Consider the following 112,625-nt stretch of genomic DNA (forward strand, 5'->3'; position numbering starts at 1 on the left):
GCGCCTCCGGATCGAAGGCGCGGCCACCGGTGCCGACGCGATTCTGCACGGCGCCGCTCGGCTGGCGCTCGAGGGCATGGATGTCCCCGTGGCGACGGCCTGAGCCGCCGCCACGGCCTGTTCATTCGCCGGTGAGGGTCAGCTCGATGACCGGCACGAGCACGTCGGGGCGACGCACCGGCAGATGTACGGTCAGCGTTCCCTCTGCCTCGCCCGCCGGGGTCATCAGGTCGGCCTCGCGCTCCGGGTCGGACACACTCGTCCCGAGCCAGGAACCGTCGTTGAGCAGACGGGCGTACGACACCCTTCCGGCGAGTTCCGGAAGGTGCACGAACCCCATCGGCCAGCTGAACAGACTCAGGTAGAGACGGTCCCCTCGCCGCGTGTACACGCCCTCGCGGGGCGGGGTGAGCGGCGTGTGCCCCGCGCCGACGACGGCGCCGCGGTGCAGGCGCATCCACTCGCCGATCTCCGCCAGTGTGCGCTCATCGCGAGGCGCGATCGCCCCGCGTCCGTCCGGCCCGATGTTCAGGAGCATGTTGCCCCCCATCGACACCGAGTCGACGAGCATCTGCACGAGCAGCGTCGCCGACTTCTGATCGGTGTTGTCGCGGTGGTAACCCCACGAGCCGTTGAGCGTCTGGCACGCCTCCCATGTCAGTGGCACGCCATCGCGCACGATGGGTGCCGTCGGCTGGTACTGCTCCGGCGTGACGAAGTCGGCCGGAATACCGAGCCGGTCGTTCACGAGCATGTCCGGCTGCAGTTCGCGGCACAGCGCGAGCAGCCCGGTCGCATCCCAGTCGTCGGGCCCCTTGCCCGCCCACCCCTGCTTCTCCTCGGGATAGGTGAAGTCGAAGAACAGGTAGTCGATCGCGCCGTACTCGGTGAGGAGTTCGCGCACCTGGCCGTGAAGGTAGGCGCGATAGGCGGCCATGTCGCGCCCCACGTTCAGCTCCGGCGCACCCTCGTCGTCGCGGCGCGGGTGGTTCCAGTCGATCGTGAAGTCGGGGTGATGCCAGTCGATGACCGAGTGATAGAGGCCGACTTTGATCCCCTCGGCTCGCAGCGCACCCACGTATTCACGGACGAGGTCGCGTCCGGTGTTCGTCACGGAGGTGAAGTCGGTGAGCTTCGAGTCCCACAGGCAGAAGCCGTCGTGATGCTTCGTGGTGAGCACCACGTAGCCCATGCCCGTCTCCTTCGCCGTGCGGGCGAGCGTTGCGGCATCGAAGAGGTCGGGGTCGAAGTGCTCGAAATACTGCCGGTAGTCCTCGTCGGTGAGGCGCTCGTAGCTCTGGACCCATTCGTGCCGCGCGGCCCCGCTGTAGAGGCCGAAGTGGACGAACATGCCGAACCGGGCCTGATCAAACCATTCCTGTCGCATGCCTCCCATCCTGGCACAGACATCGGATGTCTACCCGGCGAATTGGGGCACAGACGAGAACGGGCGCCCCCGAAGGGACGCCCGTTCTTTCGAAGATCGAATCAGCGCGCAGCGCTGCCGTCGATCCTCACCGCGAAGCGGTCAGACAAGCACAGTCCTTACCGGACTGCATCGACGTCAGCGCGCAGCACTGCCGTCGATGTAGTCCTCGTCCTGCTGCTTCCACGCGAAGAGCGAGCGCAGCTCCTTGCCGGTGACCTCGATCGGGTGCTGCTCCTCCTTGGCACGGAGGGCGAGGAATTCCTCGGCACCGTTGTCCTGGTCGTCGATGAAGCGCTTGGCGAAGGCGCCGGACTGGATGTCGGCGAGCACGCCCTGCATGCTCTCCTTGACGCGCTCGTCGATGACGCGCGGGCCCGAGACGTAGTCGCCGAACTCGGCGGTGTCGGAGATCGACCAGCGCTGCTTGGCGATGCCGCCCTCCCACATCAGGTCGACGATGAGCTTGAGCTCGTGGAGCACCTCGAAGTACGCGATCTGCGGCTGGTAGCCCGCCTCTGTGAGCGTCTCGAAGCCGGCCTGCACCAGGTGGCTCACGCCACCGCAGAGCACTGCCTGCTCGCCGAACAGGTCGGTCTCGGTCTCTTCCGTGAAGGTCGTCTTGATGACGCCGGCACGGGTGCCGCCGATGGCCTTCGCGTACGAGAGCGCCAGGTCCCAGGCCTTGCCCGAGGCGTCGCGCTCGACGGCGATGATGTCGGGGATGCCGCGGCCGGCGACGAACTCGCGGCGGACCGTGTGCCCCGGCGCCTTCGGAGCGACGAGGATCACGTCGACGCCCTCGGGAGCGTCGATGTAGCCGAAGCGGATGTTGAAGCCGTGCGCGAAGGCGAGCGTCTTGCCGGCGGTGAGGTTCGGCGCGATGGACTCGCTGTAGATGGTGCGCTGGTGCTGGTCCGGGGCGAGGATCATGATGACGTCGGCCCACTCGGTGGCCTCGGCGACGGTCTTGACCGGGAAGCCGGCTTCCTCGGCCTTGGCAGCCGACTTGGAGCCCTCCTTGAGGGCGATCGCGACCTCGACGCCCGAGTCGCGCAGGTTCTGCGCGTGGGCGTGGCCCTGCGAGCCGTAACCGACGATCGCGACCTTCTTGCCCTGGATCAGGGACAGGTCGGCGTCGGCGTCGTAGAAGATCTCGGTGCTCACTATGTGTTTCTCCTTGTTCTTTGCGTTTCGTCTCGATTCGCGCGCTCGGGGAGCGGCGAAAACTCGGTGGTCAGGTCGGTCAGCCGCGCAGGACGCGCTCGGTGATGCTCTTGCCGCCGCGTCCGATCGCGAGAAGGCCGGACTGCGCGATCTCCTTGATGCCGAAGGGCTCGAGCGCCCGCAGCATCGCATCGACCTTGCCCTTGTCGCCGGTCACCTCGATCACGAGTGCGTCGGAGGCGTAGTCGACCACGGATGCGCGGAAGAGGTTCACGACCTCGATCACGTTCGAACGCGTGGCGTTGTCGGTGCGCACCTTGACGAGCATGTGCTCGCGCTGCACCGACGTGGCGAAGTCGAGCTCGACGATCTTGATCACGTTGATCAGCTTGTTGAGCTGCTTGGTGACCTGCTCGAGCGGGAGCTCGTCGACATCGACGACGACGGTGATGCGGGAGATCCCCGGCACCTCCGTCACGCCGACGGCGAGGGAGTCGATGTTGAAGCCGCGGCGCGCGAAGAGTCCGGCGACGCGGGTCAGGAGGCCGGGGGTGTTCTCCACCAGCAGGCTCAGCACGTGGGTCGACATGGATCAGTCCTCCTCGTCGAAGGCGGGCGCGTGCTCGCGGGCGTACTGGACATAGCTGTTGCTGACTCCCTGTGGGACCATCGGCCACACCATGGAGTCGGCGCTCACGACGAAGTCGATCACCACGGGGCGGTCGTTGGTCTCGAGCGCGAGCTGGATGGCGGCATCCACCTCGTCTTCCTTCTCCACGCGGATCGCAAGGCAGCCGTAGGCCTCTGCGAGCTTCACGAAGTCGGGGATGCGGATCGTGCCGTGTCCGGTGTTGAGGTCGGTGTTCGAGTGACGGCCGTCGTAGAACAGCGTCTGCCACTGCCGCACCATGCCCAGGGACGAGTTGTTGATGATCGCGACCTTGATCGGGATGTTGTTGATCGTGCAGGTCGCGAGTTCCTGGTTCGTCATCTGGAAGCAGCCGTCGCCGTCGATCGCCCAGACCGGGCGCTCGGGCTGAGCGACCTTCGCACCCATCGCCGCGGGCACCGAGTATCCCATCGTGCCGGCGCCGCCGGAGTTCAGCCAGGCGTTGGGACGCTCGTACTTGATGAACTGCGCCGCCCACATCTGGTGCTGGCCGACGCCCGAGGCGTAGATGCCCTCGGGGCCGGTGAGCTCGCCGATCCGCTGGATCACGTACTGCGGGGCCAGGAGACCGTCGGTCGTCGGCGCGAACCCGAGGGGGAACTCCGTGCGCAGTCCGTCGAGATACGACCACCACTCGTCGGTGTCGGGCTTCGCGCTGCCCATCGTGCCGCGGAAAGCCGCATCCAGGTCGATCAGCACGTCCCTGACGTCGCCCACGATCGGGACGTCGGCCGTGCGGATCTTCGAGATCTCCGCGGGGTCGATGTCGACGTGGACGACTTTGGCGTTGGGCGCGAAGAGGGCGGCCTTGCCGGTCACTCGGTCATCGAACCGGGCGCCGAGCGACACCAGGAGGTCCGCCTCCTGCAGCGCCAGCACGGCCGGAACCGTGCCGTGCATCCCCGGCATGCCGAGGTGCTGCGGGTGGGAGTCGGGGAACGCGCCGCGAGCCATCAGCGTGGTCACGACCGGCGCCCCCGTGGACTCCGCGAGTTCGAGGAGCTCGGCCGCCGCCTTGCCGCGGATCACGCCGCCGCCGACGTACAGCACCGGCTTCTTGGCCTCGGCGAGCATCGTCGCCGCAGCCTGGATCTGCTTGCCGTGCGCCTTCGTCACCGGACGGTAGCCGGGGAGATCGATCTTGGGCGGCCACACGAACGGTGCGGTCGCCTGCTGGGCGTCCTTCGTGATGTCGACCAGCACGGGGCCGGGACGGCCGGTGCCGGCGATCTCGTAGGCCGCGGCGATCGCCCCGGGGATATCCGCCGCGTCCTTGACCAGGAACGAGTGCTTCGTGATCGGCATCGTGATCCCCACGATGTCGGCTTCCTGGAACGCGTCGGTTCCCATCAGCGTCGAGAAGACCTGACCGGTGATGGCCAGCATCGGCACCGAGTCCATGTAGGCGTCGGCGATCGCCGTGACCAGGTTCGTCGCACCGGGGCCGGAGGTCGCGATGCACACGCCCACCTTGCCCGACGCGGATGCGTAGCCCTCGGCCGCATGGCCCGCGCCCTGCTCGTGCCGCACCAGGATGTGGCGCAGCTCGGAGGCGTCCATGAGCGGGTCGTACACGGGGAGGATCGCTCCGCCGGGAAGTCCGAAGACGTCGGTGACGCCGAGCAGTTCGAGTGAGCGGACGACGGCCTCGGCGCCGGTGATCTCCGGGGCTGAGGATTGACGGGCGGGCGGCCTCGGCACGGCCGGGGCGGAGTCAGCAGTCATGAAATTCCTTCTGATGATCTGTGGAGGACGCCGGATGCCGGAGCGTCCGGGTCAGCCGGTGGTCGCTCCCTCGGCGGCGGACCGCACGAGGCGCGAGTACTTGGCAAGAACGCCTCGGGTGTAGCGCGGGGGAAGCGGCTCCCAGCCAGAGCGGCGGGAGGCGAGCTCTGCCTCATCGACGAGTAGATCGAGAGAGCGAGCTGCGATATCGACCCGTATCAGATCACCATCGCGCACGAAGGCGATAGGACCTGCGTCCACCGCTTCGGGTGCTATGTGGCCGATGCACAGGCCGGTTGTGCCGCCTGAGAATCGTCCGTCAGTCAAGAGTAGTACATCTTTTCCGAGCCCCGCGCCCTTGATGGCCGCGGTGATGGCGAGCATCTCGCGCATGCCCGGTCCGCCCTTGGGACCTTCGTAGCGGATGACGATGACGGTGCCGGGCTCGATCTCGCCCTCGGCGACGGCATCCATGGCGGCGCGCTCGCGCTCGAACACGCGGGCAGGGCCTTCGAAGACGGCGGCATCGAAGCCCGCGGTCTTCACCACGGCGCCTTCCGGAGCCAGCGAGCCGTGCAGGATCGTGAGGCCGCCGGTCGCGTGGATCGGGTTGTCGAACGTGTGGATGACCTCGCCGTCGATCGGCTGCGGGTCGAGGTCTGCGAGGTTCTCGGCGAGCGTCTTGCCCGTGACGGTGAGTGCGTCGCCGTGCAGCAGGCCCTCGTCGAGCATCGCCTTCATGATGACCGGGATTCCGCCGTGACGGTCGACGTCGTTCATGACGTACTTGCCGAAGGGCTTCATGTCGGCCACGTGCGGGACCTTGTCGCCGATGCGGTTGAAGTCGTGCAGGCTCAGGTCGACGTCGGCCTCACGAGCGATCGCGAGCAGGTGCAGCACCACGTTGGTCGAGCCGCCGAGGGCCATCGCCAGGGCGATCGCGTTCTCGAAGGCCTCCTTGGTGAGGATGTCGCGGGTCGTGATGCCCTGGCGGAGCAGGTTCACCACGGCTTCGCCCGAGCGGTGGGCGAAGTAGTCACGGCGACGGTCTGCGGCGGGCGGTGCCGCCGACCCGGGGAGGCTGAGCCCCAGGGCCTCGGCCACCGAGGCCATCGTGTTGGCGGTGTACATGCCACCGCAGGCGCCTTCACCGGGGGCGATGGCGCACTCGATGCGCTTGAGGTCCTCTTCGCTCATGAGCCCGGCGCGGCAGGCGCCGACCGCCTCGAACGAGTCGATGATCGTGACGTCCTTCTCGGTGCCGTCCGAGAGCTTGACCCAGCCCGGTGCGATCGAGCCGGCGTACAGGAACACGCTGGAGAGGTCGAGTCGGGCGCTGGCCATGAGCATGCCGGGGATCGACTTGTCGCAGCCGGCGAGCAGGACGGAGCCGTCGAGGCGCTCGGCCATCATCACGGTCTCGACCGAGTCGGCGATGACCTCGCGCGAGACGAGCGAGAAGTGCATTCCCTCGTGGCCCATCGAGATGCCGTCGGAGACGGAGATGGTGCCGAACTGCAGCGGGTAGCCGCCGCCGGAGTGCACGCCCTCCTTCGCGCCCTGCGCGAGCCGATCGAGGCTCAGGTTGCAGGGCGTGATCTCGTTCCAGCTGGAGGCGATGCCGATCTGCGGCTTGTCCCAGTCGGCGTCGCCCATGCCGACGGCACGGAGCATGCCTCGGGAGGTCGTGGCCTCGATGCCGTCGGTGACGACGCGGCTGCGGGGCTTGATGTCGATGGGCGCGCTGCTGGCGGGATCATGCGAGGACATGACGGAAGTCTATTGCTGTGCGGAGGTGCGTTCGTCCGCCAACGCCTCCAGAAGCGCGGCGATCTGTTGTGGAGTGTCCACACGCAGGGCCGCGGCGCTCTCCCCCGGGCCCACCCGCACGCCGAGGTCGCCGGGCTGCAGCACGCGCATCGCGTCCTCATCCGTCACGTCGTCGCCGGCGAACAGGATCCCGGTGGCATCGAAGCGCTCGCGGAGGGCTGCCATCGCCGCGTCCTTGCCCTCGGTGCGCGACGAGAACTCCAGCACACGGTGTCCCGCGCGCCGCCGCCAGTGCGGGAAGCGCTCGGCGACCAGGGCGTCGATCTCGGCGAAGACACGCTCCTCGGTCTCGCGGTCGGCGCGGCGCGTGTGCACGCCCATGCCGAAGGTCTTGGGCTCGAACTCGGCGCCCTCGTAGCGCTCGATGATCGGCTTGGCGGCCGCCCAGAGCTCTTCCCTGGTGCCGTCCTCCGCGGCATCGTGGGCCGCATCAGCGTCGTCGCCGGGGAACCAGTACTGGGCGCCGTGGGAGCCGGCCAGCGCGATCGCGGAGTCGTCGGTGTGTTCGGTGATCACCCTCAGATCGTGCATGCTGCGCCCGGAGACGTAGGCGACGACGGTGTCGGGCAGTGCCGCGAGCCGCTCGACCTGGGCGGCCACCTCGGGCAATGCGCGCGCAGCCATCGGGTCGGGGACGAGCGGTGATGCGGTGCCGTCGAAGTCGAGCGCGACGACCAGCCGCGGCGTGGCCGCCAGCGCGCTCAGGTCGTCGTCAGCGGTTCCGGGTGTCCAGGGGCGCGTCACGGTTTCTCCATTCAGAGGGGGCGTTCTCAGTATCCGGGCCGCACGGACACTCAGCGTCCGCGCACTTCGGAGAGGGCGGCGAGGAACGACGAGGACCAGGCGTCGACGTCGTTGTCCAGCACGCGTCGACGGAGCGAACGCATGCGGCGCCCCTGCTCGGCCGGGGGCATCTCGACGGCCGTCATGATCGCGTCCTTGAGCCCCTCGATGTCGTGCGGATTGACCCGCACCGCCTGCCGCAGCTCGTCGGCGGCACCGGTGAACTCACTGAGCACGAGCACTCCGCGATCATCGACTCGAGTGGCGACGTACTCCTTGGCGACGAGGTTCATGCCATCTCGGAGCGCGGTCACGAGCATCACGTCCGCGGCCAGGTACAGCGCGACCATCTCCTCGCGCGGGTATCCCTGGTGGAGGTAGCGGATCGCGGAGTGGCCCATCGTGTCGGTGTCGCCGTTGATACGGCTGACCGCGAGTTCGATCTCGTCGCGCAGATGCACGTAGGCGTCGACCCGCTCGCGGCTCGGGCTCGCGACCTGCACGAGGGTCACGTCCTCGACTTTGAGTCGGCCCTCCGCCAGCAGCTCGCCATAGGCCTTGATCCGATGACGGATGCCCTTGGTGTAATCGAGCCGGTCGACCCCGAGCAGGATGCGCTTCGGGTTGCCGAGGCTCGCGCGGATCTCGGCCGCACGGGCACGGACATCCTCCCGAGCGGCGAGCTCGAGGTACGGCGTGGTGTCGATCGAGATCGGGAACGCACGGGCCAGCGCCGTGCGGGTGCCCTCTCCCTCGGGGACCGCGACGTGCGGGCCCTTGACCTCATAGCGCAGACGTCGCCGCACCGCGGTGAGGAAGTACGTGGCATCCTGCGCACGCTGGAAGCCGATGACGTCGGCGCCGAGCAGTCCGCGCAGCACCTGGTCGCGCCAGGGCAGCTGTGCATAGAGACCATGAGCGGGGAACGGGATGTGGTGGAAGTATCCGATCGTGACGTCAGGGCGCAGCTCTCGCACCATCTGCGGCACGAGCTGCAGCTGGTAGTCGTGCACCCAGACCGTGCCCTCCGGCGCCGCGGCGGCAGCGGCCGCTTCCGCGAACCGACGGTTCACGGTGACGTAGGCATCCCACCACTCGCGGTGGTACTGCGGCGGAGCGATGACGTCGTGGTAGAGCGGCCAGATCGTGTCGTTCGCGAAGCCCTCGTAGTACTCGGCGACCTCCTCGGCGCTCAGCGCCACGGGGATCAGCCGGATCCCGCCTGCCTCGAACGGTGCGAGTTCGACGTCGGCTTGCCCGGCCCAGCCGACCCATGCGCCGTTGACGTTGCGCATCATCGGCTCGAGGGCCGCGACCAGTCCACCCGGCGAGGTCCGCCAGATCTCCTCGCCGTCAGGCCCTTCCACCCGATCGACGGGCAGCCGGTTGGCGACGACGACGAAATCTGCAGCTGTCAAGTGGGACTCCTCACACCAGCGGTTGACTCCAACCTACCCAGGATGGCGGGATTCCGCCCCGCGACGTCAGACGGTGACCGACGATCGACGCCGTCCGGTGCCGCTGAGCGCCCAGTTCGCCACCCCGGCCGCGAAGGCGATGAACGCGGCGACCATCGGCAGCAGGAGGGCGGCGGAGGTCCCGACGTTCTCGGCGATCTCGCCCGCCACGGCGGCGCCGATGGATTGCCCGACCACGACGCCCGAGCCCAGCATCGTCATCACGGTCGCGGATCGTCCGCGCGGGCTGCGGGCGGCGCCGAAACTGTACTGCGTGACCAGCGTCGGACCGATCCCGATGCCCATGATCGCCAGCGCCACCATCATCGTCCCCGGGGAGTCGACGAAGCCGAGCAGGAGCGTCCCGGCCAGCAGGATGCCGGAGAAGACGAGCCACCGCGCGCGCATCGAGAAAGCCGGAGGAAGCCACGCGACACCCAACGCGAGGATCGCCGAGCCGACGCCCATCACGCCGTAGAGGAGCCCGGCCTGCTCGGGGGCACCGCGGTCCGCCATGAACGAGGTGAGCGAGGTGAGCATCGTGCCGAAGAAGACGCCCACGCCGAGGATGCCGAGGACGACGATCAGCAGCTGCGGGCGGAACAGCTCGGAGATCGCGGACGGTGCCCTGCCGTCGGCATCGCGATCCTGAGACACGTGTCGGCCGCTGGGGTGCAGCGCGAATGCACCGACGAAGACGACCGTGAGCACGGCCGCACCGACCAGGGGCGCCCACGGGGCGAACGCTGACGCCAGGATGCCGACCAGGAAAGGGCCGAAGACGAAGACCGTCTCGTCTGCAGCGGACTCGTACGCCATCGTGCCCGAGACCGTCTTGGGACGGCGCTCCTCGGGCATCCGCTCGCCGATGATCGTGACCAGACGCGACCGCGAGAGCGGGGCGACCTGCGGAGCGGTGGCTCCGATGCCGACGGCGGCGAGCAGCACGAATCCGTCGGCTGCCGTCCCGTAGACGACGAAGGTGAAGAGCAGGAGCATCGTGCCGTTCGCGAGGGCGAGCACGACCAGCACGATCCGCTGGCCGAACCGGTCCGCCGCAGCGCCGAGCAGCGGTCCGAAGCATGCCGTTCCCAGACCCACCGCGGCCGAAGTCAGCCCGCCGAGGGAAAGGGAGCCGCGTGCCGAGACGACGACGGTCAGGACGCCGACGACCATCATCGCGAACGGGAGTCGCGCGATGAAGGCGATCAGGAAGTAGGGAAGGCCGGCGAGCCGGAGAAGGCTCGGCTCGGCGACGGGTTGCGGTGCTGTTGCGCGTGTCATGGCTCTCGCGCGTCGAAGACGCGATGTCGGGTGCCGCCGCTGTCCGTCGGAATTCCGACGGCCGGTAGATACACGGTTGTGCGGCCGCGGGCGAGCCGCGACCCCGCCATGATAGCGGGTGGACCCGGGCAACGGCCGGGAATCGGGCGGGGCCGGACGGGTCTATTCTGGGCGACACCCCGCCGCACGACACGCTCCCGAGGAGACCCCGTTGTCCACAGCCCCGCAGGCCGCCGCCCCCGCTCTCGCGCTCCCTCCGCGCTCGCACCGCGCGGGAAGCGCCAAGACATCTCCGGTGCGCGACCTCCTCGCTCTCACCGAGCGGCCGGAGATCATCTCCTTCGCGGGCGGACTCCCCGCGCCCGAGCTGTTCGACGTCGAGGGGATCCGGACGGCGTTCGACGCCGTGCTCGACTCCCCCGGTGTGCTCCAGTACTCCACGTCCGAAGGCGATCCGCGACTGCGTGAAGAGGTGGCGAGACGATACGTGATCGACGGTCTGCCCACCGCGGCATCCGACCTGATCATCACGACGGGTTCGCAGCAGGGCCTCGGTCTGATCTCCACGACGCTGCTCGACCCCGGGGACACGATCCTGGTCGAGGAGCCGTGCTACCTCGCGGCGTTGCAGACGTTCGCGCTGGCCGGTGCGCGTGTGGTCGGCGTCCCGTACGCCGGCGACGACCTCGATCTCGAGGCGCTGGAACGGCTCGCCCGCGAGCACGCCCCGAAGTTCTTCTACACCGTGCCGACGTTCCAGAATCCGACGGGACGAACACACGGTCTCGACGCGCGCCGCGAGATCGCCGCTATCGCACAGCGGCAGGGCTTCCGCATCATCGAGGACGAGCCGTATCGTCAGCTGCGGTACTCCGGCGACGCTCTCCCGTCCCTGGCCGAGTTCGCACCCGATCACGTCATCAGCCTCGGCAGCTTCTCCAAGGTGATCGCTCCCGGCCTGCGCATCGGCTGGATCCGCACGACCGCCGACGTCCGCCCGTCGATCACGATCGCCAAGCAGGCGGCCGACCTGCACACCTCCACGATCGATCAGGCGGCGGCCGCCCACTACCTCGTGTCGGGCCGCGGCGAACCCGCGCTCGCACGCATCCGCGAGGCGTATGCCGCCCGACGGGACGCCATGCTCGATGCTCTGCCCTCCGCCCTGCCCGAGGGGAGCAGCTGGAATCGACCCGACGGCGGCATGTTCGTGTGGGCTCGACTCCCCGAAGGGATGGATGCCGCGTCCGCACTCGCGACGGCGCTCACGCACGATGTCGCCTTCGTCCCCGGCACCTCGTTCTTCTCCGGTCGACCCGATGCGCGCACGCTCCGGCTGTCGTTCACGACCTACGCCCCTGACAGGATCAAGGAGGGCTTGTCAAGGCTCGGTGCGACCTGGGGTGCGGGAAGGTAGCGTGGGAGAATGCGCTACCTCTTCAGCACCGGACTTGTCGCGGCGATCTCCGCAGGGGTCTCCCTGCTCCGCGGCACCCGCGAGCAGCCCGTCACCTGGCGCGCCGTCCTGTCCTGGCTCAGCTGGGGCATCACGATGGCACTCGCCGTCGGCGCCGTGATCGACATGAATCGGGAGCGACGCGGTGTGCTCGTCGACGCCGACTCCCCGCAGTCGGTCAAGAAGGCGAAGAAGGCTCAGCGCCTGCAGTTCCGGTCGCAGAAGGCTCTCGCCGACACGCAGGATCACGCCAAGGACAAGCGCCCCTGACAGCGGCCTCCCGAGCGGACGCGCTCAGCACGTGAGGATCAGCGCGTGAGGATCAGCGCCTCTCCCTGACCACCGCCGCCGCACAGCCCGACGGCAGCCGTGCCCCCGCCGCGACGGACCAGTTCGTGCGCGACGTGCACGACGAGTCTGTTGCCGGATGCGCCGATCGGGTGGCCGATCGCGATCCCCCCGCCGTGGATGTTCACGATCGCCTCGTCGAGGCCCAGTTCGACCTGCGAGCGGGCGACGACGGCGCCGAACGCCTCGTTGATCTCGACGAGGTCGAGGTCCGACGCTGCGATGCCCTGCTTCTCGCACGCGCGCTCGATCGCACGGGCGGGCTGCGCCTGCAGGGAGTTGTCCGGCCCCGCGGTCTGCCCGCTCGCACCGACCGTGACGAGCACGGGCCACCCCTTGGCTGCCGCCGTGTGCCGCGTCGTGACCACCACAGCGGATGCTCCGTCCGAGATCGGCGAGGAGTTCCCCGCGGTGATCGACCCTCCTTCGGCGAATGCCGCGCGCAGACCGGCGAGAGTCTCGACGGTCGTCTCCGGGCGCACGCCCTCGTCCTTCGCCACCTGCACCGGCTCACCGCGACGCTGCGGGACCTCGACCGCGACGATCTCCGCATCGAAGACTCCGGCCTCCTGCGCCGCGGCCGCGCGCTGATGCGACAGGGCGGCGACCCGGTCCTGCGCCTGACGAGTGAGTTCGTACCGCGCGTTGTGGCGCTCTGTCGACGCTCCCATGCTCTCCCGGTCGTACGCGTCCGTCAGCCCGTCGAAGGCCATGTGGTCGAGCACCTCGACGCTCCCGTAGGTCCAGCCGTCACGGGAGCCCATGAGCATGTGCGGTGCCCGCGTCATCGACTCCATCCCCGCGGCGACGACGACCTCGGCATCGCCTGTTCGGATCATCCGGGCAGCGTCGATGATCGCCGTGAGGCCGGAGAGGCAGACCTTGTTGACGGAGTGCGCGGGCACGTCCCATCCGATGCCGGCGCCGATCGCCGCCTGGCGCGCCGCGTTCTGCCCGGACCCCGCGGCCAGAACCTGACCGACGATGACGGCGTCGACGTCCGCAGGATCGATCGAAGCCTGTTCCAGAGCCCCGCGGATCGCGAACGATCCGAGCTGGGGCGCGGTGAAGGCGGCGAGCTGGCCTTTGAGCCGCCCCTGTGGGGTGCGGGCGGCGGCGACGATGACGACGTCGTTCTCAGTCATGGTCCATGGTCCTTCCGGTGAGCAGAGCGTGGGAGACGGTGAGGGGCGGTTCGGTCGCGGCGATGACCTCATCGATCGTGACATCCGGTGCGGTCTCGACGAGCACGAGCCCGTCGGGCGTGACATCGATCACGGCGAGATCGGTGATGATCCTGTCGACCACCCCGCGACCGGTCAACGGGAGAGAGCACTTCTCCACGATCTTCGCTGATCCGTCTTTCGCGACATGCTCCATCAGCACGATGACCCGGGCCGCTCCGTGCACGAGATCCATGGCACCGCCCGGCCCCTTGACCATCTTGCCGGGGATCATCCAGTTCGCGAGGTCGCCCGCTGCGGAGACCTGCATCGCCCCGAGGATCGCGGCGTCGATCTTGCCGCCGCGGATCATGCCGAAACTCGTCGCCGAGTCGAAGAACGCCGCCCCCGGCAGCGTCGTGACCGTCTCCTTGCCCGCGTTGATGAGGTCGGGATCGACGGCGGCCTCGGTCGGATAGGGTCCGACGCCCAGGATGCCGTTCTCCGATTGCAGGACGACCGTGACACCGCGTGGCACATGGTTCGGCACGAGCGTGGGCAGGCCGATGCCGAGGTTGACGTAGGCGCCGTCCTGCAGTTCGGCTGCGGCGCGGGCGGCCATCTGCTCCCGGGTGAGTGCCATCTCAGGCTCCTTCCGCGGCGACGGTGCGCCGCTCGATGCGCTTGGGGATGTCCGCGCCGACCTCGACGATGCGATGCACGAACACACCGGGGAGGTGGATGCTGTCGGGATCGAGTTCGCCCGGTTCGACGAGCTGCTCGACCTGGGCGATGCAGATGCGTCCGGCCATGGCGGCGAGCGGGTTGAAGTTGCGTGCCGCCTTGTTGAAGACGAGGTTGCCGTGACGGTCGCCCCGCGCAGCGTGCACGAGTGAGAAGTCGGTGGTGATCGCCTCCTCCAGGACGAACTCCTTCGGCTCGCCGTTCAGGTCGAAGACACGTACATCCTTCGCCGGGGAGGCGATGTCGATGCTGCCGTCGCGGTGGTACCTGCGAGGCAGGCCCCCTTCGGCGACCTGCGTGCCGACTCCGGTCTGGGTGAAGAAGGCGGCGATGCCCGAGCCTCCTGCCCTGAGCTTCTCGGCGAGCGTCCCCTGCGGGGTGAGTTCGAGTTCGAGTTCGCCGCTCAGGAACTGGCGCTCGAACTCCTTGTTCTCCCCCACGTACGACGAGGTCATCTTGCGGATGCGCTGCGCGGCGAGCAGTACTCCGAGACCCCAGTCGTCCACACCGCAGTTGTTGCTCACGACGCTGAGGTTCTTCGTTCCCTGCGCGAGCAGGGCCTCGATCAGGGCGATCGGATTCCCGGACAGGCCGAAACCGCCCACCGCGAGCGACGCCCCGTCCTCGATATCGGAGATCGCGGCCTCCGCGGACTCCCAGTGTTTGTCGATCACGTCGGCTCCTTCGATTCCGTGCTCTCCCCAGCATCCGCCCGCGACTCCTGGAGAAGAAAGGTGCGTCTTGCGATGTGGGCGAACACGGAGGTAGCGTCCACGATATGGAACAACAGGCTCAGGTGCCCGGGGCTCAGGCGATCGCACGCGCCGCGCACCTCCTCCGCCTGGTGACGGCCGCCGGCGCCGACGGCGCCACCCTGCAGGAGCTCGCTGCCGCCGCCGATCTCTCACGCTCGACCGTCCACCGACTGCTCAGCGCCCTCAAGGCCGAGGGGCTCGTCGATCGCGACGGCGAGAGCACCCGATGGATGCCGGGGCCGGAGCTCTTCCTCATGGGATCCGTGGCTGCCGCGCGCTACGACGTGACCTCGCTGGCCCGCGACATCGTGCGCTCCCTCGCCGTGAAGACCGAGGAGAGCGCGTTCCTCTCGGTCCGACGAGCAGATGAGACGGTGTGTCTGCTCCGCGAGGAGGGCTCGTTTCCGATCCGCTCGTTCGTCCTGAGCGAGGGCGTCCGCTTCCCCCTCGGCGTGGCCAGCGCCGGTCTCGCCATCCTGGCCTTCCTCCCTGACCACGATGTGGATGCCTACCTGGAGAGGCATCCCGGCCTGGAGCGCACGTGGGGGCGCCCGCACGGCGATCGCCGACTGCGCGCGCGCCTGGCCGAGACGAAGGAACGCGGATATGCGATCAACCCCGGGCTGATCGTCGAAGGCAGCTGGGGGTTGGGCGCCGCCGTCTTCGATCGCTCCGGCCGGCCGGAGTGGGCGCTGAGCCTGACCGGGGTCGAGTTCCGCTTCGGCCCCGACCGAATGGCAGAGCTCGGTCGCACTCTCCTCGCACACGCACACCAGCTCTCCGCGCGGATCGCCAGCGCCCGGAGGTAGCGACCATTACATACCAACCGGTATATACTTATTGGTATGAATCGCTCGGAAGTGATCCCTTCGCTCGTGCTCTCCGGTTACGCGCTGGGCCGCATCGCCGCACAGGACGCGGGGAACGAGGCGCCGGCCGCGCAGTGGCGGGTGCTGAGCCTCCTCGATCAGGCAGGCCCACGTCGAGTCGGCGAACTCGCCGCCTCCGCACGCACCACACAGCCGGGTATGACCCGTCTGATCGGAGGACTCGAGCGGGAGGACCTCGTCCGCCGCTCCCCCGACCCTGACGACTCCCGAGCGATCGTCGTCGAGATCACGCCGCAGGGATCTGCGGCGCTCTCCGCCTGGCGAACCGAGTTCCGCGACACCATCGCGCCGCGATTCACCGACCTGAGCGACGACGACTGGATCGCCCTCACCCGCGCGGCGGAGATCCTCGCCGCGCGCACCGCCGCCGACCGAACAGGAGAACCCCGGTGACCACCGCCGCCGCACCGTCCGTATGGAAGCAGCCCGCCCAGGTCTGGGCCGTCGCCTTCGCCTGCGTCGTCGCCTTCATGGGGATCGGACTCGTCGATCCGATCCTCCCGGCGATCGCCGAGTCGCTCCAGGCGACACCGGTCGAGACCGAGCTCCTGTTCACCAGTTATCTGCTCGTGACCGGACTCGCGATGCTCGTGACGAGCTGGATCTCGAGCCGCATCGGCGCGAAGGCGACTCTGCTGATCGGGCTCGCGCTGATCGTCGTCTTCGCGTTGCTCTGCGCGCTGAGTGGCAGCGTCGATGCGGTCATCGGCTTCCGCGCCGGCTGGGGGCTCGGCAATGCGCTGTTCATCTCGACGGCGCTGGCCACGATCGTCGGCGCTGCCTCGGGTGGCAGCAGCGCGGCGATCATCCTGTATGAGGCCGCCCTCGGGCTCGGGATCGCCATCGGTCCGCTGCTCGGCGGCATCCTCGGCGAGCAGAGCTGGCGCGGTCCGTTCTTCGGCGTGGTCGCGCTGATGGCGATCGCCTTCGTCGCCGTGCTCGTGCTGTTGCGCGGCCCGGCCGAGAAGCGCATGCCGGTGCCGTTCTCCGCGCCGTTCACCGCCCTGCGCCGCCCCGCCCTCGCCGTCCTGGCGGTTGCGGCCCTGTTCTACAACATCGGGTTCTTCGTCCTCCTGGCCTTCTCGCCGTTCCCCCTCGGCTTCGGCGCGCTCGGCATCGGCTTCACGTTCTTCGGCTGGGGCGTCGCGCTTGCGGTGACGAGCGTCTGGGTCGCACCGGTGCTCATGCGTCGGATGCCGCGCACCCGCATCATCCTCATCGTGCTGCCCCTGCTGGCGGTCGACCTCGTCGCCGCGGGTCTCCTCGTCGAAAGCGCGGCGGCGCTGGTCGCCTGCATCGTCATCGGCGGCCTGATGCTCGGCGTGATGAACACCGTGCTCACGGAAGCCGTGATGGAGGCCACCGATCTCCCCCGGTCCGTGGCGTCTTCGGCCTACTCGGCCGTGAGATTCCTCGGGGGTGCCATGGCTCCCCCGATCGCCGCGCTGCTGTGGCACGCGTTCAACGCGACGGTCCCCTACCTGTTTGCCGCGGCCTCCGTGCTGCTCGCGGCGCTCACGGTGTTCCTCGGACGGCGCGTGCTCGCCCACATCGACGACGAGCCGTCCGACGCGGCCGCAGAGGACGCCGCAGCGATCCTCGTGGGAGACGCCGCCTGAGCCCGCGGGCTGTGCCGGACCGGTCATCGACGCCCGATCCGGCACAGCCCGCGGGCTTTGGATATCGTGAGGCGATGAGCGAAGGAACCCCACTCCCCGAACGCAGCCGACTCGTGCGACAGCATCTCAGGGATGCCGGCGTCGACACCGAGATCCGCGTCCTGCCCGACTCCGCGCGCACAGCGGCGGAGGCGGCGGCCGCCATCGGATGTCCACCGGCCGCGATCGCGAACAGTCTCGTCTTCCTCGCCGATGGAGTGCCGGTGCTGGTCATGACCAGTGGCGGACATCGCGCAGATATCGATGCCCTGGCCGCGAGCATCGGAGCGACGGTGGTCACCATGGCTCCCGCCGCCGTGGTCCGCTCCGCCACCGGGCAGGCGATCGGCGGTGTGGCACCGGTCGGTCACCCTGCCCCGCTCCGCACGTTCCTCGACGAAGCGCTTCGCGACCATGACGAGCTGTGGGCTGCTGCGGGTCACCCCCACACCGTCATGCCGTTGACGTTCGACGAGCTGCTTCAGCTCACGGGTGGGACGGTCATCGCCGTCGCCTGAGACCGGGCCGTGAGCGACGACCGTCCCTCGCGCACACGACGACGGGGCCGATGCCACGGCGCAGAGCGCCCCGCAGCATCGACCCCGCCCAGGCGATCAGTCCTGCGTCAGGCGTGCTCGCGCACGCACCGCACCGAGCGCGGTGAGGGCGATACCGAGGAGGACGGCGGCGCCGCCCGCCCACAGCATCCCGGCAGGCACGTCGCCTCCGGTCGTCGCGAGCGACGACTGCCCGGTGAGCGGCAGCTCGGAGGGCGGCGTGACCTCGGTGGGAGGTGTGGCCGGCGGGGTGGTGGGAGGCGTGGTCGGCGGAATCACGGGCGGCTTCGCTGTCGCGATGTTGGTGAGCGTGACGGCGAGCGTTGCTCCGCCGCCGACCGTGATCTGGGCACCGCCGTCGGGCAGCGCGCTGACGCCGGTTCCCGAGAACACGGGTGTTCCCCACTCGATTCCGTCGATGCTCGGCGGAGTCACCTCGACCAGGGTGACCACCGTTCCCGCAGGGAGCTGGATCGGAGCCGATGCGGCTCCCGCGGTGACGGCGATCGTCCGCTCGACCACGGGGTCGCCGTAGCTGTAGCGAACCGTGTACTCGGCATCCGCCGGAACATCCGAGGCACCCGAGCCGTCGACGGCTTTGGTCACCGTGAACGCGCCGGCGGCGTCACCGTCGCCGGTCCCGCCGCCCGTGACGCGCCAGACCTCGTCGTCGCGAAGCTTGATGCCGTTGACGTCCGCGACGTTGCTGAAGGTGGTCCCGTCGGCCAGTGAGCTCGGCACCGTGAAGTACTTGACGAAATAGATGCGCGTCGCATCGATGGGCCCCGGGATCACGAGGTCGAACCCGGTGCCGTCGGCATTCCACGAGCCGGTCCAGTTCGTGATCGCCCTGGGGTCCTGATTCTGCATCGTCTCACTCCAGACCACGAGCTCACCGTCCTCGTTGTGGTGCTCGGCGAACCCGTCGCCCGCTCCGGTGAGGGTGTCTTCGATGACGATCGAGTTCGCCCCCTGGAAGCTCGCTCCGGGCAGCGCCAGCTGCCAGGCGATGTTGCCGTCGTCCGTCTGCCACGACCACTTCTGCGGCTCGGTGGGCAGCGGCGCCGACGGGCCGATCCCACCGCCGGGAAGCGCGACGTGCGTGATCTTGCCGTCGACGATGAACTCCACGGTGCTCTCCGTGGTCTGCTGGTCCGCATTGGCCGCGAACCACAGCGAGCCGGTGACGCCTGTGCGTCCGTTCACATAGTCGGTGAGCGTGCAGGTCACGACGGGTGCGTCTTCGCTGGTCACCGCGCACTCGGCGATCGTCTTGGTCGGATCCTCGGCGGAGGGCACAGAGAACGTCATCCCGGCGCGTCCGAACTCCTTCGGGAGCGTGAACCCGAAGGTCTGCCCTCCGACCGCGCCATCCGGCACAGACCAGGCGGCGTCGACGCGAACCTGCGAGTACTGCGTCGCCGCGCCGCCGCTTGCCGTCGTCACGACGATGGACGCGGGGTCGATCGCCGCGGGATAGTCGTACTCGGCCGCGGTCGCGGCTCCCCCACCGGCGAGCGTGATCACCGCGGTGAGTGCCGCCGCAGCAGCGGCGATGATCGAAGTTGTCTTCCGGCGCGCTCGCGCGCGCCCATTGCGTTCGTACAAGGCGTGTCCCCCAGTCTCTCTGTGAAGCGCCACCCCTCGGTCGTGCTGTCGCGCAGCGACGCATCCGAGGGAGGTGACGCGGATGTCCCCATGTGAGAGACGGCGTCGCGGCGACTTCATTACGCCAATCTGCGAAATCGACCGCGCGGCGGGTCCGACGCTCCCGATGCCATCCCCAGGAAGGCGCGTCGTCGGCCTCTATGACGCCCTCCGTTTCCAGCGTCGTCAAGATGTCGGTCGCGGTCGGCCGGTCGCTCACCGCACGCAGAGCTCTCCCTATGAGAAGACGGGGCGCAGCAACCCGCCGGGCATCGCGCTCGTCATGAACAACCGGCCTTGCAACTTCCCCAGAGCGCAGAAAAGCCCTGCTGACACTGGCGAGAGTGTCTACAGGGCTGATCCGTGCACCCCCTCGGACTTGAACCGAGAACCCACTGATTAAGAGTCAGTTGCTCTGCCGATTGAGCTAGAGGTGCGTGGCCCGGGATAACCCCGACCGAGGAATTACATTACCAGCCGACCGGCTCCATGAGAAATCGAGCAGGGACCCGGGCGTGGCCGATCACTTCCGTGCGCGGAAACCTGGTCCTTCGACACTCTGGCCCCTCCCCTCCGACGACTATTCTTGGACCGTGACCGCCTCCCCCCACGCCGACATCCTGCGCCGCGACCTCGAGCTCGCCCTGCGCCTCGCCGACGCCGCCGACGCCCAGTCGCTTCCCCGGTTCGACGCGGCTGACCTCGAGATCTCGACCAAGGCCGACAACTCGCACGTGACAGATGCCGATCTCGCCACTGAACGGGCGATCCGCGACATCCTGGCGGCGGAGCGACCCGAGGACGGAATCTTCGGCGAGGAGTTCGGCGCTCAGGGAAGCACGCATCGTCAGTGGATCATCGATCCGATCGACGGGACGGCCAACTTCCTCCGTGGCGTCCCCCTGTGGGGAACGATGATCGCACTCGCGATCGACGGCGTTCCCCAGGTCGGCGTCGTCAGCATGCCGGCGCTCGGGCGTCGCTGGTGGGCGGCGACCGGCGCAGGCTCGTGGACCACCACCGACGGAGAGCCCCGCCGCCTCCAGACCTCCGCGGTCTCATCCCTCGACGATGCCAGCGTGAGCTTCCAGAGCATCGCCCAGTGGTCGGATGCGGGCCGCCTCGACACTCTGTTGAAGGTCGCGGCCGGCGTCTGGCGCGACCGCGCCTACGGCGACGTGTACTCGTACATGCTCCTTGCCGAGGGGCGCGTCGACATGGTCGCGGAGTTCGGTGTCAAGGAGTACGACATCGCGGCAGCGGTGCCGATCATCCGCGAAGCCGGCGGCCGGATGACGGCGATCGACGGCACCGAGACGATCTCCGCCCGTTCGACACTCGCAACCAACGGCATCCTCCATGATGCCTTCCTGGCGCTGATCCAGGGCTGAGCGAAGCACGAGGCCAACGATGATCCCCCGCATCATGTCCGCCACAGCGGGCGTCCTGCTGTTGGTCGTCGCCCTCGCGGGGTGCACGCCTCCCTCGGAGCTGTCGTCGTCCCCTACCCCCGAGGCAACCAATCCCACTCCCCGGGCGAGCGCCGAGCCGGTGACCTCCGCGGCCCCGGAGACGCCTGCCACGGAGCTCACCTGTGAGTCCATGATCTCGGCGGGGACGGTGAAGGCTCTCACGGACGCCGGATGGACCGCTCAGCCGAAGGAGTTCATCGTCGGCGGCGAAGAGCTGACGGAGGGGCTGCTGTGCTTCTGGGCCGACTACTCCGTCGCCTCCGATCACGGACAGCTCTACGGCTGGGCTGCGCTGGACGAGGATGCTTCCGCCTCCGCACAGGCAGGACTCCTCGCCGAGGGCTGGAAGCGCGAAGACGGTGCGGACGGCATCTACTTCACCGAGGACCCGCGGTACGCGATGGGTCGCGATGAGGACGGGTACGGGATGACCTACCTGTTCGGCGGCGACTGGGTGCGATTCGCCGACACCAGGCAGGGGCTGATCCTCATCGAATGGACCGGCTGACGACAGCGATCCGGTGCGGAGGCTAGGGCGCCGCCGCTCCCATCGAGCTCTCCCGAATGCGTCCGAACCCGCGGCTGACCGGTGGCGTCCACAGCAGCACGACGATGACGGCAGCGACCGCCACGGTGACGGCCGCTCCCCAGTCCCAGCGGTCGCCGAGGACGAGCACGACGGCGCTGAGCGCGATGGCGAACCCGAGGAACATCGTGAGCATCAGGCGCGACAAGCCGCTGCCGCGGCGTATGCCGGCGGCAACGGCGAGGACGAGGAGGCCGAACAGCGCGATGGCGGCGCCGGCGAGGGAGAACGCGGATGCGCTCACCTCCGGATCGTAGCGGCCCAGGAAGACGAGTATCCCGAAGGCCGTCGCGAGCACACCGAACGCGTACGCGAGGACGGCCACCACGGTCGTGATGATCGACGCCCATGCTCGTGCGGCGGACGCGGAACGTTCGGATGCCCGCTCGGGGACGGCCGTCTTCCTCGTCGCCGGCGCGTCGAGAACGAGGCGACGATGCAGGATCCGCACGATCTCGATCGCGGCGACCATCACGATCGTGATTCCGGTCAGCGCGATAGCCAGGTCCTCGCCGGGATCCACCAGGACGAAGAACTGCCTGGCGAGCGGGATCGTGAACACCGCGATGAGCAGCACGAACATCGCGCCCACGACGAGCACCTTGAAGCGGTTGAGCGGGCGGGAGAGGACGGCGAGCACCCAGATGCCGACGACCGCGAGGATGACGGTGGCTCCCGTGCGCAGCTGGTCCTCGTGCGCGCCGAGCCCGCGTGCGACGAACGAGTACCAGGTCAGACCGAGCGCGACGACGATTCCCGACGGGATCGCGAAGCTCAGAGACCGACGGAGGAAGCCGGGCACGTAGCGCGCCGCGTTGGGCATGAGCGCGAGGAAGAACGCCGGGATGCCGATCGTGAGCCCGTCGGTGATGGAGAGTTGCCGGGGCAGGAACGGGAACTCGAGCACGAACACGCCGAAGATGATCGCGAGCAGCGTGGCGTAGACCGTCTTGTTGAGGAACAGCATCGACACGCGTTCGATGTTCGCGATGACTTGACGCCCCTCCGCCACGACGTCGGGCAAGTGCGAGAACTGTCCGTCGAGCAGAACGAGCCGTGCCACGGCCTTGGTCGCGGGCGACCCCGAGTTCATCGCGATGCCGATGTCGGCCGCTTTGATCGCAAGGGCGTCGTTGACGCCGTCCCCGGTCATCGCGACGGTGTGCCCATGACTCTGCAGCGCCGTGACCATGCGCTTCTTCTGCTCGGGCGTCACCCGACCGAAGACCAGGTTCTGATCGAGGATGTCCGCCAGCGCGGTGTCATCTTCCGGGAGGTGCCGCGCGTCGAAGCCCTCCTCGACATCGAGACCGACCTCCCGGGCGATGGCTGCCACCGTGCGGGGGTTGTCACCCGAGATGATGCGGATGCCGACCTGCTGCCGAGCGAAGTACTCGAGGGTCTGCGCCGCGTCGGGGCGCACCTGCTCGCGGAAGGTGAGAACGGTGATCGCCGTGAGTTCCGCCGGGAGCCGTTCGGCGTCGACATCCGTCTCAGACAGGGGAGATTCCGAGTGACCGAGGACCAGTGTGCGGCGTCCGGTCTCGGCGAGGGCGGTGACGGTGCGTCCGAGCTCGGTCTCGGCCGATGTCGCGGAGTCTCCGAACACCATCTCCGGCGCCCCCATCACCCAGGTGCCTTCGTGATCGGCGAAGGACACCGCACTCCATTTGCGAGCGGAGGAGAAGGGGATGTAACCGCGGACCACCGATGAAGACGCGACCGGATACGCGGCCCGCATCGAGCGCGCCGTAGCGTTCGCGTCAGGTGATGCCGCATACCAGGCCAACGCCGACGCGACGCCGGCCGCCTGCACCGACGAGGCACCCTCAAGCGGGTGCGCTTCATCGAACCCGATCTCGCCGACCGTCAGAGTGCCGGTCTTGTCGAGGCAGACGACATCGACTCGGGCGAGTCCCTCCACCGCCGGGAGTTCGTTGACCAGGACCTGTCGGCGGGCCAGCCTCGACGCACCGACCGCGAAGGCGATGCTCGTCATGAGCACGAGGCCGAGCGGGATCATCGCGGTCAATGCGGCGATCGTGTTCACGACCGCCTGCACCCACGCCCCGCTGGAGAACACCGTCGCGTACCCGCCGGTGACGAGGATCTGAGCATTCAGGACGAGCAGGCCGACCGGCCCGATGATCCAGCTCACCCACTTCAGAACACGGTTGACGGAGGACCGAAGCTCGCTGGAGACGAGCGAGAATCGCTTCGCTTCCCCGGCGAAGTGATTCGCATAGGACTCGGCGCCCACCCGGATCGCCCGCGCGGTCCCCTCCCCCGCGACGACCACCGCACCTGAGAGCGCCTCATCCCCGGGCTGCTTCTCCACCGGGTCGGATTCCCCGGTGAGCATCGACTCGTCGATCTGGAGGCCACGGGCCGCGAGGATGTTCGCGTCCGCCGGCACCTGCTCGCCCGCCCGCAGCACCAGAACGTCGTCGAGCACCACATCGACGGGAGCGATCTCCGCCTCTTCGCCGTCTCTGAGCACCAGTGCTCGAGGCGCGTTCATCAACGCCAGGCGGTCGAGGGCGGATTTCGCCCGGAACTCCTGCACGCACCCGATGATCGCGTTCGCGAAAGCTGCGAGCCCGAAGAGCGCATCCTGCCAGCGCCCCACCAGGAACAGCACGAGGAAGCACGCGAAGACGATGCCGTTGAAGAGCGTGAAGACGTTCGCACGCACGATGCTCCATGCGCTTCGGCTCGTGTCGGCCACGAAGGCGTTCGTTCTCCCCGAGGCGACACGCTCGGCGACTTCCACGCGGGTGAGACCGGGAGAGACAGCTTCGGAGGTCGAGTCCACAGACCTCAATATAGGACCACTGCGGACGTGAGCCGAGCGAGTCCGCACTGCGCACCGACGATCCGCTCACCGTCGCACGGTCAGCGTGATCAGAGGCCTCTGGTTGACTGGCGGGATGACCGAACCGAAACCTGCCGTCCGACGACTGACGCGAGACGAGATCACTCTCCGGGCGGATGACCTCGTCGCACTGCAGAAGAGCGCGTACGCGATTGAGGCTGAGCTGATCGGCGATGATCGCATCCCCCCGCTCCATGAATCCGCCGAGGAGCTCGCGCTGGCAGGACTGTTCTGGCACGTGGTCGAGGTCGACGGACAGATCGTGGCCGCGATCGCCCACAGTGACGTCTCGGGTGGTATCGACATCGAACGACTGGTCGTGCACCCTTCGTGGCTGCGGCATGGTCTGGGCAGGCGACTTGTCACCACACTCGTAGCGGGCACCGCGACGGTGTCGACCGGAAGGGACAACCGGCCCGCTCGGCGTCTGTACGAGTCCCTGGGCTTCCAGCACGTCGCGGATGCGGAGGTGCTTCCTGGATTGTGGGTCAGCACCTACACCCACGAATGACCCCACCGGCCGCCGTCTGACGAGGCGCCGACGGATACAAGAAGGCCCGCCTCCCCAGTGATCACTAGGGAGGCGGGCCTCTTTGCTTGTGACAGCGACCTGGTGGAGCTGGGGGGGGAATTGAACTATGCCGCGCCCTGCAGTAGGGCGGCACTCCCCTGGAATCATGCGGTGGAAGCGGTGGAAAGCGATGGCGATTTCTGGGGTGCGATGGGCAGAAACGTGGGCAAAATGTGGGCAGCTTGTGGTCACACCACTGCGCGCACCCGGAACTTGGCGGCCACCGGCATCGTCGCGGGAACGACCGTGCTCGCCCTTGCAGCCTTCGCTCTCGCCATCGATGTCGCAGCGTTCGCCGTCAGCCAGGGAATAGCTCTGCAACGCATCAAAGGTGCGGCGGCCGCCTAGCCGAAGGACCGCGGCCTCATCCGCCCGTCGAAAAGCACTCCATCACCCTCGAAGGCGAGGACATCGCGGACGTCCGTGCGCAGCTACACTCACAGGCGCCTGAGGGGGTGGGACCTCGTGTCCGCCAAGCCCGCGATGAAGACGGGCGAGTCTGTGCGTTCCGTCGAGGGGAAGTTCGAATGCCGCGACGGCTTCCGGGAGATCGAGGCCGCCGACATGACCGCGCTCGAGGCGCAGGTCCCGGAGCGCTGGCAGAATTGGTGATCCGTCCACGTCGGAGGACGCGGACCAGGACAGAGAGGTCGACCATGCCCATAGCCACATCTGCAAACACACGCGCTGTGGTTGAGGAGTTGTTGCGCAGAATCGGTGAGGGGAACCCGGAGCGCATCGCCGAGATGTATGCCGAGCAAGGTGATTGGAAGCTCGCCTGGCCGGAGGCTGAGCACGGCCGTACTGCGACGCCGTGGATCCGCCACCGGTCCACCAGAGCCGACGCGGCTGCCCACTATCGCGAGCTCGCCGAGTACCACGTGCCGGAGGATGTGGCCACCGAGGTCGAGCGCATCCTTGTCGACGGAAGTGACGCGGTGGTGGTGGGCGAGATCCGTCAGACCGCGCGGACCACCGGACGAGCCTACAAGGCGCGGTTCGCTCTGCACCTCACCGTCGCAGACGGCCTCGTCACCCGGCACCATGTCTACGAGGACAGCCTGGCCGTCGCCCAGGCATTCGAAGCGAAGGATCGGTGAAAGACCACCCACCACGTCCCCTACCCACGCAGGGCGAGTAGTTCACCCACCCAGATACGACGAAAGACCCCCATCCAGCCGGAGCCAGGTGGGGGTACGGAGCGAACAGCCCCAGGAGCACGAGCACGCCGGCGGGGATGGCGGGGAGGACGATGTCCATGACTACTCCTGCTGCTGGTTCTTTCCGGCGGTCGGCGACATCAAGCCGTCAGACGTCGAGTCCTGGATCTCCGAAATGAGCGCCGGCACGGCCGTCGCCGATCGGCAGCGCGTCCGCCGCAACACGACCGGTCCACGGTCAGCGACCGTGGTGCTGCGCGCGCTCGGAGTACTCACCGGCATTCTCGACCTCGCCGTCCGCGATCGCCGGATCTCGAAGAACCCGGCACAGGGCGCACGGAATCTCCGGCGCCCACGTCAAGGCGGTGCAGAGGATGCTCGGGCACAAGTCCGCAGCGATGACCCTGGACACGTACGCCGACCTGTTCGACGACGATCTCGACGACGTCGCGAACCGGCTTGATGAGCGTGCGACAGCGGCAGATGTGGGCAAAGTGTGGGCAAGGCTCGCCGCCTGACGAGTCATCCACAACGCAAAGAAGGCCCGCCTCCCCAGTGATCACTAGGGAGGCGGGCCTCTTTGCTTGTGACAGCGACCTGGTGGAGCTGGGGGGAATCGAACCCCCGTCCAACGCTGAGTCTCCACGCCTTCTCCGGGCGCAGTCTGTGAAGACGTTCTACTCGGCTCCGACCTTTGTCACAGACACCTAAGTCGACAAGCCCAGCCTGGGAAGAGTCCCACGTGACGTCCAGACGCCATCACGCAGCAAGATTCCTAGATGACGCCAGGATCCGTATCGGAATCACATACGGCCTGACGGACTATCGGGCTCGCTTATGCAGCGAGGGCGAAGTCGTTGCGCTTGGTTTCGGCAACTATTGTTTTGCAGAGAGCGTTTACGAGATAACTCTGCATCCTCGGCCCGCTTCTCGTGGATTCACAGGCGCTGTCGAAACCGATCAGCCCCGTGGTCCTTCTCTCGAAGGAGCCGCTGTCACACTGTGGAATTACCAACTCGGGAGACAAGCACCCGAGCATCACAGACTACAACGTCAGCGACCTCTCCGCCATTCCGCCGACGTGCGGGCGGCTGGCGTAGAGTCGCCCCATGAGTGAAGTCACCGTCACCGTCCGCGGCGAGCACGAGGAGCGAATCGCGCCGGAGCGCGCCACCATCCATGTGAGTGTGCGCGCCGAAGGCGCCGAGCGCACACAGGTCGTCGACAACGTGATGCGTCTCGCAGAGCCCCTGCGCGACGGGTTGTCGGAGCGGGCGGAGGGTGACGGCGCGGTCATCGAATGGACGAGCAAGCGGCTCTCGGTGCGCGCGGAACGACCGTGGAACAGCGAAGGCAAACGCCTCGCGCCGGTCTACTACGCGAGCATCGACTTCACCGCGACGTTCGTGGAGGCTTCAGAACTCTCGATCTGGGTCTCGGATGTCTCCCCCTGGGAGGGTGTCGAGGTGGGCTGGGTCGACTGGCACCTCACCCCGGCGACCCGTGCCCGTACGGAGCGGGAAGTCGCCGCGCAAGCCGTCGGCGTCGCTGTCACGCGCGCCGAAGCCTACGCCGGTGCGCTCGGGCTCACCTCGGTGACGCCTCTGGAGATCGCGGATGTCGGACTGATGTCGAGCGGACAACCCACCCCCGGACCGCCGATGATGAAAGCGAGAGGCGGCGTCGCGTTCGCAGCCGACGCGGCACCGGCCATGGAGTACGAACCGGAGGAGATCGTCATCTCCGCGACCGTCGAAGCGCGCTTCGTCGCCCGCTGACCGGGTTCAGCCCTGGCGCGTGAACGGAGCGAGTTCCGCGGCGAGACGCTCGGAGACGCGGGCATGCACCGCGGTGCCCTCCTCACGATGGTCGACCTCGAACAGCATCCCCGTCTCGTGGATCGCCGCCACGAGATCCCCACGATCGTAGGGAATCACGGCGTGGACCTCGATGGCCGGCTGGGGAAGGGCTGCCTCGATGACGGCCCGCAGCTCGGCGATCCCCTCGCCGGAGCGCGACGAGACGAAATGCGCGTGCGGCTGAAGCCCGCGGAGCACGAGACGTTCGTCCTCGTCGATCAGATCGGCCTTGTTGAAGACGACGATCTCGGGCATGTCGCGAACGCCGACATCGCCGAGGACGTCGCGCACAGTCTGGAGCTGGCCGGCGGGATCAGGATGCGAAGCGTCCACGACATGGAGCACGACGTCGGCCTCGCCGACCTCTTCCAGCGTCGAGCGGAATGCCTCGACGAGCTGGTGGGGAAGGTTGCGGACGAATCCGACCGTGTCGGTGAGCGTGTAGACGCGACCGTCCTCCGTCTCCGCCCGACGCACGGTGGCGTCGAGCGTCGCGAACAGCGCGTTCTCGACCAGGACACCGGCACTGGTGAGGGCGTTGAGAAGACTGGACTTTCCGGCGTTCGTGTAACCGGCGATCGCGACGGATGGGATCGTGTTGCGCTTGCGCTCGGCGCGCTTCGCTTCACGGGCAGGACCGAAATCGCGGATCTGCCGGCGAAGCAGAGCCATCTTGGTGCGGATACGGCGACGATCGAGCTCGATCTTGGTCTCACCGGGGCCTCGCGAGCCCATTCCGGCGCCACCCGCACCGACCTGGCCACCCGCCTGACGGCTCATGGAATCGCCCCAGCCACGCAGGCGAGGGAGCAGGTACTCGAGCTGGGCGAGCTCGACCTGGGCCTTGCCCTCCCTGCTCTTCGCGTGCTGGCTGAAGATGTCGAGGATCACGGTGGTGCGATCGATGACCTTGACCTTGACGACATCTTCGAGCGCACGGCGCTGGCTCGGTGCGAGCTCGGTGTCGGCGATGACGGTGTCGGCGCCGACGGCGGCCACGATGTCCTTGAGCTCCTGGGCTTTGCCGCGGCCGAGATACGTGGCGGCATCGGGATGCGGGCGACGCTGCAGAACACCGTCGAGCACGACGGCACCGGCCGTCTCCGCCAGCGCGGCGAGTTCGCGCAGCGAGTTCTCCGCGTCTTCCTGCGCGCCCTGCGGGTACACGCCCACGAGGACGACGTTCTCCAGCCGCAGCTGCCGATACTCGACCTCGGTGACATCCTCGAGTTCCGTCGAGAGCCCGCCGACGCGACGAAGCGCATGCCGATCCTCGAGGTCCCACTGCGCGCCGTCCGTGCTGGCGTGCGACGCCGTCGACGCGTCCTGCAGCGCTTGTGCCGCGCCGAACACGTGGACGTCGGAACGCTTCTCTGCGTTCGCGAGCACGCGGTCGACCGTCTGGTCGTCGGTGGAGGGTGTAGTGGTCTCCGTCATCCGTTCCTGATCTCTGGGATTCGTTGCGAGCCTTAACCTTAGCCCGCGCTGTCCGGTACGCTCACCGTATGGGGTCCGATCACTACTTCACTGCGGCCCCGGCAAGCCCCGAGAACCTGCGCAAGATCCGCGTATCGCTCGCAGGTCGAGAGCTCGAAGTCACCACCGCCGGTGGAGTCTTCAGCCCAGATCGTCTGGATGCCGGCACTGCAGTGCTCCTCGCCAACATGCCCCCGGTTCCCCCGGGCGGCGATCTTCTCGACCTCGGCAGCGGCTGGGGTCCCGTCAGTCTCTCGATGGCACTCGCCGCTCCCCATGCGACGGTGTGGGCCGTCGATGTCAATGAGCGCGCCCTCGATCTGGTGCGTCGAAACGCGGCATCTCTCGGACTCACCAATATCAACGCGTCGCTGCCCGACGATGTTCCCGCGCACGTGACATTCCGTACGATCCGCTCGAACCCGCCCATCAGAGTCGGCAAGAACGAGCTCCACGGACTGCTGGAGCGCTGGATCCCTCGCCTCGACGAGCGCAGCGATGCCTGGCTCGTCGTCCAGCGCAACCTCGGCGCCGATTCGCTGCAGCGGTGGATCGGATCCACATTCCACCCGGGTTACAGCGTCTTCCGCACAGCCACCGGGAAGGGCTATCGGATCCTCAAGGTCCGCAAGCACGGAACCCCGCCGACGGAGCCGATCGCGCTTTCGGGGCTCTGATCCGCCGCGGCGGATCAGCTGAGCAGGCCCGGGAGCACCGCCATGTCTGTGAAGACGGTCGCGCCCTCCTCCGCCAGCCACGACGCCGGCGTCAGGCCTCCGGCGTAACCGAGCACACGCATCCCCGCTCCTCGTGCCGCCTGAACCCCGAAGCGACTGTCCTCGATGACGATGCACCGCGACGGAGGGACGCCCATCGTCTGAGCCGCATGCAGGAACAGGTCCGGCGCCGGTTTGCCGTCGCGAACATCATCCGCGCTGAAGATCCTCCCCTCGAACCGAGGAAGGAGCCCCGTCAGACCGAGGTTGCGCCGGATCTTGCCGTGCGAGCCGCTCGAGGCCACGCAGGTGACCTTCTCGATCGAGTCGAGGGCATCCACGACCCCGGCGACGGCCGTCAGATCCTGCGCGAAGGCGTCGAGATACCACTGCACGTAGGGCGCCTCCCAGTCATCGGGCAGCGACAGGCCGAGATGTTCTTCGATGCCCGCTCGGAAGTGCGCATCGGAACGCCCGACGAACCGGCGGATGATCTCGTCGCGAGGCAGCTGCCAACCGAGATCGGCGAGCACCCGCTGATCGATCGCGACAGACAGCTTCTCGCTGTCCACCAGCACCCCGTCGCAGTCGAAGATGACCAGGTCGATCGGGGCGTGCAGGGCCATCAGAGCAGGTCGATCTCGCCGCTGAACACGAGCTGCGCCGGGCCCGACAGCGCGACATGCTCGCCGTCCTCGGCGGGGAACATCCGCACGCCGAGCGTTCCACCCGGCACCTCCACCTGCCAATTGTTCGGGGCGCTCTCCCCTGCCCAGTACCGGACCGCGAGAGCGGTCGCCGCCACGCCGGTACCGCAGCTGAGCGTCTCGCCCACGCCGCGCTCGAAGACACGCATGCGCACGTGTCCGACGCCATCGCGCACCAGTGGCTCACCCGGGACGACGAACTCGATGTTGGCTCCCGCCGGCAATGCCGGATCCAGTTCCGGTGCGCGGTGCAGTTCGAGGGAGGCGAGTTCGAACTCCGAGGCGAGCGCCACGACGACGTGCGGGTTCCCGACATCGATCCCGAGGCCCGGGCGCGTGACCGAGAGCCCGTCGACCCGCACCAGCGGGTCATCACCCGAGAGCTTCCAACGACCGAGATCGACCTGATATCCGGTGGCGCTGCGCGTCACATCGCGCACGCCGGCGCGTGTGCCGATCGGGAGCGTCGATCCCGGCTCGATGGTCGCAAGACCTGCACGCACGAGGTAATGCGCGAAGACCCGGATGCCGTTGCCGCACATCTCCGCGACCGAGCCGTCGGCATTCCGGTAGTCCATGAACCACTCTGCCGCCGGCTCCTCCGCCAGCGCGGCCGCCCCATCGGCGATCGCCGAAGAACGCACGACGCGGAGGATGCCGTCGGCGCCGATGCCGAAGTGGCGGTCGCACAGCACGGCGACCTGCTCGACCGTCAGGTCGAGGGCCCCGTCGGGGTCGGCGATGATGATGAAGTCGTTGCCCGTGCCGTGACCCTTGGTGAATGCGACCATGCCACCAGTCTAGAGAGCGCGACTAGACGTCGGAGACGAGGCGCTTGCCCGTGTTCGCCACGGAGAACCGCTCGTAACCGAGGGCATCGTAGAAGCCGAGGACGCCCTCGTTCCCCTCCCGGACCATCAGCTGCACCTTCGGACAGCCCATCGATTCGAGCACCCGTTCGGCCGCGACGACGAGATCCCGCGCGATTCCGAGTCCCCGATGCGACGACGCTGTGGCCAGGTAGTACAGCCAGCCTCGATGTCCGTCATAGCCGGCCATCACCGATCCGACCACGTCCGCTCCGTCCGGCGACACGGCGACGAGGAAGCCCTCCGGCTGCACCGCGAGCTTGCGTTCGATGTCGAGCCGCGGATCATTCCAGGGCCGCGTGAGGCCGGCTTCCTCCCAGAGCGCGATGACGGCCTCTGCGTCCGCGCGGTCGAAGGGGCGCACCGCCCACTCCCGCGAGTCCCCGTGTGCGAAGGTCGCGTCGGAGGGGCTCACCTCGCGGTTCCCTCGGAGACGACGGCGTAACGTCCGCAGAGGAAGTTGCGATTCCTGGCGACCTCGAGGAGTTCCAGGTCGAGCCGCCGAGGAAGCAGCGGGGCACCGGAACCCAGCGTCACAGGTGCGTACTGCACCCAGACCTCGTCGAGCAGTCCGGCGTCGGCGAACTGGCCGGCGAGGTCTCCCCCTCCGACGATCCAGATGTCGCGTTCACCGGCGACGGCGAGCATCTCCGCGTGCACACTGTGCACGGCGTCGTGCGTCAGTCGCACGTCGGCGTCGTCCGGAAGCGAGAGTGTGCGGTGCGTGAAGACCCAGGTGGGCTGGTCATATCCCCAGCGCCCCTCTTCATGCCGCATCACCCACTCATATGTCGAGGCTCCCATCGCCAGCGCGCCGATGTCCTTCACGAACGCGTTGTAGCCCATCGCACCATCGGGATCGACGTCCTGCGTCAACAGCCAGTCGAGGGAGTGCTCGTCTGTCGCGATGAACCCGTCGAGGCTGGAAGCGGTGAAGAAGTGGGTGGTCATGCGACCAGCCTGGCACCCGCCACCGACATCGTGGTCGGTCGGGCGGGATGACAGGGCTCAGCGGCTCAGGAGCTCTTCCGCGTCGGCAGGCGCGCTCCACCACTCCAGTTCCGGATAGCGCTTGAACCACGAGACCTGTCGGCGGGCGTAGCGGCGTGTGAGGGCCTGCGTCTGGGCGATGGCCTCGGCCGGGGTGAGGACACCGTCCAGCTGTCCCAGCGCCTGCGCGTAGCCGATGGCCCGCGGAGCCGTCGCCCCCCGCTCGAGGCCGTGCTGCCGAAGACGGGCGACCTCATCGACGAGCCCCGCATCCCACATCCGGTCGACGCGGGCATCGAGACGCGTCACGAGATCGCCTCGGTCGACGTGCAGGCCGATCAGGCGCGTGTGCGGATGCCACAGCACGGGCCGTTCGGGCAGGGCTGCGCCGTGCGTGCTGCTCCCCTGTGCGAGAACCTCGAGAGCGCGGATGACCCGCCGACTGTTCCGCGGATCGACCTTCGCCGCAGCGTCAGGGTCCTGGGTGCGGAGGCGCTCCAGCAGAGCCGCCAGGCCGTCGGATTCCAGCTCTCGCTCGAGACGCTCGCGGATCTCGGGATCGCGAGGCGGGAAGTGGAATTCGTACACGACGCTCGAGACGTAGAGGCCGGAGCCGCCGACGAGGATCGCGTCTCCCCCTCGCTCATGGATCGCACTGACTGCCGCCCGCGCCGCGGGCTGGTACCAGGCGACAGCGGCCTCCTCGTGGACCTCACGGACATCGAAGAGGTGGTGGGGGATGCCGCGTCGATCGGCGAGGGGCAGCTTCGCCGTGCCGATGTCCATGCCGCGATACAGCTGCATCGCGTCGGCGTTCACGATCTCGGCGGGGTTGCCCCGGGCACGCAGCGCGTCGGCGAGGTCGAGGGCGAGATCGCTCTTGCCCGTGCCGGTCGCTCCGACTATCGCCCAGAGACGCGGTGCGCTCACACGCCGACGCGCAGGGTCGGAAGACCCAGGGATACGGCGCGGGGGCCGCCGTCGGCGGCCGGGCTCGGCACCGCGCAGGACTCCGCCTGCGCGCGGTCCCAGGCGTCGCCTCCGCGTGTGCGACGGATTCGCAACGGCGCCCCTGTCGGGTCATCCGCGAGCAGGTGGAAGGGCGCACCGTGCGTCACGGTCACGGTCACGACGTCGCCGGGGCGCGGGAGGTCGGAACCTTCGGTCACCTCGAAGTGCACCAGACGGTTGTCTTCGGCGCGCCCGGTGAGCCTGTGCGTCTCGGTGTCCTTCTTGCCTTCGCCGGTCGAGACCAGCACGTCGATCTCGCGACCGACCTGCTTCTGGTTCTCTTCGAGGGAGATGCGCTCCTGAAGGGCGATCAGGCGGTTGTACCGTGCCTGAACCACCTCCTTCGGCACCTGGTCCTCCATCGTCGCTGCAGGTGTGCCCTCGCGGATCGAATACTGGAACGTGAAAGCGCTGGAGAAACGAGCCTGCTCGACGACCCGCATCGTGTCTTCGAAGTCCTCCTCGGTCTCACCGGGGAAGCCGACGATGATGTCGGTCGTGATGGCGGCGTTCGGGATGCGGGCCCGCACCCGGTCGAGGATCCCGAGGAATCGTTCGCTGCGGTAGGAGCGGCGCATGGCCTTGAGGATGCGGTCGCTGCCCGACTGGAGCGGCATGTGCAGCTGGGGCATCACGTTCGACGTCTCGGCCATGGCGTCGATCACGTCGTCGGTGAACGCGGCGGGATGAGGGCTCGTGAACCGGATGCGCTCCAGCCCTTCGATCTCGCCTGCCGCACGCAGCAGCTTCCCGAATGCCTGACGGTCGCCGAACTCGACGCCGTACGAGTTCACGTTCTGTCCGAGGAGCGTGACCTCGATGGCGCCGTCCTCGACCAGGAGGCGGATCTCGTTGAGGATGTCGCCCGGACGACGGTCCTTCTCCTTGCCACGCAGACTCGGCACGATGCAGAACGTGCAGGTGTTGTTGCAGCCGACCGAGATGGACACCCAGCCGCTGTGCGCGGAGTCGCGCTTGGTCGGCAGTGTGGAGGGGAAGACCTCGAGAGATTCGAGGATCTCGAGCTCGGCGTCGCCGTTGTGCCGCGCCCGCTCCAAGAGCCCAGGAAGCGAACCCATGTTGTGCGTGCCGAACACGACATCCACCCAGGGCGCCTTGTCGAGGACAGTCTGCTTGTCCATCTGCGCGAGACAACCGCCCACGGCGATCTGCATCCCCTCTTTGCGACGCTTGACGGACGCGAGATGCCCGAGCGTGCCGTACAGCTTCCCGGCCGCGTTGTCACGGACCGCACAGGTGTTGATGATCACCACATCGGCCTCATCCCCGTCGAGCGCGCGGACGTAGCCGGCACTCTCCAGGGAGCCCGAGAGCCGCTCGGAGTCGTGCACGTTCATCTGGCACCCGAAGGTGCGCACTTCGTAGGATCGCTGTCGGCCGTCGACGTCGAAGGCTGCCGACGACGCGCTGATGATCGTCGGTTCGCTGCGCGGGATAGTCATGATCACCCCATTGTACGAGCCGTCGCTGAGCACGTGCGGCGACCGAGTCTCAGTCGGAATCGACGAACGAGTCTCAGTCGGAATCGACGAAGCGGACGCCAGTGGTCGAGCCGCCGAACGACGTCTCCTGCAGCGCGGACTTCGCCGCCCTCATCGCGACGGCGCCGTTGTAGCCACGTCGTGAGAGTTGGCCCACCAGACGCCGGAGGGCCGTGTCGTGGTCGAGTCGACTCATCGAGCGCGCCTTGCTGCGTGCGAATTCGAGCGCACGCTCGTCGTCGTCATCCGGCAGTTCGTCGAGCGCACCGTCGATGACCTCACGTGGGATGCCACGTTGGGCGAGCGCACGGGAAAGGGCGACTCTCCCCTGCCCCTTACGTTCCACACCGGATGTGACGAGGACCCCGGCGAGGGCGGCATCGTCGAGATAGCCTCGGCGGCAGAAGTCATCGATCACATCATCGACCGTGCCGCTCTCGAGGCCATGGCCCCGCAGCGCCTGACGTGCTTCGGAGATCGAGAGCGACCGCGTCCGCAGCTTCCGCACGAGCGACTCCTCCGCTGCGACACGGATCTCGTCCGGCGAGGACTTCTCCTCCTCGCCACCGTCACCGTCGTCGCCCTGTCCTCCCCCGAGCGCCCGGAGCCGAGGAGAAGGTCTCGCAGGGCTCGGTCCGCTTCCCGCCGCCCCTCGGGCAGGATGGCGATCGCTGGGACTGCCCCCGTGAGCCCGGTCGACGACGGGGGCCAATTCTGATGGTCCGACGCCCGTCGATCGCCAGAGACCCGAATCGTCATGCGCACGGGAGGTGGATCCCGGCCCGCGCTCGACATCGGAAGCCGGAGCCACCGGCACGGCGTCGGTCTTCTTCGCCGCGCCGCCGAAAAGAGGGATGATGGGGGCGATCCGATCCGGATCGCCCCCACGAGTGTCGTTCATCAGGCCGGACGACGCTCGGCGAGCTCGTCTGCAGCCGCCGGCACAGCGGCCGGACCGCCGATACCGAGCTTCTGCTTGATCTGCGTCTCGATCGCCAGGGCGATGTCGGGATTGTTGAGCAGGAACGTCCGCGCGTTCTCCTTGCCCTGTCCCAGCTGATCGCCGTCGTAGGTGTACCACGATCCCGACTTCTTCACGATCGCGTGCTCGACACCGAAGTCGATCAGGCTGCCTTCACGTGAGATGCCGACGCCGTAGAGGATGTCGAACTCGGCCTGCTTGAAAGGCGGGGCCATCTTGTTCTTCACGACCTTGACCCTGGTGCGGTTTCCGACCGCGTCGGTGCCGTCCTTCAGCGTCTCGATACGACGGATGTCCATGCGGACCGAGGCGTAGAACTTCAGCGCCTTTCCACCGGCAGTGGTCTCGGGCGAGCCGAAGAAGACGCCGATCTTCTCACGAAGCTGGTTGATGAAGATCATGGTGGTGTTCGTCTGGTTCAGACCACCCGTGAGCTTACGCAGCGCCTGCGACATGAGTCGAGCCTGCAGACCCACGTGCGAGTCGCCCATCTCGCCCTCGATCTCGGCGCGGGGCACGAGCGCCGCGACGGAGTCGATGACGATGAGGTCGATGGCGCCCGAGCGGACGAGCATGTCGGCGATCTCGAGCGCCTGCTCACCGGTGTCGGGCTGCGACACCAGGAGCGCATCGATGTCGACGCCGAGCTTGGCGGCATAGTCGGGGTCGAGCGCGTGCTCGGCGTCGATGAACGCGGCGATACCGCCGGCGCGCTGCGCATTCGCGATCGCGTGCAGGGTGAGAGTCGTCTTACCCGAGGACTCCGGTCCGTAGATCTCGACGATTCGACCACGCGGGAGTCCTCCGACGCCGAGAGCGACGTCGAGGGCGATGGAGCCGGTCGGGATGACGGCCACAGGGGCACGCTCATCGCTGCCCAGCCGCATGACCGAGCCCTTTCCGAACTGGCGGTCGATCTGGGCGAGTGCGGTCTCGAGAGACTTCTCGCGGTCGGCGGGTGATGGCATGGTGTGCTCCTTCTGCGCGCGTGGTGCCGCCTGTAGGCTGTCGCGGCTCTCCCGGCTGGGAGGAACTCTCCGACAAGGCGTAATGGCTGTTCGGCTTGTTCTCCACCGTAGGAGAGGCCACCGACATCAACACGGCGAGCTCACATACAGTGCAGAACAGAAAACCTGAACCACTTGTGCAGAAGACTACGCCCGCTTCGAACAGATCTTCGACGACACGCCGAGATCAGAACATCGATTCCCGAAGGAGTGGGACATCGCGTCCGGGGCTCAGCGCCCGCGCGGCTCCTGACGGCCGACTCCGTGACGTCGATTCTCCGGAACGTCCATCTCGGCGCACAGGGCCAACCAGATATCGCGCGGCGGCGTGCCGTCGGCCAGCGCCTCGACCGCCGTGCGCCCGCCGACCGCTGTGAGGCCGAGATCATTGACCAATGACGACGCACGCGCCTGGAACTCGGTCTCGACGGCGCGAAGGAACTCGCTACGACGCATCGCTTCCCTGGCCGCGGATCAGTGCAGCGACAGCTGGGGCTCGATCGACGCCACGAGGTCGTCGGGGACGACGTCCGGGAAGACCTGGATGCCCTCGAGCACGGAGATGCGATCTCCGACCTCGCGCATGATCGTCGAGATGGGAACATCGAGGGCGTCCGCGACCGAGGCGAGGATCTCGCTCGATGCTTCCTTCTGCCCGCGTTCGACCTCACTGAGGTAGCCGAGCGCAACCGAAGCCTTGCCTGCGACCTGCCGAAGAGTACGCCCCTTCTGCAGGCGGAAGTCCCTCAGCACATCGCCGATTTCCTGTCGTACAAGAATCATCGGAACCTCCTCCCCGTGTGATCGTTCGAGGTCTCCCCCGATGAGACAGCCAGTCTAGTACCCCTGGCATGCACCGAATCTACCCCTGCACTCTGTGGTTTGAATGTGAGCACATCTGAGATAACCGAGACGATGGCGCCTCTATTCCGCGAGCATCTCATGCAGTGCGCCGAGCGCTGCGGCGACCGTCTGCTGTCGGATCGAGCTGCGGTCCCCGGCGAAGTGGAACTCGGTCGTCCGCGACGCGATCGGCGTCACGACACCGATGTGCACCGTTCCGACCGGTTGTCCGTCCGGTGAATCCGGGCCGGCGATGCCCGTCGTCGAGACGCCGACGTCGGCAGCGCTGTCACCGACGCACACGACCCGCCGTACCCCTTCGGCCATCTCCAGCGCCACCCGCGGGTGCACGGGGCCATGCTCCTCGAGGAGTCGCGCGTCCACCCCGAGCACCGTCGCCTTGACCGGCGTCGCATAGGCCACGACGCCTCCCAGCAGTACCGCCGACGCTCCCGGAACCGAGACCACCTCAGCGCACAGGGCACCCCCCGTGAGCGACTCCGCGATGCCCAGGGTCCACCCCCGCGCACCCAGCGCCGCCAGGACGTCCGCGGCAGTCGCCGGGGTCACGACTTCTGCCGCGAACCGCGTACCTGAGCCACGATGTAGTCGATACCGCTCGCCACGGTGAGGACCAGGACGATCAGCATCAGGATGAACGTGATCAGTGTCCACGGTCCGAGACCGATGAGGTAGTGCAGCGGAAGCAGCGCCCAGCCGAGAGCCACGCCCTGGAACGCCGTCTTGATCTTTCCCATCCAGGCGGCGGCCACCACATGCTCGCTGGCCACCATGAGCCGGTGGATCGTGATCCCCCACTCACGCACCAGGATGACGACGACGATCCACCAGCTGACCTCGCCGAGGATGGCGAGCCCGACGAACCCCGCGCCGGTGAGCAGCTTGTCGGCGATCGGATCCCACAGCTTGCCGAAGTCGCTGACGATGTCGTACTTGCGGGCGAGATAGCCGTCGACCCAGTCCGTGGAGATGCCGACGATGAAGATGATCGCGGCTGTCCAGCGGAGCGCCGGCTCAGGCAGGCCGTAGGTGCCGCCGAGCAGCAACAGGACGAAGAAGATCACCGCGAGCGGGATACGCGCGACGGTGATGGCGTTGGGCAGCTGCCGGGGGATGGCCATCAGTCACGCCCCGTCAGACCCCAGGCGTCTTCGTCGCCCTCGGCCTCCACCTCGGGAAGCCCCTCGTACTGGGCGGCGATCGGATCATGCGTCGAAGGCAGGGGCGGCACAGGAGGTGCCGTGGGGGCTGCCGGCGCCGAGGACGCCGGTACGTCCTCCCCGCGCAGTTTCGCCATCACCTGCGGCAGCTGCTCGGCGGTGGCCAGCACGTCTCGGGCCTTCGATCCCTCGGTCGGCCCGACGATCTCACGGGACTCCAGCAGATCCATCAGGCGTCCGGCCTTCGCGAAGCCGACGCGCAGCTTGCGCTGGAGCATCGACGTCGACCCGAACTGGGAGGAGACGATGAGCTCCGCGGCGGCGAGCAGCAGCTCCAGGTCGTCTCCGATGTCCTCGTCGACTTCCTTCTTCTTGGTCGGCTCCATCGCCTCCTGCACGTCGGGACGGTAGTCCGGACGCGCCTGACGGGTGACGTGCTTGACGACCGCGTCGATCTCCTTCTCGTCGACCCACGCACCCTGCAGACGGAACGGCTTCGACGATCCCATCGGCGAGAAGAGCGCATCACCCTGGCCGATGAGCTTGTCGGCGCCGGGGCTGTCGAGGATGACGCGGCTGTCGGTGACGCTGGTGACGGCGAACGCCAGTCGCGAGGGGACGTTGGCCTTGATGAGGCCGGTGACCACATCGACGCTCGGGCGTTGCGTCGCGAGCACCAGGTGGATCCCGGACGCTCGCGCGAGCTGGGTGATGCGGACGATCGAGTCCTCGACGTCACGAGGAGCGACCATCATGAGGTCGGCGAGCTCGTCGACCACGACCAACAGGTACGGATACGGCTTGAGCACGCGCTCACTGCCGACGGGCACCTCGACCTCGCCGGCGCGAACGGCACGGTTGAAGTCATCGATGTGGCGGAACCCGAACGACGCGAGGTCGTCGTACCGCATGTCCATCTCCTTCACGACCCACTGCAGCGCTTCGGCGGCCTTCTTCGGGTTCGTGATGATGGGTGTGATCAGGTGCGGGACGCCCGCGTAGCTGGTGAGCTCGACGCGCTTCGGGTCGATGAGGACCATGCGCACGTCGGCCGGGCGCGCACGCATCAGCAGGCTGGTGATCATGGAGTTCACGAAGCTGGACTTACCGGAGCCGGTGGAACCGGCGACCAGGAGGTGAGGCATCTTCGCGAGGTTCGCGATGACGATGTTGCCTCCGACGTCCTTGCCGACGCCGATCGTCATCGGGTGCGTGCTCTTCTGCGCCGCAGGAGACCTCAGAACGTCGCCGAGCGCGACCATCTCCTTGTCGGCGTTCGGGATCTCGATGCCGATCGCACTCTTGCCGGGGATCGGCGAGAGGATGCGGACATCGTTCGAGGCGACCGCGTAGGCGAAGTTGTTGCTCAGCTGCAGGATCTTCTCGACCTTGACGCCGTGGCCGACCTCGACCTCGTACTGGGTGACCGTCGGGCCACGCGAGAAGCCGGTGACCTTCGCATCGACCTTGAACTGCGACAGCACGCTCGTGATCTGCTCGATGACCTTGTCTGTGGCCTCGGAGCGCATGACCGGAGGCGGTCCCTCGACCAGAAGGCCGGGAGAAGGGAGGATGTAGGGCGCCACGGGAGCCTGCGGGCCACGGTCGCCCGGGCCCTCCGTGCCGAAGCCGTCGAGGCCGGGAAGCTCCGGCACCTCTCCGGTGTCGGAGGCGTCGTCGAGCAGCGCGGTGGTCTGCTGCTCCGCGAGCGAATCGGCGACCGACCTCACGTCGGACAGCACCTCGGTGGCGGCCTCGTAGGGGTTCTCGACGACGACGGCCTGATCGTAGGCGGGAGTCGGATCTGAGGTCGTGAGCAGTGCGGTGATGTCGTCGGATCCGAGAGTGCCCTCGTCGGGGTCTTCTTCTCGGCCGGTCTTGTTGCGCCGCCACCAGGGCAGCACGTCGGGGTCGTCGACCTTGTCGGCGTCGTCGATCGCCGCGGCAGCCTTGGCGGGCTTCTCCGTGCGCTCGGCGTCGAACATCCAGGCATAGAGGTCTCCGAGGCGCGCGCCGATGCGGTTCGGCGGGGTCTTGGTGAGGATCAGGATGCTGAGCACCATGAGAAGCGCCAACACGATGTAGGCGGGGATGTCGGTGAGGTAGGTCAGGGGCTGGCCCACCAGCCAACCGAGCAGCCCTCCGGACTCACTGAGTGCGGGCATCCCCTGGTTCGGGTGCGGGCGTGGGCCGGCGACGTGGAAGATCCCGGACAGCGCGAGCACGAACATGCCGAAGCCGATACCGATGCGTCCGTTGTCGTGGACGGACGAGGGATGGCGGAAGAGCCAGCCGGCCAGCAACAGCAGCAGCACAGGCATGATGAACGCCACACGACCGACGAAGAGACCGACCGAGTACGCGCTGATGTTGGTGGCGACCTCGTTGCCGATGAAGAACCACTCGTTGACGGCGCCGAGCACTGCCAGGATCACCAGGAGGAACGGGAAGCCGTCGCGACGGTCGTCCTTCTCGAGAGTCTCGGGCCCGAACGCGCGGAAGAGTCCGCCGACGCCGTGCGCCAGTCCGACCCAGGCGCGAACCAGGACCGGGGGCTTCTCCGCCTCGTCGATGTATTTCTTGGGAGCGGGCTGGGCCTTGGGAGCCGTCTGCCGCTTGGGGCGCGACGGTGCGCTGGTCGACGCGCGCTCTGTCTTCGTGGTACTCCTGGCCATGCTCTCACGTTACGGCCAACTGCCGACATGTCCGCGTAATGACGCGGCTTTCTGCGGATCCCCTGCGCCTCGATCAGGCAGTTGGACGCGCCATCGTGTCCCGGTTCGTTCCCTCTCCGACGACCGTGAATCCCTCGGCCCGATACAGATTGCGGGCGAAGTTGTCGCGCTCGACGCTCAAGCTGATCCGGGCATGCCCCTGGGAGCCGGCGAGCTGCACGACGCCGCGCAGCAGGGAGCGCCCGACCCCGCGCGCCCGCCAGAGAGGGTGCACGCCGATGATCAGCTCGGGGACGGCGACGCCGATGAAGCCGAAACCCGGGTCGTTCTGCGGGAGTACGCGATACCAGGCGGCCCCGACCGGGACGTCGTCCTCACCGGTCGCCAGGAGGCCGTCGTCGGCCGTGCGCTTCCAGCCCGCGAGGTACCGGCGATGATCCGCGGACGCGAGCACCTCGTGGCGTGGTCGCAGTCCCCCGGCGCGCCAGTTGGCGGCCTCGACGAGCATGTCGCCGAGGAACATCGCGTCCGTCTGCGCCGCCCTGCGAAGGGAGAAGCCCCTGTCCATGGCGCGAGCTTAGGCCGACGGTGTTACGTCGAGATGACGAGCAGCCGTGAGTGGGGGGACGGCTCCCCCGCCGTCAGGCCTCGATGACGAGCGGCACGATCATCGGACGACGACGCAGGCGCTGGTTCACCCAGCGGCCGATCGTGCGTCGAACGACCTGCGACAGCGCATGGGTGTCACGCACGCCGTTGCCGGACGCGTCCTTGAGCGCGGCGACGATCTTCGGCGTCACGTCGTCGAACACCGAGTCGTCCTCGGCTACACCGCGCGCGTGGATCTCCGGCCCGGAGATGATGCGGCCGGTGCCGGCATCCACGACCACGATCACGGAGATGAAGCCCTCCTCGCCGAGGATCCGACGGTCCTTGAGGTCGGCGTCGGTGATCTCGCCGACCGTCGAGCCGTCGACGTACACGAATCCGAGATCGAGCTGACCGGTGACCTTCGCGACGCCATCCTTGAGGTCGATCACAGTGCCGTTGGAGGCGATGATCGTGTTCTCCTCGGGAACACCGGTGTCCTGCGCGAGCTTGGCGTTCGCGATCAGGTGCCGGTACTCGCCGTGCACGGGGAGCACGTTCTTGGGCTTGAGGATGTTGTAGCAGTAGATCAGCTCGCCGGCGGCGGCGTGTCCGGAGACGTGGACCTTCGCATTCGCCTTGTGTACGACGTTCGCGCCGAGCTTGGTGAGCCCGTCGATGACGCGGTACACGGCGTTCTCGTTGCCCGGGATGAGGCTGGAGGCGAGGATGACGGTGTCGCCTTCGCTGATCTCGATCGCGTGGTCCATGTTCGCCATGCGGCTCAGCACCGCCATCGGCTCGCCCTGGGAACCGGTCGACATGTAGACGATCTGCTCGTCGGGGAGGTCGCGCGCCTTCTTGAAGTCGATGAGGACCCCGTCCGGCACCTTCAGGTAGCCGAGCTGCTCGGCGATCGTCATGTTCCGCACCATGCTGCGGCCGAGGAACGCGACGCGGCGACCGTTGGCGTGCGCGGCGTCGATCACCTGCTGCACGCGGTGGACGTGGCTGGAGAAGCTCGCGACGATGACGCGACGGGGAGCCTTCGCGATGACCTGGTCGAGCACGGGACCGATGGAGCGTTCCGTCGGCGTGAACCCGGGGACATCGGCATTGGTCGAGTCGACGAGGAACAGGTCCACGCCCTCTTCGCCGAGGCGCGCGAACGCACGCAGGTCGGTGATCCGGCCATCCAGCGGCAGCTGGTCCATCTTGAAGTCACCCGTGGCGAGGACCATGCCGGCGGGGGTGCGGATGGCGACGGCGAGGGCATCCGGAATCGAGTGGTTGACCGCGACGAACTCGAGGTCGAACGGCCCGACCCGCTCCTCCTGGCCCTCCCTCACGGTAAGGGTGAAGGCCTTGATGCGGTGCTCCTTGAGCTTCGCCTCGACCAGCGCGAGCGTGAGGCCCGATCCGATCAGGGGGATGTCGCTCTTCAGACGCAGCAGGTAGGGAACCGCGCCGATGTGGTCTTCGTGCCCGTGCGTGAGCACCACGCCGACGATGTCGTCGAGACGGTCACGGATGGGTTCGAAATCCGGCAGGATCAGGTCGACGCCGGGCTGGTGCTCTTCGGGGAAGAGCACACCGCAGTCGACGATCAGGATCTTGCCGTCGTACTCGAACATGGTCATGTTCCGACCGATCTCACCGAGACCGCCGATGGGGATGACCCGCAGCGTTCCTTCGTCGAGAGCGGTCGGTTCTACCAGGGGAATGGACATGCTGTCTCCTCAGTCGGACACTCCGCGCGTCCGTTCGTTCATGGCGACGCGACTCAGCGCGTCGTGCCGTGCACCTTCGGCAGGGCACCACCCGCAGCCGCGTTGCGGTCGGGTCGGAAGTTCGAGAAATCTGCTCCGGGAACGTTCTTGACGAGGTCGAGCTCATCCTCGATGAGCGCTGCCTCCCATTCCTCGGGGCCGACCAGGGGAAGCCGGACGCGCGGGCTCGAGATGCGTCCGAGTCCGTGCAGGATGTACTTCGCCGCGACGGTGCCGGGCACGTGCGTCATGACGGCGCGCACGAGCGGCTCGAGGCGCTTGTGCTCGGCGGTCGCCGTGGCGAGGTCTCCGGCGTTCACCGCATCGATGATTGTGCGGTACGGCGCCGCGGCGACGTTCGCAGTCACGCCGATGAGGCCGGTGGCGCCGATCGCGAGGTGCGGCAGCACGTTCGCGTCATCACCGGAGAAGTACATCAGATCGGTCTGGTTGAGCACGCGGCTCACCTCGGAGAAGTCGCCCTTCGCATCCTTCACCGCGAGGATGTTCGGGTGCTTCGCGAGGCGGAGGATCGTCTCGTACTTGATCGGTACGCCGGTGCGGCCGGGGATGTCGTAGAGGATCACCGGTAGGTCGGTCGCGTCGGCGACCAGACGGAAATGCGTGAGGATTCCGGCCTGCGTGGGCTTGTTGTAGTACGGCGTGACGATCATGATGCCGTCGGCGCCGGCCTTCTCGCTGGCCTTGTAGAGCTCGATCGCGTGGGCGGTCTCGTTGGATCCGCCACCGGTGATGATCTTGGCGCGGCCGGCGGAGACGGACTTGCCGACCTCGACGAGCTTGAGCTTCTCGGGGTCCGTCAGCGTCGAGGTCTCGCCGGTCGTTCCCGTCACGACGATGCCGTCCGCTCCCGCGGTGATCACGTCATCGATGTGCTTCTCGACGGCGGGCCAATCGACTTCACCGTCGGCCGTCATCGGAGTGACGAGCGCGACGAGAACCTGTCCGAAAGGGTTGCCCGAGTGCGTCATGCTCCCAGCGTATAGGTTCGGATGCCGCTCATGCGGACGCGGCGACGCGGATGACTGCCCCGCAGGCGGCATCGGTCCCGCCTCGCAGCAGCCCGAAACGGCACAGGAGTCCGGTCCCGTGGATCGAGGAGGTGCGGCCGTACGCTCGAGGGATGGGATGGGTCACTCGAGGGTCGGAGACGAAGTACGAGAACGCCTGGATCCGCGTGCGAGAAGACCGGGTCACGGGTCCCGCGGGCGAGGACGGCATCTACGGCGTCGTCACGATGCAGCACCCGGCGGTGTTCATCGTCGCGGTGGACGACGAGGACCGCGTGTGCCTGGTCACGATCGACCGCTACACCGTCGGGAACAGTACCGAGATCCCCGCCGGCGGCAGCGATGGGGAGGACCCGCTCGCAGCAGCGAAGCGAGAACTCCGGGAGGAGACCGGATTCGAAGCGGGCGATTGGACACCACTCGGGACGATGAACGCGCTGAACGGCATCGCCGAGGCCGTCGAGCACGTCTTCCTTGCGCGCGACCTCCGACCGGCGGCGGACGCGGACTTCGCAGAGGCCCAAGCGGAAGAAGGCATCAAGGCGATCTCCTGGGTTCCGCTGGAGAGCGTGCTCTCCCTGATCGCCGAGGGCACCATCACCGATGGGGAGACGATCGCCGCCATCGCGAAGGCGGGAATCCTCCTCGGAAGGTTCCGCTGACGCCGATCAGACGCGTCCTCGACGGGCTACGCCGGAGGTGAGTGAACTCGGCAGGACGCGGGTCAGCGCCACGATCACCTTGTAACGCAGCGAAGGCACCGAGACCGACTTCCCGCGAGCGGCATCGCGCAGCCCCGTCCGGACGACGTCACGCGCGTTCAGCCACATGATGCCCGGTATGCCCTCCTGCCCCACCGGCAACCCCATGCGCTCGTGGAAGGACGTGTGGGTGAATCCGGGGCACAACGCCGTCACGGAGACGCCGTCACGGCCATACTCCGCGTTCGCCCAGCGGCTGAAGCCGATGAGCCACGCCTTGCAGGCGGAGTACGTCGACCGGGAGATGAATCCGGCTACCGAAGCCACGTTGATGATGCGCCCACCGCGTCCGCGCATGGACCGCAGCGCCGCGTGCATGAGACGCATCGACGCCTCGACGTGCAGTCGGAGGTGACGTACCTCGTCGTCGATGTCGTTGTCGGCGAACTGCAGCGGGAGTCCGAACCCGGCGTTGTTCACCAGGAGATCGACGGGATCCGCGATGTCGCGCAGTCGCTCGGCGACCTTCTCGACCCCGGCGTCATCGGCCAGGTCGGCGGCGATGATCTCGACAGCGACGCCGTACTCGCTCCGCAGTTCGGCGCCCAGCGTCTCGAGTGCCTCCTCCGACCTGGCCACGAGGACGAGATCGGCGCGACGTCGGGCGAGCTGACGAGCGAACTCTGCACCCAGTCCGGCGCTGGCTCCGGTGATCAGCGCGGTGGGCATCAGCGCTCGTATCCGAGGAAGCGGTAGCGGACGCCGGTGCGCGAGGTGCGCCACTCCCCCTCGTCGACGAGGCGCCAGCCCGTCTTCGCCGGTGCATACGCGTCGCCGGCGACGTCGAGATCGAGTTCGGTGACCTCCAGTCGATCAGCATCCCCGATCACCTGTCGGAAGATCTCCGCACCGCCGATGATCCAGACTCTGTCGAGGCCGCGCACGGCTTCGGCGACGGTGGCCGCCCGGCGCGCGCCGTCCTCGGACCAGTCCTGCTGCCGGGTGACCACGATGTTGTCGCGGCCGGCGAGCGGACGGAAGCGCTCAGGAAGCGAGTCCCACGTCTTGCGCCCCATCACCACGGGAGCGCCGAGGGTGACCTCTTTGAAATGAGCCAGATCTTCGGGCACGTGCCAGGGCATCCCTCCTTCGGCGCCGATCACACCGCCCTCTGCCTCGGCCCAGATCAGCCCGACCCAGGTCATACCGCGACCGCCGCCCTGATCGGTGCGTGATGCTGATAGCCCTCCACCACGAAGTCCTCGTAGCGGTAGTCGAGGATCGACTCCGGCTTCCGCGCGAAACGCAGCGTCGGATAGTCGTAGGGCTCGCGGCTGAGCTGCTCCCTCACCTGCTCGACGTGATTGTCGTAGACGTGGCAGTCACCGCCCGTCCAGACGAAGTCGCCGGGCTCGAGGCCGACCTGCTGGGCGATCATCATCGTGAGCAGCGCGTACGAGGCGATGTTGAACGGCACCCCGAGGAACATGTCGGCGCTGCGCTGATACAGCTGGCAGGAGAGCTTGCCGTCGGCGACGTAGAACTGGAACAGGGCGTGGCAGGGCGCGAGCGCCATGTCGGGGATGTCAGCGGGGTTCCAGGCCGACACGATGAGCCGGCGGGAGTCGGGGGAACGCCGGATCTGCTCGATCACCTCGGAAAGCTGGTCGATGCTTCCGCCATCCGGTGTCGGCCACGACCGCCACTGCACCCCGTAGACCGGACCGAGATCACCGGACTCGTCCGCCCACTCGTCCCAGATCGTGACGCCGTTCTCACGGAGCCACCCGACGTTGGAGTCACCCTGCAGGAACCAGAGCAGCTCGTAGGCGATGGACTTGAAGTGCACGCGCTTGGTGGTGATGAGCGGGAACCCCTTCGACAGATCGAAGCGGATCTGTCGGCCGAAGACGCTCGTCGTGCCGGTTCCGGTGCGATCAGACTTGTGCGTGCCGGTCTCCAGGACATCGCGGAGCAGGTCTTCGTAGGGAGTCGGGACGGCTGCGCTCATGACAGCCACGATACCTTCCCGGTCTGCCCCCGGGGCGTATGCCCTCCCGCGCGAGGGCGGTTCGTCATGGTCCGAAACATCGGCCCCCGCACCCCCATCGACGCCGTACTCTCGACCCATGTCCCCCGTGTTCGCCCTGGCGATCGCCTCCGCACTCGTCGTGCTCGCCGTCGTCATCGGCATCGTGCTGCGCCGCGGAGATGGGCGACGACGCAACGGCGGCGCCCTCCGGTTCGATCCGACGGACGTCCTCTCCGCAGAGCTCGGCTCCCGCGCGACTCTGGTGCAGTTCAGCACCGAGATGTGTGCGCGGTGCCCGCAGGTGCGCAGGCTGCTCACCGAATACGCCGCAGATCATGACGGCCTCCGCCACATCGAAGTGGATCTGACGCACCGCCCCGATCTCTCGACGCGGTACAAAGTGCTGCAGACTCCGACGACTTTCGTGGTCGACGGCTCCGGCGCCGTCCGCGCGAGATTCCATGGTGTGCCGCATCGGCACGCCCTCACCGAAGCCGTCGCCGCCGTCTGAGGCGCGAGGACTGGAGCAGGCATGGCAACTCCCTCAGGCATCGATCCTCGAGGCCCGCGCTTCGCGGCGACGATCACGGCCGCACTGTTGCTGGCGGCGACGTTCCTCGCCCTGATCGGGATCTCGACGGCCCGGCTTCCCGGCGGATGGTTCGCCGTCACGCCGTCGTCGGACTTCGCCTTCATCGGAGGCAGCACCTGGGCCATCGCCTCGGCATCCGTCGCGCAGCGGGCACTCGACCCCGGCTTCCTGCTCGCGCTCATCGTCGCCCTCCTGTTCCTGTGGGGCGTCGTCTCACCGCGGACAGCTCCGTGGAGCGTCATCTTCCGCACGGTCGTGCGTCCGCGCCTCCCCGCACCGATGGAGCTCGAGGATCCGCGCCCTCCCCGTTTCTCGCAGGGCGTCGGACTCTTCGTCGTCGGGATCGGGCTCCTGCTGCATCTCCTCGGCGTGCCCTGGGCCCTTCCGATCGCCGCCGCGGCCGCCTTCCTCGCCGCCTTCCTCAACGCCGCGTTCGCGTTCTGCCTGGGATGCCAGCTCTACCTCCTGTTGCAGCGCGCAGGCATCGTCGGTCGGGAGGCCGCAGCCTGATCGCTGTTCCGCCCCGTGCGGGCGATCGCTAGGCTGGCGACGAGCCGACGCTGCATCCGCAGCGCGAGAACCGGAGGAATCATGCCCGTCACCAGCGAAGCCGCCAGCACCTGGACCGGATCGCTCATGGAGGGGTCCGGCACCGTCGCGTTCTCGTCGTCGAACCTCGGCACCTTCCCCATCAACTGGAAGGCTCGCAGCGAAGGCAGCGACACCACGACCACACCGGAGGAGCTCATCGCCGCCGCGCACGCGTCGTGCTTCAGCATGGCGCTCTCGCACGCACTCGCGGAGAACGGCACCCCTCCGGAGCGCGTAGACACGACGGCTTCGGTCACGTTCAAGCCCGGCGTCGGCATCACGGGCAGCCACCTCAACGTCAACGCGACCGTCCCGAACCTCACCCCTGAGGCGTTCCAGGAGATCGCGAGCGGAGCCAAGACCGGGTGCCCGGTCTCTCAGGCACTCTCCGGTATCGAGATCACCCTCGAGGCGACCCTCGCCTGATCGAGTGGGCCGGGGTCAGCTGCGTGCGAGACGGATCGCTTCGCGAATGCTGGCCCTGGCATCCTTGCGGCGTCCGGCCGCGTCCTGCACGACGCCCAGCCGATAACGTGCGCGCCAGTCATCGACGGCCGCTTCCGCTTCCGCCGTGTACCGCGCGATGAGGGGATCGGCGTCGGCGCGAGCGATTCGTCCGCTCGGTGTCAGCTCGGTCTCCACGGGAGGCATCCCGCCCTCCGCATCGAGCAGGCGTCCGAGACGATCGGCCCCGAAGCCGAACATCATCTCCCGGATGAGCGCCCAGGCACCGATCGGCGCGAGCACCAGAAGCGTGATGCCCATGCCGATCGAGATCGCCGTACCGACCGAGATGAACATCACCGCAAGCCAGATCGCAACGGCGAGGTAGACCAACAGCGCCGCCGCCATCAGCGCGACGCCGATCCGCGACATCACGACCGGATGCCGATGTCGATCATGTGCTCGAGGCCCACGACGACGCCGCGGGCCTGCAGCGCGAACGGCACGGAGAGCCGGATGCCGGGGGCGTAGGCCAGCGCCGAATCGGTGGTGTCGTGTGTGAACGTGAGCGACTCACCGGGACCCGAGAGGATGACCTCCTGCTTGGCCACGACCCCGGGACGCCGCAGCGAGTGGATCGGCACACTTCCGACCTGCTGCCCGCGTGCGCGCTGATCCGCATGAGGCGCGCTGACCGGCCCCTGCTCCGCCCGCGCGGCCGCGATCAGTTCGGCGGTGCGCACTGCTGTGCCACTGGGCGAATCGATCTTGGTCTCACGATGCGCTTCGATGATCTCCGCCGAGCCGAAGAACGGCGCCGCGGCAGCTGCCAACGCGGAACCGAGGACCGAGCCGAGCGAGAAGTTGGGGATGAAGACCGCGCCCGTGCCCGCGGCTTCGACGAGTGGACGCACCAGCGCGATGCGCTCCGACGACCATCCCGAGGTCGCGACCAGCACGTTGATGCCGCGTTCGACGGCGGCGCGGACCACCTCGATGCTCACCTGCGGGGTGGAGGCGTCGACCACCAGGTCGGCACCGTCGAGTTCGGAGAGGTCGCTCGACGAGGTCAGCACGCGGCTCACCTCGAATCCCTCGAGCTCATCGATCACCGCACCGATGATCGTGCCGAGCTTCCCGGTTCCGCCGACGAGGGCTACCTGCGTGGTCATGCGCCCAGTCTACGGAGCACCCGGCATCGCCCGGCCCGGGGCGCGCGGGGTCGGGCCCGAGTTCGCCAGTCTGGGGATGAATCAGACGAGCAGGGCGTCGGGGATGCCTGTGCGCAGCTCCACCGGGAGGTGACCGGTGTCGTTGTGCGTCAGAAGCGTCCACGGACGCCCCTGCTTCTGGGCGATGACGGTCAGGCCGCAGTGCGACTGGTTCAGCGTCATCCACCGCCACTCCGGAGCTGCGAGGACCTCGCGGACGAACCACGAGATCACGAAATTGTGGGTGATGAGCACCTCGTGGACGTCGCCGGTCTTGCGCACGAGGAACTCGTTCACCGCGTCGGACATCTGCGCTCGCCCCGCTTCGATCTCCGCCTCGGTGACGGAGCCGAAGAACGGCTCGAACACCGAGGGGGTCTCCTCGGTCATGCCTGTGGGCACGCAGTCGAAGAGCAGGGCCGTCGGCTCCGGGTCGACGGACGGCAGACGCGCGGCGATCGCCCGGGCGGTCTCGTTCGCACGGAGCAACGGCGAGTGCCAGACGGCGTCGAGCGGGAGCCCGGACAGCCGGTCGGCGATCAGTTCCGCCTGGCGCTGCCCTCGGGGCGAGAGGGGTCCGTCGGCGAGACCGTGCTCGGCATCCTGATGTTCACCATGTCTGACCAGATATATGTAGTGCGTCACAACTCGCTCGCTTCATCGCCAGCATCCGCCGGGCCTCCCTCCCACCCTATGTCACGGGTGGGAGGATGCTCAGTTGCCGGCCCGAGTGAGCTCGGCGACCTGGCTCCGCGAGAGGCTGACGCCCGCTCCCTGCATGAGCTCATCGACGTGATCGGTCGCGAACGCGTTCACGATGGGCGCGGCCACGGTCCGCTGAGCCAACAGCCACGCGACCGACACGGCCGCGACCGGAACGGCCAACTCCTGTGCGACCTGATCGAGTGCGCGCAGGATCTTGATCCCCCGCCGATTCAGGTGCCCGCGCAGCTGCTCGCCGCGCACGCCCCGCGAAGTGAGGGCCTTGTTGCGGTGGCGCCCGGACAGGAATCCGTGTTCCAGGGCGTGGGACGGCGTCACTGCCAGGTTCTGCGCTCCCGCCACGAGGCGGAGGTCGCCCTCGAACGGCTGACGCCTGATCAGGTTGTACGGCGCATCGATCACCTGGATGCGCGGGTATCCGGCTGCCGCGAGGATCCGTGCTTCGACGAGCCGTTCCGGCGCGAGCCCGAACGCACCGAGAGCGCCGATCTTGCCGGCATCCGACAGCCATTCGACCGTCGCCAGCGTGTCTTCGAGGTTCGTCGTCACATCGAGCGTGGCGTCGAGATACAGCACGTCGATGCGGTCGACACCGAGCCTCGTGAGCGATCCCTCGACCGCACGGACGAGGTTGACGGAGCCGAGGCCCGGGTTGTCGGCATGGGCACCGATGCGCACGCTGAGCACGGCGCGATCGCGCCGGCCGCGAGAGCGCAGCCACTGGCCGATGATGTGCTCACTACGACCACCGGAGAACCCGTCGGCCGTGTGGATGGCGTTTCCGCCGAACTCCACGTAGCGATCGAGGATGCCGTGACTCGTCTCCAGATCGACGTTCCATCCGAACTCGGCGGCTCCGAGCATCAGCGGGAACGTCTCGAAGCCGGTCTCGCCGAGAGCGACCCTGATGGTCTCCCCTATCCCGGGTCCGACGATCGGGATCGGCGCGGAAGGATGCTCCGTGCCCTCCTGCTGGGCACGTTCTGCGGACGCCCCTGCGCCTACGCTGAACAACCGCATACTCTCTCACCCCCGCGTCGGTCGGTGCGTGCCGACCTGCGTACCTGCTGACTCCACACCCCCCGGTGCGTACTTCGAGGGTAAGCGACATCCTCCGACGTCCCGACCAATCCGGGGAACGGCGCGGAAACGTCCGATAACGATTCGATCACATCGAGACGACGGAACCCGGACCCGTCCTGTGCGGACGGCCCCGGGTTCCGGTGCGAAGCGTCGTGCTTACTCGGCGGCGGCGTCCTCTGCAGGCGCTGCCTCAGCGGCCGGAGCATCGTCGAGGACGGGCTCGAGCGAGAGCTTGCCGCGGTCGTCGATCTTCGTGATCTTCACGAGGATCTTCTGCCCGACAGACAGGACGTCGTCGACGTTCTCGACACGCTTGCCACCGGCGAGCTTGCGCACCTCGGTGACGTGCAGCAGCCCGTCCTTGCCCGGAAGCAGCGAGACGAACGCACCGAAGGTGGCGATCTTCACGACGGTGCCGAGGAACTGCTCCCCGACCTCCGGGTTGGTGGGGTTGGCGATCGCGTTGACCTGGGCGCGGGCAGCCTCGGCCGACGGGCCGTCGGTCGCGCCGATGTAGACGGTGCCGTCCTCCTCGATGGAGATCTGCGCACCGGTCTCATCCTGGATCGCGTTGATGGTCTTGCCCTTCGGGCCGATCAGCTCGCCGATCTTGTCGACCGGGATCTGCACGCTGATGACGCGAGGCGCGGTGGGCGCCATCTCGTCGGGAGCGTCGATCGCGGCGTTCAGGACGTTGAGGATCGTCAGACGGGCCTCACGAGCCTGCGTCAGCGCACCGGCGAGAACCTGCGTCGGGATGCCATCGAGCTTGGTGTCCAGCTGGATGGCCGTGACGAACTCGCTGGTTCCGGCGACCTTGAAGTCCATGTCGCCGAGAGCGTCTTCCGCACCCAGGATGTCGGTCAGCGCCGCGTAGCGGGTCTCACCGTTGACCTCGTCGGACACGAGCCCCATCGCGATACCGGCGACGGGAGCGCGCAGCGGCACACCCGCGTTCAGCAGCGACAGGGTCGACGCGCAGACGGAGCCCATCGAGGTGGAGCCGTTGGAGCTGAGCGCCTCGGACACCTGACGGATCGCGTACGGGAACTCCTCGCGGCTCGGCAGCACCGGCACGAGGGCGCGCTCGGCGAGGAAGCCGTGCCCGATCTCGCGACGCTTCGGCGAGCCCACGCGGCCGGTCTCACCGGTCGAGTAGGGCGGGAAGTTGTAGTGGTGCATGTAGCGCTTGCTCGTGACCGGCGACAGCGAGTCGATCTGCTGCTCCATCTTGAGCATGTTCAGCGTGGTGACACCCAGGATCTGGGTCTCGCCGCGCTGGAAGATCGCGGAACCGTGCACGCGCGGGATGACCTGCACCTCGGCGTCGAGCGGACGGATGTCCGCCAGGCCACGGCCGTCGATGCGGGCGCCCTCGGTGAGGATGCGTCCGCGGACGATCTTCTTCGTGACCGACTTGTACGCGGCGGAGAACTCCAGCGGAGCCGCGGCCGGGAGCGAACCCGACTCGGTCGCCTCGATGAGCTCGGCCTTGACGCGGTCCTTGATCGCGTCGTCCGCTGTCTGACGCTCGACCTTGTCGGCGATCTGGTAGACATCGCTGAGCTCGGCGAAGGCGCGCTCGGAGACGAAGCTGTAGACCTCGTCGCTGTACGCGGGGAAGACCGGGTACACGCCGGGCTCCTTCGACGCGGTCGCGGCAAGCTCGGCCTGAGCCTTGACGAGCTGAGCGATGAACGGCTTCGAGGCCTCGAGGCCCTGAGCGACGATCTCTTCGTTCGGCTTGGTGGCGCCGGCCTTGATGAGGTTCCAGCTGCCCTCGGTGGCTTCGGCCTCGACCATCATGATGGCGACGTCTTCCGTGCCATCGGCCTTGGTGACGACGCGACCGGCGACGATCAGGTCGAACACGGCCTCCGAGACCTGCTCGGCGGTCGGGAACGCGACCCACTGGTCTTCGTTCTGGCCGTTGCCGGGGATGAACGCGAGGCGCACACCGGCGACGGGACCGGAGAACGGCAGGCCCGAGATCTGGGTCGACGCGGATGCGGCGTTGATCGCGAGAGCATCGTAGAACTCACCGGGAGCGATCGACATCACGGTGATGACGACCTGGACCTCGTTGCGCAGACCGTCGACGAACGACGGACGCAGCGGGCGGTCGATCAGACGGCAGACGAGGATCGCCTCGGTGGAGGGGCGGCCCTCACGACGGAAGAACGAACCGGGGATCTTGCCGGCGGCGTAGGAGCGCTCCTCGACGTCGACCGTCAGCGGGAAGAAGTCGAAGCCCTCGCGCGGGTGCTTGCCCGCGCTGGTGGCCGAGAGGAGCATGGTCTCGCCGTCGAGGTACGCGGCGACTGCGCCCTGAGCCTGCTGCGCGAGGCGGCCGGTCTCGAAGCGGATGGTGCGGGTGCCGAAGCGGCCGTTGTCGAGAACGGCCTCGGTGGCGGTGATTTCAGGACCTTCCAAGAGGTCTCTCCTTCTTTGTTTAGACTCGCGAATCCATGTGACGCGCGAGCGTGTTCAAAGGAGCTGAACGGAGGGGTTCGGGCGCGCGGGCACTCCCGCGAATCTCGCCTGCGCTGGCCACCAGTAGAAAGCCACCCGACATGCGCCGAGGAACCCACCACAGGGGACCAGCTTCTCCGCCGATCGCTCCATGAGTCGATATGAAGTTGTGCGATTGACACACGTCAACCTCATCCACCCTACCAGCGCGGACCTCGAATCCTGCGTGACCTCGCGCATCGTGGATCCGACATCGGCCGGTCACGGCCTGTTCACCGTGCGGATGCCGAGGCGAGACGCACATCCGCTGAGGTGGAGCACATGCGCTTGTCAGTCATCGGCTGCGGGTACCTCGGTGCCGTTCACGCCGCCGCCATGGCCTCGCTCGGACACGACGTCGTCGGCATCGACGTCGACCAGCAGAAGGTCGCTTCGCTCGCCTCGGGCTCCGCGCCGTTCTTCGAGCCGCGGCTCTCGGAGCTCCTCGCCGAAGGCCTGGCCTCGGGACGCCTCCGCTTCACCAGCCGGATGGCGGACGCCGCCGGGGCGGACGTGCACTTCCTCGCGGTCGGCACCCCGCAGGCACCCGGTGGTCACGCTGCGGATCTGCGCTACGTCGATGCGGCGATCGACCTGCTGCTCCCCCACCTGCGCGCCGGCGACGTCGTCGCGGGGAAGTCGACCGTGCCGGTGGGCACAGCTGCGGGGTTGGCCGCGCGGATCGAGGGGACCCGGGCCACGCTCGTCTGGAATCCGGAGTTCCTCCGCGAGGGATGGGCCGTGCACGACACCCTGACGCCGGATCGATTCGTGGTCGGCGCCGAGGCGGATGCAGCGGGCGAGCGCGCCGTCGGCGTGCTTCGTGAGGTGTACACCTCGGCCGTCGCGGCGGGGACGCCCTTCCTGGTCACGGACCTGGCGACGGCCGAGCTCGTCAAAGGCGCCGCGAACGCGTTCCTGGCCACCAAGATCTCGTTCATCAATGCGATGGCGGAGATCGCGGAGGCGTCCGGCGCCGATGTCGCTCTGCTGGCCGACGCCCTCGGTCACGACACACGGATCGGACGACGCTACCTCGGCGCGGGCATCGGCTTCGGCGGGGGCTGCCTGCCGAAGGACATCCGGGCATTCGCCGCGCGGGCGGAGGAACTGGGGCGTGGTGAAGCGGTCGGCTTCCTGCGCGAGGTCGACACGATCAACCTCCGGCGCCGCGATCGAGCGGTTCAGCTCGTGGTCGATGCGCTGGGCGGGCTGGTGTTCGGCCGCCGGATCGCCGTGCTCGGAGCCGCCTTCAAGCCCTTCAGCGACGACATCCGCGACTCCCCGGCACTCGACGTGGCCGTGCGCCTGCGGGGTCTGGGGGCGGATGTCGTCGTCACCGATCCCGCCGCGATCGACAACGCCGCCGCCGCCCACCCGCAGCTCGGCTACGCCCGCGAACGCGACGAAGCCCTCCGCGAAGCGGATGCAGTCGTCATCGTCACGGAGTGGGACGAGTACCGACGCGACCTGTCCCCGGAACATGCCGGCGCGCTCGTACGCGGACGGATCATCGTCGACGGCCGCAACTGCCTCGATTCCGCGGCCTGGCGCGCTGCCGGCTGGCAGTACCACGGCATGGGGCGACGCTGATCACACCGCAGGGAGCGGCGTCAGCCGACGAGAGCGGCCCGCGCCGCGGAGGACCGACCGAGGTAGACGTAGTCCTCGTGCTTCGCCGTCCTCCCGTCGCCTGCGGCCCGCCCGTGCAGGCGACGCCAGACCCAGGGCAGCGCATGTCGACGCCACCACACGCCCGCGCCGAGCGGTTCGTGCTCGTGCATCGCGGCGTCGAGCGCTCCGAGTGCGTCGGCATCGGGCACCCCGAGCATCTCCCCTGCCCGGTAAGCGAGGAAGCGGTGGCCTCGGCTGCTCAGGTGCACGAGGTCTTCCCCCCAGTTCGGGCGTTCTGACAAGGCGGGGTGCAGATCCGTGTCGATCAGGATGGCTCCCGTTCGCATGGCGATCCCCGTCAACGCGGTGGCGAAGGCAGCGAACCTCCGGGTGTAGATGCATGCCGCACGCTGCCCGGGGAGGAACGGCGTGACCAGGAGCACGTCGGCGCCGATCCCGCGCAGTTGCCGCACCGTATCCTCGAGCTCTGCGGCGAGCGCGGCGACATCGACACGGCGCTTCACGAGATCGTTGGCGCCGATCAGGATCGAGACGAGGTCGGGGCGCAGCGCGAGTGCTCTCGTCAGCTGGAGTCCGGCGACGTCGCGGACGCGCTGGGAGCGGATCGCCAGATTCGCGTAGTGCAGGTCTCCCCTGGCGGCGAGCAGGAGAGCGAGGCGATCGGCCCATCCCCGCAACGCGCCGTCCGGGGCCGGATCGCACAGACCCTCGGTGAGTGAGTCACCGAGAGCGACGTAGCGATGCCATCGACGGGCGACGATCGGCGGCGGTGACTCGGGGCGCACGGTGCGGCGGGCGCGGGCGCCGGAATCTGCCGTGTGCAGCATCTGCGCCTCGTCGAAGTGGTCGAGGAGCTGATCGCACACGCTCTCCCAACTGCGCTCCTGCACGGCGGCGCGACCGGCTTCCCCGAAGGCACGTCGCTTGCGGGCGTCCCCGGCCAGGTCGGCCACGCGCATCCGCAGGTCGCCGAGGTCTCCCGGCCGGTACAGCCATCCGTCGATCCCCATCCGCACGAGGTCGAGGGGGCCGCCGCGTCCCGTGGCGACGACGGGGATGCCGCTGGCGTGGGCTTCCTGCAGGGTCTGTCCGAAGGTCTCGCTCTCCCCCGGGTGCACGAACAGGTCGAACGAGGCCATCGCCGCGGCGAGCGCGCCCCCCTCCAGATGGCCGAGGAAAAGGGCGTTCGGGAGCAGGTTCTCGAGGCGTGCTCTGCTCGGTCCGTCTCCGACGATGACCAGTCGCGTCCCCGGGATGTCGCGGAGCACGGCGAGGTCTTCGACCTGCTTCTCGGGGGCGAGGCGCCCGACGTACCCGATGACCGCGTCGGCGCCCCACTCGGAGCGGAGGGCGGGCGCTCGCCGAGACGGGTGGAAGCGTTCGGCGTCGACTCCCCGCCCCCAGTGCCGGACGCGATCGATGCCGAGCGCGGCGAGCTGCTGGGCCGATTCCCCGGACGGCGCCAGGGTCATCGTGGCGCGTCTGTGCAGTCTGGCGAGGTGGGTCTGGGCGATGCCCGTGGTCGCCGCGATCCGGTAACGCTCGGTGTAGGCGGCCACGTCGGTCTGGTAGGCGGCGACCGCGGCCACGTTCAGGCGCTCGGCCGCGAGCACTCCCCGCCACCCCAGCGCGAACGGCGAGGCGAGGTGCACGACATCGGGCTGGAAGCGGCCGAGGGCGGCGGCGACACGGTGCACGCTCGACGTGCCCACCCGCACGTGCCGGTACCCCGGGAGGGCGATGCTGGGGATGGCTTCGATCCGCGTCCCGCTGATCTCGGTGGGGACGCCGACCGCGGCGGGGGCGATCACATGCGCCTCGTGCCCACGTCGTTCGAGGTGTCGCAGGATGTGCAGCACCGAGCCGGTGACGCCGTTCATGTGCGGAAGGAAGGACTCCGTGACGATCGCTACTCTCACAGCCCCAGGATGGCGGTGACCGGAGCCCGTACCCGCCGCGAACGGCCCTCGGCACCGGATGTTCACCGGATGCTGGACGGCGGGTCACCGGCTATCCGGTCTTTGGTTCCCGTTCACCCGTTGCGGGCACAGTGGGCGATGTGCCGACGGACCTGCTGACCGCATTGCTCGAGGGTCCGTGGAGTCTGGCGCTGATGAGCCTGCTGGTCATCGGCGACGCCTTCTTCGTCGTCGTGCCCGGCGAGGTCGCGGTCACGGCTCTCGGGGCGCTCGCGGTGACCACGGGGTCGCCGCCGCTCTGGGCGGTCGTCGTGTGCGCCGCCGTCGCCGCGACGATCGGCGATGCGTGCTGCTACGTGATCGGACGGTCGGTGGGTACGGAGCGCTGGCGGTGGATGAGAACCGTCCGCGTGCAGCGCGCTCTGGCGTGGGCCCGGAGACGCGTGGACGGTGGGATGGCCACCGTGCTGTTCACCGCCCGCTTCGTGCCCTTCGCACGGCTGGCGATCAACCTGGTGGCCGGAGCCTCGCGCATCCCGCCTCCGCGCTATCTGGCACTCGTCTCCCTGGCAGCCACCGGATGGGCGCTGTACCAGGCAGTCGTGGGCGCTGCCGTCGCGGTGATCCTCCCCGGTGGTCCGCTTGTGTCCGTACCGGTGTCGATCGCGCTCGCGGTCGGTCTCGGGGTGCTGATCGATCTGTGTGTGCGACGCCACAGAGGGTGACCCGCCGGAGCGCGTGCTCTAGGCTCGGGGCATGAGCACCGAAGAAGGCGCCTCCTCGTCTGAGGAGATGAAGCGCAAGTTCAAGGAAGCGCTCGAGAAGAAGAACGCGCACCACCGGCAGGGCGAGGCACACCTCGACGGCGATTCCGCCGTGCACAGTGCGAACGCCCCGCAGACCCGGCGCGAGTTCCGACGCAAGAGCGGTTGACCGCGCGGATGCGGGAGCCGGCCTGACCGGACTCCCGCATCCCTCACCCTCTCGTCAGCGGCGATCGGCGCGTGCCCTGGCCCGCTCCTCCTTCGCCGCCATCTCGGTGACGGCCGCTTCCCGCAGCTCCTGCAGGTCCGCGGCCTGCGGGGCATCCGCCTGCCCGTGCGCGTCGACGCCGTCGAGCAGAGACTCGTCGAAGGGCAGCCGGCCGCTGAGCACCCGCTGCACGCGGTCCCTGTCTATCTGCTTCGTCCAGGTACCGATCAGGAGCGTCGCCACCGCATTGCCGGTGAAGTTCGTGAGCGCGCGTCCCTCGGACATGAACCGGTCGATGCCGACGATCACGCCGACGCCGTCGACCAGATCGGGACGGTAGGCCTGGAGACCACCGGCGAGGGTGGCGAGACCGGCGCCGGTGACACCGGCCGCTCCCTTGCTCGCGATGATCATGAAGACCAGCAGGCCGATCTGTTCGCCGATCGTCATCGGCTGTCCCATTCCCGTGGCGATGAACAGCGAGGCCATCGTCAGGTAGATCGCCGTTCCGTCGAGGTTGAACGAGTATCCGGTGGGGACGGTGATGCCGACGACGGGCTTGGAGACGCCGACGAACTCCATCTTCGCGATCAGACGCGGGAGAGCCGACTCCGACGACGAGGTGCCGACGATGAGCAGGTACTCCCTGGCCAGGTACTTCATGAGGGCGAAGATGTTCACTCGAGCGACCGTCCACAGCAGTACCCCGAGGATCACGACGATGAACAGGACGCAAGTGATGTAGAAGGCGACCATCAGTGTCCCCAAGCTCCAGATGGCCGCGATCCCGGTCTTGCCCACCACGGCGGCGATGGCGCCGAATGCACCGAGGGGAGCGAGCCACAGGATCATCCCGAGAATGCGGAAGACCAGCTTCTGCAGCTGCTTGACGGCCTCCATGATGGGAGCGCCGCGATCGCCGAGCCCCTGCAGTGCGAAGCCGACGAGGAGCGCGATGAACAGCACCTGCAGCACGCTCTCGCCTGTGAAGGCCGAGAAGAACGTCGTCGGGATGATGCCCAGGATGAACTCCTGCGTCGTCTTGGCCTCCGCCTCGACCGCGTCATAGGTCGAGGACGCCATGTCCAACCCCGCGCCGGGGTGGATGATGTTGCCGACGACGAGTCCGATCGCGAGCGCGAACGTCGACATGACCATGAAATACAGCAGCGCCAGTCCGCCGATCTTGCCGACGGTGGCCGCCTTGGCGATGGAGCCCACCCCGACCACGATCGTGCAGAAGATGATCGGCGCGATCATCATCCTGATCAGTGCCACGAAACCCTTGCCCAGCGGTTCGAACGCCTGACCCACCTCCGGCCAGACGAGGCCGATGACCGCGCCGAGCACGACGGCCAGGAGCACGGACACATACAGCCACGTGTGCCGGTCCCACGATTGCTTGCCTCGCCGCCAGGTGAACTTCGGCAGTGAGAATCCTGTTGTGAGCGCCATCGCGTCCTCCTCGATCATCGACGTCTTCGTCCGGTGGGCGGCATCCTCGCCGCCGATCAGGGTTCACGGTCTCCGACTTCACGCTTCGGGGCGAGTTGTGGTCGTATTGGTCACGGCACCTGACCATCGACGATCGGAGGAGGCGATGGCGCAGACCTCCCGCAGCCGCAGCACCGCATCCCGCGTCTTCGTCGTGCTGCTCGTCGCCGCCGTCGTGATCGGCGCGCTCGTGGCGGTCTTCCTCGTCGTCGAGGCGCAGCGGTCGATCCGCGCCGAGGCGGAACGGGTGACGGCGGCCACCGCGGCCTCGTTCGCCTCCTCTCCCCTCGTCGTCGACGGGCTGCGATCGAGCGATCAGGACGCGGCCACCCGGGTGCTCGAGCCCTATTCCCTGTCGGTGATCGCCGACGCAGGGCTCGACTTCATCACGGTCATGACCGCGGACGGCACACGGATCACCCACCCCGACACCGACCAGATCGGCGGGACCTACCTGGGCACCATCCCTGGGTCACCGCGGACGCTGACGGAGGAGTTCACCGGAACCCTCGGCCCATCGGTGCGGACGATCACGCCGGTCGCCACCCCGGACGGCGACCTGATCGGGTGGGTCGCCGCCGGCGTCACGACCGAGTCCATCACCGACACGCTGATCCGTCGCCTGCCTCTCACTCTCGGAATCACGATCGGCCTCGTCGCCCTCGGCGCCGGCGGCGCGGTGATCGCGCGACGGGTGACCCGGCGTATCGCCGGCGACCTCCCGCCCGGTCAGGTGCGGGATGCCGTGTCGTCGTACGAGTCGATCCGGACCCTGGGAGAGGCTCTGCGCGCGCAGACCCACGAGCACGGCAACCGGATGCACGCCGCCGTCGCACTGCTCGAACTCGGGCGCCGCGACGAGGCCATCGAGATCCTCACCGAGACGTCACGACAGAGCCAATCGCTCGTCGACCAGGTGACCGCGCGCCGTCACGGCGACCCTGCCGTCGGGGCACTCCTCCTCGGCAAGGCGTCGCAGGCCAAGGAACGGGGCATCGACTGGCGGGTTCGCATCGAACCCGACACGCCGCGCACGCCGCTGTCGCCCGTGGACGCCGTCTCGGTGCTCGGCAACCTCGTGGACAATGCGATGGATGCCGCCGCGGAGTCGGACGACCGTTGGGTGCAGGTCGTGCTCCGCCCGCACGAGCGCGCGGGGATCGTGCTCGAGGTCTCGGACAGCGGCTCCGGCATCCCGCCCGCCCTGCAGGAGCGCGTGTTCGACCAGGGGTACTCCACGAAACCCGCCGACGCGCAGGGTCGCGGCGTCGGGCTGGCGCTCGTGCGTTCCGTCGTCACCGGCGCGGGCGGCTCTGTCACGGTGAGCGACGCTCCGACGACGTTCCGAGTCTTCCTTCCCGCCGCCGCGTCTCGAAGGCCACAGCGATGATCCGGACACTGATCGTCGACGATGACGCCCTGACCCTCGAGCTGCACCGCGATTACCTGGCGCGCCTCGACGGATTCGTGGCCGCCGGCGAGTGCACCGGAGCCCGCGCCGCCCTGACCGCGATGGTCGACCGTCCTGACGCCTTCGATCTCGTGCTGCTCGACATCACGATGCCGGACGGATCCGGTATCGATGTGCTCCGCGCCCTTCGCGCGCGCTCCGCCGCGGTGGACGTGATCGCCATCACCGGCGTGCGCGACGCCGACGCCGTACGGCAGATGGCGGCGCTCGGCGTCTTCCAGTACCTCGTGAAGCCGTTCCCGTTCGCGGTGTTCCGCGAACGGATGGAGCAGTACCGCGCGTACCGGGAGCAGGCACGGAACACCGACGGCGAAGCGACACAGGCCGAGATCGACGCATTGCTGGGCCGCGCCACGGGCGCGATCGTGCTTCCCAAGGGGCTCTCGACTGCCTCGCTCGAGAGAGTCAGCGCAGAGCTGCGCGCCGATGGCCCGCTGTCGGCGAGCGAAGCGGCCGAGCGACTCGGAATGTCCCGGGTCGCCGTGCGCCGCTACCTGGAGCACCTCGTCGCTGCGGGCGTGCTCACGCGAGCAGCACGCTATGGGACGCGAGGACGGCCGGAGACCGAGTACGCATGGAAACGGGCGGGCGCCCCTGGGGTGTGACGGTCAACGCGGCAGACGTCCGTCGTGGAGCAGACCCTCCGGATCGAAGCGAGCGCGCAGACCGCGAAGCCGTGCGATCCCGTCGGCGGATCCGCAGCGTTCGAGCGTCTGGTCCGGCTCGAGGAATGTCGGCACGGTCTGCGAGGCCTCGTTCGGTGCCAGCAGTTCCCTGAACGCCACGAGACTCGCCTCGCCCGGTTCGTCCGGTACGCCCGGGATCACCGGTACGAGTGCGTGCACAAGCCAGCCCACGGACTCCAGCGAAGCGAAACCGGCCCGCCGCGGCGCATCCAGCGCACCGCCGAGCATCCGGATGTCGATGCCCATGATCGGCCACTGCTCCGGCAGCTCACGGAACTCGAGGAGCGCGTCGATGGTCGCATCATCGAGGATGCTCAGGGCCATCGATGCTCCGCGGCCCGGGGTCGGATCGGTCGGCTCGTTCGACGCGGCGGCGAGTGCCGCCGGCGACGTCGGGCCGGTGATGTCCCTGCGCACCTCACCTGCCCGGCGCACCGCGTCGATCTGCCGCTCCTGCGGTCCCTCCGTCGACAGCGCCTGCACGGTGACGAAGCTGCGGCCCCTGATTTCCTCGGGGAGCTGCGGAGCATCCGGCATCCGCATCGAGTTGACGAAGAGGTTCAGTGACGAGGGTGCGTCCACGGCGAGGTCGCGCACGGCGCGGAGCACCGCCGGGGCATCGTCGACGTCGAACGTGAGGTTCGCTCCCCAGATCTCCGGTGTACGGACCAGATCGATCTCGAGAGCGGTCACGATCCCCACGACGCCACCCGCCCCGCGCAGCGCCCACAGGAGATCGGCGTCGATGTCGTCATCGACGCGCTCGTGCGTGCCGTCGGTGCGCAGCACCCATGCCGCCCGCAGCCCGTCGGAGCCGAGGCCGGCCGTGCGGCTGAACCAGGAGTGCCCGCCGCCCAGGGCGTACCCGGCGACACTGACGACCGGGCTGGTGCCGGCGGGAGCCGCCCACCCGGTCCCTTCGAGCGCGTCGACGACGGCACCCCATCGCACGCCGCTGCCGACCTTCGCGACCCCTCGGTCGAGATCGAGCTCCAGATCGTCGAACGCGCCCATGCGCACCAGTACGGTGCCCGTCAGCGCGCCGGAGGCTCCGTGGCCGCTCGGCTGGACCGCGAGCCGCGCGCCCGACTCCCGTGCCGCATGCAGCAGCGCGCGGAGGTCATCGACATCGGCCGGTACCGCGACGGCATCCGGGCGCTGCTCGATCGCGAGATTCCACGGCTGCCGTGCCGTCTCATAGGCGGCGTCTGCAGGAAGGAGGAGTGAGCCGGTCAGACTGTTCCGAAGCGCGACGATCGCGGAGTGAGTGGGCATGACGCCACCGTACGATGCCCCTCGGACATTGTCGATGGCGTCATGCGCGACTCACTCGCCGGCGAGGCCGCCCAGCATGTGGCCGAACGAACGCCCCTCGCCCAGGTAGGTGGACGGGTCGTACGGGTCGACGGTCGCGGCCGCCTCCCGGCGGGCCATCGCGTCCGCGAGCTCCCTTGCGCCTTTCTCCACACGCTTGGCGAGCGGGGCGACATCGTCGCCGGCGTCGCCCCAGTCGCTCGACGCCGCGAAGACGCCGGTCGAGACGGGCTCCGCATGCAGGTAGGCGAAGAGCGGCCGGATCGCGTAGTCGATCGCGAGAGAGTGCCGAGCGGTGCCGGCGTTCGCGCCGATCAGGACGGGCTTGCCGGTGAGCGCATCCGGGTCGAGCACGTCGATGAACGACTTGAACAGCCCGGAGTAGCTCGTCGAGAAGATCGGCGTCACCGCGATCAGCGCGTCGGCGGAGACCACGGTGTTGATCGCGGTCTCGAGCACCGGCGGCGCGAACCCGGTGAGCAGGTTGTTCGTGATGTCGTGCGCGTAGTCGCGCAGCTCGATCACGTCGACGCTCGCCTCGACGTCGTGCTCGGCGAGCGCCTTGACCGTCTCGGCCGCCAGCCGATCCGCCAGCATCCGTGTGGACGACGGGTTCGACAGGCCGGCCGCGACGACGGCGATGCGACGCGTGGTCATCTCAGGCCTCCTTCCGGCCGAGTCCGAATGCCGCACCGGCGGGTGCGGGGCTGTCCTGGTAGGGCGAGTCGCCGGTCAGGTTGTCGCCGCGGTTGGCGCCGGGGCGCGCCTGCCGTGTCGGGCCGTCGCCGAACTCCGCCACGACGCGTGCCGCGTGGGTCGGCGCGTCCGGCACGGCGGCGGGGCGGTCCTTCGCGAGTTCCTTGCGCAGCACCGGAACCACCTCGGAGCCGAGGATGTCGAGCTGTTCCAGGACCATCTTCAGCGGGAGACCCGCGTGATCGATGAGGAACAGCTGACGCTGGTAGTCGCCGTAGTGCTCGCGCATCGCGGCATACCGATCGATGACCTGCTGCGGCGAGCCCACTGTGAGCGGAGTCATCTCGGTGAAGTCCTCCATGCTCGGGCCGTGGCCGTAGACCGGGGCGTTGTCGAAGTACGGACGGAACTTGTTCACCGCATCCTGCGACTTGGCGGACATGAACACCTGGCCGCCGAGACCGACGATCGCCTGCTCCCTGGTGCCGTGGCCGTAGTGCTCGAAGCGCTGACGGTACAGCTCGATGAGCCGCTGGTAGTGCTCCTTCGGCCAGAAGATGTTGTTCGCGAAGAAGCCGTCGCCGTAGTAGGCCGCCTGCTCGGCGATCTCGGGCGTGCGGATGGATCCGTGCCAGACGAACGGCGCGATGCCGTCGAGCGGACGCGGCGTCGACGTGAATCCCTGCAGCGGGGAGCGGAACTTGCCCTCCCAGTCGACGACGTCCTCGCGCCACAGCTTGTGCAGCAGCGCGTAGTTCTCGATCGCCAGCGGAAGCCCCTGGCGGATGTCCTGACCGAACCACGGGTAGACGGGCCCGGTGTTGCCGCGACCGAGCATGAGGTCCATGCGCCCGTCCGACACGTGCTGCAGCATCGCGTATTCCTCGGCGATGCGCACAGGATCGTTCGTGGTGATGAGCGTCGTCGACGTCGAGACGATGAGGCGCTCGGTCTGTGCGGCCAGTGCCGCCAGGAAGGTCGTGGGGCTGGAGGACCAGAACGGCGGGTTGTGGTGCTCGCCGATCGCGAAGACGTCGAGTCCGACCTCTTCGGCGTGCACGGCGATGGCCGTCGTCGCCTTGATGCGCTCCTGCTCGCTGGGGGTGATGCCCGTGGTGGGATCGCGGGTGATGTCGCTGACCGACATGATGCCGAACTGCATCGCCTGCGCGCCTGACTGCTCGCTCATGATTGCTCCGTGTCTCCGAACCGGATGACTCGCATCCGTTTCTATTCATTTGAATGTATCTGTGTCAACGCGCTCGGAGCAACTTTATTCCCGGCCTGTAGCCTCGAACGATGAGCAGCACCGGAGCCGACATCTCAGGACCCCGCACCGGGGCGGTTCCGCACAAGCGACGGCGTGTGCCGTTCTGGGACAACGCACGTTACATCTGCATCGTGCTGGTCGTACTGGGTCACGCGATCCAACGGCTCATCTACGACTCCGACATCGCGTTCGCCTTCTATCTGGCGCTGTACGCGTTCCACATGCCGGCCTTCGCGATCATCTCCGGCTACTTCTCCAAGTCCGGCTCTCCGACGAAGACGCAGATGGCCCGCGTGATCACGGACATCATCCTCCCGTACGTGATCTTCGAGCTGCTGTGGACGCTCACCAAGTGGCTCGTCGAGGGCCAGGCGAACCCGAACATCACCCAGCCCAGCTGGACGCTCTGGTTCCTCCTCGCCCTGGGCATCTTCCGGCTGGTACTCCCCTATCTCGCCCTGCTGCGTTGGCCGCTGCTGTGGACCGTCGTGATCTCGGTCGGCGTGGGCTACCTGCCGAACGTCGACAGCACGTTCTCGCTCTCGCGCACGCTCGGACTGCTGCCGTTCTTCGCCCTGGGGTGGTGGCTGCGCGAACACGACATCGTCGATCGCTTCACGCTTCTGGACTTCCGACCGTGGTGGCTGCGCGCCGCGGCCGTCGCGATCTTCGCCGCCGTCGGCTGGGCCGCCTGGAACTGGCTTCCCGTCTGGCAGGCGATCGACCTGCGCCACTGGCTCTTCTACGAGGACTCCTATGCCGACCTCGGCGGGGAGCAGTGGTGGGCCGGCGGCATCCGGGTCGCCCTGATGCTGCTCGCCGTCGTGCTCAGCGCGGCGTTCTTCGCCCTCATCCCGCGGGGCGCGCACTGGTGGACGACGTTCGGCCAGTACACGATGTACGTGTTCCTGCTGCACTCGTTCGTGCTGTACCCGTTCCGGGAGAGCGGAATCCTGCGCGATCTGGAGCCGACGTGGATCTGGCTGCCGCTCGTGACCGTGCTGTCGGTCGTGATCGCACTCGTCCTGGCGACCAAGCCCGTCAGATGGGTGTTCCGCCCCCTGGTCGAGCCGCGGCCCGGCTGGCTGTTCGCCGATCCGGAGCTCGCCTCCAAGGAAGGCCGCCGGAACGACCCGACCGGGTCTCGACGGCCTCGATAGAGGCAGACGATAGCCTCGAGGTGTGACCCGAGCGCAGACCGTCCGAGACCGTATCGTCGAACAGGTCGAGGCATCGGGGTTCGTCGCCCACGGCCTGCACGTCCGCCTGGGTATCGACACTGCGGAACATCGCTGGACCGCCGACGTCCGGGAAGACGTGCACTCGGTTGCGAAAGGTGTCTGCGTACTCGCCGCAGGAATCGCCGCGGACGAAGGGATGGTCTCGCTCGATGAGCCGGTGTCGACCTACCTGCCCGACCACGACCTGGGCCCCGGCGTCGAGGAGGTCACTCTGCGCCACCTCCTGATGATGTCGAGCGGCGTCGACCTGCCCTGGTCCGACACTCTGATGACCGACTGGCCGGATCTGGCACGCGAGTTTCTGCGACGCCCTTCGAGTGGACGGACCTTCCAGTACTCGAACGCGAGCACCTACACCGCGATGACCGCGCTGGCCGCACGGGTCGGCGACATCGGCGACTATCTCGTTCCCCGACTGTTCGGCCCGCTCGGCATCGACGACGTCGAGTGGGTGCGCAGCCCCCAGGGGCGCATCGAGGCTGGAGGCGGCCTCTTCCTCCGCACCGAAGAGCTGTCCCGCCTCGGGCTCCTCATCCGCGATCGCGGGATCTGGCAGGGACACCAGCTCATCTCGTCCGAGTGGATCGACTCGATGCATACGGATTGGGGCGTCGCCGGGGAGAGCCCCGCCTATGACCGCTACGCGCTCGCCGGTTGGGGCGGCCCCGGATCGGCCTGGCGGCTGCACGGCGCCCACGGCCAGCTGCTCATCTTCCTCGACGATGCCGTGGTCACGATCACCGCCGATGACCATCTCGGCGCTGACGCCATCGCTGCCTTCGCCGTCGAGACGCTCATCGCCGCCAGCGAGTCCTGACGGGTCAGGCGAAGAGCGCGGCTCCCACATAGGAACCGGGCTTCGCTCCGGCCGGCACCGCCCAGATACCGGATCCGACGTGTCTGATGTACTCGTTCATGAGATCCGTCGACAGGCGCCGCTGGAGCGCGATGAACTGCGCGGGATCACGCTGGTACGACAGGAAGAAGAGTCCGGCGTCGAGGCGACCGAGGGCGTTGTTCCCGTCGACGTAGTTGTACCCGCGTCGCAGGATGCGGATGCCGTCGTTCTGCTCGGGATGGGCGAGGCTCACGTGACTGTTCGCATCGATCGTCTTGCTGTGGAAATCCGGCGCTGTGAACTCGTTCCCACCGGAGAGCGGCGCCCCCTCCCCCTTGTCGCGGCCGATGATCGTGTCCTGCTCGGACAGGCGCACCCGATCCCAGGTCTCGATCAGCATCGCGATCTTGCGGGCCACGAGGTACGAGCCTCCGGCGAGCCACGCCGGCTCATCCTTCGCCGACACCCACACGTGATCCGTGAGCGCCGTCGTGTCGTCGGCCAGGATGTTCGCGGTGCCGTCCTTGAAACCGAAGAGGTTTCGCGGTGTGGCCTGCGTCGCCGTGGTGCGAGAGGTCTTGCCGAATCCCAGCTGCGACCAGCGCAGGCGCGCGCGACCGAAGGCGATGCGACTGAGGTTGCGGATGGCATGCACCGCGACCTGCGGGTCGTCGGCGCAGGCCTGGATGCAGAGATCGCCGTGAGAGGTCTGCGGATCGAGATCGTCGCCGAGGAAGGCCGGCAGGCGTTCCAGCCCTGCGGGACGCTGCGCGGCGATGCCGTAGCGGTCGCCGTCCTCATTCTCGAAGAGTCCCGGCCCGAAGCCGAACGTGATCGTGAGCCCCGCGGCGGGGAGCCCCAAGGCCTCGCCGGTGTCGTCCGGCGGTGCCTCGGCCGGTCCGCCGACCGCTCCCGTGGCGCTGACTTCGAGACCCTGCACCATGCGTGAGGACGCGTACGTCCAGTCCTGCAGGAGCGAGATGAGATCCTCGCGGTCGGTGCGCGGCATCATGTCGAAGCCGGCGAAGTGCAGGTGGTCCTGCACCGGCGTGGTGATACCGGCCTGATGCTCGCCGAAGAACTCATAGGCCGAGTGCGCGTCATCGGCGGCCCGTGCACGCCCGAGCGCCACGCCGCCGGCGAGGCCGGCGCCCGCCCCGGCAGCGAGTCCGGCGACGCCACCGCCGATGGCCAGACCGAGGAGGCCACGCCTGCTCAATCCCGCAGGCGCGGATGCCTCACCCTTCGGTTCCTCGGGTGCGGCATCCGCTTCCGGTTCGTTCACGTCCGTGATGGTATCGGGTCGGTCCAGCGCGCGGCTGATCAGTCGAGGACCGTGCTGGTGAGCTGCGACAGCGGCTCGGCCAGCGCGTTGATCAGGTCGGTGAACTCGCGCTTGTCGGCCTCTGTCAGCTCCGCATATCCGACGAAGCCATCGGTCAGCGAGCCGTGCGCGGCCAGAGAGTCCTCGAGCGCGGCATAGCCCGACTCGATCTCCGCGACCAGCGCCTCGCCGTCGTCGCCCTGCGCGACCGCGAAGTCCTGCACGAGCGAGAAGGCCATCTTCGAGCCCTCGACGTTCGCGGCGAAGTCGTAGAGGTCGGTGCCCGACCACCAGTCCTCCTCCCCGGAGATCTTTCCGGTCGCCACTTCGTCGAGCAGCGCGATGGCGCCGTTCGAGATGCCGCCGATGCCCTGGTCGTCCAGCGCGGTGGTGAAATCGTCGGAGTGCACGTAGTCGTAGAGCTCCTGCACGTCGGCGAGCAGCAGATCGCCGTAGTCGGCGCGCTCCTCGGAGGTCGACGGTGCCCAGTCCTGCCACGCGGGGGTCTCGCCGTCGGCGTTCAGCGCATCCTGCGCCGGCACCCACAGGTCTTTCTCGATGCGGTGGAATCCTGTCCAGTCCAGCCCCTCAGCCACGGCGTCGACCTCGCGGTAGTCGATGCGCGGGTCGAGGTCGCCCAGTGTCTCGGCGACGGGCTCGATGCGCTCGTAGAATGCGCGGGTCTGCGGGAAGAGCGTGCGCGCGGTCTCGTCGTCACCGGACTCGTAGGCGGCGACGAAGTCCTCCACGGCCGGGACGAGCTGGCCGACCTGGTCCTTCACGAAAGCACCGTAGAGATCGACGGCCTGCTGCTTCTGCTCGGCATCGGGACCGTCGACGGCCACGCGGTCTCCCGTGACGGTGAACGCCGTCTTGCCGACGCCGTCGCCGATCATGCCCGGCTTGCAGAGCGTGAAGTAGTCGCCCGGCTGTGCGACCACGGTGAGCGTGCGCGATGCGGCCGGCGCGATGTTCTCCACCTCGCCGACGATCCGCAGCCCGTCCTCGGCGAGCAGGTAGAACTCCGAGACCTGGTCCGTGTCGTTCGTGACATTGAAGGTCAGTGTCCCGCTCTTCGCGGTCGCCGCGGAGACGGCGCAGTCGCCGGCGGTGGACGAGACGTCGAACGCCGCGGTGGTCTCCGCATCGCTCTTCGCGACGCAGCCGCTCAGGACGAGGGCTGCGACGCCCGTGGCGGCGAGCACCCCCAGGAACCGGTGCGTGGTGGTCATGCTGCTCCTTGTGGTGAGAGGGAGGGAGATTCTGACGAGGGTTCCGCCGGCGCCTGCGGCTTCGACGGGCGCCTCGAGCGGAGTCCGCGGATGTAGAGCCATCCGACGAGCGAGATGTAGAGAGCCCAGGCGACCACCTGCAGCCAGGTCATCGCGGGCATGAAGCCGACCGTCGCCTGCAGGATGGAGGCGAGCGCTCCGCCGGGAGCGATCGTCGCCGAGACGTCGAACGCCCAGCCGAACGGGAAGGCGGCCCAGCCGACGGCCACGCCACCTGTCACGGCGTCGATCGGCGCCAGAGCGGTGAACGGGCCGGGAAGCACACCCGCTTCCTGCAGATCCATCAGCGCGTAGGCGAGGACGCCGGCGGCGACGATCACGAGGAACCCGCCCGTCCAGGCGAAGAAGCGACGCAGATCGAGCCGCACCGCACCGCGCGAGATCAGCCAGCCGATGATCACCGCCGCGATGAGACCGAGCAGTGCGCCCAGCAGGGCGGACGGCGCGTCGCCGAAGGACTGCACCATCGACCACAGCAGCAGCGTCGTCTCGATGCCCTCACGGGCGACCGACACGAAGCCGATGGCGATGAGCGCCCACAGCCCGCCCGCGGTGAGGGCGCGGTCGATGCCGCCCTCGAGCGTCGCCTTCATGGTGCGCCCGGCGCGCTGCATCCAGAAGATCATCCAGGTGACCATGGCGACGGCGAGCAGCGACAGCCCGCCGCCGATCAGCTCCTGCGCCTGGAATGTCAGCTCATACGCCCCGAACGTGAGGACCGCGCCGATGCCGAGCGCCAGGGCGATCGCGAGACCGACTCCCGCCCACATCTTCGGGAGTGCGTCCTGCCGACCGAGGCGGCGGAGGTACGCGACGAGGATGCCGACGACGAGTGCGGCTTCGAGACCCTCACGGAGCCCGATGAGAAAAGTGGCGAGCACGGAAGAACACAATCTCTGGCGTTGACTGAGGTAAGGCAGCCCTTACCGAAGGTTGACTCTAGCACCGCGTTCAACGCGCGCCGAACACCCGGACCGGAAGTAATGGAGCGCAACACAGGATCCCGCCTCGGGCGGTGGGACGTAGCCTCGGTCCATGGCTGAACTCTCGCTCCCCATCCTGGACCTGTCCCAGCTCGACGAAGGACCCGAGGCCGCGGCACGATTCCGCGATGAACTCCGGGCGGCGACGCACGACGTCGGCTTCTTCTACCTCACCGGCACCGGGATCTCCCCCGCGCTCGAAGCCCGGCTCCACCGCGCAGCCCTGGACTTCTTCGCACTCCCGGAGGCGGACAAGCTCGCGATCGAGAACGTCAACAGCCCGCACTTCCGCGGGTACACCCGCGTCGGAGGCGAGCGGACGCAGGGGAAGGTCGACTGGCGCGAGCAGATCGACATCGGCCCCGAACGCGAGCCCGTCAGCGACGGCCCCGCCTTCAACCGGCTCATCGGACCGAACCTGTGGCCCGCGGCGCAGCCGGAGCTCCAGGAGGTCGTCGCCGAATGGCACGAGACCCTGTCGGAGGTCGCCCGCAGACTGCTGCGGGAATGGGCACAGACCCTCGGCGCCGACGAGTCCTACTTCGACGAGCACTTCGGAGAGCCATCCACCCTCATCAAGATCGTCCGATACCCCGGGACGCACGAGCCGGAGCCGCAGCAGGGTGTCGGCGCGCACAAGGACTCGGGCGTGCTCACCCTGTTGTGGGTGGAGCCGGGCAAAGGCGGCCTGCAGGTCGAGCGCGACGGCGCGTGGGTCGACGCTCCCCCGGTATCCGGGGCCTTCGTCGTGAACATCGGCGAGCTGCTGGAGTACGCGACGGGCGGGTATCTGAAGGCGACGAACCACCGCGTCGTGTCTCCGCAGGCGCCGCACGAGCGGATCTCCATCCCGTTCTTCTTCAACCCGGCGCTCGACAAGCGCCTCCCGCTGATCGACCTGCCCGAGGAATTGGCCGCCGAGGCGAACGGGGTGACGGAGGACCCAGGCAACCCCATCCACGCGCTCTATGGGGAGAACGCGCTCAAGTCACGCCTGCGCGCACACCCGGACGTCGCGGCGATCCACCACGCCGATCTCGTGGGCGCCGCCGTCTGAGGCGTCGCTCACCGCGACGGCGGTGCGTCTGAGGCGATCTCCCGGAGGGCTGCGAGGTGGTCGTCGAAGGCGACCCGACCGCGGGGCGTCGCCGAGATCCAGGTGCCGGGGACCTCACCGAACGACACTCGGCGCGCGAAGACGTATCCCACCCTCTGGAGCTGGCCGATCGCACCGCTGAGGGAGCGACCCTCGCAGTCCAGAACCCTTCGGAGGGTTCTGAACTCGAGGTCGGCGCCGTTCTGCAGCGCCGCCATGAGGGAGAACGGCAACGACGCGGCGAAGGTGTCGTCGAGACGCACCCGCCCCGTGCGCTCTGCGGCGCTACGCATCGAGATCACGCCCGGACACGGCAGAGACCAGCACGAACATCACGATCATCCCGAGCCCGGCGAGCAGGTACGAGGCCGGCGCGAGGACCACGCCGTCCAGAGCGGGGACCCGCAGCACGAGGAGGACACCCACCGAGATCGTGAGTGCCAGGATGTGCGGCCAGCGCCACGACGCCCCGATCAGCGGAAGCCCGATGACGGTGCCGGACGCCGCGAACCAGGCGATCAGCGCCAGCAGGCCGAGAAAGAGCAGGACGCTGCGGAGGACCTCGTCTGGCACGGCGCTCAGCGCGCACACCGACCCCAAGACGACACCGACCAGCATCGTCCCTCCGCGCACACCGGGAGTGAGGGCGGCTCGCACGGGCGGCAGCGGCCGTGGCCCCCGGGAGGCCCGGACGAGACGGACGACCCCGTACCCGCCGAATCCGCCCAACACGAGAGCGATGGGAAGGAGCATCCACCGCGGCGAGATGCTCTCGTAGAGGACGATCAGGGTGAAGACCGCGAGCGCCGTGACGAGCACGGCCGCACCTCCGAAGGTGACCAGTCGACGCCAGGCCGGGGTTCGCGGGCCTCTGTCCCCTCGCGCCGAGATCCCGGTCGAGATCTGCGCCCAGAGCAGGATGGGAATCAGCAGTGCCTGGAATTCAACGGAGGGAACGGGTTGCCGGAAGCCCAGTGTGACGACGGCGAGATACCCGGCGATGATCCCGGCGTTCACGATCGCCAGCCACGCCCCCGCCCGTCGATCGACCACGCGTTCGCGTCGCTCGACGATCGCCTCCGCCTGTTTGAGATACTGGCGCGCCATGTCCGCATCCGGCGGCGTCAACCGGGCCTGACCCGCGAGGGGTTCGTGTTCCATCGCCTTGTGCCTCCGCACGTCTCAGGAAAGCACCGCGTCGCACGCCCCCCGGTCCGTTATAGGCGACCGTCCTCGAAGAAGCAAGGAGAGACGGCGGCGCGTCCGTGGGGGAACGACGAAGGCCGCCCCACACCGTGGGACGGCCTTCTCAAGAATGTTCTGCGCGATTGAACGCAGGGTCGCGGTGCCTTAGCGGCGGAGTCCGAGACGCTCGATCAGCGAGCGGTAGCGCGCGATGTCGATGTCCTGGAGGTAGCCGAGCAGACGACGGCGCTGACCCACGAGCAGGAACAGCCCACGACGCGAGTGGTGGTCGTGCTTGTGCTCCTTGAGGTGCTCGGTGAGGTCCTTGATGCGCTGCGTCAGCATTGCGACCTGCACCTCGGGGGATCCGGTGTCACCGGGGTGCGTCGCGTACTCTTCGATGATCGCCTTCTTGACGTCTGCTTCCAGTGCCATAGATTCGATCCCCTCTCTGCTTGTTGCGCGGCGCCCGACGCCTGATACGTGGGCTCTCTTTATCCGCGGCCGATCAAACGGCAACCTGACGAGTCTACCAGCCCGCGACTCCCCCGAGGGACACCGGCGGAGAGCACGGTCCGCACGGGGCAACTAGTCTCGAAGGGTGCAGAAGAAGTTCGACGAGTGAGTGCCCGACGCGGTCATCTGATCGATCTGAGCCCGCTGAAGACCAGCCCGGCCTTCGCCCGGATGTGGATCGGTTCGACACTCGCCGGCATCGGCGGCCAGCTCACCATCGTGACCGTGATGCTGCACGTCTTCGCTCTGACGCAGAGCACCTTCGCGGTCTCCATGATCGCGGTCGCCGGCCTCGTGCCGATGATCCTCGCCGGGCTGTACGGCGGCATGCTCGCCGATGCGTTCGACCGACGCCGGGTGGCCCTGATCGCGGCCACCATCACCTTCGTCTCCACCGCCCTGCTCGCGGCTCTCACCTGGACCGGCGCGGAGACCATCTGGTGGCTGTACGTCCTGAGCATGATCAACTCGGCCGCCAACTCGGTCGGCATGGCCACGCGCACGGCGATCGTCCCTCGACTCATCCCTCGCGAGAAGCTCGCCGCGGCATCCGCGCTGAACGGCGTCGCCTTCGGCCTCACGGTCATGGCGGGCCCTGCGCTGGCGGGGCTGCTGGTCGCCCTCACCGGCTACGGCTGGACCTACACGATCGACGTCGTGCTGATGCTCTCGATGTTCCTCGGACTGTGGACGCTCCCGGCACTGCGACCCGAGGGAGACATCGTCCGCCCCGGCCTCGAGTCGCTCGTCGATGGATGGAGATTCCTCCGCAGGGCCGGAAACATCCGGATGCAGTACATCATCGACATCATCGCGATGACGTTCGGACAACCCCTCGTGCTCTTCCCCGCTCTCGGCACCGTGCTCCTGGGCGGCGGTGCGCTCACGACAGGCATCCTCACGGCCGCCGTGGCGGTCGGGACCTTCGCGTCGAGCCTGTTCTCCGGCCGCGTCGTGCAGTACCGCTGGCACGGCCGCGGCATCGCTCGCGCCGTGGAGGCCTATGGCGCGTCGATCCTGCTGTTCGGAGTCGTCCTGCTCGTCGGGGCGTTCTCGGCTCCTGCGAGCGAAGCCGTTCCCCATGTCTGGCTGATCGTCGCGGCATGCGTCGCGCTGGCGCTCTCCGGGGCCTCGGACAACGTCAGCTCCATCTACCGCAACACGATGATGCAGGCCGCGGTGCCCGACGCGATGCGCGGACGGCTCCAGGGGCTGTTCATCGTCGTGGTCGCGGGCGGGCCGCGCGTGGGCGCCCTGTACGCCGGCACCCTCGCGACCCTGACGACCCTCTGGTTCCCTCCCCTGCTCGGAGGGATCCTGGTGATCGGCCTCGTGGCGATGCTCGCCCGCCGCCACCGCGGATTCCGCGACTACGACGCAGAGAACCCCGAGCCCTGAGGGGCCCGGGGTCCGGATCACTGCCTGGCGGGGTCAGTCCTGCTGCAGGGCACCCTGCAGGTCGAGGCTGATCGTGATGTCCTTACCGACGAGGACGCCGCCCGTCTCGAGTGCGGCGTTCCAGGTGAGGCCGAAGTCCTCACGATTGATCACGGTCTTGGCAGAGGCGCCGGCCTTGTAGTTGCCGTAGGGGTCGGTGCCGAAGCCGCCGAAGTCGAGCTCGAAGCTGACCGGCTTGGTGACGCCGCGGATCGTGAGGTCGCCGTCGACGTACAGGTCGTCACCCTTGACGCGCGCACCGGTGGACACGAACTCCATGGTCGGGAAGTTCTCGGTGTCGAAGAAGTCGGCGGAGCGCAGGTGCGCGTCGCGGCCCTCGTCGTTGGTGTCGACCGAGGTCACGTCGACGGTCGCCTCGACCTTGGCGTCGAGCGGGTTCTCGGGGGCGATCAGCGTCGCGTTCTTGACACCGAAGGTGCCACGGACCTTCGAGATCATCATGTGGCGCACGCTGAAGGTGACCTCGCTGTGCGAGGGGTCGAGCACCCAGGTGCCGGGACGGTAACCGGGAATTTCGATGCTGGTCATTGCTTCTCCTCTGGAGACATCGGCCGCAGACGCGGCGTCGGACAAGGGCCGCCGTGAAGGCGACCCCTGTGACAACTTACATTCAGATGCATGTATTCCCGTTGAGGTGAAGTTTTTCCGTGTACAGCACGAGGCGCCCCTCGTCCGAAGAGGAGGGGCGCCTCGCAGGGTGGGGCGGGGTCAGCCGACGGCGACGAGATCGATGATGAAGATCAGCGTCTTGCCGGAGAGGAAGTGACCTCCGCCGACCGGGCCGTAGGCGAGGTGCGGCGGGATGATCAGCTCGCGGCGTCCGCCGACCTTCATGCCGGGGATGCCGTCCTGCCACCCCTGGATGAGGCCACGCAGCGGGAACTGGATGGTCTCGCCCCGTCCCCAGGACGAGTCGAACTCCTCGCCGGAGTCGAACTCGACGCCCGCGTAGTGAACGGTGACGGTGTCGCCGGGCTTCGCCTCGGCGCCGTCACCCTCGATGATGTCGCGGGTGACGAGCTCCGCGGGAGCGGGAGCGCTGGGGGCATCGAACTCAGGCTTTGTGCGATCAGTCATACCTCCATCAAACCCGAGCCGGGGCGACGGGGTCAACGCGTCAGGGACTGCTCACAGCGAACACTTCGACAAGCGCGGCGCGGGCACTTCGACCGGCCCGGCCCCGCGGGTCGACAAGAACCTCTTGACACCTCCGGAGGGCCGGGTGCACCCTGATTACAGATCAACTCAGCGCCCGGGAGACTCGCAGGCATCGCCGCAGCACCGGGCGCTGAGTCTTGCCGCCGCAGGGTTCGGGTCCGTCAGCGGACGTATCCGTCGAGTATCTCCGCGATCTCGACGGGGTGGCTCAGCATGGCGCAGTGCCCGCCGGAGATCTCATCCGCCTCCACGCCCAGACGCTCTCGAGCGAGGGCGCGGAGGAACGCGGCGGGGAAGAAGCGGTCCTCGGCGAACACGACGAGCCTCGTCGGCACCGCCGGCCACTCGGACAGGGGCCACGGCGCCGCCATCGCCGCCTGCGCCGGATGCGCCCGTTCTCTGCGCAGGGCCTCATCGGCCAGCTCACGGGGCACGCCGTTGTAGAAGCTCACATACGGGTCGTCGTTGCCGGTGAGCCCGCCGTCGAGAGCGGACTGCGCCTGCGACGCGGCCAGATACCCCGAGTTCGCCCACCACTGCTCGGGAGACTCCCCCGGCGACGGGATCATCCCCGCCACCAGGACGAGGAGATCGGCGGAGAGGCGTCCGGCCACCAGCGGTGCGGTGAACGCTCCGAACGAATGACCGACCACCACCACGTCCGGACGCGAGCCGACGAGCTCGACGACCGCATCGGCGTAGTCATCGAGCGTGAGGGCATCGTCATCGGCGGGAAGGTCGGGAGCGAACACCTCGTGCCCCCGCGCTCTCAGCTCGCCCGCGACCAGATGCCAGGACCATCCGACATCTCCACCGCCATGGATCACGACGAAAGTGCTCATCGCCCACCGCCTTCCTCCCGAGCAGAGTACTCCGCCGCGGTCGGCATCAGTACGCCAGCAGCGCCGCCCTGGTCGCCCGGGTGCGGATCAGCAGCGCACGCTCGTCGTCGACGGCGAGGGAGTCGCGCCCGGTGATCGCGCGCTGCCGGACGGCGGCGAGCTCGGTCGCGTCTTTGATGAACGCCCGCATCAGGGGGCGGCGGTCTCCCCGCAATCGCGCCGCCCATGCGAGCCCGACCTTGCGCCCCGCCGGCGTCGCGAGCATCGTGACCTCCTCCGGAGTGAACCACCCGGCCGCCGCGTACTCCTCGAGTCGAGCCCTCGTGAGCCTCGCCTCCTCCCGGCGCAGTGCGATGATGCCGAGGATGAAGCCGATGAAGAGGGGTACCTGCAGCGTGAAGTAGAGGCCGAAGAAGTCCGCGAACGTCGCCGAACCGTTCCACAGTGCATGCAGCAGGACTGCTCCGACGAACCCCAGGAGCCCGGCGCCGAGGGCCGACCGCGCGGACCCGTGCCGGCGCGCCACGAGTCCGATCGCGAAGCCGGTCACCGCCGTGAACATGGCGTGTGCGAACGGCGAGAGGATGGCGCGCACTCCGAAGGTGACCGTGAGCTGCTCGCCGCCGCCCTCGATGAGGCTGAGGGCGAAGTACTGGATGTTCTCGGTGAAGGCGAACCCCGCCCCGACGAGGGCCCCGTAGACCACGCCGTCGACGGGTCCGTCGAACGCGCGTCGGGCGAGGAGGAAGATCAGGAAGACACCGAGCCCCTTCCAGAACTCCTCCACGATCGGTGCCTGCACGACGGCGGAGAAGGCGTCGGTGGTCGGGCCGATCAGGATCTTCAGCCCGACGTCGACGAGCAGCGCGAGCCCGACGGCGGCGACCGCCCCCCACGCGATCGCGAAGATCACCAGCCGTTTCGGCTCGGGTTCCCAGCGGTCGATCATCCGCACGCCGAGGAACACGATCGTGAGCGGGATGAGCGCCAGCACCAGCCCGACCACGGAGGCGGTGACCCCGAGCGCCCACCCGAAGTATCCGATCAGGGCAAGGAGGAGGAAGCCCAGGAAGCCGAACAGCCAGAGCGAGACCGAGCGCCCCTTCCTCGTCGGCACGGGCAGCGCGGGCAGGGACTCCGCCGGCGACGGCGCGACCGGAGCAGGCGGCGTGTACGGGGTCGGCTGCGCCAGCGGCGACGCATACTCCGCCCGCCGCAGCGACGCGGCGGGCGGGGCATACGGTGCCGACGCGACGCCCGGCTGCGCGGGCTGCCGCACGGGTGGCGGCGTGTACGGCAGCGGCTGCTGCGACGGGGGCGGTCCTCCGAAACTCATAGCCAAAGCTTATGCGGCACAAGAGTGAAGTCACGGGTATGGCGGAGTCCTCCACCCGTTCAGCGCTCACCACCCGGTAGCGTGTAACCATGCGGTTCGCTCATCTGCGCCGTCCTGACTCCCCTCGTGCGGTTCTCGCCGTGGTGCAGGACTCGGACGCCATCCTCGTCTCTGATCTCCTGACCGACGCCCCTGCCACGCTGCAGCAGCTGATCGAGGGTGGGGATGCGCTGCTCGACCGGCTGCGTGACGCCCTGGCCGAGACCGCCGCGCCGCGGCACCCCCTCGACGACTGGGCCTTCGCCTCCGCCGTGCTCGCTCCTCCCGCGGTGCTGGCCGTCGGCTTGAACTACGCCGCCCACTCGAGCGAGCTGGGGTTGAAGACCGATGCCGCCCCGACCGTCTTCACGCTGTGGCCGAACTCGCTCACGGGGCACGACCAGACCACGTCGTGGCCGCGGAGTCTGAGCGAGGCCGTCGACTACGAGGCGGAGCTCGGTGTGCTGATCGGCTCGCCCGCCAAGGACGTCGCCGAGGCGGATGCGCTCACGCACGTCTGGGGCTACACCGTGGTCAACGACATCACCGCCAGGAACATCCAGTTCTCCGAGGCGCAGTGGTCCCGCTGCAAGTCCTTCGACGGATTCACCCCGACCGGGCCGTTCGCCGTCACCGCGGAAGAGATCCCCGACCCGCAGGACCTGCACATCTGGGCGGTCGTCGACGGCCACACCGTGCAGGACGCGAGCACCGACCAGATGGTGCGCTCGGTCGCGAAGCTGATCGCGCACCTGTCCCAGTCGCTCACGCTGCTCCCGGGCACCCTGATCTCGACCGGAAGCCCCGGGGGCGCCGGATACTCGCGCGATCCGCAGATCTTCCTCCGCGACCACTCGACCGTCACGGTCGGCATCGACGGCATCGGCGAGCTCACGACGCACTGCCGGATCACCGACTGACGCCGACGGACGCAGTAAGAGGGGGACGGATGCCGCGGCATCCGTCCCCCTCTTACTGCGGTCGGTCAGATCTCGATGAGGTCCTCCGGCGCGATCACCGGGATCGCAGCCGTGATGGTCTCCAGTCCGGAGAGGCGCGCCGGCGACAGCTGCTTGACGACCTCGTCGCGAGACATCAGCCCGGCCTCGACGACCAGGTCTGCCACGCTGCGGTTCGTCAGGAGCGCGGTCTTCGCGAGCGCCGCGGCAGCCGCGTAGCCGATGAACGGCGTGAGCGCCGTGATGACGCCGACGGACGCCCCCACCATCGCGCCCAGGCGGTCGCGGTTCGCGGTGATGCCGTCGACGCAGTTGACGCGCAGGGTCCACATCGCCTGACGCATCCAGGTGATCGACTGGAAGATCGAGTGCGCGATGACCGGCTCGAAGGCGTTCAGCTGCAGCTGTCCCGCCTCCGCCGCCATCGTCACGGTCATGTCGGCACCGGCGACGGCGAACGCCACCTGGTTCACGACCTCGGGGATGACCGGGTTCACCTTGCCGGGCATGATGCTGGAGCCCGCCTGCATCGCCGGCAGGTTGATCTCGCCGAGTCCCGCCTGCGGGCCGGACGAGAGGAGGCGGAGGTCGTTGCAGATCTTCGACAGCTTCATCGCGTTGCGCTTGAGCGTCGAGGAGAACGACATGAACGATCCGGTGTCACTGGTGGCCTCGACGAGATCGCCCGCCGTGCGCAGATCGAGCTCGGTGATCGCGCGCAGGTGCTTCAGCACGGCGGGCGCGTAGCCCGGGTGCGTGGTGATGCCGGTGCCGATCGCGGTGGCGCCCATGTTGATCTCGAACATCAGCGAGGCGTTCTCGGTGAGACGCGTGTGGTCGTAGCCGAGCGTCGTCGCGAAGCCGTTGAACTCCTGGCCGAGCGTCATCGGCACGGCATCCTGCAGCTGGGTGCGCCCGACCTTCAGCACGTCGTGGAACTCGCGCGACTTGCCCAGGAACGACAGCCGCAACAGGTCGAGCTCCTCGAGCAGCGAGCGCAGAGTGAGCGAGAGGCCGATCTTGACGGCAGTCGGGTAGACGTCGTTCGTCGACTGGCTGCGGTTGGTGTGGTCGATCGGCGACAGGAAAGCGTAATCGCCTTTGTCGCGCCCGGCCATCTCGAGCGCGATGTTGGTGATGACCTCGTTCGCGTTCATGTTGGTCGAGGTGCCGGCACCGCCCTGGATGACGCCCACCGTGAACTGCTCGTGGAACTCGCCGTCGATCACGCGCTGTGCTGCACGGTCGATCAGGTCGGCACGTTCGGGATCGAGCACGCCGATCTCGCGGTTCGCGCGGGCACTCGCCTGCTTGACCATCGCCAGGCCGACCACCAGGTCGGGATACACCGAGATGGGCCGCTTCGTGATCGGGAAGTTCGCGTCGGCGCGGGCGGTGTGGATCCCCCAGTACGCGTCGACGGGAATCTCCATGCTCCCGAGCGAATCGGTCTCGGTGCGGGTCAGGGTAGGCGCGGCAGAAGCCATGTCACATCCTCGTGGGTCGTGGCGGGTGAGAAGGGTGGGGGATGCGTCCAGTCTACGCCGCTCAGCGCCCGGGTTTGCGGGAGAAGGCCTCGAGTCGCCCTTCCGGCGTGAGCGCGGACATGCGCGTCAGCCAGGCCTCGGAGAAGTAGTCGCCGGTCGCCGCGTCGGTCACCGGAACGACGGTATGGGTGATCGTGTCCGGATACACGTGCACGAGTTGGAAGGCCTGCGCGGCGTCCATGCCGTTCACCTCTGCCGAAGGGCGTGCCACGTTCATCGTGTAACAGGTGGCCGAAGCGACGCTCACCGGAACCCCGGCGAACGTCCCGGACGAGGAGTAGTGCAGGTGGCCGGCGAGGATGCCCCGGACATCGCTGTCACGGATGACCGCGGCGAGCTCGTCCTGATGGCGCAGCTCCAGGATGTCGAAGAGAGGCAGATGACTCGGAACCGGCGGGTGGTGCATCGCCAACAGCGTGCCGTGCGGAGCGGGCTCGGCGAGGACGTCGGCGAGCCAGGACAGCTGCCCCTGGTCGAGGTCGCCGTGATGCCAGCCGGGAACGCTGGTGTCGAGCGCGATGAGACGCAGGCCGTCGAGGTCCCAGATGCCCGTGATGGGCTCTTCGGTCGGCTCCAGGTCGAGCAGTCCCGCGCGCAGCGCCGGCCGCTCATCGTGGTTGCCGGCCACCCAGACGACGGGCGCATCCAGTTCCGCGGCCACCGGCTCGACCGCCGCGCGCAGACGGCGATAGGCATCGGGCTCCCCCAGATCGGCCAGGTCGCCCGTGACGACGATCGCGGCGGGATGCGGATGCACCGTGCGGATCGCCTCCAACGTGCGCGCGAAGCTCTCCGCGACGTCGTAGCGGCCCCCGAGAGGCGCTCCTCCCGCGAGGAAGTGCGGGTCGCTGACATGGATGATCACGTGCGATGCGGGCGCGTGCCTGCCGAAGACGTGCGAACTGCCGGTTCCTGCGGACATGGCCTCAGCCTAGGCGTCGGCACCGACCTCGATGAAAGCGATCACCGTGACGCGACGCCGTCAGTGGCCGACGACGAGGAGCAGGATGCCGCTGACGACGGCAGCGGCGCAGAGGGCGAAGCACCCGTACGCACCGACGAGGGCCAGCGACTTCTGCCCCTCGGTCAGCGGGCTCTTGCGTGCGGCCTTCGCCGCCTGCTTCTCGGCACGCTTGAGCTCCTTCTCGGAGATCACGGTGATGGCGTCGGTGAATTCCGCAGGACTCACGACCGGAGCACGGCCGCTGCGCACCAGCAGGCGGAGTCCGAGGGCATAGAAGGTGACGATGGCCGCGGCGCCGATGAGCGCCGCGAGGAACACCTGCAGGAAGGCGAGCCAGTCGATGACGACGTTCATTCCGACTCCCCGTTCCGGTCCGCAACCGACTTCTTCGACGACGCCGACTTCGACGAACCGGTGCCCGCCTTGGCCTTGGCCTGCGCCTTCTTCTTCGCCTTGGCCTCGGCATCCTTCTTGGCCTGAGCCTTGACCTTCTCACGAGCCTCGGCGCGGGCCCTGGCCTCTGCCTTGGCCTGTTCGATGCGCTGCTGCCGACGCGTCGGCGGGGGCGTGTCGGGAAGCTCGATGGCCCGCCCGGACTCGGCGACGTCGCTCATGGCGTTCGCAGGCGTCACGGCGTTGCGACGCGAGCGCATGAAGAGCCCGAGGATGATCGCGAGGGCGATGACCGCGTCGATCGCGACGCCCCAGTTGCCCAGCCAGACCACGAGCAACGCGGCCAGGGCGCCCACTCCGCCGGCGGCCGGAAGCGTCAGCAGCCAGCCGATGCCGATGCGGCCGGCGGTCCGCCAGCGGACGGTGGAGCCGCGGCGGCCGAGGCCGGAGCCGATGACCGAGCCGGAGGCGACCTGCGTCGTGGAGAGCGCGAAACCGAGAGCGCTGGAAGCGAGGATCGTGGCGGCGGTCGAGCTCTCCGCCGCGAAGCCCTGGGCGGGCTTGACGTCGGTCAGCCCCTTGCCGAGGGTACGGATGATGCGCCACCCGCCGAGATAGGTTCCGAGCGCGATCGTGAACGCGCAGGCGATGATCACCCAGAGCTCGGGCTCGTGGTGCGCTCCCGACTGCCAGCCGATCGTGATCATCGCGAGCGTGATCACGCCCATGGTCTTCTGCGCGTCATTGGTGCCGTGGGCGAGGGCGACCAGGGACGACGTGAAGATCTGCCCCCAGCGGAACCCGTCGCGGCCGTCGGGCTTGCCGTCGTAACGACGGGTGACGGAGTAGGCGATCTTCGTCGCCGCGAAGGCGATCAGACCGGCTGTGACCGGCGCGATCAGAGCGGGGAGCACGATCTTCGAGAGCACCATTCCGAAGTCGATGCCGCCGATGCCCGCGCCCACCAGGGTCGCGCCGATGAGGCCGCCGAAGAGGGCGTGCGACGAGCTCGACGGCAGGCCGAGGAGCCAGGTCAGCATGTTCCAGGTGATGGCGCCGATCAGACCGGCGAAGATCAGCGAGAGGAACAGATCCGCTCCCGCATCGATGATCGCATCCTCCCGGATGATGCCACCGGAGATGGTCTTCGAGACCTCTGTCGACAGGAAGGCGCCGACGAGGTTCAGCACGGCGGCGAGGAGGACGGCGGTCTTGGGCTTCAGCGCACCGGTGGCGATCGGCGTCGCCATGGCGTTCGCGGTGTCGTGAAAGCCGTTGGTGAAGTCGAAGAAGAGTGCCAGCGCGATGACAAGCACGACGATGAGGGCTGCGGTTTCCACCGTTCGCTTTCGGTCGTTTGAGGAAGAAGGAGATGTCGACGTGATCGACGTGACGAACGAAGAGTTCACCGTGGGTTTGACTTCCGTTAACCGGCCCCGGTAAATCCTCCCACCCTCCCCCGTGCCGGTCAACTCGACCTGGGATAGCGTGAGACGGTGACTGACGCCCCCGCCGCTGCCCGCCGCTCGACGCTCCGCACCCATCACGGTGACACGTTCGACGATCCCTACGAATGGCTTCGCGCCAAGGAATCCGCGGAGGTCGTCTCGCACCTCGAAGCGGAGAACGCCCACACCGACGCCGAGACGGCACACCTCGCCGATCTGCGGGAGCGCCTCTTCCAGGAGATCAAGGGCCGCGTCCAGGAGACCGACCTCTCCGTTCCCACCCGACGCGGTGACTGGTGGTACTACAGCCGCACCGCGGAAGGGGCGCAGTACGGCATCCACTGCCGCGCCACTGCCGAACCCGACGACTGGACTCCCCCGCGTCTCGAAGCCGGAGTCCCGGTTCCCGGCGAAGTCGTGCTCCTCGACGGCAACGTCGAGGCGGAGGGGCATGAGTTCTTCTCGCTCGGCGCCTTCGACACCTCCGACGACGCGACGAAGCTGCTCTGGTCCACCGACTTCGAGGGCGATGAGCTCTACACGGTGCACGTGCGCGACCTCGCCACGGGCATCACGCTCGACGACGAGATCCCGAACACGGGCGGCGCCTTCTTCACCCCCGACGGCACGGGAGTGCTGTACACGACACGTGACGAGGCGTGGCGGCCGGACACCCTGTGGCTCCACCATCTGGGCACGCCCGTGTCGGACGACGTGAAGCTCTTCCACGAGCCGGACGAGAAGTTCTGGCTCGGCGCCGGGATCACGCGCAGCCGCCGGTACCTGGTCATCGGGGTCGGCTCGAGCATCACGAGCGAGGAGTACCTGGTCGATCTGACCGGTGATCTCACCGCAGAGCCGCGGCTCGTCTGGCCCCGCCGCGAGGGCGTCGAGTACTCGATCGAGCATGCCGTCGTGGAGGGCGAGGACCGTCTGCTCGTGCTGCACAACGACGAGGCGCTCGACTTCGAGCTCGTCTCGGTGCCGGTGGCCGATCCGCAGGGCGAACGACGGGTGATCCTGGCCCACGAGCCGGGCAGGAGGCTGCTCGGCGTCGACGCCTTCCGCGACTTCGCGACGGTCGAGTACCGCAGCGAAGGACTCGAACGCGTCGGTCTGCTCGACTACGCCACGGACGCCGTCGACGAGCTCGCCTTCGATGAGCCGCTCTACTCGGCCGGAGTGAGCGGCAACCCGGAGTGGCATTCGCCCTTCCTGCGCCTCGGCTACACCTCGTTCGTCACGCCGGGCACCGTGTACGACCTCGATCTCGCGACCCGCGAGCTGGTGCTGCGCAAGCAGGTGCCGGTGCTGGGCGGCTACGACCCCGCGGACTACGGTCAGCGGCGCGACTGGGCGACCGCATCCGACGGCGTCCGCGTGCCGATCTCGCTGGTCTGGAAGCGTTCGTTCGGCGAACCCGGCGCCGAGGCACGCCCGGTGCACCTGTACGGATACGGCTCGTACGAGCACTCGATCGATCCCGGCTTCTCTGTCGCGCGCCTCTCCGAACTCGACCGAGGGGTGATCTTCGCGGTCGCGCACGTGCGCGGAGGCGGCGAGATGGGCCGTCAGTGGTACGAGGACGGCAAGCTCCTCAACAAGCGCAACACGTTCACGGACTTCGTCGCGTGCGGCGAGCACCTGGTCGCCACCGGTGTGACCACGCCGAATCGGATGGTGGCGGAGGGCGGCAGCGCCGGCGGCCTGCTGATGGGGGCGGTGACGAACCTCGCCCCGGAGCTCTTCGCCGGCATCCTCGCCGGCGTCCCGTTCGTGGACGCCCTGACGACGATCCTCGATCCCTCGCTGCCGCTGACCGTGATCGAGTGGGACGAGTGGGGCGACCCGCTCCACGATGCCGACGTCTACGCGTACATGAAGTCCTACACGCCGTACGAGAACGTCCGCGACGGCATCGAGTACCCGCGCATCCTCGCGGTGACCTCGCTCAACGACACGCGCGTCCTCTACGTCGAGCCGGCGAAGTGGGTGGCTCGTCTCCGGGAGGCCGGGGCGAAGGACGTGCTGCTCAAGTGCGAGATGGTCGCCGGGCACGGCGGTGTGAGCGGACGCTACAACTCCTGGAAGGAGCGGGCTTTCGAGCTCGCCTGGCTGCTCGACACGCTGGGACTCGCCGAGGCGTGAGCGGCACAGCTCCCGGGCGTGAGCGCCCGGGAGCGGGTGCCAGATCGGACGATCACGCCAGAACAGGCGGGGTTCGGCACAAAGCGCCTGTTCTGAAGCGATGGCCTGCTGCGCTGTCCTGCTGAGGGGCAGGAAAGCGCCGCAGTCCGCTCCTGCACAGGTCGGCTTTCGCTCGTCGTCTCCTCCGTCGACGCGCCTGGCGAAGTCATCGTCCCGCGGACCGGGGCAAGCTGAGCAGGTGCCGAAGACGACAGTCGAAGAATGGATCCGCGCGCAGAACGGCGTCGCCCATACATCCGCTCGCCACCTCGCCGGTTTCAGCGAGCACAGTGTGCGTAGGGATGCCGTCGACATCGATGTCCTGGAACGGGTGCAGTGGCGATCTCGTGCCGCGGACGATCTCGCGGCGCGGGTGGGCGACCGATCCGATTCCGGACCGGAGACCGCATTCATCGCGCTGATGCACGGGATCGGCGTCGCGGTGCGACAGCAGGTGTGGGTCGACGGGCACCCGCTTGACGCCCTGATCGGCGAACGTCTCGGCATCCAGATCGATGGTTTCGCACACCACGGCGCCGCGAAGGATCGACGCCGCGACATCCGCGCGGATGCCCGCCTCGCGCTGCGCGGATACACGATCCTCCGGTTCGATGTGCAGCAGGTGCTGTACGACGCGCGATACGTCGAGCAGATGGTCCAGGGGGCGATCGCCCAGGGTCTGCACCGGCACAGAACGCGCGCCTGAGCATCCGCGGCTGTTCGCCGCGCGACCGGGTGCGATTCGACGCGCGGCGTCGATCACGCGAGATCAGGCGAACACGTCGCATCAGGCACGCAGGACGAGAAGTCGCCTGATTCCGCGAGATCGCCTGATTCGGCGTGAGGGATCCGAGCGCTCGCGGAATCAGCCGAAGAGCGCCGCGGCCTCGTCATAGCGGTAACGCGGAACGGTGTTCAGCTCGCCGAGCGCATCGGCGAACGGCACCCGGACGATATCGGTGCCCTGCATCGCGACCATCTGACCCCAGGCGCCGTCGACGATCGCGTCGGCGGCGTGCAGTCCGAGTCGCGTTGCGAGCACGCGGTCGAACGCCGAAGGCGAACCTCCGCGCTGGATGTGGCCGAGGATCGTCGCACGCGTCTCGATGCCGGTGATGCGTTCGATCTCCGGGGCGAGCAGGTCGCCGATGCCACCCAGGCGGGGGCGGTTGAAGGCGTCGAGGCCCTTGTCGCTGTACGCCTCGTCCATCCCGAGGAGCTTGAACCCCTCGGAGACGACGACCAGGGGTGCGCGGCCACGGTCGTGGGCGCTGGTCACGAGCTCGGTGATGTCGTCGATCGACATCGGCACCTCGGGGATGCAGATGACGTGCGCACCGGCGGCCATGCCTGCGTGCAGAGCGATCCATCCGACGTGGCGCCCCATGACCTCGGCCACCATGCAGCGCTGGTGCGAGTCGCCGGTCGTGCGCAGGCGATCCATCGCATCCGTGGCGATGTTCACCGCCGTGTCGAAGCCGAACGAGTAGTCGGTCGCCTGCAGGTCGTTGTCGATCGTCTTGGGAACGCCGATGACTTTGATGCCGTCCTTGGCGAGGCGGTCCGCCGCGGCCAGCGTGCCTTCACCGCCGATCGCGATGATGCCGTCGATCTTGTGCCCGTAGAGGGTCTTGGCGATGTTGTCGGCTCCTCCGCGCTCCCCCTCGTAGGGGTTCGTGCGGCTGGTGCCGAGGATCGTGCCGCCGACCTTGGACAGGCCCTTCACCTCGTGCCGAGTCAGCGGCATGAAGTCACCGTCGACGAGACCGCGCCATCCGTCGCGGATGCCGACGAACTCCAGGTCGTACGTGGTGGTGCCCTTGAGCACGATGCCGCGGATGACCGCGTTGAGGCCGGGGCAGTCGCCACCGCTCGTCAGGATGCCGATCTTCATGCTGGTGCCTTCAGACGTTCGGGAGATAGGGGGACGAGGCGACGCTGCCTTCGAACGACACTAGCGCCCCGGCATGCTCGGGCGCCATTCGGACGCGACGAAAACCGTTGATCTTGACGCCTTGATCCGCTGATTTCGGCGAACTTCCCGATCTCGCACGATGGCGGCCCGAATTCGCCGTTAAGAACAAGAGTTCTTGACGGTTCAGGCCGCGCCCAGCGCCTGCCGCAGCAGGTGCATGAGGGCCGCCAGCTGCACCGGCTCGCCGGCCGACTCCTCGACGGCTTCCCCGTCGAGGGCCCGCGCCGCGAGTCCCTGCTTCTGGTCGATCAGCTCCGCGATCTTCGTGTCGATCGTGTGCGCGGCGATGATCCGCCACGCGGTGACCGGCTCGTCCTGACCGATGCGGTGCACGCGGTCGATCGCCTGCGTCTGCTCGGCCGCCGTCCACGACAGCTCGGCGAGCACGACGTTCGACGCCGCCTGCAGGTTGAGTCCGACGCCGGCCGCGGTGAGCGAGCAGACGGCGATGCCGACGGCGGGGTCGCCGTTGAAGTCGTCGATCGCCTGCTGGCGGGTCGTGGTCGTCTGGTCTCCACGGATCGACACCGAGCGGATGCCCGCGGCGGCGAAATGCGCCTCGGCCTGATCCATGACGTCGATGTGCTTCGCGAAGAAGACGACCTTGCCGACCGAGCGCTGCAGCTGCGCGGCGTAGTCGGCCGCGAGCTGCGCCTTCGCCTGGCCGATGCGGCGGACCATCGTGAAGACGTTGTCTCCCCCGGTGCCGGCGGCCTTCGACTCCTCGAGCTCGTTCTGCGCGACGAGGCGCACGATGTCCTCGTCGATCTCGCCCGGCGCGAGGCCGCGGTCGCCACGCGCCTCGATGATGCGGCGGTAGCGCGCGGCCAGCCGCTCGCCCAGCTCGCGCTCGGCCTGGCGGATGCTGCGCCCGAACTCGTCGTCGAGCTGCACCGGCAGGTCGGCGATCAGCTTGTCGGGAAGGTCGGCGGCGACGTCCTTCTTCTTGCGTCGGACGATGCCCATCGAGATGACCGCGTCGCGCGCCTCGGGGTAGAACGCCTTGTCGGCCGGGGTGAAGCCGGTCGCGTCGAGCTTCTCCATGAGCTCGGGGCCCGGCTTCTCACCGGTCGTCCAGCCGAGGAATCGCCAGATCGCGTCGAAGTCCTCGACGTCGTTGATCAGCGGCGTCCCGGTGAGGGCGAGCATCAGGGGGTCGTGCCCCGGCGTGCGCTCGCGCACCTGTGCAGCAAGTGACAGCACGTTCTGCGACCGCTGCGAGGAGAGGTTCTTGATGAAGTGCGCCTCGTCGACGACCATTCCGCGCAGACCGATGGAGGCCAGCCACGACATGTGCCGGTCGAGGATCTCGTAGTTCACGATGAACACGTCGGCGAACGCGTCGATGTCGGTGCCGTCGCCCTGGATCACCGTCGCGCGGCGCTGCGGCGTCCAGCGCTCGACCTCGCGCGCCCAGTTCATCTTCACGACGTTGGGCACGACCACCAGCAGCGGGTAGGCGCCGGCGACGGAGGCCGCGAGCACCGACTGCGCGGTCTTGCCGAGTCCGGGCTCGTCCGCGAGGAGGAAGCTGCGGTGTCCCGCCTTCACGGCCTCGAGGAACCGCGACTGGTGCACCATCACCTCGAGGCCCTTGGGCGAGATGTGGTCGAACTCCGGCGCGGGAGGAAGATCCATCGACGCCGCGGATCCGCCGGCTCCCGTCTCGAACGCCTTGTACAGCGGGCCCATGAGCTCCCAGCCGTCGAGCCGGCGACGCGGCGTCGCCGTCGAACGCGGCGTGAGGTCGGGGGCGAGGAACGGGTTCGCCAGCTGCCGTGCCTCGACGGACGGCGGCGTGACCTGTCGCTCGGCGATCGCGGCGGGCACCACGGAGATCTGCACGGGGGCGGCATCCGCGATGATCAGCTCCTCCGGTGCGAGCTCGGCACCGGACTCGAGCAGCCAGTCGCGACGCATGCGCTTCGCCACGGGAGATGTCGCCTGGTCGGCCTCCAGCAGCTGGATGAGCGAGGTGTCGCGCGCAGCCGTCTTCGCGAGGATCGTCGCCACACCGTCGAGCCGCTTCAGCAGCTCGGCCCGTGCGGGGTCGCCGATCTCGGCATCGGCCTTCACCCTGGCGCGCTCCTCGCGCACCAGGAAGGCGATCACCTGGAACTTCACCCGGTTCGTCGGGCCGAGCTTCCCTCGCTGCGACTTCGCCTCGATCTCGCGCACCTTGCGCGCGAGGATCGGGATGAGGGGTGCTTCATCGTCGCGACGGGACGTCTTCTTGCGCCGCGTGGCGGCGGTTGCCGTGGTCGGCATGCTCCTCCTGAGCGTGAAGGCTCCGGCTTCCCCAGGAAGCCGCGGGCCGTTCTCGTTGTCCGCGTGTGGCGTGAGCCAGGACCGTACGAACAGTGGATCTTCTTCCCGTCGGGGCACGCGAGATGCGCGAGGTTCGGCGGGAGCCGATGTCCATTCTATGCCATCAGGCTCGCCTCGCGGAGATTGCGCCCGCCGCGCCGTCGATCCGTCCGAGGAATCCGCGTGGCCGGTGGGGACTCAGACGGCCGGAAGCCCGAGAGCGCGCGCGGCATCGGTGACGTCGGTGCTCATCTGCGCCATCAGCTTGTCGATGCCCTCGAAAGCGACCATTCCCCGCAGGCGCTCGACGAACTCGACGGTCACATCGTGCCCGTAGAGGTCGAGAGTGGTCTCGCCGAGCACGTGGGCCTCCACCTGACGCACGAGGACGTCATCGAAGGTGGGGTTCGTGCCGACGGAGATCGCCGACGGATGCCGGATGCCCGTGTCGTGGTCGACGAGCCATCCCGCGTACACGCCGTCAGCGGGCACGAAGGCATCGACGATGGTCGAGAGGTTGGCAGTCGGGAAGCCCAGTTCCCGCCCGCGCTTGAGGCCGTGGACGACTTCGCCGCGCACGTCCGGGTACCGTCCGAGCACCTTCGCGGCCGCCGCGACGTCGCCGTCCATCAGCAGCTCGCGGATCCAGCTCGACGAGACCCGCCGGGAGGAACCGGGAAGATACACGTCGTCGACGACCTCGACGGTGAAGCCGTGGCGGGGACCCAGCTCACGCAGGAGCTCAGGTGTGCCCGCTCCCCTGTTGCCGAAGCGGAAATCCTGCCCGACGAGGACGGTCGACACCTGGAGGGCGCCGACGAGGATCTCGACCACGAAGTCCTCCGCGCTGCGGGCGGCCATCTCTTCGTCGAAGGTGAGGACGAGCGTCGCGTCGAGTCCGAGCTCACCGAGCAGCTCGAGCTTGCGGTCGACCGTGACGACGTTCTCGGGGCAGCGGTCGGGACGGAGGACTGCGAGCGGGTTGCGGTCGAACGTGACCGCGACCGAGCGGCTGCCGCCGGCGGCAGCCGCCTCCTTCAGCCGCTCGATGACCGCACGGTGTCCTGCGTGGACACCGTCGAACTTGCCGATGGCGACGGCACTCGGTCCGAAGTCCGCGGGAACATCCTCCGGGCTGCGGAAGACGATCACGCGTCGACCTCGACCGGCTGCGCGACGTCGGCCGGGCGATGCGTCCGGAGCCACCAGATGCCGAAGACGGGAAGGACGAGCGGGATGAACAGGTAGCCGCGCCCGAACAGCGACCACACGGTCTCATGCTGGAACAGGTCGGGCAGGAGCACGCTCAGCAGCCCGACGACGAGGACCCCGGTGAGTTCGAACACGATGGCGATCCACGCGACCGTGTACCAGCCACGACGACGAGCGAGGACGAGGGCGAGCGTGGCGAGGATGTAGACGACGGCGGCGAGTGCCGACAACGAGTACGCGAGCGGCGCCTCGTCGAATCGACGGACGATCTGCACGAAACTGCGCCCTGTGGCGGCCAACGCCATGACGGCGTAGACGACCACGAGGACGCGACCGATTCCGGTCATCCGGGTGGAGGGGGCGGTGGAGCTCATAGCGCATTCCATCCTAGAGCCGTGGGAGACGGCCGGCCTCCGCGTCCGATGTCTCGCGTCACGCGATCTGGACCGACCAGATGACCTGCATCCGCCACAGCATGATCGCGATCGCGACCGCCGCGACCCCGAGGACGACCGTGCTCCACCTGCTCCGTTCCATGAGCGCCCAGAGCACAGCCCCGACCGGCAGCAGCGCCGCCGACACCAGGTAGACCCAGTACTCGAGCAGATCACCTGTGGGCGGGTTGCCCGCGAACGGCGCGATGATCGCGGCGATCACCTGCACGACCAGGAGCACCTCGACGAGAGCGAGCGCGCCGACGGAGAAGTCGCTCGGACGACGACCGATCAGACCGGCGACGACGCAGAAGGCTCCGGCAGCGACGGCGATCGCGATCTGCGCGATCGTGAACCACAGGATCATCTGTCGGCCTCCGGCATGTTCATGGCGCTCTTCAGGTCGGCACCCCGCCGCTCGACGATGCCGATCAGGACGCCATCCGGGTCGATCGCCGCGCCGATCGCGCCGTCGAGGCGGGCGGCCTGCCCACCCAGGCGCTTGCCGTGTCGGAGGTCGCGGGCATCGTCGCCCGACATCTCGAGCACGGGAAGAATCCGCGACGCCGCCTCACCCGGAGTCAGGGTGGGCGCGCCCTCGAGAGCGTCGAGGCCGACGGCGTCCGCCACATCGAACGGTCCGACCCTGGTGCGGCGCAGCGCGGTGAGATGACCCCCGACGCCGAGCGCCGCCCCGAGGTCACGGGCGAGGGAGCGGATGTAGGTGCCGGACGAGCAGTCGACGATCACATCGAGGTCGATGTATCCCTCGCCCTTGCGGGTCTCGTGCAGATCGAAACGGGTGACCACGACGTCTCTGGCGGCGAGCACGACCTCCTCGCCGGCGCGCACACGGTCGTAGGCACGGCGCCCGTCGACCTTGATCGCGGAGACGGCGCTGGGGACCTGGGAGATCTCGCCGGTGAGCGCCGCGATCCCCGCCGACACCGCGTCGTCGGTCACCGCGTCCCATGCTTCCGGCGCAGCGACCGTGACGACCGCGCCCTCGGCGTCGTCGGTGCCGGTCGTCTGGCCGAGACGGATCGTCGCCTCATACGTCTTGTCGGCCCCCACGATGTACGTCAGCAGACGCGTCGCCCCTTCGATACCGATGACCAGCAGACCGGTCGCCATCGGATCGAGCGTTCCCGCGTGGCCGACCTTCCGCGTTCCGAAGGCGCGTCTGGTGCGGGCGACGACGTCATGGCTGGTCATTCCTGCGGGCTTGTCGACGAGGAGGATACCGGGCGAGACCATCCCTCCAGCCTACCGATCACGAGGTGATCGCCCTGCGCCAGCGGACCGGCACGGGCGACGGCGGCGCACTCCGTCGCCCCGGCATCGCTCACCTAGGCTGGAGGGATGTCCTCCCCGTCGGCCCCCGTCGAGCTGATGTCGCCCCTGCCGACGTGGTATCGAGCGACCGCCAGGGATCTGCCGTGGCGGCGGCAGGCGTTCCACGACGAGTTCGGCGCGTGGGGCGTGCTGGTGAGCGAGTTCATGCTGCAGCAGACACCCGTCACCAGAGTCATCCCGCACCTCGAGGCGTGGCTCGCACGGTGGCCGACGCCGACCGCGATGTCGCGGGCGTCGACGGCCGACGTGGTGCGCCAATGGGCGAATCTCGGGTACCCGCGACGCGCCCTCTGGCTGCACCGCGCTGCCGTCGAGATCACCGATCGGCACGGAGGGATCGTTCCTCCCGACGTCGATGCTCTTCTCGCTCTGTCCGGCATCGGCGATTACACGGCGCGCGCCGTCGCGGTGTTCGCCTACGGCGACCGACACCCCGTCGTCGACACCAACACTCGTCGGGTCCTGGCCAGAGCCGTCGAGGGGCGGGCGCATCCTGCGCCTCCGTCGCGCAGGGATCTCGACCTGATGACTTCCCTGCTGCCGCTTTCGCGGGAGGAAGCAGCGGAGTTCAACGCGGCCGCGATGGAGCTCGGTGCGACCGTGTGCACGGCGCGCTCCCCGCGATGCGAGCTGTGCCCGCTCGCAGGAGGCTGCGCCTGGCTGGCGGCCGGCCGCCCGGACACGGGCGATGAGCGACGCCGACAGGCCACCTACGAGGGGTCGGACCGCCAGGCGCGTGGGGCAGTTCTCCGCCTGCTGCGCGATCTGTCCCCCGCGGCGGCTCCGCTCCACATCGTGCTGCCGGACTGGCCCGATGCCCGGCAGCGCGACCGGGCAATCGATTCGCTGATCGCGGACGGGCTCGCCGAGGCCGACGGAGAGTCTCTCTTCCTCCCCCGGTGACCGCCCCTCAGAGATGCTGATCGGTGCGGTGTGCGAGCACCGTGAGCTCGACCCGGCTCCGCACGTCGAGCTTGGCGAAGACCCGGCCGAGATGCACCTCGACGGTGCGCACGGACACGTTCAGATCATCGGCGATGTCTCGGTTCGCCGCACCACGCACCGCCTGCATCGCCACTTCGAGCTCGCGCGTCGTGAGCTGGAGCGCCCAGGCGGAGCGGCATGCCGCCAGCGCCTCTGTCACCGGCACGATGCTGCCCTCCCTGGCGTCGAGTCGATCGAGACGGTCGCGGATCGCACGCGCCCATGCCGTCGCTCCCGAGATCTCGAACAGCCTCTCGGCGTGCTGGAGATGTACCCGTGCCGAGGCATGATCATCGCGGATCGCATGCTGAGTGCCGAGCATCGTCTCCACCCGCGCTCTGGCGAACGGCGACCTCAGCATCCGCGCAGCCTCGCGCACCTCGTCGCGCTCGGTGCGCCAACGCCCATCCGCCGCCGTCGCCACCCGGACACGCAACCGCTGCGCGAAGGCGATCTCCGGAGGCTCGATCGAGGTCGCCGGTGCCGGAGGATCGTCCGAGATGAGCGCGAGCTCGTCGAGCCCCGGCACCGCGATGGCGGTCTGCGGCGAGCCGAGATCGGACCAGAGGCGGACCGTGGCCGCGGCATCGTCGAAGGACCCGGCCAGGAAGGACTGGATGCCGCGGTCGACGAGGAGATCGATCTTCACACCGGACGGGAGCGCCGCCGTGAGCGAACGGGAGAACGGACCGAGTTCGCCGAGCACGGCCAGGTCGAGACGGCGTGCGAGCACGACACCGAGACCGGCGAAGGGCAGCGCGATCGGCAGCGCGAGCGCCGCCTGGATCAGGCGATCGCGCGCGAGACCGATGTCGCCGCGCCACACGAGCAGCAGCACCTCGACGACCGCGCGGTAGGCGTGGATCACCGGACTGCGTTCGTACCCGGGAACGAACGGGTCGGGTTCGCCGGACATCGCGGAATCATCCGCCGCGAGCAGACGCAGCGCCTGATCGATGTCGCCGCGCATCGCCGCGCGCAGCGTGCGGAGCATCCCCCCGCTCACCGGGCCGGAGGCCGTCACCTCGTCGACGTCGCGCTCGCCCGCGATGAGCCAGCTCAGCGCGACGATGGGGTCTCTCAGATCCCGCTCGGCACCGATCCGCGCCGCGCCGTCGCGGAGGGCATCGAGCCAGATGCGCATCCCGCGCCGGTCTCTCCGCTCGGCGCACATCACCGCCGCGAGGGCGGCGGCCCTGGCCCAGTGATGCCACCCGTCGAGGTCCTTCGCTCCGGGACGAAGAGCGTTCGGATCCACCGCCGGCACCGTGCCCTGAAGGAAGGTCTGGGCGACGAGCAGTGCGCCGAGACCTCGCAGCCGACAGCTCTCTGCGCCGTGCGGATAGAGGGTTCCCAGCCAGGTGGCCGCCTCTGCGGCGAACCCGGCACCGACGGCGGAAGCCCCTGCGACGAGACGTGCGTGATCTCGGTCGTCCCCGGTGGCATGCTCCGATGCCTCGCGCGCCAGCAGCAGCGCGCGCTCAGGGTACCCCGCTTCGGTGAGCTGCCGAGCGATGTCGGTCAGCTCGGGTGCGGCCTCCGGATCCCCCTCGAGCGATGCGCGGGCCCGATGCCAGTCGGCGCTCACCCGGTCGCCGCGGTCGCGGAAGACGGCGCTCAAGCGCTCGTGCACCGCGGCGGTGCCGGCGGCGCAGGTCGTCGCCCGCACCCAGATGGCCAGCCGTGCATCCACGAACCGCGCATGACCGGCATGCACGGTCAGGTGGGCCCCGACGGCGGCCGCTGCGATCTCGGTCGCCGATCGGCCGTCGAACTCGAGGAGCGGTTCGAGGGTGTCGTCGAGGCACACGGCGAGAGCCAGGAGCATCTCGCGATCACGCGGCTCCAGGGCGAGGGCATCGAACCTGCGGGCGATGGCCGGAACCAGCGGCAGCGGCGTCGGGAGCGGGCAGAGCCCGTGACGCTGGGCAGGAGGCAGCCGCTCGACCACCTCGCGGATCGTGGGAGCATGCGCATCCAGATCGGCCGCGAGGCGTGCGAGGACGTGCGGAGCACAGCCGAGGCCCGTCTCGAGGAGGTCATCGAGGAGCACCCCCACGGTCGCAGGCGCGACGAAGAGCCCCCCAGACGTGTTCGCACCCTCGATGCCGATCCCCCTCAGCTTCGCGGGAGGTCATCCCGCGAAGCCGAGCGTATCAAACGGGTGCTACTCCGACTCGTCGTCGGTGCGGTACGGGTCGGCGTCGCCGGCGTGCGACGCCGAGGACGCGAGCTTCGCGACGTCGGCATCGCGTTGCTGAGCCTCACGGAGCAGTGCACCGATGTGATCGGCATTCTCCGGAAGAGCATCCGGGATGAACTCGAGGGTCGGCACGAGCCTGGTGCTCAGCTGCCGTCCCACCTCGCTGCGCAGCATCCCCGTCGCCGAGGTGAGCGCGGCACCACTGGAGATGCGCTCCTCCTCCGTGCCCAGCACCGTGTAGAACACGGATGCGTGCTGGAGGTCGCCGCTCACGCGGACGTCGGTGATGGTGACGAAGCCGAGGCGCGGATCGCGCAGCCCCTTCTCCAGCCGTTCGGCGAGGATCACGCGGATGCGGTCCGCGAGACGAGCCTGTCGTTCGCCTGCCATTGTTCTCTCCCTGTCCAGGAACCCTCAGGGCGTCCCTCGTCTCCGTGCCCCGGAAGGAGCAGGAGCGAAGGACGCCCGAAGGTGTTTCGAATTGATCAGCCGCGAGGCTTCTCGACGAGCTCGGTCGTCTCGATCTCATCACCGATCTGGATGTCGTTGTACTTGCCGAGTCCGATACCGGCCTCGTAGTCCGTACGGACCTCGGTGACGTCGTCCTTGAAGCGGCGCAGCGACTCGATGGCGAGGCCATCGGCCAGCACGACGCCGTCGCGGATGACGCGGGCCTTGGCGTTGCGTGTGATCGTTCCCGATCGCACGATGACACCGGCGATGTTGCCGAACTTCGAGGAGCGGAACACCTCGCGGATCTCGGCGACGCCCGACTGGACCTCTTCGTACTCCGGCTTGAGCATGCCCTTGAGCGAGCTCTCGATCTCGTCGATCGCGTTGTAGATGACGGAGTAGAAACGGATGTCCACGCCCTCACGGGCGGCACGCTCGCGCGCCTTCGTGTCGGGACGGACGTTGAAGCCCACGATGATCGCGTTGTCGATCGTCGCCAGGTTCACGTCGGACTCGGTGATCGCACCGACACCGCGGTGGATGATGCGCAGCTGCACCGAGTCGTCGACCTCGATCTTGAGGAGCGACTCCTCGAGTGCCTCGACGGCACCGGAGACGTCACCCTTGATGATGAGGTTGAGCGACTCGACCTTGCCCTCTTCGAGAGCACGGGTGAAGTCCTCGAGCGAGATGCGCTTGCGGGCCTTCGCCAACTGGGCGTTGCGCTCGACCGCTTCACGCTTCTCGGCGATCTGGCGGGCCATGCGGTCTTCCTCGGTGACGATGAAGACGTCGCCGGCGCGCGGCACGGAGTTCAGACCCTGCACCTGCACCGGGCGCGACGGGTAGGCCTCGAGGACCTGCTCGCCGTTCTCGTCCGCCATCGCACGCACACGGCCGTAAGCCGTACCCGCTACGATCGCATCGCCGACCCGGAGCGTTCCGGACTGGATGAGCACCGTGGCGACCGAACCGCGACCCTTGTCGAGCTTCGCCTCGATGGCGACACCGCGAGCGGCCTTGTTCGGGTTGGCGGTCAGGTCGAGGCCTGCGTCGGCCGTGAGCAGCACGGCGTCCAGAAGTTCCTGGATACCCGTGTTGGCACGAGCCGAGACGTCGACGAACATGACGTCGCCACCGAACTCCTCGGCGACCAGACCGTATTCGGTCAGCTGCTGACGCACCTTCGAGGGGTTCGCGTCGGGCTTGTCGACCTTGTTCACCGCGACCACGATCGGCACGTTCGCCGCCTGCGCGTGGTTCAGCGCTTCGACCGTCTGCGGCATGATGCCGTCGTCGGCCGCGACCACGAGGATCGCGAGGTCGGTGACCTGCGCACCACGGGCACGCATGGCGGTGAACGCCTCGTGACCCGGGGTGTCGATGAAGGTGATGGCCCGCTCGATGCCCTCGTGCTCGGTCCAGACCTGGTAGGCACCGATGTGCTGGGTGATGCCGCCGGCTTCGCCCTCGATGACGTTGGTCTGACGGATCGCGTCGAGCAGTCGCGTCTTACCGTGGTCGACGTGGCCCATGACGGTGACGACCGGGGGACGGATCTCGAGGTCGTCTTCGCTCTCGGCCTCCAGCTCGGCCTCGAGGTCGAGACCGAAGCCCTCGAGGAGCTCCTTGTCCTCGTCCTCGGGCGAGACCATCTGGATCTTGTAGCCGAGCTCAGCACCCAGGACCTCGAACGTCGCCTCATCGAGGGACTCGGTGGCCGTGGCCATCTCACCCAGGTTGAAGAGGATGGTGACGAGGGTTCCGGGCTGGACCGTGTAGCCGGTCAGCGTCTCGATCTTGTCGGCGAAGTCCGCGATGGATGCGCCGCGGCGCATGCGGATGATCTCTCCGTTGCCGCGGGTGACGTTGACGCCACCGACGACCGGAGCACTCCGCATCTCGAACTCTTGCCGCTTCGCCCGCCGCGACTTGCGCTGCTTGCTCTTGCCGCCGCCCTTACCGAAGGCACCCGCGGTACCGCCGCCGGGACCACGGCCACGACCGCCACCGCCACCGGGACGACCGGCGAATCCGCCGCCGCCACCGGGACGTGCTCCGGGGCCGCCGGCACCGCCGGGGCCACCGGCACCGCCGGGACGACCGGGGCCGCCGGGACGCTGCTGGAACGGGGCACCGGGACGACCGCCGCCGCCGCTGCGGGGAGCACCGGGACGCGGCGAACCAGGACGCGGAGCTCCCGGACGGGGTGCACCGGGTCGCGGCGCCTGCGGACGCGGGATGTTGCCCGGCGTCGGGCGCTGACCCATGCCCTGTGCGGAGGCGAAGGGGTTGTTGCCCGGGCGGGGACCGGCCGGACGCGACCCCATCCCCTGCGCGGAGGAGAACGGGTTGTTGCCAGGACGAGGAGCACCGGGAGTCGGTGCCCCGCCGTCTGCGGGCTTGGATGCTTCGGGTGCAGCTGCTGCCGGAGCCTCTGCTGCGGGGGCAGGGGCAGGAGCGGCTGCAGGCGCCTCGGCGGCCGGAGCCTCCGGGGCAGGCTTGGGACCGGGCTTGGGGCCCGGGGTGGGTGCAGGCTTCGCACCCGGCTTCGCTGCCGGCTTCGCCGCAGCGGGCTTGGCCGCGGGAGCGGCGTCTGCCGAGCCCTTGAGCGAGCCGTCGGCCTCGATCGCCGCACGCAGCTTGCGCGCCACCGGCGGTTCGATGGTCGAGGACGGGCTCTTCACGAACTCGCCGAGTTCCTTGAGCTTCGCAAGAGCGACCTTGCTGTCGACGCCGAGTTCGGCGGCGATCTCATGTACGCGTGGTTTACCAGCCACAATTCTCCTGTCTGAGTCGGTCCACCCAGACAGGGCAGACCACTAGTCGCGGACGGGTCTCATTTCGAGCCGTTCACTTTGTTTCCATAGCTGTTCAGCCTTTGTTTCTTGGTGGGTGCTGTTCGAAGGTCCGTGTGTCCAACTGAGTGGTCACACGCAGTGCCCGCCCGAATGCGCGTCGCCGCAGAGCGGCCTCCATGCATTCGGGTGTCGGATGCACCCACGCGCCGCGCCCCGGCAGGACAGCACGCTCATCGGGGATGAGGGTGTCGTTCTGGGCCACCACCCTGAGCAGGGCGGAGCGGGGAGCACGCGTGCGACAACCGACGCACGTTCGTACGGGTTCCATCTTACACCTGCGTTTCCCCTCGCCCCGCCCGCGCACAGGGCGAGCCGGAAGGCCGGAGCCGATCAGTCGAGGATGCTGTCCGGCTGGATGTCGATCTTCGCGCCCGTGAGCTTGGCGGCCAGACGCGCGTTCTGGCCCTCCTTGCCGATCGCGAGCGACAGCTGATAGTCGGGGACCAGGGCGCGGACGGCCTTGGTGCCCGCGTCGAGCACGAACGAGCTCGTGACCTTCGCAGGAGAGAGGGCGTGTGCGACGAACGTCGGCAGATCGGCGTCGTAGTCGACGATGTCGATCTTCTCGCCGGCGAGCTCCTCGGTCACCGCACGGACACGACGGCCCAGCTCGCCGATGCAGGCACCCTTGGCGTTGATCGACGGGTCGTTCGCCTTCACCGCGATCTTCGTGCGGTGCCCGGCTTCCCGCGCCAGCGCGACGATCTCGACCAGACCGGCGGCGATCTCCGGCACCTCGAGGGCGAAGAGCCGGCGGACGAGTCCCGGGTGTGTGCGCGAGACGGTGATCTGCGGCCCCTTGAGGCCCTTCGCGACGCTCGTGACGTACACGCGCAGACGCGAACCGTGTGTGTACTCCTCGCCGGGCACCTGCTCCTCGGGAGGGAGGATCGCCTCGACCGCACCGAGATCGACGTGGATCATGCGCGGGTTGGGTCCCTGCTGGATCACCCCGGCGACGATGTCGCCCTCTTTGTCCTTGAAGTCGCCGAGCACCACGTCGTCCGCGATGTCGCGGAGGCGCTGGCTGATGACCTGCTTGGCGGCGAATGCCGCGATACGACCGAAGTCGTCCGGCGTGGCGTCCTCCTCGCCGATGACGGCACCCTCCTCGTCGCGGACGACCTGCAGCACGGCCACATGGCCGGTCTTGCGATCGAGATCCACGCGGACGCCCTCGGGCATGACGCCGTCTTCGGACACGTGCTTGGAGTACGCGGTCAGGATCGCCTGCTCGATGATCGCGACGAGTTCGTCGAAGGGGATCGCCTTCTCCTTCTCGATCCCTCGCAGAAGACTCAGTTCGATGTCCATGACGGCCTCTCTATTCAGCTCTCGTCGCGCCTGTTCGCACGCGCGACATCCGTACCACGATACCCTGTGCCCACCGCCTCCTGCCACGAAGGCAGCGGCGCTCACGCCGAGGATCGGCTCGAGGAGGACCACATGAGCGCATACGACACCATCGTGATCGGTGCAGGGATGTCGGGGCTCACGAGTGCCCGGATGCTCTCCGACGCCGGGCAGCGCGTCGTCGTGCTCGAGGGGCGCGACCGCATCGGCGGGCGGATGCACAGCGATCGCAGCGCCGGATTCCCGGTCGACCTCGGCGCCTCCTGGATCCATGGGATCGAGGATTCACCGCTGTGGGACCTCGTCCACGCTCTCCGGATTCCGGCGATCGAGTACACGGTGGGCAGCTTTCAGGTGGGCGGACGCCCGATCGAGAACTTCGACGGCGACAGACGACCCATGGATGCGACGGCCACCGCCCAGTGGATCGCCGACGTCGACACGGCCGACCGTCTGCTCATCGAGGAGATCGCCGCCTCCTCCCCCGGCGATACCTACCTGGACGTCACCGAGCGGGCACTCGACCGTTCCGGCTTCTCCCCGGAGCGCATCGACGACATCCGCGAGTTCTTCCGCCATCGGGTCGAGGAGCAGTGTGGCGCGTGGATCGGCGATCTCGACGCGCACGGCTTGGATGAAGACGCGATCGTCGGCGATGAGGTGATCTTCCCGCGCGGGTACGACGAGCTGCCCCACCGCATCGGCGCCGGCCTCGACGTGCGACTGGAGACCGTCGTGACACGGGTGAGCCGATCGCCCGAAGGCGTCATCGTGCACGCCGGCGACACGGAGTACCGGGCGGACCGGGCGATCGTCACCGTGCCGCTCGGCGTCCTCCAGGCCGGTACGATCACGTTCGACCCGGAGCTCCCGGATGCGGTCGCCGGCCCCCTCTCCCGGCTCGGGATGGGCGTCTTCAACAAAGTGTTCGTCCAGTTCCCCGAACGCTTCTGGGACGAGGGGACTTACGTGATCCGTGCGCTCGGCGAAGCCGGCGAGCACTGGCACTCCTGGTACGACGTCTCGGCCGTCAGCGGCATCCCCACGTTGCTGACGTTCGCCGCCGGACCCTTCGGGCGACGGATGCAGGAGCGTGCGGATGCGGAGATCGTCGCCGACGCGGTCAGCGCGCTGCGTCTGCTCTACGGTGACGCCGTCGGTGAGCCGCTCGCCCACTGGGTCACGCGCTGGGGGCACGACGCCTTCTCGAACGGCTCCTACTCGCACCTCGCGGTGGGATCGAGCCACCATGACCACGACGATCTCGCGGGACCCGTCGACGGCGTCCTGCACTTCGCGGGCGAGGCCACGTGGGGCGACGAGCCCGCGACCGTCGGTGCGGCCTTCTACTCCGGACACCGAGCCGCGGAGCGTATCCTCGGACGTTCCGTCGACCTCGGCGAATTCGCCGCCGGCATCATCGAGCGGGAGCAGACGGCAGGGCGTTGATCGCCCCGATCAGGCGGAACAGGTTCCCGACCTGACGCTGATCGAGGTGCAGGATCAGACGCGGCAGGTCGACCTTGTCGTCGTCGGCGACCTCGGGCTGTCGCGGCGCCGTCCGCTCGATACGCCCGGACGAGAGCATCGGGGCGAACTGCTCGTTGAGTTCTGCGATCTCGGCATCCGTCGGCGTGCTCCGGAGCCTCAGCACGAGCGCGTCACCCACCCACCGCAGCGAATCGTAGTTGTGCCAGAATCCGGTTATCTCCGCCCGTGCCGCCTCCACCGAATCCGTGATCACGACGCGATCGAAGTCGCCCTCCGAGATCACTCCGGTCGGCGCGAGGTGGTCATCGATGAAACTGCGAAGCCCCTGCCAGAAGGTTCCGCCCGGCTGGTCGAGGAGCACGATCGGCGTCGGCTCGGCCTTCCCCGTCTGCTGCAGCGTGAGCAGTTCGAACATCTCGTCCAGCGTGCCGAATCCGCCGGGAAGGCAGATGAATCCCGACGACTCCTTGATGAGCATCAGCTTGCGGGTGAAGAAGTACTTCATCGCGACGACATGGTCCTGGCCGGTGACGAAGCCGTTCGGCTTCTCCTCGAAAGGCAGCCGGATCGACACGCCCAGCGAGAGCGCGGGGCCTGCGCCCTCGGAAGCCGCCTGCATGATGCCGGGGCCGGCGCCCGTCACGACCATCCATCCGTCCCCCGCCAGCGCTGCCGCGACGTCACGGGCGGTGAGGTACAGCGGATCGTCCTGCCGCGTGCGGGCTGAGCCGAAGACCGTCACCTTGGGGACGCCGCGGAACGGAGCGAAGAGGCGGAACGCGTCGCGCATCTCCGCCAGGGCCGCGGAGGCGATCTTCAGATCGAGGCGGTCGGCTCCGTCCTCGCCGAGGAGGATCGCCGTGCGGAGCATCCGCATCACCAGTCGCCGATCGGCATGCACTCCCGCGTCGTCGAGGACGGCGTTGATCTCGGAGCTGAGGGCTTCAGGGAGAGGTTCGTCGATCATGACACCAGCGTGTCATGGGTCGGGACGACCCCGGGCCGCAACGCCGGGCATCGGGTCGAGACGGGCGCGGCTCCTGCGATCACGCCACCGCGATGGTGTCAATGCCCGTGACCACCCCCACGGCAGACCGCACGCTGAGGTCATGACGGAGATCACAGGACCCGAAGCCCTCGCCCGCGTCGCGGAACTCGTGGAGGACATCGACATCACGATGCTCACCACCACCGACGACGACGGCAATCTCGTGAGTCGGCCGATGTCGACCCGGCAGATGGACGACGCCGGCGATCTCTGGTTCTTCACCGCCGAGGACACCGAGAAGGTCGAAGATGCTCGACGGCATCACGACGTGGGCCTCGCCTACTGCGATGCCAAGGGGATGCGCTACGTGTCGGTCGCCGGCACCGCCGAAGTCGTGCACGACAGGGCGAAGATGGAGGAGCTCTACTCCGCGTCGCTGGAGATCTGGTTCGCGGATGGCCTCGACACTCCGGGCATCGCCCTCCTCAAGGTGACGCCGAAGGTCACGGAGTTCTGGGAGCCCGCGAAAGGCAAGCTCGCGCTCGCTGCGGGCGCACTCAAGTCTCTCGTCACCCGTGACACGCCGGACGACGACATCATGAACCACGGCCGCATCATCTGCTGACGACGCGGCCGCAGAGGCTCAGCGGGCGGTGGCGAGCCTCTGGACGACCTCGTCGACCGAGACCGTGTCGCGCTCCCCCGTGGCACGGTCCCACAGCTCGAGCTGACCTTCGGCGGCCCCCCGTCCGACGATGACGATCTTCGGCACGCCGACGAGCTCGGCATCACCGAACTTCACACCGGGCGAGACCTTGGGGCGGTCGTCGTACAGCACGTCGAGACCCGCGGTCTCGAGTTGCGAGGAAAGGCTCTCGGCGACGTCGAACGCGATCTGATCACGACCGGCCGCGACGACCTGCACGTCGAACGGTGCGACGGAGGCCGGCCAGATGAGCCCCTTCTCGTCGTTGTTCAGCTCGGCGATGATCGCGAGGATGCGGGTCACACCGATGCCGTAGGAGCCCATCGTGACGGTGACGAGCTTGCCGTTCTCGTTGAGCACCTTGAGACCGAGGGCCTCGGCGTACTTGCGACCGAGCTGGAAGACGTGTCCGATCTCCATGCCGCGTGCGAGCTCGACCGGGCCCGAGCCGTCGGGTGCGGGATCGCCCGCGCGCACGTTCGCGATCTCCACGATGCCGTCGGCGGCGAAGTCACGCCCCGCGACGACGGAGTGCGCGTGCTTCTCGTCGATGTTCGCGCCGGTGATCCAGCTCGTGCCCTCGCTCACGCGCGGATCGACCAGGTAGCGGATGCCGGTCGCCGACTCCTCGCCGAGCACCGCACCGGTGGGCGACCAGGGGCCGATGTAGCCCTTCACGAGCAGCGGGTTGTTCTCGAAGTCGTCGGCGGTGGCCGTCTCGACCTCCGCGGGCGCGAAGGCGACCTCCGCGCGCTTCTCGTCGACTTCACGGTCGCCGGGGATGCCGACGACGACCAGCTCGCGCGTGCCGTCCAGGTGCGTGAGCGCGAGGACGACGTTCTTGAGCGTGTCCGCTGCGGTGTACTCGCCGTCGAGCGCGCGGTTGACGTGCGCGACCAGCGTCTCGATGGTCGGTGTGTCGGGAGAATCGAAGATCACCGGGGACGCGTCGGCGTCGTAGGCGATCGCGTCGGGAACCGCAGTGGTGAACGCCTCGACGTTGGCCGCGTATCCCCCGGCGCTGCGCACGAACGTGTCCTCGCCGACGGGCGTCGGGTGCAGGAACTCCTCGCTGCGGGATCCTCCCATCGCGCCGGCATCCGCCTGGACGATGACGTACTCGAGACCGAGTCGCTGGAAGATGCGCTCGTACGCGTCGCGCTGCGCCTGGTAGCTGACGTCCAGCCCCTCGTCGGAGGAGTCGAAGGAGTAGGCGTCCTTCATCGTGAACTCGCGTCCGCGGAGCAGCCCGGCCCGCGGGCGTGCCTCGTCGCGATACTTGTCCTGGATCTGGAAGATCGTGAGCGGGAGGTCCTTGTACGACGAGTACAGGTCCTTCACGAGCAGGGTGAACGCCTCTTCGTGCGTCGGGGCGAGGAGGTAGTCGCCGCCCTTGCGATCCTGCAGACGGAAGAGCAGGTCGCCGTACTCCTCCCAGCGCCCCGTCGCCTGGTAGGCCTCACGCGGCATGAGCGCGGGGAAATGCACCTCCTGCGCGCCGGCGGCTGCCATCTCCTCGCGGACGACGGTCTCGATCTTCGCCTTGACGCGCAGCCCCAGTGGCAGCCACGCGAAGATGCCGGCGGCCTGCGGACGGATGTATCCGGCCCGGATCAGCAGCTTGTGACTGGCGACCTCTGCGCCTGCAGGGTCTTCGCGGAGTGTGCGGAGGAAGAAGTTCGAAAGACGAGTGACCACGGAGCAAGTCTAGTGAGCCGCGGCCACTCGTCTTCGACGTCGTCAGTTGAGCGCCGGCAGGTTCGCCGGGACGACGCCGCCCGCGTAGAGGTCGGCTGCGAGCTCCTGCAGCGCCGTCAGGGCGACGCGCTGGGGAAGCGGACCGTAGGAGATGCGCGCGACGCCGAGCTTCTCGTACTCGGACGCGGCGAGCGCACCGGGGAGTCCGATCACGCTGACTTTGCGCTCCCCGATGCCCTCGACGAGCTGACGGGTGACGTTCATGTCGAGGATGCCGGGCACGAAGACGGCGGTCGCTCCGGCGTCGAGGTAGGCACGGCCGCGCTGGATCGCATCGGCGATGCTCTCCTGGACAGGACGGCCGCCGGCACGGACGAAGGCGTCGGTGCGGGCGTTGAGGGCGAAGGGAACTCCCTCGGCCTCGGCAGCCCTGACGATCGCCGCGACGGCGCTGACGGACTCGTCGAGCGGCTTGAGTCGGTCCTCGACGTTGGCGCCGACGACGCCGGCTCCGATCGCGAGGCGCGTGGTCTCCCCCGCGTCTCCGTATCCGTCGTCGAGATCCGCCGTGACGGGTACCTGGACGGCCGCGGCGATGCGACCGACCATGTCGATCATGATCTCGCGCGGGGTCGCGCCGTCGTCGTAGCCGAACGAGGCGGCGATGCCGTGTCCGGCGGTGGCGAGCGCCTTCGTCTCGGGGAGGGCGGCGACGGCCCGCGCGGAGACGACATCCCACACGTTCACGACGCGGAGGATCTCCGGGGCGTCATAGAGTCCGACGAGGGTCTGGGCTTTGGCTGCAGTGGTCATGACTCCACGCTAACGCGGGATCGCGTGGGTGGGGCGGGCACGACGCGCCCGCCGGAGTTCGCCCGCCTAGGGTGGAGCCATGCCTCAGCGCCGATCGCACGTCGCCCCTTCCGCCGCTCAGACCGAACTGGCATCGGCGCTCACCGCTCTGCGTGAGTCCGTGGACGCGCCGGTCGAGTTCGCCGACGAGGTCATCGCGGAGGCGGAGGCGTCGCGCGCGGCCGCTCCGGGACTCGACCTTCGCGACGTGCCCTTCGCGACCCTGGATCCGGACGGATCCCGTGACCTCGATCAGGCGTTCCATCTGGAGCGCGCGGGCACCGGCTACACCGTGCGATACGCGATCGCCGATGTTCCGGGCTTCGTCGTCCCCGGTGGAGCGGTGGATGCCGAGGCTCGGCGCCGCGGTCAGACGCTGTACGCCGCTGACGGCTCGATTCCTCTGCATCCGCGTGTCCTGAGCGAAGATCGTGCTTCGCTGCTCGCCGATGTCGACCGGCCGGCACTGGTGTGGACGTTCGATCTCGATGCCGAGGGCGTCGTCACGGAATTCCGGCTGGAGCGTGCGGTGATCCGCTCGCGCGCGCAGCTCGACTACGCCACGACACAGCGATCGCTCGATCGGGGCGAGGGCGGACCGGCCACGCTCCTCCCCGAGATCGGCGCTCTGCGGATGGAACAGGAGCGCCTGCGCGGAGGGGCGAGCCTGAACCTGCCGGACGAGGAGGTCGTGCGCGCAGAGGACGGCACCTACGCGATCGAGCGGCGCCGTCCGCTCCCCGTCGAGGAGTGGAACGCGCAGCTCTCGCTCATGACCGGGATGGCGGCGGCGTCCCTGATGCTCGACGCCGGGGTGGGGATCCTCCGCACGATGCCGGAGCCGGAGGACGCGGCCTTCGAGGCGTTCCGTCACCAGACCGAGGCTCTCGGCCGCCCGTGGACGACCGGGACGTACGGCGAGTATCTTCGCGGACTCGACCGCGCCGACCCGATGACCCTCCCCGTGCTCGAGGCGGCCGCGTCGCTCTTCCGCGGCGCGGGCTATCTGGTGTTCGACGGCGAGGCGCCGGAGGACGCCGTGCAGGCGGCCATCGCCGCCCCCTACGCCCACGCCACCGCTCCCCTGCGTCGGCTGGTCGATCGCTGGACCCTCGCGATCTGTCTCGCCGTTTCTCACGGCGATTCGATCCCCGAGTGGGTGCGCACGTCGCTCGCCGAGCTCCCCGCCCTCATGCAGGAGTCCGGTCAGCGCGCGTCCCGGCTGAATTCCGCCACGATCAACTGCGTGGAGGCCGCGCTGCTCACTCCGCTGGTCGGGACCACGGTCGAGGCGACCGTGATCGAGCTTCGAGGCGAGCGGGCGGCGGTGCAGATCGCCGAACCGGCGGTGACCGCGACTGCCCCCGTGCCCGCAGGAACGAAGCCGGGCGACATCGTGCGGATTCGCGTGGTCAGCACCGACATCGCCGAGGGCACGGTGGAGCTCGCCGTCTGAGCGGACCTTGAGGTGTGCCATCAAACTGGTACATAATGTGCCAAGACATTGACACACTATGGAGGCGATGATGGCTCTGCTCCTGCTCATACTCTGGGGACCGGTCCTGCTCGCCACCGGTATCGCCTTCGCGCTCCGACTGACTCTTCTGCGACGTGCGCCACGGATGGGGGCGCGGGATGCCGTCATCGCCGCCGTCGTGGGTGGCGTTCCCACCGTCATCGTCGTCGCCCCACGCGCGGGCACCTTCGGCATGGGCCCGGCGCTCTGGTGGGATCTCGGGCAGCAGGCGGCCCTCCCCCTGATCCTCGGCATCATCGGCATCGTCCTGCTGTCCTTGCCCGCACGATCCGCGCAGATGAGCGCATCGGCGCAGCTCACCCCGCGGACGGTCCGCACGTTCCTGCGCCTGAGGGGGCCGATCGTGCTCGCGCTGCTCGTCGCGCTCACCCTCACCCTCACGGTCGCCGCCGGTGCGGCCTCCGAGACCGACGACCTGGGACGGCACACCCTGTTCACGATCACGCTGGGAACGTCGGGCACTTCGGCGTCCACCGGGATCTACGGCTGGTACCACTCCCTCCCGTCGCTCGCTCTGCTCGCGGCACTCGTCGTCGTGGCCGTCCTCGCATGGCTCCGCATCCCCCGGCCGCCGTGGGGCGAGGACATCGCCCACGACACCGCCGTCCGCCGCACTCGTGCCGACAACATCTCGCGCCTCGCCTGCGGAGCCGTCCTTCTTCACCTCGCCGTCGTGCTCCACTCCCTCCGCGGCACGGCGTCGGTCATGCTGTCGGCGCCGGCGAACGATCTCGGCATGATCTCTCTGGGCACGCCCTTCGCCGCGATGGAGCCGGCCCTCTTCGTCGCGGCGACCGTGGCCACCGTCGCCGGGCTCGCGCTCTGGCTGCTCACCGCACTCAGCGGCATCCCGCTGGGGGCACGTCGGCAGGCGCCGGTGCCCACCTCATGATCATCACGATCAGCCGTGACACCGGCGAGTCCCCGTCGGAACAGGTCCACGGACAGCTCCGCGGTCTGATCACGACCGGCCACCTGCTGGCCGGCGACCGCCTTCCATCCGTTCGCCAACTGGCTTCGGACCTGGGGATCGCACCCGGAACCGTCGCCAAGGCGTATCGCCTCCTCGAGGAGGACGGTCTCGTGACGTCGCGGATCGGCTCCGGCACCCGCGTGAGCGATGCCGCACACCCGGTCGCCGGCGGTATCGCCGATGCGGCCCGTGTCCTCTCCGACACCGCGAAGCGGGAAGGACTCACCCTCGCAGATGCACAGCGGGTGCTCCGCGCGATCTGGTGACGGGGCGCCGGCGAACTCGAGCGCTCCATCGGTGCCCGACCTCCGACGGATACGCTGACGTGGTGGAACACGCCGCCATCGCCGAACGATTCATCGCCGCCGTCTACCCGCGAGCCGAGATCGCCGTCATCGCGGGGAGCACCGCCCGTGGAGAGCGCACCGCGACGAGCGATGTCGATCTGCTCCTGATCGGTGATTCCCTCTTCGACGTCGCGGCCCAGACGAGCGAGGCGGCGACGCACGAGTTCGAGGGCGAGATCTTCGAGGTGTTCGCCTACCGCCCTGAGGGCTTCGCCGAATGGGCGGATCGCGGCATCGAACAGCATCGTCCCGTCATCGTGCACATGCTCGTCGAGGGGATCCCGATCCGGAGCACCCCCTCATTGGAGTCGCTCCGTGAACAGTGGAGTGGGGTCCTCGACGCCGGGCCGTCACTCGACGCGGCGGAGTCGGCGTTCCGGCGCTACATGATCACCGATCTGCTCGACGACCTCCGGGACGCGACGGATGCGCTCGAACGGCGCGTGGTGTCCGCCACGCTGTTCGAGAGGATCGCGGAGCTGATGCTCCTCGCCGAGGGACGCTGGATCGCCGCCGGAAAGTGGCTTCCCCGTCGGCTGCGCGACCTGAGCCCCGAGCGCGCTGCTCTGCTGAGCACGCCGCTGCTCGCGGACGACCTGTCAGCCTTCGCGCAGCAGGTCGAGGCAGAACTGCGGCGTGCCGGCGGGCGGGTCCAGGCCGGGTTCGTGCGCTGAGATCAGGCTGCCGACGTCGCGGAGGTGGTCATCACCAGCAGCTGCGGATCGGTCAGATCCAGCGACACCGTGATCGATGCGAACTCGGAGACCGACTCCACATGGGTACCACCGCAGAGGATCACCGCATCGCCCTCGGGAAGCTCGCAGTGCCAGCGTCGCCGATCCACGATCGTCGGGCCCTCCGCCTCGATCCGACTGGAGGAACCTGCGGCGATCCACGCGGCGAGCTGGGTGTTGATCCGCTGCTCGCGCTCGACGAGCGTCGTCGCGAAGGTCTCGGTGTCGAACCCGGCCCTGCGCAGACTCTTGCCGAGGCGGTACTCGTCGACGGCGCCGTCCTCATGGATGCGGCTGGACTGGTTCGCGCGCCCCTCGAAGTCGGGGTTCCCGAGCGCGTCCTCGCCCGGCTCCTTGCGCCACAGGTCGGCGACGGCGAGATCCAGGGCCAGGGACGCGAGATGGCACGCCGTGTGCCCGCGGCTGAGTCCATCCCGCCGCGCGACGTCGACGGACAGGTTCACGCGAGAGCCCGCGGCCAACCATCCGGGTGCCGCTCCATCGAGGCGATGCCCGACGAGCCAGGTCCACCCCTCGGCGCCGCGCTTGACGGGGATGTCGCTCCCGACGGCGAACGCAC

General features: G+C 68.4%; 111 protein-coding genes, 1 tRNA gene and 1 other RNA gene (2 of these 113 cut by a window edge). 39 read left to right on the top strand and 74 right to left on the bottom strand.

Annotated features, from left to right (window positions below; translation table 11 throughout):
- Positions 1-103 carry the final stretch of an ROK family transcriptional regulator gene (locus CQ042_RS01100; RefSeq protein ID WP_105668389.1) on the top strand. Its footprint begins 1,049 nt before the window's first position, so 103 of the gene's 1,152 nt are visible here — the last part of the coding sequence; its start codon lies off the left edge, out of view; the stop codon is at positions 101-103.
- Positions 104-121: 18 nt separating this feature from the next.
- On the opposite strand, the gene CQ042_RS01105 is transcribed toward CQ042_RS01100, so the two are convergent.
- The 8 genes from CQ042_RS01105 to CQ042_RS01140 form a co-directional block, all read right to left on the bottom strand.
- Positions 122-1,396, bottom strand: coding sequence for an alpha-L-fucosidase (locus CQ042_RS01105; protein WP_181157390.1), 1,275 nt, complete (start codon positions 1,394-1,396; stop codon positions 122-124).
- A gap of 168 nt (positions 1,397-1,564) precedes the next feature.
- Positions 1,565-2,593, bottom strand: coding sequence for a ketol-acid reductoisomerase (gene ilvC, locus CQ042_RS01110; protein WP_105668391.1), 1,029 nt, complete (start codon positions 2,591-2,593; stop codon positions 1,565-1,567).
- A gap of 79 nt (positions 2,594-2,672) precedes the next feature.
- Positions 2,673-3,182, bottom strand: coding sequence for an acetolactate synthase small subunit (ilvN, locus tag CQ042_RS01115; RefSeq protein WP_017830816.1), 510 nt, complete (start codon positions 3,180-3,182; stop codon positions 2,673-2,675).
- A gap of 3 nt (positions 3,183-3,185) precedes the next feature.
- A complete protein-coding gene (locus CQ042_RS01120) occupies positions 3,186-4,988 on the bottom strand; it encodes an acetolactate synthase large subunit (protein ID WP_105668392.1) in 1,803 nt (600 codons plus the stop codon).
- A 51-nt stretch (positions 4,989-5,039) separates the two neighbouring features.
- The gene (ilvD, locus tag CQ042_RS01125; RefSeq protein WP_105668393.1) at positions 5,040-6,758 is read right to left on the bottom strand and encodes a dihydroxy-acid dehydratase; all 1,719 of its coding nucleotides are present in this window, start codon (positions 6,756-6,758) and stop codon (positions 5,040-5,042) included.
- Positions 6,759-6,767: 9 nt separating this feature from the next.
- Entirely contained in the window at positions 6,768-7,562 is a 795-nt protein-coding gene (gene otsB, locus CQ042_RS01130; RefSeq protein WP_105668394.1) for a trehalose-phosphatase, read from the bottom strand.
- A 50-nt stretch (positions 7,563-7,612) separates the two neighbouring features.
- Positions 7,613-9,019: a trehalose-6-phosphate synthase gene (locus CQ042_RS01135; protein ID WP_105668395.1), complete on the bottom strand. Its 1,407-nt coding sequence runs from the start codon at positions 9,017-9,019 to the stop codon at positions 7,613-7,615.
- Between the two features lie 66 nt (positions 9,020-9,085).
- The gene (locus CQ042_RS01140) at positions 9,086-10,342 is read right to left on the bottom strand and encodes an MFS transporter (RefSeq protein ID WP_105668396.1); all 1,257 of its coding nucleotides are present in this window, start codon (positions 10,340-10,342) and stop codon (positions 9,086-9,088) included.
- Between the two features lie 211 nt (positions 10,343-10,553).
- On the opposite strand from CQ042_RS01140, the gene CQ042_RS01145 reads away from it, so the two are divergent.
- Together CQ042_RS01145 and CQ042_RS01150 are read left to right on the top strand one after the other, a co-directional pair.
- The gene (locus CQ042_RS01145; RefSeq protein WP_181157391.1) at positions 10,554-11,759 is read left to right on the top strand and encodes a PLP-dependent aminotransferase family protein; all 1,206 of its coding nucleotides are present in this window, start codon (positions 10,554-10,556) and stop codon (positions 11,757-11,759) included.
- A 9-nt stretch (positions 11,760-11,768) separates the two neighbouring features.
- Positions 11,769-12,068, top strand: a complete 300-nt coding sequence (locus CQ042_RS01150; RefSeq protein WP_105668397.1) for a hypothetical protein — start codon at positions 11,769-11,771, stop codon at positions 12,066-12,068.
- 38 nt (positions 12,069-12,106) lie between these two features.
- Here CQ042_RS01150 and CQ042_RS01155 read toward each other — a convergent pair whose 3' ends face one another.
- From CQ042_RS01155 to CQ042_RS01165, 3 genes are read right to left on the bottom strand one after another with little or no spacing between them, the layout of a single operon-like run.
- Complete coding sequence (locus CQ042_RS01155) at positions 12,107-13,291, bottom strand: acetyl-CoA C-acetyltransferase (protein ID WP_105668398.1); 1,185 nt, start codon at positions 13,289-13,291, stop codon at positions 12,107-12,109.
- Positions 13,284-13,952, bottom strand: a complete 669-nt coding sequence (locus tag CQ042_RS01160) for a CoA transferase subunit B (RefSeq protein WP_181157392.1) — start codon at positions 13,950-13,952, stop codon at positions 13,284-13,286. Before CQ042_RS01160 ends, CQ042_RS01155 begins: the two co-directional genes overlap by 8 nt.
- Before the next feature lies 1 nt (position 13,953).
- A complete protein-coding gene (locus CQ042_RS01165; RefSeq protein ID WP_105668399.1) occupies positions 13,954-14,727 on the bottom strand; it encodes a CoA transferase subunit A in 774 nt (257 codons plus the stop codon).
- A 104-nt stretch (positions 14,728-14,831) separates the two neighbouring features.
- On the opposite strand from CQ042_RS01165, the gene CQ042_RS01170 reads away from it, so the two are divergent.
- The 4 genes from CQ042_RS01170 to CQ042_RS01185 all read left to right on the top strand — a co-directional run bounded on the left by CQ042_RS01170 (position 14,832) and on the right by CQ042_RS01185 (position 17,874).
- Positions 14,832-15,617 carry an IclR family transcriptional regulator gene (locus CQ042_RS01170; protein WP_105668400.1) on the top strand — a complete coding sequence of 262 codons (786 nt, stop codon included), beginning with the start codon at positions 14,832-14,834 and terminating at the stop codon, positions 15,615-15,617.
- A 36-nt stretch (positions 15,618-15,653) separates the two neighbouring features.
- Positions 15,654-16,091 carry a MarR family winged helix-turn-helix transcriptional regulator gene (locus CQ042_RS01175; protein WP_105668401.1) on the top strand — a complete coding sequence of 146 codons (438 nt, stop codon included), beginning with the start codon at positions 15,654-15,656 and terminating at the stop codon, positions 16,089-16,091.
- Positions 16,088-17,317 carry an MFS transporter gene (locus CQ042_RS01180; protein ID WP_105668402.1) on the top strand — a complete coding sequence of 410 codons (1,230 nt, stop codon included), beginning with the start codon at positions 16,088-16,090 and terminating at the stop codon, positions 17,315-17,317. The genes CQ042_RS01175 and CQ042_RS01180 overlap by 4 nt, the downstream gene beginning before the upstream one ends.
- 74 nt (positions 17,318-17,391) lie before the next feature.
- A complete protein-coding gene (locus tag CQ042_RS01185) occupies positions 17,392-17,874 on the top strand; it encodes a YbaK/EbsC family protein (protein ID WP_105668403.1) in 483 nt (160 codons plus the stop codon).
- A gap of 96 nt (positions 17,875-17,970) precedes the next feature.
- Here the strand turns inward: CQ042_RS01185 and CQ042_RS20340 are convergent, their stop codons facing one another.
- Positions 17,971-19,521, bottom strand: a complete 1,551-nt coding sequence (locus CQ042_RS20340) for an Ig-like domain-containing protein (protein ID WP_181157393.1) — start codon at positions 19,519-19,521, stop codon at positions 17,971-17,973.
- Positions 19,522-19,924: 403 nt separating this feature from the next.
- Positions 19,925-19,997 (bottom strand) — tRNA-Lys (locus CQ042_RS01195).
- Between the two features lie 156 nt (positions 19,998-20,153).
- Between CQ042_RS01195 and CQ042_RS01200 the strand changes: the two genes are divergently transcribed.
- Together CQ042_RS01200 and CQ042_RS01205 are read left to right on the top strand one after the other, a co-directional pair.
- Positions 20,154-20,951, top strand: coding sequence for an inositol monophosphatase family protein (locus tag CQ042_RS01200; protein WP_105668404.1), 798 nt, complete (start codon positions 20,154-20,156; stop codon positions 20,949-20,951).
- A 19-nt stretch (positions 20,952-20,970) separates the two neighbouring features.
- Positions 20,971-21,540, top strand: a complete 570-nt coding sequence (locus CQ042_RS01205) for a hypothetical protein (protein WP_105668405.1) — start codon at positions 20,971-20,973, stop codon at positions 21,538-21,540.
- Positions 21,541-21,562: 22 nt separating this feature from the next.
- Here CQ042_RS01205 and CQ042_RS01210 read toward each other — a convergent pair whose 3' ends face one another.
- Positions 21,563-24,433, bottom strand: coding sequence for an HAD-IC family P-type ATPase (locus CQ042_RS01210; RefSeq protein ID WP_105668406.1), 2,871 nt, complete (start codon positions 24,431-24,433; stop codon positions 21,563-21,565).
- 115 nt (positions 24,434-24,548) lie between these two features.
- Here CQ042_RS01210 and CQ042_RS01215 point away from each other — a divergent pair, with 115 nt between their 5' ends.
- From CQ042_RS01215 to CQ042_RS01240, 5 genes are all read left to right on the top strand, one after another.
- Positions 24,549-25,004: a GNAT family N-acetyltransferase gene (locus tag CQ042_RS01215; RefSeq protein WP_105668407.1), complete on the top strand. Its 456-nt coding sequence runs from the start codon at positions 24,549-24,551 to the stop codon at positions 25,002-25,004.
- A gap of 171 nt (positions 25,005-25,175) precedes the next feature.
- Positions 25,176-25,412 (top strand): hypothetical protein, encoded by a 237-nt coding sequence (locus tag CQ042_RS01220; protein ID WP_146115325.1) that lies wholly within the window; start codon positions 25,176-25,178, stop codon positions 25,410-25,412.
- Positions 25,413-25,529: 117 nt separating this feature from the next.
- Entirely contained in the window at positions 25,530-25,676 is a 147-nt protein-coding gene (locus CQ042_RS20345; protein ID WP_181157394.1) for a hypothetical protein, read from the top strand.
- A 92-nt stretch (positions 25,677-25,768) separates the two neighbouring features.
- Positions 25,769-26,164, top strand: coding sequence for a nuclear transport factor 2 family protein (locus CQ042_RS01230; RefSeq protein WP_219844791.1), 396 nt, complete (start codon positions 25,769-25,771; stop codon positions 26,162-26,164).
- Positions 26,165-26,598: 434 nt separating this feature from the next.
- Positions 26,599-26,742, top strand: a complete 144-nt coding sequence (locus CQ042_RS01240) for a hypothetical protein (RefSeq protein WP_374954454.1) — start codon at positions 26,599-26,601, stop codon at positions 26,740-26,742.
- Positions 26,743-26,822: 80 nt separating this feature from the next.
- Here the strand turns inward: CQ042_RS01240 and ssrA are convergent.
- Positions 26,823-27,192: a transfer-messenger RNA gene (ssrA, locus tag CQ042_RS01245) on the bottom strand.
- Positions 27,193-27,333: 141 nt separating this feature from the next.
- On the opposite strand from ssrA, the gene CQ042_RS01250 reads away from it, so the two are divergent.
- The gene (locus tag CQ042_RS01250) at positions 27,334-28,002 is read left to right on the top strand and encodes an SIMPL domain-containing protein (RefSeq protein ID WP_105668412.1); all 669 of its coding nucleotides are present in this window, start codon (positions 27,334-27,336) and stop codon (positions 28,000-28,002) included.
- A gap of 6 nt (positions 28,003-28,008) precedes the next feature.
- On the opposite strand, the gene hflX is transcribed toward CQ042_RS01250, so the two are convergent.
- Positions 28,009-29,520 (bottom strand): GTPase HflX, encoded by a 1,512-nt coding sequence (gene hflX / locus CQ042_RS01255; protein WP_105668413.1) that lies wholly within the window; start codon positions 29,518-29,520, stop codon positions 28,009-28,011.
- A gap of 68 nt (positions 29,521-29,588) precedes the next feature.
- Between hflX and CQ042_RS01260 the strand changes: the two genes are divergently transcribed.
- Positions 29,589-30,236 (top strand): class I SAM-dependent methyltransferase, encoded by a 648-nt coding sequence (locus CQ042_RS01260; RefSeq protein ID WP_105668414.1) that lies wholly within the window; start codon positions 29,589-29,591, stop codon positions 30,234-30,236.
- 14 nt (positions 30,237-30,250) lie between these two features.
- Here the strand turns inward: CQ042_RS01260 and CQ042_RS01265 are convergent, their stop codons facing one another.
- From CQ042_RS01265 to dapA, 16 genes are all read right to left on the bottom strand, one after another.
- Positions 30,251-30,901 (bottom strand): HAD family phosphatase, encoded by a 651-nt coding sequence (locus CQ042_RS01265; protein ID WP_258131914.1) that lies wholly within the window; start codon positions 30,899-30,901, stop codon positions 30,251-30,253.
- The gene (dapF, locus tag CQ042_RS01270; RefSeq protein WP_105668415.1) at positions 30,901-31,773 is read right to left on the bottom strand and encodes a diaminopimelate epimerase; all 873 of its coding nucleotides are present in this window, start codon (positions 31,771-31,773) and stop codon (positions 30,901-30,903) included. Before dapF ends, CQ042_RS01265 begins: the two co-directional genes overlap by 1 nt.
- Positions 31,774-31,795: 22 nt before the next feature.
- Positions 31,796-32,266: a GNAT family acetyltransferase gene (locus CQ042_RS01275; RefSeq protein WP_374954455.1), complete on the bottom strand. Its 471-nt coding sequence runs from the start codon at positions 32,264-32,266 to the stop codon at positions 31,796-31,798.
- Positions 32,263-32,802 carry a dihydrofolate reductase family protein gene (locus tag CQ042_RS01280; protein ID WP_105668416.1) on the bottom strand — a complete coding sequence of 180 codons (540 nt, stop codon included), beginning with the start codon at positions 32,800-32,802 and terminating at the stop codon, positions 32,263-32,265. The genes CQ042_RS01275 and CQ042_RS01280 overlap by 4 nt, the downstream gene beginning before the upstream one ends.
- A 57-nt stretch (positions 32,803-32,859) precedes the next feature.
- Positions 32,860-33,771 carry a tRNA (adenosine(37)-N6)-dimethylallyltransferase MiaA gene (gene miaA / locus CQ042_RS01285; RefSeq protein WP_105668417.1) on the bottom strand — a complete coding sequence of 304 codons (912 nt, stop codon included), beginning with the start codon at positions 33,769-33,771 and terminating at the stop codon, positions 32,860-32,862.
- Positions 33,768-35,315 carry a tRNA (N6-isopentenyl adenosine(37)-C2)-methylthiotransferase MiaB gene (gene miaB / locus CQ042_RS01290; protein WP_105668634.1) on the bottom strand — a complete coding sequence of 516 codons (1,548 nt, stop codon included), beginning with the start codon at positions 35,313-35,315 and terminating at the stop codon, positions 33,768-33,770. Before miaB ends, miaA begins: the two co-directional genes overlap by 4 nt.
- Positions 35,316-35,388: 73 nt before the next feature.
- Positions 35,389-35,862, bottom strand: coding sequence for a regulatory protein RecX (locus CQ042_RS20645; protein WP_258131915.1), 474 nt, complete (start codon positions 35,860-35,862; stop codon positions 35,389-35,391).
- 392 nt (positions 35,863-36,254) lie between these two features.
- Positions 36,255-37,304: a recombinase RecA gene (gene recA, locus CQ042_RS01300; RefSeq protein WP_105668419.1), complete on the bottom strand. Its 1,050-nt coding sequence runs from the start codon at positions 37,302-37,304 to the stop codon at positions 36,255-36,257.
- A 270-nt stretch (positions 37,305-37,574) separates the two neighbouring features.
- Positions 37,575-37,799: a DUF3046 domain-containing protein gene (locus tag CQ042_RS01305; protein ID WP_105668420.1), complete on the bottom strand. Its 225-nt coding sequence runs from the start codon at positions 37,797-37,799 to the stop codon at positions 37,575-37,577.
- An 18-nt stretch (positions 37,800-37,817) separates the two neighbouring features.
- Positions 37,818-38,126, bottom strand: a complete 309-nt coding sequence (locus tag CQ042_RS01310; protein ID WP_102191905.1) for a helix-turn-helix domain-containing protein — start codon at positions 38,124-38,126, stop codon at positions 37,818-37,820.
- Between the two features lie 141 nt (positions 38,127-38,267).
- Positions 38,268-38,756, bottom strand: coding sequence for a CinA family protein (locus tag CQ042_RS01315; protein WP_105668421.1), 489 nt, complete (start codon positions 38,754-38,756; stop codon positions 38,268-38,270).
- Complete coding sequence (gene pgsA, locus CQ042_RS01320) at positions 38,753-39,328, bottom strand: CDP-diacylglycerol--glycerol-3-phosphate 3-phosphatidyltransferase (RefSeq protein ID WP_105668422.1); 576 nt, start codon at positions 39,326-39,328, stop codon at positions 38,753-38,755. Before pgsA ends, CQ042_RS01315 begins: the two co-directional genes overlap by 4 nt.
- Positions 39,328-42,042, bottom strand: a complete 2,715-nt coding sequence (locus CQ042_RS01325) for a DNA translocase FtsK (protein WP_105668423.1) — start codon at positions 42,040-42,042, stop codon at positions 39,328-39,330. Before CQ042_RS01325 ends, pgsA begins: the two co-directional genes overlap by 1 nt.
- Before the next feature lie 73 nt (positions 42,043-42,115).
- Positions 42,116-42,610: a GNAT family N-acetyltransferase gene (locus CQ042_RS01330; RefSeq protein WP_105668424.1), complete on the bottom strand. Its 495-nt coding sequence runs from the start codon at positions 42,608-42,610 to the stop codon at positions 42,116-42,118.
- 73 nt (positions 42,611-42,683) lie between these two features.
- Positions 42,684-44,360, bottom strand: a complete 1,677-nt coding sequence (locus tag CQ042_RS01335; protein ID WP_105668425.1) for a ribonuclease J — start codon at positions 44,358-44,360, stop codon at positions 42,684-42,686.
- A 53-nt stretch (positions 44,361-44,413) separates the two neighbouring features.
- Positions 44,414-45,391 (bottom strand): 4-hydroxy-tetrahydrodipicolinate synthase, encoded by a 978-nt coding sequence (gene dapA, locus CQ042_RS01340; protein ID WP_029263611.1) that lies wholly within the window; start codon positions 45,389-45,391, stop codon positions 44,414-44,416.
- A gap of 152 nt (positions 45,392-45,543) precedes the next feature.
- On the opposite strand from dapA, the gene CQ042_RS01345 reads away from it, so the two are divergent.
- Positions 45,544-46,092 carry an NUDIX hydrolase gene (locus CQ042_RS01345; RefSeq protein WP_105668426.1) on the top strand — a complete coding sequence of 183 codons (549 nt, stop codon included), beginning with the start codon at positions 45,544-45,546 and terminating at the stop codon, positions 46,090-46,092.
- A 6-nt stretch (positions 46,093-46,098) separates the two neighbouring features.
- Here CQ042_RS01345 and CQ042_RS01350 read toward each other — a convergent pair whose 3' ends face one another.
- Genes CQ042_RS01350 through CQ042_RS01360 form a run of 3 tightly spaced genes read right to left on the bottom strand, consistent with a single transcriptional unit; the run spans position 46,099 to position 48,142 of the window.
- The gene (locus CQ042_RS01350; RefSeq protein WP_105668427.1) at positions 46,099-46,860 is read right to left on the bottom strand and encodes an SDR family oxidoreductase; all 762 of its coding nucleotides are present in this window, start codon (positions 46,858-46,860) and stop codon (positions 46,099-46,101) included.
- A complete protein-coding gene (locus CQ042_RS01355; RefSeq protein WP_105668428.1) occupies positions 46,860-47,336 on the bottom strand; it encodes a dihydrofolate reductase in 477 nt (158 codons plus the stop codon). The genes CQ042_RS01350 and CQ042_RS01355 overlap by 1 nt, the downstream gene beginning before the upstream one ends.
- The gene (locus tag CQ042_RS01360; protein ID WP_105668429.1) at positions 47,333-48,142 is read right to left on the bottom strand and encodes a thymidylate synthase; all 810 of its coding nucleotides are present in this window, start codon (positions 48,140-48,142) and stop codon (positions 47,333-47,335) included. The genes CQ042_RS01355 and CQ042_RS01360 overlap by 4 nt, the downstream gene beginning before the upstream one ends.
- A 118-nt stretch (positions 48,143-48,260) precedes the next feature.
- Between CQ042_RS01360 and CQ042_RS01365 the strand changes: the two genes are divergently transcribed.
- The 3 genes from CQ042_RS01365 (at position 48,261) to CQ042_RS01375 (ending at position 49,772) form a co-directional block, all read left to right on the top strand.
- A complete protein-coding gene (locus CQ042_RS01365; RefSeq protein WP_105668430.1) occupies positions 48,261-48,674 on the top strand; it encodes a thioredoxin family protein in 414 nt (137 codons plus the stop codon).
- A 21-nt stretch (positions 48,675-48,695) separates the two neighbouring features.
- Positions 48,696-49,265, top strand: a complete 570-nt coding sequence (locus CQ042_RS01370; protein WP_105668431.1) for a DUF4395 family protein — start codon at positions 48,696-48,698, stop codon at positions 49,263-49,265.
- A gap of 81 nt (positions 49,266-49,346) precedes the next feature.
- On the top strand, positions 49,347-49,772 hold the full coding sequence (locus CQ042_RS01375; RefSeq protein ID WP_105668432.1) for an OsmC family peroxiredoxin: 426 nt from the start codon (positions 49,347-49,349) through the stop codon (positions 49,770-49,772).
- A gap of 15 nt (positions 49,773-49,787) precedes the next feature.
- Here CQ042_RS01375 and CQ042_RS01380 read toward each other — a convergent pair whose 3' ends face one another.
- The 5 genes from CQ042_RS01380 to CQ042_RS01400 all read right to left on the bottom strand — a co-directional run bounded on the left by CQ042_RS01380 (position 49,788) and on the right by CQ042_RS01400 (position 55,240).
- Positions 49,788-50,222, bottom strand: coding sequence for a hypothetical protein (locus tag CQ042_RS01380; RefSeq protein ID WP_105668433.1), 435 nt, complete (start codon positions 50,220-50,222; stop codon positions 49,788-49,790).
- Positions 50,222-50,962 (bottom strand): 4-hydroxy-tetrahydrodipicolinate reductase, encoded by a 741-nt coding sequence (dapB, locus tag CQ042_RS01385; RefSeq protein ID WP_105668434.1) that lies wholly within the window; start codon positions 50,960-50,962, stop codon positions 50,222-50,224. The genes CQ042_RS01380 and dapB overlap by 1 nt, the downstream gene beginning before the upstream one ends.
- A gap of 81 nt (positions 50,963-51,043) precedes the next feature.
- A complete protein-coding gene (locus CQ042_RS01390) occupies positions 51,044-51,646 on the bottom strand; it encodes a histidine phosphatase family protein (RefSeq protein WP_028502818.1) in 603 nt (200 codons plus the stop codon).
- 69 nt (positions 51,647-51,715) lie between these two features.
- Complete coding sequence (locus CQ042_RS01395) at positions 51,716-52,744, bottom strand: aldo/keto reductase (protein WP_105668435.1); 1,029 nt, start codon at positions 52,742-52,744, stop codon at positions 51,716-51,718.
- Between the two features lie 219 nt (positions 52,745-52,963).
- Entirely contained in the window at positions 52,964-55,240 is a 2,277-nt protein-coding gene (locus tag CQ042_RS01400; protein WP_105668436.1) for a polyribonucleotide nucleotidyltransferase, read from the bottom strand.
- Between the two features lie 360 nt (positions 55,241-55,600).
- Between CQ042_RS01400 and CQ042_RS01405 the strand changes: the two genes are divergently transcribed.
- Positions 55,601-56,911, top strand: coding sequence for a UDP-glucose/GDP-mannose dehydrogenase family protein (locus tag CQ042_RS01405; RefSeq protein ID WP_105668437.1), 1,311 nt, complete (start codon positions 55,601-55,603; stop codon positions 56,909-56,911).
- 20 nt (positions 56,912-56,931) lie between these two features.
- Here CQ042_RS01405 and CQ042_RS01410 read toward each other — a convergent pair whose 3' ends face one another.
- Entirely contained in the window at positions 56,932-58,872 is a 1,941-nt protein-coding gene (locus CQ042_RS01410) for a GDSL-type esterase/lipase family protein (protein WP_105668438.1), read from the bottom strand.
- Between the two features lie 140 nt (positions 58,873-59,012).
- On the opposite strand from CQ042_RS01410, the gene CQ042_RS01415 reads away from it, so the two are divergent.
- Entirely contained in the window at positions 59,013-59,597 is a 585-nt protein-coding gene (locus tag CQ042_RS01415; RefSeq protein WP_105668439.1) for a DedA family protein, read from the top strand.
- A gap of 31 nt (positions 59,598-59,628) precedes the next feature.
- Positions 59,629-59,805: a DUF5302 domain-containing protein gene (locus CQ042_RS20350; RefSeq protein WP_017830923.1), complete on the top strand. Its 177-nt coding sequence runs from the start codon at positions 59,629-59,631 to the stop codon at positions 59,803-59,805.
- A 54-nt stretch (positions 59,806-59,859) separates the two neighbouring features.
- Here CQ042_RS20350 and CQ042_RS01420 read toward each other — a convergent pair whose 3' ends face one another.
- A complete protein-coding gene (locus CQ042_RS01420; RefSeq protein ID WP_105668635.1) occupies positions 59,860-61,299 on the bottom strand; it encodes a cation:dicarboxylate symporter family transporter in 1,440 nt (479 codons plus the stop codon).
- Positions 61,300-61,444: 145 nt separating this feature from the next.
- Here CQ042_RS01420 and CQ042_RS01425 point away from each other — a divergent pair, with 145 nt between their 5' ends.
- The gene (locus CQ042_RS01425; RefSeq protein ID WP_105668440.1) at positions 61,445-62,728 is read left to right on the top strand and encodes an ATP-binding protein; all 1,284 of its coding nucleotides are present in this window, start codon (positions 61,445-61,447) and stop codon (positions 62,726-62,728) included.
- The gene (locus tag CQ042_RS01430) at positions 62,725-63,414 is read left to right on the top strand and encodes a response regulator (protein WP_105668441.1); all 690 of its coding nucleotides are present in this window, start codon (positions 62,725-62,727) and stop codon (positions 63,412-63,414) included. Before CQ042_RS01425 ends, CQ042_RS01430 begins: the two co-directional genes overlap by 4 nt.
- A gap of 3 nt (positions 63,415-63,417) precedes the next feature.
- On the opposite strand, the gene CQ042_RS01435 is transcribed toward CQ042_RS01430, so the two are convergent.
- Genes CQ042_RS01435 through CQ042_RS01445 form a run of 3 tightly spaced genes read right to left on the bottom strand, consistent with a single transcriptional unit; the run spans position 63,418 to position 66,694 of the window.
- On the bottom strand, positions 63,418-64,770 hold the full coding sequence (locus CQ042_RS01435; RefSeq protein ID WP_105668442.1) for an FAD-binding oxidoreductase: 1,353 nt from the start codon (positions 64,768-64,770) through the stop codon (positions 63,418-63,420).
- Between the two features lie 51 nt (positions 64,771-64,821).
- A complete protein-coding gene (locus tag CQ042_RS01440) occupies positions 64,822-65,466 on the bottom strand; it encodes an FMN reductase (RefSeq protein ID WP_105668443.1) in 645 nt (214 codons plus the stop codon).
- Position 65,467: 1 nt separating this feature from the next.
- Positions 65,468-66,694 (bottom strand): LLM class flavin-dependent oxidoreductase, encoded by a 1,227-nt coding sequence (locus CQ042_RS01445; protein ID WP_105668444.1) that lies wholly within the window; start codon positions 66,692-66,694, stop codon positions 65,468-65,470.
- Between the two features lie 110 nt (positions 66,695-66,804).
- Here CQ042_RS01445 and CQ042_RS01450 point away from each other — a divergent pair, with 110 nt between their 5' ends.
- On the top strand, positions 66,805-67,935 hold the full coding sequence (locus tag CQ042_RS01450; RefSeq protein WP_105668445.1) for an acyltransferase family protein: 1,131 nt from the start codon (positions 66,805-66,807) through the stop codon (positions 67,933-67,935).
- Between the two features lie 22 nt (positions 67,936-67,957).
- A complete protein-coding gene (locus tag CQ042_RS01455) occupies positions 67,958-68,833 on the top strand; it encodes a serine hydrolase (protein WP_105668446.1) in 876 nt (291 codons plus the stop codon).
- Between the two features lie 4 nt (positions 68,834-68,837).
- On the opposite strand, the gene efeB is transcribed toward CQ042_RS01455, so the two are convergent.
- The 3 genes from efeB to efeU are packed head-to-tail and all read right to left on the bottom strand — an operon-like array spanning position 68,838 to position 72,351.
- Positions 68,838-70,139 carry an iron uptake transporter deferrochelatase/peroxidase subunit gene (efeB, locus tag CQ042_RS01460; protein WP_105668447.1) on the bottom strand — a complete coding sequence of 434 codons (1,302 nt, stop codon included), beginning with the start codon at positions 70,137-70,139 and terminating at the stop codon, positions 68,838-68,840.
- A gap of 38 nt (positions 70,140-70,177) precedes the next feature.
- Positions 70,178-71,410 (bottom strand): iron uptake system protein EfeO, encoded by a 1,233-nt coding sequence (gene efeO / locus CQ042_RS01465; RefSeq protein WP_105668448.1) that lies wholly within the window; start codon positions 71,408-71,410, stop codon positions 70,178-70,180.
- Entirely contained in the window at positions 71,407-72,351 is a 945-nt protein-coding gene (efeU, locus tag CQ042_RS01470) for an iron uptake transporter permease EfeU (RefSeq protein ID WP_105668449.1), read from the bottom strand. The genes efeO and efeU overlap by 4 nt, the downstream gene beginning before the upstream one ends.
- A gap of 154 nt (positions 72,352-72,505) precedes the next feature.
- On the opposite strand from efeU, the gene CQ042_RS01475 reads away from it, so the two are divergent.
- On the top strand, positions 72,506-73,510 hold the full coding sequence (locus tag CQ042_RS01475) for an isopenicillin N synthase family oxygenase (protein ID WP_105668450.1): 1,005 nt from the start codon (positions 72,506-72,508) through the stop codon (positions 73,508-73,510).
- Positions 73,511-73,518: 8 nt separating this feature from the next.
- On the opposite strand, the gene CQ042_RS01480 is transcribed toward CQ042_RS01475, so the two are convergent.
- From CQ042_RS01480 to rpsO, 3 genes are all read right to left on the bottom strand, one after another.
- On the bottom strand, positions 73,519-73,842 hold the full coding sequence (locus CQ042_RS01480) for a transcriptional regulator (RefSeq protein ID WP_105668451.1): 324 nt from the start codon (positions 73,840-73,842) through the stop codon (positions 73,519-73,521).
- Positions 73,835-74,710, bottom strand: a complete 876-nt coding sequence (locus CQ042_RS01485; RefSeq protein ID WP_146115326.1) for a hypothetical protein — start codon at positions 74,708-74,710, stop codon at positions 73,835-73,837. The genes CQ042_RS01480 and CQ042_RS01485 overlap by 8 nt, the downstream gene beginning before the upstream one ends.
- A 189-nt stretch (positions 74,711-74,899) precedes the next feature.
- Positions 74,900-75,169 carry a 30S ribosomal protein S15 gene (rpsO, locus tag CQ042_RS01490; RefSeq protein WP_017830938.1) on the bottom strand — a complete coding sequence of 90 codons (270 nt, stop codon included), beginning with the start codon at positions 75,167-75,169 and terminating at the stop codon, positions 74,900-74,902.
- Between the two features lie 186 nt (positions 75,170-75,355).
- On the opposite strand from rpsO, the gene CQ042_RS01495 reads away from it, so the two are divergent.
- On the top strand, positions 75,356-76,648 hold the full coding sequence (locus CQ042_RS01495; RefSeq protein ID WP_105668453.1) for an MFS transporter: 1,293 nt from the start codon (positions 75,356-75,358) through the stop codon (positions 76,646-76,648).
- Positions 76,649-76,681: 33 nt separating this feature from the next.
- On the opposite strand, the gene CQ042_RS01500 is transcribed toward CQ042_RS01495, so the two are convergent.
- The 4 genes from CQ042_RS01500 to CQ042_RS01515 all read right to left on the bottom strand — a co-directional run bounded on the left by CQ042_RS01500 (position 76,682) and on the right by CQ042_RS01515 (position 80,044).
- A complete protein-coding gene (locus CQ042_RS01500) occupies positions 76,682-77,236 on the bottom strand; it encodes a YceI family protein (RefSeq protein ID WP_105668454.1) in 555 nt (184 codons plus the stop codon).
- A 180-nt stretch (positions 77,237-77,416) separates the two neighbouring features.
- On the bottom strand, positions 77,417-77,785 hold the full coding sequence (locus CQ042_RS01505; RefSeq protein ID WP_105668455.1) for an FKBP-type peptidyl-prolyl cis-trans isomerase: 369 nt from the start codon (positions 77,783-77,785) through the stop codon (positions 77,417-77,419).
- 242 nt (positions 77,786-78,027) lie between these two features.
- Positions 78,028-78,708 carry an alpha/beta fold hydrolase gene (locus tag CQ042_RS01510; protein ID WP_105668456.1) on the bottom strand — a complete coding sequence of 227 codons (681 nt, stop codon included), beginning with the start codon at positions 78,706-78,708 and terminating at the stop codon, positions 78,028-78,030.
- A gap of 46 nt (positions 78,709-78,754) precedes the next feature.
- Positions 78,755-80,044, bottom strand: coding sequence for a PrsW family intramembrane metalloprotease (locus CQ042_RS01515; RefSeq protein ID WP_105668457.1), 1,290 nt, complete (start codon positions 80,042-80,044; stop codon positions 78,755-78,757).
- 89 nt (positions 80,045-80,133) lie between these two features.
- Here CQ042_RS01515 and CQ042_RS01520 point away from each other — a divergent pair, with 89 nt between their 5' ends.
- Positions 80,134-81,003, top strand: a complete 870-nt coding sequence (locus CQ042_RS01520) for a fumarylacetoacetate hydrolase family protein (RefSeq protein WP_105668458.1) — start codon at positions 80,134-80,136, stop codon at positions 81,001-81,003.
- Positions 81,004-81,068: 65 nt separating this feature from the next.
- On the opposite strand, the gene CQ042_RS01525 is transcribed toward CQ042_RS01520, so the two are convergent.
- The 4 genes from CQ042_RS01525 to CQ042_RS01540 all read right to left on the bottom strand — a co-directional run bounded on the left by CQ042_RS01525 (position 81,069) and on the right by CQ042_RS01540 (position 85,286).
- Positions 81,069-82,529 carry an aspartate ammonia-lyase gene (locus CQ042_RS01525; RefSeq protein WP_105668459.1) on the bottom strand — a complete coding sequence of 487 codons (1,461 nt, stop codon included), beginning with the start codon at positions 82,527-82,529 and terminating at the stop codon, positions 81,069-81,071.
- A 61-nt stretch (positions 82,530-82,590) separates the two neighbouring features.
- Complete coding sequence (locus CQ042_RS01530; RefSeq protein WP_105668460.1) at positions 82,591-83,511, bottom strand: phosphodiesterase; 921 nt, start codon at positions 83,509-83,511, stop codon at positions 82,591-82,593.
- A gap of 60 nt (positions 83,512-83,571) precedes the next feature.
- On the bottom strand, positions 83,572-83,907 hold the full coding sequence (locus tag CQ042_RS01535) for a peptidase (RefSeq protein WP_105668461.1): 336 nt from the start codon (positions 83,905-83,907) through the stop codon (positions 83,572-83,574).
- Positions 83,904-85,286 (bottom strand): inorganic phosphate transporter, encoded by a 1,383-nt coding sequence (locus CQ042_RS01540; RefSeq protein ID WP_105668462.1) that lies wholly within the window; start codon positions 85,284-85,286, stop codon positions 83,904-83,906. The genes CQ042_RS01535 and CQ042_RS01540 overlap by 4 nt, the downstream gene beginning before the upstream one ends.
- A 156-nt stretch (positions 85,287-85,442) precedes the next feature.
- Between CQ042_RS01540 and CQ042_RS01545 the strand changes: the two genes are divergently transcribed.
- The gene (locus CQ042_RS01545; protein ID WP_105668463.1) at positions 85,443-87,542 is read left to right on the top strand and encodes a S9 family peptidase; all 2,100 of its coding nucleotides are present in this window, start codon (positions 85,443-85,445) and stop codon (positions 87,540-87,542) included.
- Between the two features lie 238 nt (positions 87,543-87,780).
- A complete protein-coding gene (locus tag CQ042_RS01550; RefSeq protein ID WP_105668464.1) occupies positions 87,781-88,287 on the top strand; it encodes a DUF559 domain-containing protein in 507 nt (168 codons plus the stop codon).
- Between the two features lie 159 nt (positions 88,288-88,446).
- Here CQ042_RS01550 and CQ042_RS01555 read toward each other — a convergent pair whose 3' ends face one another.
- The 6 genes from CQ042_RS01555 to truB all read right to left on the bottom strand — a co-directional run bounded on the left by CQ042_RS01555 (position 88,447) and on the right by truB (position 94,766).
- Positions 88,447-89,475, bottom strand: coding sequence for a 6-phosphofructokinase (locus CQ042_RS01555; protein WP_105668465.1), 1,029 nt, complete (start codon positions 89,473-89,475; stop codon positions 88,447-88,449).
- Positions 89,476-89,679: 204 nt separating this feature from the next.
- Positions 89,680-91,824 carry a DEAD/DEAH box helicase gene (locus CQ042_RS01560; RefSeq protein WP_105668466.1) on the bottom strand — a complete coding sequence of 715 codons (2,145 nt, stop codon included), beginning with the start codon at positions 91,822-91,824 and terminating at the stop codon, positions 89,680-89,682.
- Between the two features lie 237 nt (positions 91,825-92,061).
- The gene (locus tag CQ042_RS01565; RefSeq protein WP_105668467.1) at positions 92,062-93,015 is read right to left on the bottom strand and encodes a bifunctional riboflavin kinase/FAD synthetase; all 954 of its coding nucleotides are present in this window, start codon (positions 93,013-93,015) and stop codon (positions 92,062-92,064) included.
- On the bottom strand, positions 93,012-93,449 hold the full coding sequence (locus CQ042_RS01570; RefSeq protein WP_258131923.1) for a hypothetical protein: 438 nt from the start codon (positions 93,447-93,449) through the stop codon (positions 93,012-93,014). Before CQ042_RS01570 ends, CQ042_RS01565 begins: the two co-directional genes overlap by 4 nt.
- A gap of 58 nt (positions 93,450-93,507) precedes the next feature.
- The gene (locus CQ042_RS01575) at positions 93,508-93,876 is read right to left on the bottom strand and encodes a hypothetical protein (protein WP_105668469.1); all 369 of its coding nucleotides are present in this window, start codon (positions 93,874-93,876) and stop codon (positions 93,508-93,510) included.
- Positions 93,873-94,766 (bottom strand): tRNA pseudouridine(55) synthase TruB, encoded by an 894-nt coding sequence (truB, locus tag CQ042_RS01580; RefSeq protein WP_105668470.1) that lies wholly within the window; start codon positions 94,764-94,766, stop codon positions 93,873-93,875. The genes CQ042_RS01575 and truB overlap by 4 nt, the downstream gene beginning before the upstream one ends.
- A gap of 105 nt (positions 94,767-94,871) precedes the next feature.
- On the opposite strand from truB, the gene CQ042_RS01585 reads away from it, so the two are divergent.
- Positions 94,872-95,768 carry an A/G-specific adenine glycosylase gene (locus tag CQ042_RS01585; protein WP_219844792.1) on the top strand — a complete coding sequence of 299 codons (897 nt, stop codon included), beginning with the start codon at positions 94,872-94,874 and terminating at the stop codon, positions 95,766-95,768.
- Between the two features lie 7 nt (positions 95,769-95,775).
- On the opposite strand, the gene CQ042_RS01590 is transcribed toward CQ042_RS01585, so the two are convergent.
- The 5 genes from CQ042_RS01590 to nusA form a co-directional block, all read right to left on the bottom strand.
- Positions 95,776-97,902 (bottom strand): helix-turn-helix transcriptional regulator, encoded by a 2,127-nt coding sequence (locus CQ042_RS01590; RefSeq protein WP_146115328.1) that lies wholly within the window; start codon positions 97,900-97,902, stop codon positions 95,776-95,778.
- A gap of 114 nt (positions 97,903-98,016) precedes the next feature.
- Positions 98,017-98,442 carry a 30S ribosome-binding factor RbfA gene (gene rbfA / locus CQ042_RS01595; RefSeq protein WP_105668472.1) on the bottom strand — a complete coding sequence of 142 codons (426 nt, stop codon included), beginning with the start codon at positions 98,440-98,442 and terminating at the stop codon, positions 98,017-98,019.
- Between the two features lie 95 nt (positions 98,443-98,537).
- Positions 98,538-101,285 (bottom strand): translation initiation factor IF-2, encoded by a 2,748-nt coding sequence (gene infB, locus CQ042_RS01600; RefSeq protein WP_105668473.1) that lies wholly within the window; start codon positions 101,283-101,285, stop codon positions 98,538-98,540.
- 94 nt (positions 101,286-101,379) lie between these two features.
- Positions 101,380-101,634 carry a YlxR family protein gene (locus tag CQ042_RS01605; protein WP_105668474.1) on the bottom strand — a complete coding sequence of 85 codons (255 nt, stop codon included), beginning with the start codon at positions 101,632-101,634 and terminating at the stop codon, positions 101,380-101,382.
- Positions 101,635-101,696: 62 nt separating this feature from the next.
- Positions 101,697-102,680 carry a transcription termination factor NusA gene (gene nusA / locus CQ042_RS01610; RefSeq protein WP_105668475.1) on the bottom strand — a complete coding sequence of 328 codons (984 nt, stop codon included), beginning with the start codon at positions 102,678-102,680 and terminating at the stop codon, positions 101,697-101,699.
- Positions 102,681-102,812: 132 nt separating this feature from the next.
- On the opposite strand from nusA, the gene CQ042_RS01615 reads away from it, so the two are divergent.
- A complete protein-coding gene (locus CQ042_RS01615) occupies positions 102,813-104,168 on the top strand; it encodes an NAD(P)/FAD-dependent oxidoreductase (RefSeq protein WP_105668637.1) in 1,356 nt (451 codons plus the stop codon).
- Here the strand turns inward: CQ042_RS01615 and CQ042_RS01620 are convergent.
- On the bottom strand, positions 104,137-105,177 hold the full coding sequence (locus CQ042_RS01620; RefSeq protein ID WP_105668476.1) for a TIGR00730 family Rossman fold protein: 1,041 nt from the start codon (positions 105,175-105,177) through the stop codon (positions 104,137-104,139). The two genes, CQ042_RS01615 and CQ042_RS01620, sit on opposite strands and share 32 nt — an antisense overlap.
- A 142-nt stretch (positions 105,178-105,319) precedes the next feature.
- On the opposite strand from CQ042_RS01620, the gene CQ042_RS01625 reads away from it, so the two are divergent.
- Positions 105,320-105,823 carry a pyridoxamine 5'-phosphate oxidase family protein gene (locus CQ042_RS01625; protein WP_105668477.1) on the top strand — a complete coding sequence of 168 codons (504 nt, stop codon included), beginning with the start codon at positions 105,320-105,322 and terminating at the stop codon, positions 105,821-105,823.
- 18 nt (positions 105,824-105,841) lie between these two features.
- On the opposite strand, the gene CQ042_RS01630 is transcribed toward CQ042_RS01625, so the two are convergent.
- Positions 105,842-107,602: a proline--tRNA ligase gene (locus tag CQ042_RS01630; protein WP_105668478.1), complete on the bottom strand. Its 1,761-nt coding sequence runs from the start codon at positions 107,600-107,602 to the stop codon at positions 105,842-105,844.
- 42 nt (positions 107,603-107,644) lie between these two features.
- Positions 107,645-108,415 (bottom strand): isocitrate lyase/phosphoenolpyruvate mutase family protein, encoded by a 771-nt coding sequence (locus tag CQ042_RS01635; RefSeq protein ID WP_105668479.1) that lies wholly within the window; start codon positions 108,413-108,415, stop codon positions 107,645-107,647.
- 79 nt (positions 108,416-108,494) lie between these two features.
- Here CQ042_RS01635 and CQ042_RS01640 point away from each other — a divergent pair, with 79 nt between their 5' ends.
- The 4 genes from CQ042_RS01640 to CQ042_RS01655 all read left to right on the top strand — a co-directional run bounded on the left by CQ042_RS01640 (position 108,495) and on the right by CQ042_RS01655 (position 111,985).
- Positions 108,495-109,910, top strand: coding sequence for an RNB domain-containing ribonuclease (locus tag CQ042_RS01640; RefSeq protein ID WP_105668480.1), 1,416 nt, complete (start codon positions 108,495-108,497; stop codon positions 109,908-109,910).
- 67 nt (positions 109,911-109,977) lie between these two features.
- Positions 109,978-110,883: a hypothetical protein gene (locus tag CQ042_RS01645; protein ID WP_105668481.1), complete on the top strand. Its 906-nt coding sequence runs from the start codon at positions 109,978-109,980 to the stop codon at positions 110,881-110,883.
- Positions 110,880-111,230 (top strand): GntR family transcriptional regulator, encoded by a 351-nt coding sequence (locus tag CQ042_RS01650; protein WP_105668482.1) that lies wholly within the window; start codon positions 110,880-110,882, stop codon positions 111,228-111,230. The genes CQ042_RS01645 and CQ042_RS01650 overlap by 4 nt, the downstream gene beginning before the upstream one ends.
- 62 nt (positions 111,231-111,292) lie before the next feature.
- Positions 111,293-111,985, top strand: a complete 693-nt coding sequence (locus tag CQ042_RS01655) for a nucleotidyltransferase domain-containing protein (RefSeq protein WP_146115329.1) — start codon at positions 111,293-111,295, stop codon at positions 111,983-111,985.
- Positions 111,986-111,987: 2 nt separating this feature from the next.
- Here the strand turns inward: CQ042_RS01655 and CQ042_RS01660 are convergent, their stop codons facing one another.
- Positions 111,988-112,625, bottom strand: partial view of a hypothetical protein gene (locus tag CQ042_RS01660; RefSeq protein ID WP_105668484.1) — the 3' portion only. It continues 229 nt past the right edge of the window; 638 of the gene's 867 nt are visible here — the last part of the coding sequence; its start codon lies off the right edge, out of view; its stop codon occupies positions 111,988-111,990.

Source organism: Microbacterium sp. MYb62, assembly GCF_002979475.1.
In the GTDB taxonomy this organism is placed as follows: domain Bacteria; phylum Actinomycetota; class Actinomycetes; order Actinomycetales; family Microbacteriaceae; genus Microbacterium.

Coding starts and splice junctions, on each gene's coding strand:
- CQ042_RS01105 (WP_181157390.1), bottom strand. CDS start 1,396: ATGGGAGGCATGCGACAGGAATGGTTTGATCAGGCCCGGTTCGGCATG.
- ilvN (WP_017830816.1), bottom strand. CDS start 3,182: ATGTCGACCCACGTGCTGAGCCTGCTGGTGGAGAACACCCCCGGCCTC.
- CQ042_RS01120 (WP_105668392.1), bottom strand. CDS start 4,988: ATGACTGCTGACTCCGCCCCGGCCGTGCCGAGGCCGCCCGCCCGTCAA.
- ilvD (WP_105668393.1), bottom strand. CDS start 6,758: ATGTCCTCGCATGATCCCGCCAGCAGCGCGCCCATCGACATCAAGCCC.
- CQ042_RS01140 (WP_105668396.1), bottom strand. CDS start 10,342: ATGACACGCGCAACAGCACCGCAACCCGTCGCCGAGCCGAGCCTTCTC.
- CQ042_RS01150 (WP_105668397.1), top strand. CDS start 11,769: ATGCGCTACCTCTTCAGCACCGGACTTGTCGCGGCGATCTCCGCAGGG.
- CQ042_RS01155 (WP_105668398.1), bottom strand. CDS start 13,291: ATGACTGAGAACGACGTCGTCATCGTCGCCGCCGCCCGCACCCCACAG.
- CQ042_RS01160 (WP_181157392.1), bottom strand. CDS start 13,952: ATGGCACTCACCCGGGAGCAGATGGCCGCCCGCGCCGCAGCCGAACTG.
- CQ042_RS01170 (WP_105668400.1), top strand. CDS start 14,832: ATGGAACAACAGGCTCAGGTGCCCGGGGCTCAGGCGATCGCACGCGCC.
- CQ042_RS01175 (WP_105668401.1), top strand. CDS start 15,654: ATGAATCGCTCGGAAGTGATCCCTTCGCTCGTGCTCTCCGGTTACGCG.
- CQ042_RS01185 (WP_105668403.1), top strand. CDS start 17,392: ATGAGCGAAGGAACCCCACTCCCCGAACGCAGCCGACTCGTGCGACAG.
- CQ042_RS01205 (WP_105668405.1), top strand. CDS start 20,971: ATGATCCCCCGCATCATGTCCGCCACAGCGGGCGTCCTGCTGTTGGTC.
- CQ042_RS01215 (WP_105668407.1), top strand. CDS start 24,549: ATGACCGAACCGAAACCTGCCGTCCGACGACTGACGCGAGACGAGATC.
- CQ042_RS01240 (WP_374954454.1), top strand. CDS start 26,599: ATGCTCGGGCACAAGTCCGCAGCGATGACCCTGGACACGTACGCCGAC.
- CQ042_RS01250 (WP_105668412.1), top strand. CDS start 27,334: ATGAGTGAAGTCACCGTCACCGTCCGCGGCGAGCACGAGGAGCGAATC.
- hflX (WP_105668413.1), bottom strand. CDS start 29,520: ATGACGGAGACCACTACACCCTCCACCGACGACCAGACGGTCGACCGC.
- CQ042_RS01260 (WP_105668414.1), top strand. CDS start 29,589: ATGGGGTCCGATCACTACTTCACTGCGGCCCCGGCAAGCCCCGAGAAC.
- CQ042_RS01265 (WP_258131914.1), bottom strand. CDS start 30,901: ATGGCCCTGCACGCCCCGATCGACCTGGTCATCTTCGACTGCGACGGG.
- dapF (WP_105668415.1), bottom strand. CDS start 31,773: ATGGTCGCATTCACCAAGGGTCACGGCACGGGCAACGACTTCATCATC.
- CQ042_RS01280 (WP_105668416.1), bottom strand. CDS start 32,802: ATGACCACCCACTTCTTCACCGCTTCCAGCCTCGACGGGTTCATCGCG.
- miaB (WP_105668634.1), bottom strand. CDS start 35,315: ATGACTATCCCGCGCAGCGAACCGACGATCATCAGCGCGTCGTCGGCA.
- recA (WP_105668419.1), bottom strand. CDS start 37,304: ATGCCATCACCCGCCGACCGCGAGAAGTCTCTCGAGACCGCACTCGCC.
- CQ042_RS01305 (WP_105668420.1), bottom strand. CDS start 37,799: ATGCGTCGTAGCGAGTTCCTTCGCGCCGTCGAGACCGAGTTCCAGGCG.
- CQ042_RS01310 (WP_102191905.1), bottom strand. CDS start 38,126: ATGATTCTTGTACGACAGGAAATCGGCGATGTGCTGAGGGACTTCCGC.
- pgsA (WP_105668422.1), bottom strand. CDS start 39,328: ATGGCCATCCCCCGGCAGCTGCCCAACGCCATCACCGTCGCGCGTATC.
- CQ042_RS01325 (WP_105668423.1), bottom strand. CDS start 42,042: ATGGCCAGGAGTACCACGAAGACAGAGCGCGCGTCGACCAGCGCACCG.
- CQ042_RS01330 (WP_105668424.1), bottom strand. CDS start 42,610: ATGGACAGGGGCTTCTCCCTTCGCAGGGCGGCGCAGACGGACGCGATG.
- CQ042_RS01335 (WP_105668425.1), bottom strand. CDS start 44,360: ATGTCCATTCCCCTGGTAGAACCGACCGCTCTCGACGAAGGAACGCTG.
- dapA (WP_029263611.1), bottom strand. CDS start 45,391: ATGACGCACTCGGGCAACCCTTTCGGACAGGTTCTCGTCGCGCTCGTC.
- CQ042_RS01345 (WP_105668426.1), top strand. CDS start 45,544: ATGGGATGGGTCACTCGAGGGTCGGAGACGAAGTACGAGAACGCCTGG.
- CQ042_RS01350 (WP_105668427.1), bottom strand. CDS start 46,860: ATGCCCACCGCGCTGATCACCGGAGCCAGCGCCGGACTGGGTGCAGAG.
- CQ042_RS01355 (WP_105668428.1), bottom strand. CDS start 47,336: ATGACCTGGGTCGGGCTGATCTGGGCCGAGGCAGAGGGCGGTGTGATC.
- CQ042_RS01360 (WP_105668429.1), bottom strand. CDS start 48,142: ATGAGCGCAGCCGTCCCGACTCCCTACGAAGACCTGCTCCGCGATGTC.
- CQ042_RS01365 (WP_105668430.1), top strand. CDS start 48,261: ATGTCCCCCGTGTTCGCCCTGGCGATCGCCTCCGCACTCGTCGTGCTC.
- CQ042_RS01370 (WP_105668431.1), top strand. CDS start 48,696: ATGGCAACTCCCTCAGGCATCGATCCTCGAGGCCCGCGCTTCGCGGCG.
- CQ042_RS01375 (WP_105668432.1), top strand. CDS start 49,347: ATGCCCGTCACCAGCGAAGCCGCCAGCACCTGGACCGGATCGCTCATG.
- CQ042_RS01380 (WP_105668433.1), bottom strand. CDS start 50,222: ATGTCGCGGATCGGCGTCGCGCTGATGGCGGCGGCGCTGTTGGTCTAC.
- dapB (WP_105668434.1), bottom strand. CDS start 50,962: ATGACCACGCAGGTAGCCCTCGTCGGCGGAACCGGGAAGCTCGGCACG.
- CQ042_RS01395 (WP_105668435.1), bottom strand. CDS start 52,744: ATGCGGTTGTTCAGCGTAGGCGCAGGGGCGTCCGCAGAACGTGCCCAG.
- CQ042_RS01405 (WP_105668437.1), top strand. CDS start 55,601: ATGCGCTTGTCAGTCATCGGCTGCGGGTACCTCGGTGCCGTTCACGCC.
- CQ042_RS20350 (WP_017830923.1), top strand. CDS start 59,629: ATGAGCACCGAAGAAGGCGCCTCCTCGTCTGAGGAGATGAAGCGCAAG.
- CQ042_RS01420 (WP_105668635.1), bottom strand. CDS start 61,299: ATGGCGCTCACAACAGGATTCTCACTGCCGAAGTTCACCTGGCGGCGA.
- CQ042_RS01425 (WP_105668440.1), top strand. CDS start 61,445: ATGGCGCAGACCTCCCGCAGCCGCAGCACCGCATCCCGCGTCTTCGTC.
- CQ042_RS01430 (WP_105668441.1), top strand. CDS start 62,725: ATGATCCGGACACTGATCGTCGACGATGACGCCCTGACCCTCGAGCTG.
- CQ042_RS01435 (WP_105668442.1), bottom strand. CDS start 64,770: ATGCCCACTCACTCCGCGATCGTCGCGCTTCGGAACAGTCTGACCGGC.
- CQ042_RS01440 (WP_105668443.1), bottom strand. CDS start 65,466: ATGACCACGCGTCGCATCGCCGTCGTCGCGGCCGGCCTGTCGAACCCG.
- CQ042_RS01445 (WP_105668444.1), bottom strand. CDS start 66,694: ATGAGCGAGCAGTCAGGCGCGCAGGCGATGCAGTTCGGCATCATGTCG.
- CQ042_RS01450 (WP_105668445.1), top strand. CDS start 66,805: ATGAGCAGCACCGGAGCCGACATCTCAGGACCCCGCACCGGGGCGGTT.
- efeO (WP_105668448.1), bottom strand. CDS start 71,410: ATGACCACCACGCACCGGTTCCTGGGGGTGCTCGCCGCCACGGGCGTC.
- CQ042_RS01475 (WP_105668450.1), top strand. CDS start 72,506: ATGGCTGAACTCTCGCTCCCCATCCTGGACCTGTCCCAGCTCGACGAA.
- CQ042_RS01480 (WP_105668451.1), bottom strand. CDS start 73,842: ATGCGTAGCGCCGCAGAGCGCACGGGGCGGGTGCGTCTCGACGACACC.
- CQ042_RS01485 (WP_146115326.1), bottom strand. CDS start 74,710: ATGGAACACGAACCCCTCGCGGGTCAGGCCCGGTTGACGCCGCCGGAT.
- rpsO (WP_017830938.1), bottom strand. CDS start 75,169: ATGGCACTGGAAGCAGACGTCAAGAAGGCGATCATCGAAGAGTACGCG.
- CQ042_RS01500 (WP_105668454.1), bottom strand. CDS start 77,236: ATGACCAGCATCGAAATTCCCGGTTACCGTCCCGGCACCTGGGTGCTC.
- CQ042_RS01505 (WP_105668455.1), bottom strand. CDS start 77,785: ATGACTGATCGCACAAAGCCTGAGTTCGATGCCCCCAGCGCTCCCGCT.
- CQ042_RS01510 (WP_105668456.1), bottom strand. CDS start 78,708: ATGAGCACTTTCGTCGTGATCCATGGCGGTGGAGATGTCGGATGGTCC.
- CQ042_RS01515 (WP_105668457.1), bottom strand. CDS start 80,044: ATGAGTTTCGGAGGACCGCCCCCGTCGCAGCAGCCGCTGCCGTACACG.
- CQ042_RS01520 (WP_105668458.1), top strand. CDS start 80,134: ATGCGGTTCGCTCATCTGCGCCGTCCTGACTCCCCTCGTGCGGTTCTC.
- CQ042_RS01525 (WP_105668459.1), bottom strand. CDS start 82,529: ATGGCTTCTGCCGCGCCTACCCTGACCCGCACCGAGACCGATTCGCTC.
- CQ042_RS01530 (WP_105668460.1), bottom strand. CDS start 83,511: ATGTCCGCAGGAACCGGCAGTTCGCACGTCTTCGGCAGGCACGCGCCC.
- CQ042_RS01535 (WP_105668461.1), bottom strand. CDS start 83,907: ATGAACGTCGTCATCGACTGGCTCGCCTTCCTGCAGGTGTTCCTCGCG.
- CQ042_RS01555 (WP_105668465.1), bottom strand. CDS start 89,475: ATGAAGATCGGCATCCTGACGAGCGGTGGCGACTGCCCCGGCCTCAAC.
- CQ042_RS01560 (WP_105668466.1), bottom strand. CDS start 91,824: ATGCCGACCACGGCAACCGCCGCCACGCGGCGCAAGAAGACGTCCCGT.
- CQ042_RS01570 (WP_258131923.1), bottom strand. CDS start 93,449: ATGAGCTCCACCGCCCCCTCCACCCGGATGACCGGAATCGGTCGCGTC.
- CQ042_RS01575 (WP_105668469.1), bottom strand. CDS start 93,876: ATGATCCTGTGGTTCACGATCGCGCAGATCGCGATCGCCGTCGCTGCC.
- truB (WP_105668470.1), bottom strand. CDS start 94,766: ATGGTCTCGCCCGGTATCCTCCTCGTCGACAAGCCCGCAGGAATGACC.
- CQ042_RS01585 (WP_219844792.1), top strand. CDS start 94,872: ATGTCCTCCCCGTCGGCCCCCGTCGAGCTGATGTCGCCCCTGCCGACG.
- rbfA (WP_105668472.1), bottom strand. CDS start 98,442: ATGGCAGGCGAACGACAGGCTCGTCTCGCGGACCGCATCCGCGTGATC.
- CQ042_RS01605 (WP_105668474.1), bottom strand. CDS start 101,634: ATGGAACCCGTACGAACGTGCGTCGGTTGTCGCACGCGTGCTCCCCGC.
- nusA (WP_105668475.1), bottom strand. CDS start 102,680: ATGGACATCGAACTGAGTCTTCTGCGAGGGATCGAGAAGGAGAAGGCG.
- CQ042_RS01615 (WP_105668637.1), top strand. CDS start 102,813: ATGAGCGCATACGACACCATCGTGATCGGTGCAGGGATGTCGGGGCTC.
- CQ042_RS01620 (WP_105668476.1), bottom strand. CDS start 105,177: ATGATCGACGAACCTCTCCCTGAAGCCCTCAGCTCCGAGATCAACGCC.
- CQ042_RS01625 (WP_105668477.1), top strand. CDS start 105,320: ATGACGGAGATCACAGGACCCGAAGCCCTCGCCCGCGTCGCGGAACTC.
- CQ042_RS01635 (WP_105668479.1), bottom strand. CDS start 108,415: ATGACCACTGCAGCCAAAGCCCAGACCCTCGTCGGACTCTATGACGCC.
- CQ042_RS01640 (WP_105668480.1), top strand. CDS start 108,495: ATGCCTCAGCGCCGATCGCACGTCGCCCCTTCCGCCGCTCAGACCGAA.
- CQ042_RS01645 (WP_105668481.1), top strand. CDS start 109,978: ATGATGGCTCTGCTCCTGCTCATACTCTGGGGACCGGTCCTGCTCGCC.
- CQ042_RS01650 (WP_105668482.1), top strand. CDS start 110,880: ATGATCATCACGATCAGCCGTGACACCGGCGAGTCCCCGTCGGAACAG.